Below are 110,670 nucleotides of genomic sequence, written 5' to 3'. Positions count from 1 at the left end.
ATTTTTGGCACGCTGTTGAGTTCTCAAGGAACGGACGCTTCCTTTGTACTCACCCTCTCGGGCTTTCCTCCGGGCGCTTCCCTTCGGTCTTGCGTTTCCGACTCTATCAGACCGTTTCCGTATCCGATTTCCTCGGTGCTTTCCAGGTTTTCGCTTTCGCGTTTCCCTTTCCGGCGAGCCAAACTCTATCAGTCCTTTTCCGTCTCGCTGACCACCATCCCGCAGACATGCGGGACAGGACCCCGAGATAGGATCTGACAAGTTGGGTGCTGCCAGGCAACGACGCCATGGTCACGCCGCTCAGCCTCAAGCAGGAGTACGACTCTACATGGGGTGCGGGAGCGGGCGCAAATCGTTAGCCCTGTCCTCTACGGCGCCAACCGGGATCACTCGCGCGGAACCGGCACTTCATATGACATATCCTGCTCAACAGTGCGCTGTCCGGGACAGACAGTGACCGCCCGTATAGATCTCCACCCCCTCGGAGGCTTCCCATGACCACCGTGACGTCCCCTCTTGCAGGACGCGCCATCGGACTCGCAGCGGTACCGGACCCCGTCTTCTCCGGAGCGATGGTCGGCCCCGGTACGGCGATCGACCCCGTGCGTGAACCCTCGGAAGTTGTCGCCCCCGTGGACGGCGTGATCGTCTCCCTCCACCCGCACGCGTTCGTCGTCGTCGACGGTGAGGGCCACGGCGTGCTCACGCACCTGGGCATCGACACCGTGCAGCTCAATGGCGAGGGCTTCGAGCTGCTCGTCAACAAGGGGGACACCGTGACGCGCGGCCAGAGTGTCGTGCGCTGGAACCCCGCCGCCGTCGAGGAGGCCGGTAAGTCCCCGGTGTGCCCGGTCGTGGCCCTCGAAGCCACCGCGGACTCCCTCTCGGACGTCCGTGAGGACGGCGACGTGAAGGCCGGCGACGCGCTCTTCGGCTGGCAGTGACATCGACGCTGTCCTGGACGGCGCGTTCGACAACCATCACGGCGGCGATACCGCCGCACTATGCGGAGACGGGTGAGATGGAAACAACGCTGCGAGGCGTCGGCGTGAGCCACGGTGTGGCCATCGGCGAGGTTCGGCACATGGGAACGGCGGTCCTCGAACCGCCTGCCAAGCAGATTCCCCCGGAGGACGCGGCACGCGAGCAGGCGCGCGCCCGCAAGGCCGTGGAGGACGTGGCGGCCGACCTCATCGCGCGCGGCAATCTGGCGGGCGGCGAGGCACAGGCCGTGCTCGAGGCCCAGGCCATGATGGCCCAGGACCCCGAGCTGACGGCTGATGTGAACCGGCGGATCGCCGTGGGCAGCACGGCCGAGCGTGCGGTCTACGACGCGCTCGCCGCGTACCGGGCGCTGCTCGCCGGCGCCGGTGAGTACCTCGCCGGACGCGTGGCCGACCTGGACGACGTGCGGAACCGTATCGTCGCCAGGCTGCTCGGTGTGCCCATGCCGGGCGTCCCGGACAGCGACGAGCCGTACGTCCTCATCGCGCGCGACCTCGCGCCCGCCGACACCGCACTGCTGGACCCGACCCTGGTCCTCGGTTTCGTCACCGAGGAGGGCGGGCCGACCAGCCACAGCGCGATCCTGGCCCGCGCGCTCGGCGTACCGGCCGTCGTGGCGCTCCCCGGCGCGGGTGAGCTGGCCGAGGGCACCGTGATCGCCGTCGACGGCAGCACGGGCGAGATCTTCGTGGAGCCGAGCGCGGAGAAGAAGGCGCAGCTCGAGGCCGCGGCGGCCCAGCGCAAGGCGTCGCTCTCCGCTTCGACGGGTCCGGGTGCCACCTCCGACGGGCACAAGGTGCCGTTGCTGGCCAACGTCGGCGGTCCGGCGGACGTGCCGGCGGCCGTGGAGGCCGGTGCCGAGGGCGTCGGTCTGTTCCGAACCGAGTTCCTGTTCCTCGACGACAGCAAGCAGGCGCCGTCCGAGGAGAAGCAGGTCGAGGCCTACCGCAAGGTGCTCGAGGCCTTCCCCGAGGGTCGTGTCGTGGTGCGGGTGCTGGACGCGGGCGCGGACAAGCCGCTGGACTTTCTCACGCCTGCCGACGAGCCCAACCCGGCGCTCGGCGTGCGGGGTCTGCGTTCGCTCCTCGACCACCCCGATGTTCTGCGTACGCAGCTCACCGCGCTCGCGAAGGCCGCGGAGGGACTGCCGGTCTATCTCGAGGTGATGGCTCCGATGGTCGCGGACCGTACGGACGCCAAGGCGTTCGCGGACGCGTGCCGTGAGGCCGGGCTGCGGGCGAAGTTCGGCGCGATGGTGGAGATCCCGTCGGCCGCGCTGCGGGCGCGGTCGATTCTGCAGGAGGTCGAGTTCCTCTCCCTCGGAACCAACGACCTCGCGCAGTACACGTTCGCCGCGGACCGGCAGGTGGGCGCGGTGTCCCGGCTGCAGGACCCGTGGCAGCCGGCGCTGCTCGACCTGGTCGCGCTGTCCGCCGAGGCGGCGAAGGCCGAGGGCAAGAGCTGCGGTGTCTGCGGCGAGGCAGCTTCTGACCCGCTGCTGGCCTGTGTCCTGACCGGTCTGGGCGTCACCTCCCTGTCGATGGGTGCCGCGTCGATTCCCTATGTCCGGGCGACGCTGGCGAAGTACACGCTGGCCCAGTGCGAGCGGGCGGCCTCGGCCGCACGGGCCGCGGACACGGCGGACGAGGCGCGTACCGCGGCGCAGGCGGTGCTGTCCGGCGAGTAGCCGGACGGCGCCGTCAGCGGACGGTGGCGATTTTCGGTACGGAGGGGCGCTCCATCTGCGGATGGGGCGCCCTTTTCGCGTTCAGTGCGTGTGGCCCGTCCCCTTTCCGTCGTCCGCGAGGTCGGGCGGTACGCAATAGTCGACGCCGGATTCCGGGGAGACCAGATCGCCGGAATCGAGGTCGGTGCAGTAGGCGTCGAACACCTCCCCCGCGGTGAGAGGTTCAAGATGCTCGCCGCGCAGGCGCCATCCGTAGACACGGTCGGTGGAGTCGGGTGCGGTGGTGCGCATGACGAGTCCGCAGGCGCTCCGGGTGGCGATACCGAGGGCCAGGACCGTGGTGAATTCGAGGGCTTCGGACTCGTCGAGGCGAGCGGAGTCTTCGGTGCGTCCCTCTGTCCGGAGTACGGCGACGAGCGTGTCGGGAGCCGAGGAGACGCTGCACACAAGGTGGAGGTCTCCCGGGCTCGCGGTATCGACGATCCGGGCGAGAAGGTGGGCGGCGCGGATGAAGGCGGCGCGGCCGATGTCCTCTCCGCAGGTCGCGCAGGTGCCGATGCGGGCCAGGAGCGTCGTGGCGTACTCCCAGGTGGCGCGGCGGACGGCTTCGTCGACGAGGTCCGGGACCAGTTCGTCGAGGGGTTGTCCGTCGTAGGGGAGGCTGGGGCCGGTCGCCGCGAGTTGGGCGGTGAAGCGGGTTCGGCTGGCCGGGGTGTCGGGTTCCAGGCCGCTTTCGGCGCAGAATTCGGCGTATTCCTCGGGGTCGAAGAGTGCCACTGTCGTGTGGCTGCCCTGGGCGGCGAGGGTCTTGAGCAGGGCTTCGACCTGTTGGAGATAGATCGTATGGTCCTCGAAGGCGAAGGTGCGGTATTGCCGCATCGCCCGGAAGTCCTGTTCGTCGGTCAGCAGGCCGATGGTGCCGGCGATTTCGCGGCGCAGGACGCGTCGCATGGTGTGGTGCTGGGTGTGCGCCATGTTTCCCCCTGTGCACAGTCGATCAATGCTCACTCACAGTAACCGGCGGCACTGACAACGCGGGGCGGGTGAGTCTGCCGCGCACGAGGCGGTGCTGGAACATGCAGGTCGTGGCTATGGTCGCGCCGAAGAGAGTCCACCCGAGGGAGCCGGCGGCGATGGCCGCTGTGACGGCGAGTGGTCCGACGCTGCGCTGCACTGCCTGCGCAAGTCCGTGGACGCCGAGATAGCCGCCCTGGGCGGTGTCCGGGGCGAGGGCCACGGAGAGTTCCCACGAAACGGTGGCATGGAGCATCTCCGTCACCGTGAAGGCGACGGCCGCCGCGGTCAGGAACAGGGTCACGGCCATGGTTCCGCCTGTCGCCGAGAGCGCCAGGAGGACACCTCCGAGCGCGGAGATCGCGGAGAGCGGGACGAGTAGGGCGCGGGCCGCGGCCGTTGTGGCGCCGAGGCGGGCCAGGGGGACCTGGAGGGTCACGACCATCACGTTGTTCAGGACCATCAGGAGGGGTGCAAGGCCGTGGGGAGCCTGGCCGGAGTGGGCGACGCACAGAGGCAGCCCGACCTTGAACACCGCGTCGTCGAGGAAGAGGACGGTCTCGGTGGCGACGTAGGCGAGGTAGGTGCGGTCGCGCCAGGGACTGGTGGGGCGCGTCGCGGGGGCGGGGTCCTTCGACGTGGCGATCGTGCGGGCAGCCGAGGGCGGTTCGCCGCAGCGGGCGGTCGCGAGGGCGACGGCCACGAAGGAGAGGGCGTCGCCCGTGAGCAGCCACTGGTACGCGGCGGTGGTGCCGATGGTGAGGGCTCCCGCCGCGACGAGACCTCCGAGAGCCCAACCGGCGTTGGCGACGGTGCGGTTGACGGCTTGGTAGCGGACGCGGTCGGGCCCCGAGACACGGGTGGCGTACAGCTTGGTGAGGACGTTCGCGGCCCGGTCGCCGAAGCTGCCCGCGGCGGAGAACGCCAGCAGGAGGGCGTAGTTGTCCGTGGTCAGCAGGGCCACGGAGGCGAGGGCGCGCAGGAGTTGGAGCCCGATCAGCACACGGGTCAGGGGCAGTCGGTCGGCCATGCGTCCGCCCAGGGGTGCGCCGGCGATGCCGACGGCTCCGGCCACGGCGACGAGGGTGCCGATCTGCGCGACCGAGAGACCGGCGACGTAGGTGAAGTACAGGACGGAGACGGCTGCCCACAGCCCGCTGCCGGTGCGGTCCACCAGAGCGATCCAGAGCATTCGTCGGCCGTCGGGGCCTCCTGGAATGCGTGGCGGCCATGCGGCTGCGCGACGCGTCGGGCTCACGGTTCCCCCTTGCCTCACAGTATGTATTGATACATACTTAGTAACGTGGCAACACAATATTCGATCAGTGGTACGACGGCCAAGGGAATTGCCGCGTCCGTGGAACGGGGCGTGGCCGAGGGCGCCCTGGAGCCGGGCACGGCGCTGCCTCCGGTGCGCGGTCTGGCTGAGCGGCTCGGCGTCAGTCCGGGGACGGTCGCGACGGCGTACAAGGAACTGCGGCAACGCGCGATCGTGGTGACCCGCGGACGCGGTGGGACCGTGATCGCCGCCGCGCCCTCGGTGGCGTCACGGCGCCCGCCCCGCGTGCCGGACGGACTGCGGGACCTGGCGGGCGGGCATCCCGACCCCGCGCTGCTGCCCCGGCTGGTACCGCCCTCGCAGCTCTCCCCCGGTGCGCGCTCCCACCGCGGTTCACCGCGTCTGGCACGGCTGGAGGAGGCCGTACGCGACTGGCTGGAACCCGACGGGGTGCCCGCGGAGCATGTGACGTTCGCGCATGGTGCGCTCGACCTGATCGGGCGGCTGCTCTCCGTGGAGCTCCGTCCGGGGGACGCGGTCGCGATGGAGGACCCCGGTTATCACCATCTGCTGGACCTGGTCACGGCGCTGGGACTGCGCACGGTTCCCGTCGCGGTGGACGACCAGGGCATCCGCCCGGACGCCCTGCGGACGGCTCTACGAGCAGGGGTACGCGCGGTGGTGTGCAGTCCGCGGGCGCAGAATCCCTGTGGCGGCAGCCTCTCCGCGGAACGGCGGGAGGCGCTCGTCGCCGTGCTCCAGGAGGCGCCCGATGTGCTGGTCGTGGAGAACGACCACGCGTCGTCCGTCGCCGGCGCGCCGCTGCGCACTCTGACGGCGGGCGGCCTGGACCGCTGGGTCCATGTGCGCACGGTCAGCAAGTTCCTGGGGACCGACCTGCGGTGGGCGGCCGCGGCGTGCGATCCGACGACGCTGGCCCGGCACGACGGGCGCCTGCTGCTGACCTCCGGCTGGGTCAGTCATCTGCTGCAGGAGACGGTGCTCCAACTGATGACGGACGACGCCACGCGCGCGTTGGTGGCGCGTGCCCAGGAGACGTACGCGCTGCGCCGGAGCGCGCTGCTGCGTGAGCTCGCGGACCGGGAGATCCAGGCACACGGCGTGAGCGGGCTGAACGTCTGGGTGCCCGTTCGGGACGAGTCGGCCGTGGTGAACGGGCTGCGTTCGTACGGATGGTGGGTCGCGGCGGGCGCGCGTTTCCGGACCTCGGCCGCGCCTGGGGTGCGCATCTCGGTCGCGGAGCTCGCGCCCGCCGACGCCCTGCGTCTGGCCTCCGACTTCACCGCCGTGCTCGGCGAGTCGGAGGCCACCTACGGAGGCTGACGCCGGGAGGCCGATCAGCCGCGCTCGCGGGCCAGCTTCTCGTAGAAGCGCAGGAGCTCGACGTTGTCCACGGATCCGACGTTGACCGCCTTCTCCATCGACGCGCCCTGGAGAAGGCGCTTGACGGGCACCTCGATGCGCTTGCCGGTCAGGGTGTGGGGAACTCCGGGTACTTCGATGACCTCGTCCGGAACGTGCCGCGGGGAGAGCTGTTCACGGATGGTCCCCTTGATGCGGTTCAGGAGGTCCTCGTCCAGGACGGCTCCGGGCGCGAGGTGGACGAACAGCGGCATCCAGTAGCCGCCGTCGGGCTGTTCGACACCGATGACGAGCGATTCCTTGATCTCGGGAAGGCGCTCGACGGCTTCGTAGATGTCGGCCGAGCCCATGCGCACGCCCTGCCGATTGAGCGTGGAGTCCGAGCGGCCGTGGATGACGACCGAGCCCCTGGAGGTGACGGTGATCCAGTCGCCGTGTCGCCACACTCCGGGATACGTGTCGAAGTAGCTGTCGTGGTAGCGGCTGCCGTCGGGGTCGTTCCAGAAGCGGATGGGCATCGACGGCATGGGGTTGGTGACGACCAGTTCGCCGACCTCATCGGTGAGGGGCTTGCCACCGGGGTCCCAGGACTGCAGGTCGGTGCCGAGACCCGCGGCCTGGAGTTCGCCGATGTACACCGGGAGCGTCGGTACGGCTCCGGCGAAGCAGGAGCACACATCGGTGCCGCCGCTGACGGAGGCGATCCACAGGTCCTCACGGACCTCGTCGTGCAGCCAGCGGAATCCGTCGGGCGGCAGCGGCGAGCCGGTCGTCGCGACGCACCGCACCCGGCCGAGGTCGAAGTCGCGCGAGGGGTGGACGCCCGCCTTGTGGCAGGCCATCACGTACGCGGCGGACGTGCCGAAGAGGGTGGCTCCGGTGCGTTCGGCGATACGCCACTGGGCGCCCGTGTCCGGATACCCGGGGCTGCCGTCGTACAGCACGATCGTGGTGCCGGTGAGCAGGCCGGAGACGAGGAAGTTCCACATCATCCAGCCGGTGGAGGTGTACCAGAAGAAGCGGTCCTCGGGGCCCAGGTCGCAGTGCAGACCGAGCTGCTTGAGGTGCTCGACGAGGATGCCGCCCTGGGACTGGACGATGGCCTTGGGAAGGCCGGTCGTACCGGAGGAGTAGAGCACCCACAGGGGGTGGTCGAAGGGAACCTGCTCGAAGACGGGCTCCGCGTCGGCGGAGGTCAGCGCCGACCACTCCAGGGCGCCCTCGGGTGCCTCGGTACCCAGCAGCGGGATGTGCACCACGGCGCGCAGGGTGGGCAGTTCACGGCGCAGTTCCGCGACCGTGTCGCGGCGGTCGTGCTCCTTGCCGCCGTAGCGGTAGCCGTCGACGGTGAACAGGACCACGGGTTCGACCTGCTGGAAGCGGTCGAGGACGCTGCGGGCGCCGAAGTCGGGGGCGCAGGACGTCCAGACCCCGCCCACGGCGGCCGTGGCGAGCAGGGCGATCACGGCCTGGGGGACGTTCGGGAGATAGCCGCTGACCCGGTCTCCGGGCCGTACGCCGAGGGCTCGCAGCTCGGCGGCGAGGGAGCCGACCTGACGGCGCAGGTCGGACCACGTCACGGGGACGGGCTCGTGGGTCTCGTCGACATACAGGAGGGCCGGTTCGTCCGCGCGGGTCTCCGCGGCGCGCAGGGCGTGCTCCGCGTAGTTGAGGGTCCCGCCGTGAAACCAGTCGGCTCCGGGCATGGCGCGGTCGCCGAGCACGCGCGCGTAAGGGGTGGAAAACCGTACGTCGAAAAACTCGGTGACGGCTTTCCAGAACGTGTCCAGCTCGTCGACCGACCAACGGTGCAGGGCCGCGTAGCCTCCGTCGGCCGGCGCTCCGTGCCGTTCGGCCGCCCAGGCCTGGAACTTCGTGACCTGCGCCTGGGCGATGCCCTCGGCGGTGGGCTGCCAGAGCGGAGAGGGGTTCGTGGTGGACATGTGGGGCGGCTCCCGGGCTGTGCGCGTCGTGGGCGTCGGTCGCGCACGAGCGGGGGTGTGCGCGTCACGCGGCTGACACGGACGATGCCATGTGATCGACTTCTTTACCAGGGCACGCCCCACATAGTCGGCTACATGAAGATGTGGCCTCACACCAGGTGAACGGCAGTTGAACGGCTCACTCAACGGGCTCCGGTAGTGGCAGGGTGAGCAGCATGGACGGTCGTGACCTGGTGCGTTCGGTGAAAGCGGTCGGCTCGGGGGGTACCACTCAGGGGTTGCTCACGGTGCGGGCCGCCTGGCGTAGGAGGCGTGCCGACGCCACCGGGCTGCCCCGGCGGGGCGCCGAGCGGGCGCGGGTACCGGGGCCGGTGCTCGGTGTGGAGCCGGGTCCCGGCGGCGGAGTCGTCCGCTTCACGCGCTCGGAACTGCGGATCACGGTCACGGTGGGCGGGGCGGTCTTCTGGGGCTGGGACGCGGTCGCGCCGGAGCCGTCGTACGCCCTGGCGGGCCGGTCCCCGGAACCCGATCCGCGGGCCGTCCTGGAGCCGGACAAGGACGGCGGCTGGCGCGTCGTCGCCGAGCGGGTCACGGTCACGGTCTCTCGGCACGGCGCGGTCAAGGTTCTTACGCCCGGCGGGGTGATCCTGCGCCGGGATCTGCCGCCCCGGTGGTGGGAACCCGTCGACGGCGGCACGGCCCGCTGGATGCAGCGCTCCGAAGTCGCGGCCGACGCCCGGTTCTTCGGTCTCGGCGGCCGGGCGGCGGGGCTCCGGCTGCGCGAGGGGACCTACCGGCTGTGGAACACCGATCCGGGACAGGCCTTCGGGCCGGGCGACGATCCGCTGTACCTCACGATGCCGGTGCAGATGGTCGTCGCCGACGCGGGAACGCATCTCGTGTTCCACGACACGACGTGGGACGGCACCGTGAACCTGCGGGAGGGCAAGGAGGGCGCCGGCTCCGGACACGACCGGGCCGGGGCGTGCGAGCTGCGCATGGACGGCGGGCCGCTGCGCTGCTGGGTGATGGTGGGAACCCCCGCGCGCGTGCTGCACTCCTGGGCGTCGCTGACCGGTGGCGCGGCGCTTCCGCCCGCGTGGGCGCTGGGGCACCAGCACGCGCGGTGGGGCTTCGGCAGTGAGCAGGAGGTGCGCAGGATCGTCGCGGGCTATCAGGAGCGGGGCCTGCCGCTGGACGCCGTCCATCTGGACATCGACCACTACGACGCCCACCAGGTGTTCACCGTCGATCGCGACCGGTTCCCGAAGCTCCCTCAGCTCGCCGAGGAGCTGCGGCGCGACGGGATCCGGCTGGTGTCCATCATCGACCCGGCGGTCAAGGCGGAGCCCGGCAACGAGGTGTACGACAGCGGTCTCGCCGAGGAGGCCTTCGTGCGGGACGCCTCGGGACAGCTCGTGCGAGGTGTCGTATGGCCCGGGGAGGCCGTGTTCCCGGACTTCACGGACGCACGGGCGCGCGCGTGGTGGGGCGGGCTGTACGAGGAACGGCTCGCGCAGGGGTTCGCCGGGTTCTGGCACGACATGAACGAGCCGACGTCGTTCACGGCCTTCGGGGAGCCGACGCTGCCGCGTTCGGCGAGGCACTCCCTGGAGGGCCGCGGCGGTGACCACCGCGAGGCGCACAACGTGTACGCGCTGGGCATGGCCCGGGCCGCCTACGAGGGGCTGCGTGAACTCGCTTCGCAGGAGCGGCCGTTCCTGTTCTCGCGTTCCGGGTGGGCGGGTCTGCAGCGCTACGCGGGGACGTGGTCCGGGGATGTGGCCACGGGCTGGCCGGGGCTGCGGGCGTCGTTGTCCCTGGTGCTGGGGCTCGGACTGTGCGGGGTGCCCTACTCGGGACCCGATGTGGGCGGCTTCGACGGCAGCCCGTCGCCCGAGCTCTATCTGCGGTGGTTCCAGCTCGGGGCGTACCTCCCGTTGTTCCGCACCCACGCGAGTCTGCGGGCCGGTCGCAGGGAGCCCTGGGAGTTCGGTGACGGGGTTCTGGAGCACGCGCGCGTGGCGCTCCTCGAACGGCGGCGGCTGCTGCCGTACTTCATGACGCTGGCGCACATGGCGCGCCGCACGGGCGCTCCGTACGTCCGGCCCTTGTGGTGGGGCAGTCCCGAGGACCGGGCGCTGCGCGACTGCGAGGACGCGTTCCTGCTCGGCGACAGCCTCCTCGTGGCGCCGGTGGTGGACCCTGGTGCGGTCCGGCGGACGGTGCAACTGCCGCGGGGACGTTGGTACGACACGGTCACCGAGGAGGTGTACGAGGGGCCGGCGCAGGTGGTGGTCGACGCACCCTTGTCGCGGATTCCGGTGCTCGCGCGGGCCGGTGCCGTCGTGCCCGTAAGCGGTGCCGACGGTGGTCTGGAGCTGGAGGCGTGGGCGCCCGCGCGGGGAAGCGGCGGAGTCGGGCTGGTCGTGCCGGACACGGGCGACGGTTGGGAGGAACCGGAGGCCGAGCGCCATGTGTCCCGCTGGGAGGACGACGAGGTGGTGGTGCGCAGGGCAAGTGGCACGGGGGGCCTGCACGAGCCGTCGTACCCCGTGCGGGTGCGGGGGCTGGGGAGACCCCGTCCCTGACCCTCAGATGTACCGCCCCTCGAACCAGGCACGGGCCGCCAGGGTGTGCAGCGGGAAGGCGAGTTCGGCCGACCGGTGCAGCAGATGCCAGCCTTCGGTCTCGTCGGTGGCGGCGGACCGCGGCAGTTCGGCTGCGGGGCGTTCCGGAAGGAGCCCGAAGAGCAGCAGATGGCCCGCGGGCGAGCTCATCGCGTCGGCGAGCCGCACATCCCGGCTCGCCGCGTCGATGCCCGTCTCCTCCTTGAGTTCGCGCACGACGGCCTGCCGCCAGTCCTCCCGGTGGTCGATGAATCCCCCGGGCAGGGCGATGCCTCCGCGCGCGGGGGCGATGGTCCGGGTGATGACGACCAGGGCCGCGCCCCGGTCGTCGTAGACGGGCTGCAGAGCCACCGCGACGGGCAGCGGATTGCGGTAGGCGACCGTGCCGCAGGCGGCGCAGGTGCGGGGCCAGCCGGAGATGCCCTCTCCGTAAGGCGCGCCACAGCTCGAGCAGTGCGAGTCGGGCGCGAAGTCGGCGGGTGGGTGCGGGTTTTCGGACACGCCGCGGACTGTAGTCCATCACCGAACGGACGTCTTCGGGTTGGACCGGATGACACGCCCCGGGCGGAACGGCTCGGTCGAGGCGGATGGGGCGGCTGAGGCGCTCCCGCGACCCTGCCGCCGCGGCCGGGACTCCGGCTGCCGGTGGCGCCCGTCGGTCCGCACGGGCGCCCTGCCCAATTTCCCCCGCCCGTGGCACACTTCTGACGTTCCGTCAGATCGAGTTTGATGGAGGGACCGTGTCGCGCACACGTACACCTGTCGTCGCCGGGTGGTTCACCGGGGAAGGGGACGACTTCCGTCTGCTCGGCACGCGGTGCTCGGCGTGCGCCTCGGTGTTCTTCCCCCGCGAGGACGCCTTCTGCCGCAATCCGGGGTGCGCGGGCGGCGAGCTGGTGGAGCTGCCGCTGTCTCCCCGGGGGCGCGTCTGGTCGTACACGGACAGCCGCTACCGGCCTCCGTCACCCTATGTGACCGATCCGGAACTCTCCTGGGAGCCCTACGCGTTGATCGCTGTGGAACTGGAATCCGAATGCCTCGTGGTGCTCGGCCAGGCGGTTCCCGGGATCACCGTCTCCGACCTGGCGGTGGGCATGGAGGTGGAGGTCGTCCCCGGTGTGCTGCACGAGGACGAGGAGACCACCTGGACGACGTGGCACTGGCGGCCGACAGGGGTGACGGCATGAATGGCCCGGAACGGACGGGGGCGGGGGCGTGACCGGTGATGTGGCGGTGCTGGGCGTGGGGATGCACCCGTGGGGCAAGCGGGGGCACCGTTTCGTCGAGTACGGGGTGGCTGCGGCGCGTGCCGCGCTGACCGACGCGGGGATCGGCTGGCGGGACGTCGACTCGGTCGTGGGTGCGTCCACCGTCCGCGGAGGCTACCCGGGGTATGTGGCGGGGGCGACGTTCGCGAGGGCGCTGGGGTGGCAGGGAGCACGCGTGACGAGCGTGTACGCGGCCTGCGCCTCCGGGGCGCAGGCACTCGGCACAGCCAGGGCGCAGATACTCTCCGGCCTCGCCGAGGTGGTCCTCGTGGTGGGCGCGGACGCGGCACCCAAGGGGTTCTTCCGCCCCGCCGGCGGGGACCGGCCGGACGATCCGGACTGGCTGCGCTTCCGTGTCCTCGGGGCGACGAACCCGACGTACTTCGGGCTGTACGCGCGGCGCCGGATGGCTCTGTACGGCGACACTCCGGAGGATTTCGCCCAGGTGAAGGTGAAGAACGCGGCCTTGGGCGCGCTCAATCCCCACGCCCGCTACCGCAAGCGGGTCACGGCCGAGGAGGTCTCCGCGTCGGCCGTGGTCGCCGATCCGCTGCGGCTGCTCGACATCTGCGCGACCTCGGACGGCGGCGCGGCCGTGGTGCTGGCGAGCATGGACTTCGCGCGCCGGCACGGGATCGCCGGGCCGGTGCGGATCCGCGCGGTGTCGACCGTGTCGCCGCGCTATCCGAACACCGTGCTGGATCTGCCGGACATCGCCACGGACTCGGCGGCCTCCGTGGAGCCCACGTCCGAGACCTTCCGGGCGTCCATCGCCCGAGCGGCTTACGAGGAGGCGGGCATCGGACCCGAGGATCTCTCGTTCGCGGAGGTCTACGACCTGTCGACCGCGCTGGAACTGCAGTGGTACGAGGATCTCGGGCTCTGCGGGGAGGGCGAGGCCGCCAAGCTCCTGCGGGAAGGCGCCACGGCGCTCGGCGGACGCATACCGGTGAACGTCAGCGGCGGACTCGCCTCCTTCGGAGAAGCCGTTCCGGCGCAGGCCATCGCCCAGGTGTGCGAACTGACCTGGCAGTTGCGCGAGGATGCCGGTGACCGGCAGGTCGCCGGGGCACGGGTGGGGATCACCGCGAACCAGGGGCTGTTCGGGCACGGCTCCTCAGTCGTGGCGGTTCGGTAGTCCCGTGGCGGGCCTCGCCGGTCCCTCCTCCACACCTGCTGTGACGGCCCCGGAATCCTGCGTGAACACCTCGTGAATCGCGCACCGGCGTGCGCCGACGGCGAGACCATACTGTTGTGCCCTCCTGGACGGATATGGTCCGTTTCGCCTTCCAGCCGGTCGTCAACCTGACGACCGGAGGGATCGCGGCGCTGGAGACGCTCGCCCGCCCGGAGTCCGGCGACATCCTGGCGCGAGCCCGCCGCGATCCCGAACTGGACGGCCGGCTGGCCGCGCTGGCCATCCGGGCCGCCGCACGCAGGGAGACCCTGCTCCCCCTGCACGTCAACGTGTTCGCCGCAACGCTGGCCGACCTCGGCCGGCTCTCCGCGCTGCGCGACGAGGTACGGCAAGCCGGACGGCTCCCCTGCGAGGTCACCGTCGACGTCGTCCCGCCGTACACACACGTGCCGCAGCACGCCCTGCTGGAGGCTGTGGCCGCGGTGCGCGGCGAGGGCTTCCGGATCTGCGCGGACGGCATCGGCGACGGCGACGTACCGCTGCGCCTGCTCACGGACCTCGCCCCTGAGCTGATGAAGCTCGACGTGTCCCTGCTCTCGCGGCCCGCGGCGGTCCGCGCGATGCGCACGCTGTGCGAACAACTCGGCGCGCTGCTGTCCGTCGAAGGCGTCGAGACGGAACTGCAGTGCGCCGCCGCGGTGTCGGCGGGCGCGCAGCTCGCGCAGGGCGACCTGTTCGCCCCGCCCGCCCGGCGGCCCTCGGCGGATGTATACGTTCCGGCGCTGTTTCCGGGTCCCCGCGGCGCGCCCCGGTCCGGGCCGTCCGTGGGGCAGTTCGTCCGCCCCGCCGCGCTGCTGTCGGCCACCGCGTCGGCCGGAGAGGTCAGATCCCTGCTCACCGGGTCGCCCGACGTGTCCGGTGTGCTACTCGTGGACCCGTTCGGGATACCGGTCCGCTCGGTGCACCGGTCACGCTTCCTGCTGTCGATGTCCGGCCGCTACGGGCACGCCCTGTACGCCGACCGGCCGGCCGTCAAGCTGGGTGACGCGCCGCGTACGGTCGGCCTCGACGCCACGGCCTGGGAAGTGCTCGACGTCGTCGCGGACGGGGACCGGGACCGTACGTCCGACGATGTCGCGGTCGTCGACCGGTACGGGCGGTGCGTGGGTGTCGTACGCCTCGCGGATCTCGTACGGGCGTTGTCGGAGAACCGGGTCGAGGAGGCGGCGGGGCTCAACCCGCTGACGCGGCTGCCCGGTTCGGACATGATCACCGGGGAGGTGGACCGGCGGATCGCGGACGGCCGGATGTTCGCGCTGAGCTGGCTGGACATCGACCACTTCAAGCAGGTCAACGACGGAGCGGGCTTCGCGGCCGGCGACGAGCTGATCAAAGCGGTGGGACGGATGCTGCAGCACTCGGCGTCCGACGCGACGCTGGTCGGGCACATCGGCGGCGACGACTTCCTGGTCCTCGCCGACCCCGACACGCTCGACCCGCTGGCCGCGTCGGTGCTCGACACGCCCTGGGCCGCGGGCGGCCGAGCCGTCACCCTGTCGCTGGCCACGGTGCTGTGCGCGCCCGGCAGCGTGATCGACCACCGGCAGGCGGCCACCTCACTGGCACCGCTCAAGCAGGCCGCCAAGGCCCTGGACGGGGCGAGTTGGGTACTGGGGCGCGCGGGGCTGCCCGGACATGAGGTCCGGCGCGGGGCGGGAACCGGGCCGATGGAGCCGTACGGGCAGACGCTCACCGGATGATCGCGTCGACCGCCCGGCCCCGACCTCACGCCCCCGACCTCATGCCCCCGATGGCATGACCTTCTGATCGACTGGCTGAAAACGGTCCCTGCGTACGGTGCCGACGGGCCTCCGTGGCGCGTCCAGGAGGCGCCCTGCAACCGGTGCGGTCCGCGACCTTGACGCCTCCTGGGCACCGGTGAACACTTCCGGGACGCCGGACGGGGCGCGGGAACTCCCCGCCTCCGGCGGAAGCAGCCATGGGAACGCCCTCTGCACGCCGGCCCGGAGCTGATCGTTCCGGGCGAGAGCCTAGGAGCCGCCATGAGCAACGGAGACATCTTCGTAGGCGAGTTGATCGGTACAGCGATTCTGATTCTCTTCGGCGCGGGTGTGTGCGCCGCTGTCACCCTGAACAGATCGAAGGCCCAAGGAGCGGGCTGGATCGTCATCACCTTCGGCTGGGGCTTCGGCGTCCTGGCCGGTGCCTACACCTCGGCGCCGCTGTCGGGAGGGCAGATCAACCCGGCGGTCACCATCGGGTTCGCGATCGAGGGTTCCACGAAGTGGTCGGACGTGCCCTTCTACCTCCTCGGCCAGTTCGCCGGCGCCGTCGTCGGCGCGGTCCTGTGCTGGCTCCTCTACCTCGGGCAGTTCAACCTCAACGCCGCGGACGACAAGGCCATCGAGACCCTGGGGATCTTCTCGACGCGTCCCGAGATCGACAACCCGGTACAGAACCTGATCACCGAGACCATCGCCACCGCCGCCCTGATGCTGCCCATCCTCGGCATGGTCGGCGGCGCCAAGCATGTCGCCGGCATCGGCGACGCGGGGCTGCCGGTCCTGCTCATCTCCTTCCTCGTCGTCGGTATCGGTCTCTCGCTGGGCGGCCCCACGGGGTACGCCATCAACCCGGCCCGCGACCTCGGGCCGCGCCTCGCGCACGCGCTGCTGCCGATCCCCAACAAGGGCACATCGGAGTGGAGATACTCCTGGATCCCGGTGGTCGGCCCCATCGCGGGTGCCGCCATCGGCGCCGGGATCTACAACGTGGCCTTCTGACCCATCCCCGCCACCTCGAAGTGCGGACTCCTGACGAGACATCAGCCTCCTGACGAAGAACACGTAAGGGGACGACATGACGGACAACGCCGAGAAATACGTCGCCGCGATCGACCAGGGCACCACCTCCAGCCGCTGCATCATCTTCGACCGGGGCGGCGCGATCGTCGCCGTCGACCAGCGCGAACACCGCCAGATCTTCCCCAAACCGGGCTGGGTGGAGCACGACGCCACCGAGATCTGGTCCAAGGTTCAGGCCGTGGTCGCGGGAGCGCTCGCCAAGGCCGGACTGCGCGCCGACCAGCTCAGCGCGCTGGGCATCACCAATCAGCGCGAGACGACGGTTCTGTGGGACCGCGCCACCGGCAAACCCGTCCACAACGCGATCGTGTGGCAGGACACCCGCACGTCGGCGCTCTGCAGGGAACTGGGCGGCCCGGACGGCCAGGACCGCTTCCGCGAACAGACCGGACTCCCCCTGGCCAGCTACTTCTCCGGGCCGAAGGCGGCCTGGCTGCTCGACAACGTCCCGGGCCTGCGCTCCCGTGCGGAACGCGGTGAGATCGCCTTCGGCACCATCGACTCGTGGCTCATCTGGAACCTGACCGGCGGCACCGACGGCGGACGGCACGTCACCGACGTGACCAACGCCGGGCGCACGATGCTGATGAACCTGGACACCCTCCAGTGGGACCCGTCCATCCTGTCCGCGATGGACATCCCCGAGGCGGTGCTCCCCGAGATCAGGTCCTCCGCCGAGGTGTACGGCACCGCCGTGGGCCAGCTCGGCGGTGTGCCGGTCGCGTCGGCGCTCGGCGACCAGCAGGCGGCGGTCTTCGGCCAGGCCTGCTACGACGTCGGCACGGCCAAGAACACCTACGGCACCGGCAGCTTCCTGCTGCTGAACACCGGCAACAGGCCCGTTCCGTCGAAGAACGGGCTGCTGACCACCATGGGATACAAGATCGGAGACGAGGCTCCGGTCTACTGCCTCGAAGGATCGATCGCGATCACGGGCGCCCTGGTCCAGTGGTTCCGGGACCAACTGGGCATCATCCGTTCCGCCGACGAGATCGAGACGCTGGCGGCGAGCGTCGAGGACAACGGCGGCGCGTACATCGTGCCCGCCTTCTCGGGCCTGTTCGCCCCCTACTGGCGCTCGGACGCGCGCGGTGTCATCACCGGTCTCACGCGGTACGTCACGAAGGCGCACCTCGCGCGCGCGGTCCTGGAGGCCACGAGCTGGCAGACGCGTGAGGTCGTGGACGCCATGTACCAGGACTCCGGGGTGCGGATCACCACCTTGAAGGTGGACGGCGGCATGACCAAGAACAATCTGCTGATGCAGCACCAGGCGGATGTCCTCGGCGTGCCGGTGATCCGTCCGAGGGTCTCCGAGACGACCTGTCTGGGCGCCGCGTACGCGGCGGGGCTCGCGACCGGAGTCTGGAACGGCCTCGACGAGCTGAAGTCGCACTGGCAGAAGGACGTCGAATGGACACCGTCCATGGCGGCGTCGGTGCGTGACAGCGAGTACGACAACTGGCGCAAGGCGGTGGAGAAGAGCTTCGGCTGGCACGACGACACCGTCGGGTGACTCCCGCGCGCGTGCGATTCGGGTGAACCACGCGCGCGTGGGCATGACCGCGGCCCGTACCCCGGTCGGCGGGGGTACGGGCCGCACCCGCGCGTCGTGACGGCGGTGGCGCCGGGCGGGCGTCAGGTCGAGACGGCCTCACGGGCGGCCGCCGCGTGCGCCATCGCGTGCTGGACGACGCGGATGAGGACTTCCTTGACCGACTCACGGTCGCGCGCGTCACAGAGGACGACGGGCACGTCCGGGTCGAGGTCGAGGGCCTGGCGGACGGCCTCCGCGGGGTAACGGGCGCTTTCCTTGAAGCAGTTGACTCCGACCACGAAGGGTATGGAGCGCCGTTCGAAGTAGTCGACCGCGGCGAAGCAGTCCTCGAGGCGTCGGGTGTCGGCCAGCACGACGGCACCCAGGGCACCTGTGGCGAGCTCGTCCCAGAGGAACCAGAAACGATCCTGCCCGGGGGTCCCGAACAGATAGAGCACCAGGTCCTCGCGCAGCGTGATCCTGCCGAAGTCCATGGCGACGGTCGTGGTGTGCTTGCCCTCCACACCGCTGATGTCGTCGATGGGCCGGCCCGCCTCGGTGAGGACCTCCTCGGTGCGCAGCGGCCTGATCTCGCTGACCGCGCCTACGAGGGTCGTCTTGCCCACGCCGAAACCGCCCGCTACCAGGATCTTGAGCGTGACGGGCTCGACCGGAGGCTTGCCGCGCTCAGAACGCCCGAAGATCATCGACTTCTTCTCCTGCTGGGTGAGGGTCGTGCGGCGGTGGGCCGTAGCCCCCGCCGCCGGGGGTTTCGATGACGAGTACGTCGCCGGGTCCGACGTCCGCCGCATCGCTTCCGCCGAGTTCCGTGACGGTGCCGTCGGCGCGCTCCACCCGGTTGACGCCGAGAGCACCGGGCTCGCCGCCCGCCATGCCGTACGGCGGCACCCTGCGGTGCTGCGACAGTGTCGAGACGGCCATCGGCTCCAGAAAGCGGATACGTCGTACGGCGCCGTCGCCGCCCCGCCAGTGTCCGGGGCCGCCGCTGCCGTGTCGAATCGCGAACTCCTCCAGCCTGACGGGCAGTCGCCACTCCAGGACCTCGGGGTCGGTGAGCCGCGAGTTGGTCATATGGGTCTGCACGACGGGAGCGCCGGGGAAGCCGTCGCCGGCGCCCGAACCTGAGGCCACGGTCTCGTAGTACTGGTGGCGCTCGTTGCCGAACGTCACGTTGTTCATGGTGCCGGAGCCTTCCGCCTGGACGCCCAGGGCCGCGTACAGGGCGCCGGTGATCGCCTGGGACGTCTCCACGTTGCCGGCGACAACGGCGGCCGGGGGCTCCGGTGCGAGCATCGACCCCGTCGGCACCACGATGCGCAGGGGGCGCAGACAGCCGTCGTTCAGCGGGATGTCGTCGTCCACCAGGGTGCGGAAGACGTACAGGACAGCGGCGTTGACGACGGCGAAGGGCGCGTTGAAGTTGGTGCCGAGCTGCGCTGACGTGCCCGTGAAGTCGACGGTGGCCGAGCGCGCATCGCGGTCCACGGAGACGCGGACCCGGATGACCGCCCCCGAGTCCGTCTCGTAGGCGCACTCGCCGCCCTGGAGCGTGTCGATGACGCGGCGCACGGCCTCCTCCGCGTTGTCCTGGACGTGCCTCATGTACGCCTGGACGACGTCGAGCCCGAAGTCCTCGATCATCCGGCCGACTTCGTCGACGCCTTTGCGGTTGGCGGCGATCTGGGCGCGCAGGTCGGCGAGGTTCGTCCTCGGGTTGCGCGAGGGGTGCGGCGGCGCGGTGAGCAGTGCCTGTGTCTCCGCCTCCCGGAACCGTCCGTTCTCGGCGAGCAGCCAGTTGTCGAAGAGGATGCCCTCCTCGTCGATGGTGCGGCTGTTCGCGGGCATGGAGCCCGGGGCGATGCCGCCGATCTCGGCGTGGTGGCCGCGCGAGGCGACGTAGAACAGGATCCGCTCACCCTCCGTTTCGAAGACCGGAGTGATCACGGTGACGTCGGGGAGGTGGGTGCCGCCGTGGTACGGGTCGTTGACGGCGTAGGTGTCACCGGGCCGCATGCCGTCGCCGCGCCGCCGGAGGACCTCCTGCACGCTCGTGCCCATCGAGCCCAGGTGGACCGGGATGTGAGGGGCGTTGGCCACCAGGTTTCCGTCGGGGTCGAACAGGGCGCAGGAGAAGTCCAGACGCTCCTTGATGTTGACGGACTGGGCGGTCGATTCCAGGCGGGCGCCCATCTGTTCGGCGATGGACATGAAGAGGTTGTTGAAGACCTCGAGCAGAACGGGGTCCGCCTGAGTGCCGAGATCGGAACTCTCCGTGACCGCCGCCCGTTCCATGACCAGATGCCCGTCGTCGGTCGTCGCGGCCCGCCAGCCGTCGTCGACGACGGTTGTCGCGCCTGCCTCGGCGATGATCGCGGGCCCGTCGACGCTCTCGCCGGGCGGGAGTTGCCGGCGCTGGTGCAGGGGCACCTCGCGCCAGGCGCCGCCCGTGTGCAGCCGGACGGTCGGCGCGGCGGCGGGGCGCGAGGCGGGTGCGGCCCTGTCGGGGGCGAGGGCGGAGAGATCGGGGGGTTCGGTGAGACCGGTGGCTTCCACGGAGAGGGCTTCGACGACGACCGGACGGTCGAGGGTGAAGGAGTAGGTGGCGCGATGACGTTCTTCGAAGGCGTGGGTCATGGTGTCGGGGTCGGTGAGTTCGACGGTCAGTGCCGTGTCGGTGCCGTCATAGCGGAGCTGGGCCCGGCGGGTGATCCGGATGCGGTCCTCGGGGACGTCCTCGGCGAGGAGTTCGGCGCGGGTGGCGCTCTCCAGATCGTCGGCGGTCTTGAGGATGCCGGGCATCGCGGCCGGTTCGAGGCGTGCCTCGACCGACTGTTCGCGCATGGCCGTCGTGTCGGCGAGTCCGATGCCGAGGGCGGACAGGACGCCTGCCATGGGCGGGACCAGGACGGTACGGATGCCGAGCGAGTCGGCGACCACGCACGCGTGCTGGCCTCCGGCGCCGCCGAACGTGGTGAGCGCGTAGCGCGTGACGTCGTGGCCCTTCTGTACGGAGATCCGCTTGACGGCGTTGGCGATGTTGGCCACGGCGATCCGCAGGTAGCCCTCGGCCACCTGCTCGGGGGTGCGGGCGTCGCCGGTCCTCTCGTGGATCTCGTGCGCGAGGGCGGTGAAGCGTTCCTGGACGAGAGCGGCGTCGAGAGGCTGGTCGCCCCCGGGGCCGAACACCTTCGGGAAGTGGGCGGGCTGGACGCGGCCGAGGGCGACGTTGGCGTCGGTGACCGTCAGGGGGCCGCCGTTGCGGTAGCAGGCGGGTCCGGGGGAGGCCCCGGCCGAGTCGGGGCCCACACGGTAGCGGGAACCGTCGAAGTGGAGCACCGATCCGCCGCCCGCGGCGACCGTGTGGATGTCCAGCATGGGGGCGCGCAGCCGGACTCCGGCGATCTGTGTGGTGAAGGTCCGTTCGTAGTCTCCGGCGAAGTGGGAGACGTCCGTGGACGTTCCGCCCATGTCGAATCCGATGACGCGGTCGTAGCCGGCGAGCTGCGACATCCGGGCCATGCCGACGATGCCGCCGGCGGGGCCCGACAGGATGGCGTCCTTGCCGCGGAACTGTCCGGCCTCGGCGAGGCCGCCGTTGGACTGCATGAACATCAGCCGCACGTCCCGGAGTTCGGCGGCGACCTGCTGGACGTAGCGGCGCAGCACGGGCGACAGGTAGGCGTCGACGACGGCCGTGTCACCGCGCGGCACCAGCTTCATCAGCGGGCTGACCTCGCTGGAGAGGGAGACCTGCGGGAAGCCGACACGTGTCGCCAGCGCGCCCACGGCCTGTTCGTGGGCGGGGTGGAGATGGCTGTGCATGCAGACGACGGCGACCGCGCGGATCCCGTCGTCGTAGGCCTCCTGGAGGGATGCGGCGAGGGCGTCCAGGTCGGGGGCGCGCAGGACGGTGCCGTCCGCCGCGATCCGTTCGTCGACCTCGATCACCCGCTCGTGGAGCAGTTCGGGGAGCTCGATCGCTCGGGCGAAGATGGCCGGTCGGTTCTGGTAGGCGATGCGCAGGGCGTCACGGAAGCCCCGGGTGGTGACGAGGAGTGTGCGCTCGCCCTTGCGTTCCAGGAGGGCGTTGGTCGCGACGGTCGTGCCCATGCGCACGGCGTCGACCGGGGCGTCCGTGTCCCCTTCGCCGGCGAGGAGTTCACGGACGCCCGCGACCGCCGCGTCGGCATAGCGGGCGGGATTGTCGGACAGCAGTTTGTGCGTGAGCAGCCCTCCGTCGGGGCGCCGCGCGACGATGTCCGTGAAGGTCCCGCCCCGGTCGACCCAGAACTGCCAGCCTGTCACGTCTGTTCCCCGTTTCCGCCCAGCTCAGAGCGCCCGGAGGCCGCTGATCACGTCGCGCAGAATACTCTCGTCCGGCAGTTCGGCAGGGGGAACGGGACGTGTCACGTGGACCATTTCGTCATCCACCAGATCCCCGATCAGGACCCGCACCACTCCGATGGGCAGATCGAGCTCCGCCGCGAGTTCGGCGACGGACTGGGGGACTTGACGGCAGAGTTCGACGATGTCCACGTGTTCGGGGGACAGCGAGTGGTCCGCCTCGGGGTCCTCGGCGTGCAGTTCCGTGACCACGAGCGCGATCAGATCGAGGCGGTGCTGGGCCGCGCTGGTGGTGCGGCCCCGGGTCATGGCGTACGGGCGGACCACCGGGCCCGCCTCGTCGTCGAACCAGTGGCGTCTTCCCTGACCGTCTCCGCTCATGTCATCCCACTACCCGCCCGAAGGCAGATCGGTGCGCGGACTGGAGGCCAGATGTACGCCGACCCGCTTGACGAGGAGTGTCATCTCGTAGGCGACCTGGCCCACGTCGGAGTCAGCGTCCGAGAGGACGGCGAGGCAGCTCCCGTCACCGGCGGCCGTGACGAACAGGAAGGCCTCGTCGAGTTCGACGACGGTCTGGCGGACACTGCCCGCCTCGAAGTGCCGGCCGACGCCCTTGGCGAGGCTGTGGAAGCCGGAGGCGACGGCCGCCAGGTGTTCGCTGTCCTCCCGGGTGAGGTCCTTCGAGGCGCCGGTCGGAAGGCCGTCGCCGGAGAGCACGATCGCCTTGTTGATACTGGCGACGCGGTCCACCAGTTCGTCGAGCAGCCAGTTCAGTTCGCCGGACACATTGCCGGTCGCGGCGGGCCCTGCGGCCTTCGGTGCGGTCATCGACCGTCCCCCTTTGTCTTTCCTCGTACTGAGCCGTCCTGGGCCTGGTCGCCCTCGGCGTTCTCTTCGCGGCCGCGCTGCCAGCCACGCTGGAGCGAGGCCATGCGACTGCGTACTTCGTCGGCGTCCCGTTCGGCGGGGTCCGGCCCCGTGCCGTCGCGGCCGGTGCCGCGCTCGGCGAGCCGCGCCGGTCCGTCCTTCAACTGGGGGGCCAGATTCGCCTGCCGGACACGCCGCGGCAGCGCGGCCGTACCGGCTTCCGCCTGCCCTGTCGTGGTGTCGCGGCGGGGAGTCGTTTCGTCGCCCGGGTTCGCCGGGGACTCCGTGGTGCGGGTGCGCCGGGGCAGAGCCGGGGCGTCGTGGTGGCCCGACGCGTCCGCACGGTCGGTGTTCTCACGGAGACCGGGTGCTCGGGAAGGTTCGGGTGCCTCGTGGAGAGCGGGTCTTCCCTGTGTGCCGAGGGCTCCTGATGCACCGGGGACACCGGGGCGTTCACCGCCGCGCCGGGCCGGGACGGCGGGCCGCTCGCCGTGCCGCCTGGGCAGTGGCTTGGCGCCTTCGAGTTCGGGCACGCGGTGTTCCCGGTGGTCGTCGTTCCCTCGCGCTCCGGGATCCCGCACCGATTCGAGGTCCGGGGTCGTGCCCTCGTCCATCTGGCCGCGCCACGATCGGGTCCCCGTGACGGGACGGCCGTGGGAGCTGACGAGCTTGGGCGTCCGGCGGCGTGGCAGCGGGACCGGAGCTCCGTCCGGACGGTCGTCGTCCTCCGGCCGGGCGGCTTCGTCGCCGTCTCCGGCCTGCTGGTGGCTCCCTGTGGGCACCCCGGCGATGGAGCGCCGCGGACGGAAGAGTCCTCCGCGTTCGCTGTCGTCGTCGCCGAGCGCGCCGGGGAATCCGGTGAGCGTGTCCAGGTCGACGGGCGCGTCCAGCTCGACGGGGCCGTCGAGGACCGAGGCGGGCAGACCGGGCAGACGTGCCGAGGACTCGGTGAGTGTCGCGCCGGGGCGTTCCTCGGTCGTGCGCCCCTTGGCGGGCAGGGAGCGGTCGAGGCGGAAGCCGATGCCGTTGGTGTCCGGGACGTCGTCGGTGAGCAGCGCGTCCGGCATGAAGACGACCGCGGTGGTGCCGCCGTACGGGGAGGGCTGGAGCGAGACGCGGACGTTCTGGCGCTGGGCGAGCCGGCTGACGACGAAGAGGCCGAGCCGGTCGGTGTCGGAGAGTTCGAACTCGGGGGTCTCGGCGAGCCGCAGGTTGGCGTCGAGCAGTGCCTCGGCGGTCATACCGAGGCCGCGGTCGTGGATCTCCAGGGTGAAGCCGTTGGCGACGCGTTCACCGACGACGTGGACGGCCGTATGCGGCGGCGAGAACACCGTGGCGTTCTCCAGGAGCTCGGCCACGAGATGGGTGACGTCGGCGACGGCGGGGCCCGTGACGGCGACGCGCGGCAGCCGGCGTACCTCGACGCGTTCGTAGTCCTCGACCTCGGCGACGGCGGCGCGCACGATGTCCATGAGCTGGACCGGCTTGCGCCACTGCCGGGACGGCGCCGCGCCGGACAGGATGACGAGGCCCTCGGCGTGGCGGCGCATGCGGGTGGTCAGGTGGTCGAGGCGGAACAGGTCGGCCAGTTCGTCGGTGTCCTCGGTCCTGCGTTCCATGGTGTCGAGGAGGGTGAGCTGCTTGTGGAGCAGCACCTGGCTGCGGCGGGCGAGATTGACGAAGACCTCGGAGACGCCCTCGCGCAGTTCGGACTGCTTGACGGCCGCCTCGACGGCGGCGCGCTGAAGGGTGTTGAGGGCTTGGCCGACCTCGCCTATCTCGTTCCTGTCGTACTCCAGGCGCGGCACTTCGGTCTCGATGTCGACCTGTTCACCCGCGGAGAGCCGGCGCATGACGCTGGGCAGCCGTACGCCGGACGCCTCGTGGGCCTCCATGCGCAGGCGGCGCAGGTCGCGGATGAGGCTCCGGCCGATGCGTACGGACATGACGAGCGAGGTCAGCAGGGCGATGAGGCCGACCACGCCCGCGCCGACCGCCTGGAGGATGACGCTCATGGCCACGGGCTTGACCCGGTCCCGGTAGTGGTCGCCCGCCAGGTCCTCGAGTTCGCCGAGTTCGGCGAGCACATGCCCGGCGGCGCCGTCCCAGCTCTTCGCCGTGACACCGTCGGGCGAGCCGTCCGTCGAGGCGGCGACCGCCCGTTCGGCCGCGCGCAGGGGCCCGGTGCCGGCATTGCCCCAGTAGCGCTCGAAGCGGGCGCGGTCCGAGGAGGGAAGGAGCGGCAGACTGACGTCGTACAGCAGGGTGCGCTGGGCGACGAGGTCGGAGACCTGGCGGAGTTCGTCGCGGGTGAGGTGTCCGGCGACCAGTGCGGAGCCGAGAAGGGCGTCCTCACGGGAGAGCAGTTCGCGGGCGCGGGACACATGGACGAGGGCGCGGCTCTCCTTGTCCAGTTCCACGTCGTCGACCACGTGCAGGTTGGCCAGCAGGACGTAGCAGGGATCGATGAGCCGGTCGTAGAGGCCGAGGGCCTGGACGCGGTCGAAGGTGCCGTCCTCGACGCCGCTGCGCAGCGAGGAGATCCCGTCGACGGCGTCGAGGAGCGAGGTGAGGCGCTCCGCGGTGCCTCCGCCGAGTTCCTTGCGCAGGCCCTTGTCGCCGGCGTTCCTGCGGACCTTCGCCAGGATGCGGTCCGTGGCGCCGCGGCTGCGCTTGAGCGCGGCGAGTCCGTCGGAGGCGCGAGGATCGGCCAGGTAGACAAGAGTCTGCCGGCGTTCCCGCTGGAGAACCCTGACGGTGTCCTCGGTCGGGTAGCCGATCTTCTGCACGACCTCGGAGACGCTGAAGAGCCGGCTCGCCTCACGACCCGTCAGCACAGTGGCGAAGGCCCAGATCCCGGTCAACGACACCAGGGGCACGAGGAGCAGCGCCACAATCTTCCGGCGGATGGACTTCCCGCGAAAGCGCATGGCCTCCCCCAGCTCGACCCCCTCGGTCAGGGGTACACATGTGCGTCAACAAACGGCGTGAGCCTACTACTGACACAGAGACAACTCGAAGACCGTCCGGAGGGTGGATCCGGCCCGACGGGGAACCCGACATGGGGAGTTGTCCGTTCATTGGGGGAGATTGCGCCCCGGGATCCGGCACTTGGGGCCGGATCCCATCGAAGTGGAGAACTTCGTCAGTTGGCCGAAATTCTTCGCTCGGCGGGAATCTTCGGGGCAGGTCGTTCGTCTGTCTGTACGGGAATTGAGGGCGGAATCGGCCACAGGTGCCGCATGCCGCGCTCAGTCGGCGTAAAAGGGCGCAAGCCGGGCAGCCACTTTGGGGGCGGGGGTCGTGAGACACCCGTGCGAGAGGACTGCTGGGCGGTGGGGAGTGACAAGTTGATGGGCACGGCGGAACGGAGCGGGTCACCCGCTGCTGAGGTTGCGACAGGAAAGGCGGTACAACTGGCCACCCGGGTACCGGATGGCGGCGTTCCGGCAGCGGGGCACGGCCGGCCGGACGCGCGGTCGGCGAAGGACGGGCCCGACGCGGCGGAGTCCCGGGAGACCGGCCCTCGCGGGGGCGGCCGATCCGAGGAGAAGGACGACGGCACGTACGGATACGAGGAGCACGAAGAGCGGGCGTACTACCGGCCGTTGTGGATCGAGGAACCCGCGCGCAGGCGTCGGCTGCCCGATCCGGTGCGTACGTCCGCGGTGCGTGCGGTGCTCGTCATCGCGGTCACGCTGATGCAGGCCGTGGTGGCGTTCCTGTGCACGCTGACCGAGTCCTGGCTGGCTTTCCCGATGGTCATCAGCAGTGTGGCCAGTACGGTCGTCGCCACGTGGGCCGCCCTGGACGTGTGGGTGACGCGGCAGGTGTGGAACCAGCGGAACGGCGTGGTGTCGGTGCCGAGCAGTACGGCGCGGGCGCTCCGGCGCGAGCGCCGCAAGGCCAGGCGTCAGGCACGGATCGCGGCGCGCACCCAGGAGCGGATACGCAGGCGGGGCGGGGCCGGGCAGTTGTCGCACTCGTAGCGAAGCGGCAGCCGCTGCGCGCCTCGGTCCGACCGCGGAGCGGCTGCTCTTCGGGCTTCGGCCGGCCGACGGACCGGTCGCCCTGGCACCCCGGCCCGACGGCCGGGCCGCCGGGCGGCCGTCCACGGGGGCTCCCTCGCCGTCACGACGTCGGTGAGCGGGGAGCGGCCCTCGGACGGTTCACTCCGGCGGCCGCCCTGAAGGAGGGAAGCCGCGTGGAGGAGCGCACCGGCAGAGGTGTGGGGAACCGCGTCGCCGGTCGCTGACGGCACGCGATTCCCCCGCCCTTCGGCTCTGTCGCTACGGGGTCACCGGTGCCGGGCGCTTGAACATCCGTGTCGCCGTGATCTCGGTGTGCACCGTCTCCCCGGCTGCCGCCTCGCGCGGCAGGCCCGGCCGCAAGTGCTCCTCGACGCTGATGTACTTCAGCCCGGCGCGAAGGTCGGCGTCGTTGCGCAACCGGATGACGAGGGGGAACTCGGCGAGCGCGGTCGTGTCGAACAGGCCGGTGGTGTAGAGGAGTTGGACACCGAGCGCGTCCGAGACGGCCCGCTGGAGCTCCAGCAGATACGTCGCGTTGGCGCGCCCGATGGGGTTGTCGAGGAACAGGGTGCCGGCGTGCCGGTGCTTGTCACGGCCGCGGTCGTTGCTGCGCAGCGCGGCCATCGTGCAGTACAGCGCGATGGCGGCGGTGAGGAGCTGGCCGCCGGAGAACACGTCGCCCATCTGCCCGACGGGTACGCGTTCGGCGCGCAGTACGGCGTCCGGCTTGAGGATCTCGACGGCGACACCCTTGGGCTGGAGCGCGGCACTGACACCGCGCAGCAGCAGCGACATGCCGTCGCGCCGCATGTCGGAATTCTTCTTGACCGCCGCGCGGGTGGCTTCGTCCACCACCTCGCCGAGCCGCTCGGCGAGGGTGGCCTGGTCGGGTTCCTCGAAGCGGATGCGGAGGAATTCCTGTCCCGACCACTCCCCCAGTCCCTCCGGCAGCCTGGACAGCCGCTGGGCGGACCGAAGGGTGGCGAGGGAGGACTCGACGAGTCCGCGCAGCCGGTCCACGATCGAGTCCCGGTTGCGCTCCAACTGCGCCAGTTCGTCGGTCAGCACGCGCAGCCGGGGCGCGAACGCGTCCGCCCACTTCTGCGCGTGCTCGGGCAGGGAGGAGGCGGGCAGCTCGCGGATCTGCTGCCGGGCGGGAGTGCGCACCTGCTCGTAGCGCGTGGAGTTCGCGTGGCGCACGAGGATGTCGCTCGCCTCGCGGACGGCAGACTCGGCGGTGGTCAGGTCGGCGGAGCAGCCGCGCAGCGAACGGCGGCTCTCGGCGGCGGAGTTCCGCGCCTCTTCGAGGGTGCCCGGATAGGGCTCGGGCTCGTCCTGCTCCTCGTCGACGTGCTCGCGGAGGAGGTCCTTGAGGAGCGCGGCCGTCTCGTCGAAGCCGCCGGCGGCGGCCTCGACGGACCGGTGGGCGTCGAGGAACTCCGCGTGCGCCTCGCGGGCGCGGTTCAACGCCTCGGTGCGGGAGGCGAGTTCGGTCGTGGCGGTGCGCAGCAGGGGTTGGGCCTGCTCGGCGTCGACCGGAACCAGCTCCTCCGCCAGCTCGGTGTGCGCCTCGCCCTCCTCGGGCGCGTGCCGCTCCGCCTCGCCGCGCAGCCGCCCGAGCTGTTCGCTCGCGGTCGACATTCGGGTCTCCAAAAGCTGCACCAGTTCCTCGGCCCGTGCCGCGGCGGCCTGCCGCGAGGGGCCGTCCGAACCGTCCGGCGACTCCAGGAGCTGGCCTGCGCGGGTGCGGACCTTGTTGCTGAGCCGGTCCAGCTCCGCGAGGGCCGCGCTCTCGTCGCTCTCGGCCCGTGCCTGCTCGGCGCGCAGGTCGGCGCCGACGCCGACCTTCTCGTAGAGCTGCGACGCGGCCCGGTAGGCCTCGCGCAGCGCGGGCAGCGAGTCCTTGGCGGCCGCCGACCCGTCCTGCGTGACGTCGTCGGGGGCGCCGGCGATCTCGGCGCGTTCGGCGCGCAGCGCGCGGGCCGTGCGGCGGGCGTCGTCGGCGGCACGCTGAGCGCCGCGTCGGTCCTCGTCGGCGGCGCGGGCGCGCTCCAGGCACACCTGTGCGCGGGCTTCCGCCTCCGCTGCCTCGTCGGCGAGTTCGCGGAGGGTGACCTGCCATCCGGCGCGTTCGCGCAGCCGGAAGGCTAGTCCGGCGAGCGCGTCGGCGGCACGCCGGGCCTTCTGGGCGGCCTCTTGCCGCTCGTCGCGCAGGTGGGCCGCTTCGGCCGCCGTCTCGTCCGCCTCCGCGCGGACGGCGCGGGCCTCGGCGAGCTCGGCCTCGGTCTCCTCCGCGAACGCGCGCGCGTCGCGGGCGGCCGTGGCCAGCTCGGTGAGCCGTCCGGCGGGGCAGCCGGTGCGCCAGGAGGCGAGGCGCGCGGCCAGCTCCCGGTCCTTGCCGAGGCGGGCCGCGAGGGTGCGGATCTCTTCGTCCCGCAGACCGGTCCGGGTACGCAGTGCCTTGCGCTCCTCGTCGGCGGCGTACTCGTCGTGCATGGCCGGGTTCGGGGGTACGAGGAAGACCCCGCCGTCGTCCGTGCCGGCGGCCGGGGTGGGGGCGAGCAGGGCGGCGGCCGTGCCGACCGCCACCGTCGAGCGGGGCAGCAGCGCCGCCTCGCCGAGGACCTCACGGGCCCGCGCGTGGGTGTCCGGGTCGGTGATGATCACGCCGTCGACGAGTTCGGGCCGGGCGGCCAGGACGCGTGCGTGGTCGACGGGGTCGACGGCCTGGGCGAGGTAGCGCCATCCGGGCAGCGCGGGGATGCCGTGTTCCCCGAGGTACTCGACGGCGGCCAGCACGTCCGGGCCGGGCGGCAGCAGCCCGCCGTCGCCGAGCGCCCCGAGGATCCGGGCGTCGTCGGCGGCGGCGGTGCGCAGGTCGAAGAGCTGCCGCTCGGCGGAGGCGACGGTCTCGTCGAGAAGTCCGCGGAGGTCGTCGGCGTACCGGTCGAGCTCTTCGGGAGCCGGCGGTGCTCCGACCGACGTGTCGGCCGGGACGTCGGCGTCCTCGTCGCGGCGCGGCTGGGGAACGCTTCGGCGGGTGTCGGAGCCCGGCAGGCCGAGCAGCTCCGCGAGCCGTTCCTCCCGCGCCAGGGCCTCGGCCGTACGCCGCTCCGCTTCGTGCGACCGCTCGGCGGCCGTGGCCGCGTCCGCCGCGCGGGCGGCCGTCAGCTCGGCCCGGGACTCGGCGGACCCTGCTTCCCGCGCCTGGTCGGCGGCGCGCCGTGAGGCCTCGCGCGCGGTGTCCCAGGCGGCGACGGCCGTCTTCTCCGCGTCGCTGGCGGCGAGAGCGGCACGGGCCGGGTCGGCGTCGGGGGCGCTGTCGTCGAGCCAGCCGGCCCGGACCGCCTCGGCGGTCTCCTGCTCGACCTCGGCCAGCCGCTGGCGCAGATGCCCGATCTCGCTGCGCGCGCGCTGCGCGGCGGTGGCGGCGGCCGTCGAGTCGGCGTGTGCCGTCTCCCCGGCCGCCTGGAGACCCGCGGACCGTTCCTCCTCCTCGTTGGCGAGCGACTCGGCGCGCTCGGCGGCCCGGTGCAGCGCCCGGACGAGGTCGACGGCGGCGGTGGCGCGGGCCGCGAGCGCGGGCGCGGCGTCCCGTTCGGCCTCGCGGATGGCGTCGGCGACGCGGGTGGAGCGGTCGGCGGCGGCACGGTGGCGCAGTACGGCTTCGGCGGCCTGCCAGGCGGCGTGCAGGGTGCGCGCGTCGGCGAGCTCACGCTTCTGCGCGGCGGCCGACTTCTCCGCGCCGGCGAGGGCCAGCGAGGCGTGACGGTAGGCGAGTTCGGCGGCGATCAGCGCGCTGCGCTCACGGGCGCCCTCGGCATGGGTGACGGCGTACGCGGCGGCGGTCACGCGCTGGGCGAGCTCACCGGCGCGCACACGTTCCCGCACGGCCCGCGCGGACAGCCGGCGGGCCAGCGTCCTCGTCCGCCGCTCGGCGCCGGTGTGGATGTCACGCGCGCGTGCCCGTGCCCCGGCGGCCTCGACGATCCGGCCGAGCAGATCCACGGAACCGGCGGTGAAGTCGCGCTCGGCGATGAGTTCGGCGCGTCGTCCCAGCTTGTTGCCGAAGCCGCCGACGAGGTCGGCGAGCCCGTCGGTGTCGCGGGTGTCGGTGACCGCGCGGAGCAGCAGATCGGTGAAGTCGGAGTCCTTCTTGACCGCGAAGAGACCGGCGGCCTCGCCCTCGTCGGCGTTCATCTCCCGCTGGTAGCGGAAGAGTTCGGGGTCCAGGCCCAGGTCGCCGAGGTGTTCGTTCCAGCGGTCGTGGATCTCCTCCCAGTGCACCTCCAGGTGCGGGTAGGCCTTGCCGGCCTCGGTGATCGCGTCGCGGAAGCCCTTCATGGTGCGCCGCCGCCCCTGCGCCCCGGAGACGCCCTCGGCGGACGGCCGTACCGACGTGGCCTCGGCGACGGGCAGGTTGTCCAGGCTGAGCCCGGGTCCCGGCCGGAACGAGTACCAGGCCTCGGCGAACTTCCGGGGGTCGTTGGAGACCTGCCGCCCGCGCCACTCGCTCGCCTTGCCGACCACCACGCATTCGCCGGTCACCGTGTGCTGCCATTCCAGCGCGACGTGGCCGCAGTCGTCGGCGAGCAGGAACTTGCGCAGCACGCCGGAGCTGGCGCCGCCCAGGGTGTTGCGGTGTCCGGGGAGCATGACCGAGAAGATCAGCTTGAGCAGCACCGACTTGCCGCCGCCGTTCTCCAGGAAGAGCACACCGGCGGGCGCGGGCCGGCGCGGCGGGCCGACCGGTTCGTCCTCGAAGAACGCCGCCTGGGTGGGCGCCGGGTCGGGTACGGGCTCGCCGACTCCGCGCAGGTCCAGCACGGTGTCGGCGTAACGCGCACCGGCGGGCCCGATGGAGTAGAGGCGGACCCGGGACAGCTCGTACATGGCGGCGGACTCTCGTAGTCGAAAGGGGGTGAGGTCGTGAGGGGGGAGCCGGGGAGGGCGGGCGGACGTCAGGAGTGGAACGGAAGTCCGGCTCCGGCCACGAGCTCCAGGTCGTCGGTGTCCTCGGCGGGCAGCAGACTCGCCGTGCCGTCCGTCACCGGGACGATGCCCAGCTCCAGCAGTTCGGCCATGGCCGCGATGCCCGCCATGTCGCGGACCTGGAGCTGATAGCGGGCCGTCGTCCGGAACGTCCCGCCGGCGTCGTCGCCGGTGCGCTGGAGGAACCCGGAGTCGGTGAGGAAGGCGACGGCCTTGGCGATGATGCCCGTCGTCGAGCCGGCCAGCCTTCGCGCGTCCTTGGTGGCCCCGGTGGAGCTGCGCCGTGCCCAGATCCGCCAGGCCGCCTCCAGCCCGGGGGCGTCGGTCGCCGGGTCGGTGTTCTCGCCGGTCTCCTCGGCCCGCTCCTCCAGGCGCCGGCAGGCCTGTCGTACGAACGCGTCGACGCCGTTGACCGAGACCCGCCCGATGTATCCGTCGTCGGCGAGGTCCTCGGGGCGCGGGAAGGCCAGGGCGGCCACGGCGAGGTGGGCGAGTCCGTGCAGGAACCGGTCCCCGGAGTCGGTCGAGGCGCGGCGCGCGTAGTCGCCCATGCGGACGGCGAAGACGGAGTCCTCGGCGGCGGTCACGGCCATCCCCGCGCGCGGGGACACCTCGAGGACGACGAGGCCGAGACCGGCGGCCACCGCGTCGGCGAGCCGCGCGAAGGGCGGGTCCTCGCGGTAGCGGCGCAGCAGCTCGGTGTACTCCTGGTCGCGCGCGGGCTGTAGTTTGGGCTGCAGCCCGAAGGCGACGAGCCGCGCCGCGTCGGCGGCGTCGGCAGGGGTGACGGGGGCGTTCGCCGGTGCGGCGGTGGCCTCCGGTTCACTCCACTCGACGTGCTCGGTCACGGCTGGGACTCCTTGTTCGAAAGTACGAGGGTACGGGCCTGGGGACGGACGGGCGTCCCGTGCGGGGCTCGCGGACCGGCGGCGCCCGGCTCCGCGGGACCGGTGTGCGCCCTCACCGCGGCGGTGCGGCCGGCGGCGGGGTTCCAGGACATCGCGCGGTGCGCACCGGCGGAGATCCGGGGCCTCCCGCGGGGCGCGGACTCGCGCGGCGGAAGGTTCATGCCCGGTCCGCCTTCATCCCGGCCGCGTCGAGCAGCGCCATGCCGACGATCAGATCGGCACCGCCGAATTCCGGGTCGTCCAGCTCGGTCCCGTCGTCCACGGCGAACAGCAGGCGCTCCTCGCCCTGCCGGTAGGCGGTGCCGACCGGCGGACTCGCGGCGTGCACGGCCAGGAGGGCCACCAGGTAGGGCAGCTCGGGATCATGGCGGCGGGCCTCCGCGAGCAGCCCGGACAGCCTGCGCGGCGCGTCCGGCGGCAGGTTCAGCAGTTCCTTGGCGGAGGCGAGCTGCTCGTCGCTGAAGCGGCTGTCGTCCGGTGTCGCGATCAGGTCGGGCTCGGGCATCTCCGCGCCGAGGTGCTCGCGCTCCAGCGGCGGCGTCAGCAGGATGTCGACGAGGTCCGCGACCCGTACGGCGACGGGGGTGCGCAGGCCCGTCCCGCGCTGGAAGAAGGCGTCGGTGACGCGCAGCGCCCGCTCCACGGGCAGGGGCAGCACCGGCGCGACGAGGTGGCCGTAGAGGTCGATTCCCGAGGTCGTCATGGGGGTTCCGAAGGCCTGCCGGTCCTGCTCGGCGCGGAACAACGGGCCGGCTTCGAGGAGGCGGGACTGGAGCTGGGTGTGCCGGCGGATGCAGTCCTTGACTATGTCGACGAGCTCGGCCGCGCGCCGCTTCTGCTCGGGGTCCTCGGACTCGTCGCGGGCCCTGCGGATGTTGGTGAGGATCGCGTTCTCGTGGCGGTACCGGTCGGCCACGTGGTCCAGGGCCTCGGCGATCATGTCGGGCACGGCCTGGAGCCAGTCGACGGCCCGGACGTTGCGCCGGGTGGCGTCGAGCGCCTTGCGCAGCGTTTCCGCGTACTGCACGGTGCGGTAGCGGGCCTGCTCGGCGGCGAGCTGCGCGTCGGCCAGCCGGCCGCGGCTGATCAGCACCTCCAGCTTGACCTCGGCGGCGATCTGCGCGCTGGTGACATCGGTGTCGAGGGCGCCGACGAGGACGTTGACCGCCTCGTCGGTCGTACGGAGGTAGACGCCTCCCCCGTAGCCCGGCACTTCCTCGATCAGTTTGAAGTCGTAGTCGCGGCGGACATAGCTGCCGTCGGGTGCGAAGGTGCCGTACACGGCCCGGAAGCCGCGGTCGACGCTGCCGACGTTGATCAGGTTCTCCAGGACCCAGCGGGCCACGCGCTCGTGCTCGGCGACCGGTCGGCCGGGGGCCTGGGCGGCGATGCGCGGGATGAGCCTCGCCACTATCTGGTCGTGGTCGGCGCCCGTGTCGAAGTCCATGTTCAGTGTGACGAGATCGATGGCCGCGAGGGCGACCTCGGCCATGCCGTACACCGTGTACTCACCCGCGAGGTTCGCCTTGCGCACGTCCAGATCGTGCAGCGGCGCGGTGCACGCGAGCGCGCGCAGCCGCCGCGCCAGGCCCTCGTCGGCGGCCGGGCCCGGCGCCGGGCGCGGCCCCGCGCTGAACTGGGGCGGAACGCTGTCCGTCGATGCAGGCGAAGTCACGGTGCACAGACTAGGTCCTCGGTCCGACAACGGTCGAAACGGCGCAGAAGCGACCCCTCCCCGCCGGACCACGAACCGGCCGGCCCGGTCGCCGTGGGCACAGCCGGACACACGGACAGCCACGCGCGCGCACCTCACCGTGGCCGCAGCCGGACGCACGGACAGCCATCGCGTGCGTCTCGACATGGGCACAGCCGGACCACGGACAGCCACCCGCGCGCGTCTGGCCACGGGCACAGCCGCACACTCAGACACCCATCGCGTGCGTCTCGCCACGGGCACGCGGGTCACCCGGACAGCCACAACGTGGCCGAGACGCTGCCCCGGCCCCACGTGGCCGAAGCCACAGCCGCGCCCACCCGGCACGTGCGCCGCCCGAGGTCGTCAGCGCGTGCCCTCTCCCCCGTCGGCGACCCGGCGTGCGTACACCTCGACGAGGCCGGTGAGCGAGTCGTCGAGATAGGCCGCGAGGAGGCGCTCCGCGCCGTCGCGGTCGCCCGCCCGCAGGGTCCGCAGGATCTCGTGGTTGCGCGCGAGGTAGGGCTCGTGGAGCCGCTGGGGGTCGTCCACGACGTGGAACGCGAGACGCAGCTCCGCGAAGACGCTGCGCATCACCTCGTCCGTACGGGCGCTGCCGGCGAGCGCGACCAGTTCGCGGTGGAAGTGGATGTTGGCGGTCGACACCGCTTTCCAGTCACCTTCGCGCGCCCCCCGCTGCCCGTCGGAGACGGCCCTGGCGATCCCCTCCACGGCGTAGGGCGGACGGCCGAGCCCGCGGACCACGGCGCACTCGACGAGGGACCGGGTGCGGTAGATGTCCTCGACGTCCTCGACGGTGAGCACGCGTACGAAGACCCCCCGGTTGAGTTCGTGCACCAGCAGCCGCTCGTGCGTGAGCAGCCGGAACGCCTCGCGCAGCGTGTTGCGCGAGACCCCGAGGGCGCCGCCGATGCTGTCCTCCGACAGTCGCGTCCCGGGTGGGAAGAAGCCCTCGGCGATCCGGCTCCTGAGGATGTCCGAGACCCGCTCGGCGGTGCTGGTACGGCCCAACAGGGCGCGATCGTCGGCCAGTTCCGTCAGCTCTGCCATGCCCGGAATTCAACCGCAGACCGAAGAACGAAACAACACGGGTATTGAGGGATCGTTCAACGATCCTCTACCTTGTCGGGCAGGCGCTCTCCGTGTCACCGCGAACCGCCGAGCGCCCGAAGGCTTCCGCACGGCCCGGCTCAGTCCTCATGCACTCTCCGTCCCTCACTGCGAGGTGCCCATGAGCACGACCCCTCCACCCCAGGCCCTGACCCCCGGCACGCCGTCCGTCACGGGTGAACCCGGTTCCCAGGAAGGCGCGTTCGGCTGGCTGCGCGCCCTCGGCCCGCGGGGCCGGCGCGCGTTCGGCGGCGCGTTCGGCGGCTACGGCCTCGACTCGTACGACTACTTCACCCTGCCGCTGAGCATGGTCGCGCTCGCGGCCTACTTCGGCCTCGACAGCGGTCAGACCGGGCTGTTCACCACGGTCACCCTGGTCGTGTCCGCGGTCGGCGGTGCGGTCGCGGGCGTGGTCGCCGACCGGATCGGACGCGTCAAGGCCCTGATGATCACGGTGATCACCTACGCGGTGTTCACCGTGGCCTGCGGCTTCGCACCCAACTACGAGACGCTGCTGGTGTTCCGCGCACTCCAGGGCCTCGGCTTCGGCGGCGAGTGGGCGGTCGGCGCCGTCCTGGTCGCCGAGTACGCGAGCCCCCGGCACCGGGGGCGCACACTCGGCGCGGTCCAGAGCGCCTGGGCCGTCGGCTGGGGCCTGGCGGTGCTCGTCTACACGCTGGTCTTCCAGTACCTCGACGACGACCTCGCCTGGCGAGTGATGTTCTGGACCGGCGCGCTGCCCGCGCTGCTCGTGGTCTGGGTCAGGCGCCAGGTGCGGGACGCCCCCGAGGCCGCCGCGGTCCGCGAGAGGAGCACGGACAAGGGATCGTTCACCACGATCTTCAGGCCCGGCACGGCCGAGGCCCCGGGGCTGCTGCGCACCACCTTCTTCGCGGTCCTGCTCTCCACCGGTGTCCAGGGCGGCTACTACACGCTGGCCACCTGGGTGCCCACCTATCTGAAGACGGAGCGCGGACTGTCCGTCGTCGGCACCGGCGGCTATCTGACACTCCTGATCACCGGTGCCTTCCTCGGCTACCTCACCGGCGGGCTCCTCACCGACAGGCTGGGCCGCAAGCGCAACATCCTGCTCTTCGCGGTCCTCTCCGCGGCCTGCATCCTCGCCTACGCGAACATCCCGAGCGGCGCCAACACCCTTCTCCTGGTGCTCGGTTTCCCCCTCGGCTTCTGCATGTCGGCGATCTTCAGCGGCTTCGGCTCGTTCCTCAGCGAGCTGTACCCGGTGGCGGTGCGCGGCACGGGACAGGGCTTCGCGTACAACACCGGGCGTGCCGTCGGCGCGGTCTTCCCCACCACCGTCGGCTTCCTGGCCGACAGTTGGGGCGTGGGCGGAGCGCTCGTCTTCGGCGCGATCGGCTACGCGCTCGCCGCGCTCGCCCTGACCGGACTCCCCGAGACGCGCGGCAAGGAGCTCCTGTGAACGACACCGTCCAGGTCCGGCCGCCCGCCCTCCCCGGCGACGGTTCACCGAGCCCGCTGAAGACCCCCGGCCACGCGCGCACGTGGACCCCCGAAAGGGCCCGTCGTCGGTTCCGTTCGGGGCTGTCGGTCCGCACGGCCGGGATCGCCGCCGGCCATGCCCAGGCCAACCTCGTGTCGGTGCCGGCCGACTGGGCGTACGAGATGCTGCTGTTCTGCCAGCGCAACCCGAAGCCGTGCCCGGTCCTCGACGTCACCGACGCCGGTTCCTGGACCACCGTGCTCGCCGCGGGCGCCGATCTGCGCACCGATCTGCCGGGCTACCGGGTGTGGGAGCGCGGCGCGTTGGTGGCCGAGCCCGGGGACGTCGTCCCGTACTGGCGGTCCGATCTGGTGTCGTTCCTGATCGGTTGCAGCTTCACGTTCGAGTGGGCGCTGAGCTCCGCGGGCGTCCCGCTGCGCCACATCGAGCAGGGCCGCAACGTCTCGATGTACGTGACGGCACGTCAGTGCCGTCCGGCGGGACGGCTGCGCGGCCCCATGGTCGTGTCGATGCGTCCCGTGCCGCCCGAGCACGTGAGCACGGCGATCCGGGAGAGCAGCCTGCTCCCGGCGGTGCACGGCAGTCCGGTGCACTGCGGGGATCCGTCGGGGCTCGGCATCGAGGATCTCTCGCGCCCGGACTTCGGCGATCCGGTGATCGCGGCCCCGGACGACATCCCGGTGTTCTGGGCCTGCGGAGTGACGCCCCAGGCGGCCGTGATGGCGTCCCGTCCGCCGTTCGCGATCACCCACGCGCCCGGCCGGATGTTCATCACGGACACGCGTGACGAGCAGTACCGAGTGGCCTGAACGGGCCGGAGGAGGAGGAACGGCAGCCCATGACCCCCATCGATCTCAACGCCGATCTCGGCGAGGGCTTCGGCCGCTGGCGGCTGACCGACGACGAACGGCTGCTGTCCGTCGTGACCAGCGCCAACGTGGCCTGTGGTTTCCACGCCGGGGACGCGCCCACCATGCGGCGGGTGTGCGAGCTGGCGGCCGAGCGGGGCGTACGGATCGGTGCCCAGGTCTCCTACCGTGACCTGGCGGGGTTCGGGCGGCGGCCGATGGACGTGCCGCCCGACGAACTGGCGGCCGAAGTGGCCTACCAGATCGGCGCCCTGGAGGTCTTCGCGCGCGCGGCGGGCTCACGGGTGGCGTACGTGAAGCCGCACGGCGCGCTCTACAACCGGGTCGTGCACGACGAGGAGCAGGCGGCGGCGGTCGTCGACGGCGTCCTGCTCGCGGGCGCGGGTCGGCCGGTACTGGGTCTGCCGTCCTCGCGCTTCCTGAAGATCGCCGAGGGGGCCGGGCTGCCCGTCGTCCCCGAGGCGTTCGCGGACCGCGCGTACACCGAGGAGGGCACTCTGGTGCCCCGCACCCAGGAGGGCGCGGTGATCACGGAGCCCGAGACCGTGGTCGAACGCTCTCTCGGCCTGGCGCTCTCCGGGATGGTCACCTCCCGTTCCGGGGAGCGCGTTCCGGTCCGGGCGCGCTCCCTGTGCCTGCACGGGGACACACCGGGGGCGGTCGATCTGGCCCGCCGGGTACGGGCACGGCTGGAGTCCTCGGGCGTGCGCGTGGAGGCGTTCGCGTGAGCGGCACGACCGCCGACGGCGGTACGGCTCCGGTGCCGGCCGGCGGTAACGGCGAAGGGGGTAACAGCGAAGGAAGCGGTGTGAAGGCCCTGCCCGTCGGCGAGCGGGCGCTCCTGGTGGAGGTCTCCTCGGGGGAGGCCGCCCAGGCGCTGCACGCCGAGCTGGTGCGGCGCCGGGCGGAGGGCTCGCTGTCCGTGCGGGAGATCGTCCCGGCGGCCCGCACGGTGCTCCTGGACGGTCTGGACGACCCCGGCCGGCTGGCGGAACTGCTGCCCGGCTGGGAGATCCCCCCGCTGACCGCGCGCGCGGACGCCGCCGTCGAGATCCCCGTACGGTACGACGGTCCCGACCTGCCGGACGTGGCGGCCCACTGGGGGGTGGGAGTGCGCGAGGTGCCGGAGATCCACGCCGCGGCCGAGTTCCGGGTCGCCTTCTGCGGGTTCGCGCCCGGCTTCGGCTATCTCACGGGACTGCCGGCACGGTACGACGTGCCGCGCCGGGCCACCCCGCGCACGGCGGTGCCCGCGGGCTCCGTGGCGCTGGCGGGCCCGTACACCGGTGTGTACCCGCGCAGTTCGCCGGGTGGCTGGCAGTTGATCGGCACGACGGACGCGATGCTGTGGGACCACGCGCGCGTACCGGCCGCGCTGCTGGCACCCGGCGCGCGGGTGCGCTTCGTACCGGAGAGGTGTTCATGAGCGACCGGGCCCTCGCGGTGGTGCGGGCCGGTGCCCTGACCACCGTCCAGGACCAGGGGCGGCCCGGGCACGCCCATCTCGGCGTACCGCGCTCGGGAGCGCTCGACGCGCCCGCGGCGGCGCTGGCCAACCGGCTCGTCGCCAACCCCGCCGGGGCGGCCGTTCTGGAGACGACCGTCGACGGCTGCGCCCTGCGCCCTCGTTCCACGGTCACGGTGGCCGTGACGGGAGCGCCCTGTCCGGTGCGGGTGGCCGGCCGCCCGGTCGCCTGGGGGGCTCCTGTCCGGGTGCCCGCGGGGGCCCTCGTGGACATCGGTTCCGCGCGCGCGGGCCTGCGGAGTTACGTGGCCGTGTCCGGTGGCGTGGCCGTCGATCCGGTGCTCGGCAGCCGCTCGACCGACCTCCTCTCGGGGCTCGGCCCGCCGCCGCTGACGGACGGCACGGTGCTTCCCCTGGGAAGTCCCGGCACCCTTCACGCGCGCGTGGACGTCGTCCCGCACCGCGCCCCGCCCGCCGAGCTGGTTCTGCGCGTGACCCTCGGCCCGCGCGACGACTGGTTCACCGAGGCGGCCCTGCGGACGCTCACGACCCGCGCCTACCGGGTCTCGTCGGCGAGCAACCGCATCGGCCTGCGCACGGAAGGGCCCTCACTGGAGAGGGCCGTATCCGGCGAACTCCCCAGTGAGGGGCTGGTGCTGGGTGCCGTCCAGGTGCCGCCCGACGGCCGCCCGGTCGTCTTCCTCGCCGACCATCCGACCACCGGGGGGTACCCGGTGGTCGCGGTCGTCCGTCCCGCCGACCTTCCGGCGGCCGCTCAGGCGGTCCCGGGAACCCCGGTGCGTTTCCTGGCCGTACGCCGCCGCTGAGGCCACCGCGCGTGCCGCCCTCAGGCCACGTCCGGCTGTTCCGCGACCGACAGGGCCGCCAGGGCGGACGCGACGGCGTGCGAGGCGCTCAGGTCGAGCCGGGCGCTGGTGCCCCGGGCCCGGTGGCGCACCTCGGACGCGGCGAGAGTGAGCAACTGGGGCAGCAGATCCGTGCAGCGCCTGGCCACCCAGCCGGTTCCCGCCGTGGCCAGCCACAGAAGGCTCGCGGTGCGGGTCGGCGCGGGGAACTCGGCCTCGGCCGACGGGGTGATCCCGTCGGCGACGCCCTCCTCGGCGAGCAGCGCGTGGAAGCGCAGGGCCAGTTGACGGTGTCCCAGCTCCCCCGGGTGCAGCCGGTCGGCGCTCCACACGGCGCGGTCGTGGAGCCAGTCCTCCTCCGCCGCGTGCAGATGCATCGCCCCGTGCCGCTTCGAGAGCGCGTGCACCACCGCGTTGACCGCGTGCTGACGCCGGGCCAGCGGGCGGGCCAGCGCTCCCGGCAGTCCCAGCATCGAGCCGGGGTCCGGGAGGCAGGCCGTCAGCACGACGGTGTCCCGCGCGCGGAACGCCGCGTACACGGTGTCGAGCCGTTCGGCCACCGAGTGGATGTCGAACGTGTACCGCAGGGTGTCGTTGACGCCGATCACGACAGAGACGATGTCGGGCTCCAGGGCGAGCGCCGCCGGGGTCTGCCGTTCGAGGACGTCCCGTGTCTGCGCCCCGCTGACCGCGAGGTTGGTGAACCGCACGGGCGCGTCCCCGGGGGCGAGCCCCGGGGCGAGCAGCTCGGCCCATCCGCGCCACCGGTCCCCGACGGGGTCGCCCACCCCTTCCGTGAGGGAGTCCCCGAGGGCGACGAACCGCACCGGTCTCATGCCACGCCCTCCTGGAGACGCGGCCGGTTCACGGCCACCGCGTCGTGCGCGGCGAGGAAGCCCGTCACGGCGGCGTCCCAGCCGAAGCACTCGGCACGCGCGCGTGCGGCCTGCCTGCGCTCGTTCTCGGCGCGGCCGAGCAGCAGCCCCACCGCGTCCGCGAAGGAGTTCCCGCTGTCGGCGGCGGTGGCTCCGGCGGAGCCGACGATCTCCGGCAGGGCGGAGTGCGCGCTGGCGACGACGGGGGTGCCGCAGGCCATGGCTTCCAGGGCGGCGAGTCCGAAGGTCTCCGCCGGCCCCGGTGCCAGGCACACGTCCGCCGAGGCCTGGAGGGAACCGAGCAGGGCGCGGTCCGCGACGTGCCCGAGGAAGGTGACGGGCAGCCTCCGCTCCCGGGCACGCTGCTCGAGCCGGGCCCTGAGCGGCCCGTCCCCGGCGACGACGAGCACGGCCCGCTCACCGCGCCGCAGCAGCGCCTCCAGCGCGTCGAGCGCCGTGCCGGGGCGCTTCTCGACGGACAGGCGGGAGCACATGACGAGCAGGACCTGGTCCGTGCGCGCGTGGCGGGCGCGCAGTGCCGGGTCGCGCAGGGCGGGGTGCCGGTCCACCAGGTCGACGCCCAGAGGGGCTCGTACGACATTGCGGGCGCCGATCCGCACGAACTCGCGCTCGGCGAACTCGGTGGTGCACACCACGCGCGCGTAGGAGTGCGCCGTACGGACGTTGAGGGCGTCGGCGGTCCGCCGGGCCATAGCCTCGGACAGTCCCCAGGTGCGCAGTACACCGTCGGCGGTCTCGTGGGAGACCATCACGGCGGGCACCCGGGCCCGGCGCGCCCAGACTCCGGTCCAGCGCAGGGTGGTGCGGTCCGAGACCTCCAGGCGGTCCGGGGCGAGCGACTCCAGGAGCCGGGCGAGGCGCCGCTTGTCGGTGAGGACGCGGTAGCCGCCGGTGCCGGGCAGCAGCGGGCCGGGCAGCGTGATCACCCGTCCCTGCTCGGTGTCGTGATCGCTCGCGCGTTCGCCGGGTATGACGAGCACCGGTTCGTGGCCGGCCTCCCGGTACCCGGCGCCCAGCTCCCGCAGGGCGGTACGCAGCCCGCCGGAGGAGGGGGCGACGAAGTTGGCGAGCCGTACGATGCGCAGGCTCATGCCGCCACCAGCTTCCGCGCGGAGAGCACGTCCTCGTAGTGGCCGATGAGCTGGTCGCCGACCGTGGCCCAGGTGCGGCCCTCGACCATGGCGTGGCCGGCGGCGCCGTAGGCCGCCCGCAGCGCTGGGTCGGCCGCGAGGGTGCGCACCGCGTCCCGTACGGCGTCGGCGTCGCGCGGCGGGACCAGCAGCCCGGTGCGTCCGTGGTCGACCAGGTCGAGCGGTCCGCCCGCGGCGGGCGCGACGACGGGCACTCCGCTGGCCATGGCCTCCTGCACGGTCTGGCAGAAGGTCTCGAAGGGGCCGGTGTGCGCGAAGACGTCCAGCGAGGCGAAGATCCGGGCGAGGTCGTCGCCGGTGCGCCGGCCGAGGAAGACCGCGCCGGGGAGCGCCCCGCGCAGGGTGGTCTCGCTGGGTCCGTCGCCCACCACGACGACGCGGACGCCGTCGAGTCCGCAGACGCCGGAGAGCAGTTCGATCTGCTTCTCGGGGGCGAGCCGGCCGACGTAGCCGACGATCACCTCGCCGTTCGGCGCGAGTTCGCGGCGGAGCGCCTCGTCACGGTGACCGGGGCGGAAGCGGACCGTGTCGACACCGCGCGCCCACAGCCGCACCCGGGGCACACCGTGCGCCTCCAGGTCGCGCAGGGCCGCGCTGGAGGGAGCGAGGGTCCGGTCGGCCGCGGCGTGCACCGAGCGGATGCGCCGCCACGCGGTGGCCTCACCCGCGCTGATGTACGTACGGGCGTATCCGGCGAGGTCGGTCTGGTAGACGGCCACGGCGGGGATGCCGAGCCGGGAGGCGGCCGCCATGCCGCGGACGCCGAGGATGAAGGGGCTGGCCAGGTGGACGATGTCGGCGCGGTGTTCGGTGATGGCCGCGGCGACGCGTCGGCTCGGGAGGGCGACGCGCACCTGCGGGTAGCCCGGGAGCGGGATGGAGGGAACGCGGACGACCGGGCACGGCGCGAGGGCGCCGGGCCCGTTCCCGGTGGGGGTGCCTCCCTGGTCGGGGGAGGCCGAGAACTTGGGGGAGGTGGCGGGAGCGACGACAAGGGGAGCGTGACCGCGATCGACGAGGTGCCGGGCGGTCTGGAGCGCGCAGTGGGCCACGCCGTTCACATCGGGGGGAAAGGATTCGGTCACGATGACGACACGCATAGGGGTGTTCTCGCCCCGCTGGACGTGGCCGCGTCAACGTGGATCTATGCGAACGATGAACGTCCCGTGAGCGTTCCGCTCCGCACCCGGGCAGGTCAGCCCCCGTCCACACGCTCCTGACTCCCGGGTCACCGAACGTTCATACGGCCGGCATGTCAGGCCCGATCCTGCTCCGTACGGCTGTCTGGACTTCGGCCTCCTCGGCCGGATCCGCCGCCAGCCGGCGGAGCTGGTCGACCACGCGCGCGTCACCGGTCTCGGCGTGCCGTGCGGCGATCTCCCGGGTGGTCTCCTCGCAGTCCCAGAGGCACTCGACGGCGAAGCCGGCGGGGAAGGAGGGGTCCGTGGCGGCCAGGGCGCGGGCGGCGCGCTGACGCAGGTGCGACGACGCCGTCTCCCGGTAGATGTGCCGCAGCACGGGGGCGGCGCAGGCGATGCCGAGCCGTCCGGTCCCGTCGACGAGGGTCCACAGGGTCGGCGCGTCGGGGCCCTCGCCCCGTACCGCCTCCCGCAGGGCCGCCAGGACGAGATCGCGGTCCTGTGCGCCGCCCCGGCAGGCGAGCACACGGCCCGCCGCGGCGCCGAGGACGTCGGGCCGGTGCGCCCAGCCGCGGGCCCGGTCGACGGCGGCGACGCTCCGCATGCGTTCGAAGGCGTCGACGGCTGCCTCGGCGACAGCCGTGGAACCGTCCGCGGCGGCCGCCTCGATCAGGTCGAGGGCGTCCGGATCGTTGCCGTCGGCGAGATAGCGCAGGGCTGTGCAGCGGGCGCCCTCCACGCCGTGGCGCGCGGCCGCGACGATCTCCGGACGGTCCTCGGGTCCGGCGACGGCGGTCAGGCAGCGGGCCGCGGGGACATGCAGCGCGGCCCCGCGTTCGACGCCCTGCTGGGCCCACGCGAAGACGGCGCCGACGCTCCACCCGGGGCGGGGCCCCGAGGGCCGCATCTGCCGTTGCCAGCGGTCGAAGGACCCGGCCTCCTGGGCGGCGCGCACGCGGGTGGCGACGGACGTACGGGAGTCGTCCGCCCACAGCCGCCAGGGCCGTGGCTCGAAGGCGTCGCGTACGACGGCGGCGAGGGCGGCCTCGCCCTCCGGATCGGCCGGGAACCGGGCGAGCACGGGGGCGGCGAGGGCGCGCAGGCCCGCGTCGTCGTCGCGCAGCGCCAGTTCGTCCAGGGCCCAGTTCCAGTTGGAGCCGACCGCGGCGTACCGGCGCAGCAGGGCGAGCGCGTCGCGCCTGCCGTACGAGGCGAGGTGGCCGAGGACCGCGAGGGCGAGCCCCGTGCGTGACTCGCAGTCGTCCAGGACGTCCTCGGCGTCGAACAGGTGCCGCTCGATCTCGTCGAGCTCACCGTTCAGGTCGAGGTAGAGACGGGCGTAGTACAGGGAGCGGTTCTCCACCTGCCAGTCGTGGCGGGGGTCCCTGAGGACGCAGTGGTTCAGTGCCGCGAGCGCCTCGGCCCGCGGTGCGGTGAGTGCGTGCAGCGTGCCGTCGCCGCGGCCCCTCTGGAGCAGGCCGAGCAGGGTTCCGCTGGGCGCTATGACCGGATCGAACATGGGAAACAGCCTCACATCAAGCGTCGACGCAACCGGGATCCTGCATTACCTGGCCGCGTGACAACACGTCGGGGCGCCCGCCGTCTCTTGCTTGCTGTAGACCATCTTCCTCTGCCTCTCGTCGGTGGCCCATGCGGGCCGAGTCACGGCCCGCGCGGTGCGGCAACTCCTGCCCAGCCATCGCGTCCGTGAATCACGTCGCCATGATGACCCGGCCGTTCTTCCTGCCGCGACCGTATTTCCGGCGGCCCCGTTCCGCCTCCCTTTTTTCCTGCGTTTCGCCTGGTCAGCGCGTTCGATTCATGGCGTGCCGAACAATTCGAGCAGGTCCGTCTTGGCGAACATGCGCGCCGTGTCGACGGCCGAGGGGGTGCCCGCGGCCGGATCGGCGCCGGCGGTCAGGAGGACCCGGATGACGGCTTCCTCGCCCTTGAAGACGGCGCCGGCGAGAGGGGTCTGGCCCCGGTCGTTCACCCGGTCGGCCTCGGCGCCGCGCTCCAGGAGCGCGCGGACCGCGTCGGCGTGGCCGTGGTAGGCGGCGAGCATCACGAGCGAGTCTCCGCGGTCGTTGGTGAGGTCGGCCGGGACACCCGCGTCGACATACGCCACGAGCGTCTCCGTCTCGCCGCGTCGCGCAAGATCGAAGATCTTGGTCGCGAGCTCCACGACCTCGGGGTCGGGGGCTTCGCTCATCGGCCGGACCGCCTCTCCATGCAACCGTTCGGGTGAATCGACAGGGTACTGGCTCCGGCGGCACATGACAGGCATCCTCCACGGCAAAGATCACAAAGTGCGCATCGAGCGCAACGGAGCAGCTCAGGCGGCGCAAGCCGGCTCTGTCACGCGGGTGAAATCAGCCAGTTTTCACCCTGTTGCACCTTTTATAGTATGGATACATGCTGTGATCCTGGGACAACTCATGGTGACCGTCCCCACGATCCAGGAGAGCTCAAATGATTCTGTCCATGTCAGGCGTCGTCCTTCTCGGCATCATCGTCTTCCTGTTCTTCAAGAAGGACGGGCTGAAGGCGTCGCACCTCTTCGTCGCCGCACTCTTCGGCTTCTACCTCGCCAGCACGGCCATCGCGCCGAGCATCAAGGCCGGCGGGGAGAGCCTGGCGGGCCTCCTCGGCGGGATCAAGTTCTGACGACGTCCCCCCACCTCGTACGCACCTCCAGGAGACAGCAGTGGCTCGGCGCCCTCTCCCCCGCATCCTCAGCAACGGCACCGCACAGTTCGCCAAGCGCCGGGAGCTGGCCCGGACGGCAGCCGACAGCGCCACCGACGTCCTCCATCCACTGATCACGGTCACCCGTGGACTGCGCCGGCTGGCAGCCGCCGGACGGCGCAAGTGGGCCGCCACCCCCAAGGACCGGCGCGGACCGCTGCTGTTCCTGGTGGCCTCGGTGGTCCTGATCGTGGCTCTGGTGCCGTACGGACCGCTGCTCGCCGTCATCACCCTGATGGCGGCGGCAGCCTGGACCGGTCGCGAGCGCACCCCACCGCCCGCGACCGGCCCGGACGAGGCGCAGATCGAACGCCTCCAGTGCCTCTACGACGCGCTCGTCCCGTACTTCTCCGCGGCCGACGACCCCGCTCCCCTGTACGCCCACGGCGGCGACTGGGAGAAGGCCTTCACCTCGTACGACTTCGACGACGACGGACGGATCTCCCGTCTGCTCGTCCACTACCCCGCGTACTTCACGGACGGCGAACCGGACTCCCGCGCCCGCATCGAGCAGCTCCTGCACGCCAAGTCGGGCCGCGGCCGTGAGTACCACTTCGACTGGGACGAGGAGGGCAACGAACTCACCGTCACGGTCCTCGCGCCCCTGCCCACCGACATCGCCGCCCAGCGCTTCGTCACCGCGCCCGGCGAGACGGTCCTCGGATTCACCGATCCGGCCGACGTCCAGCGCACGCTCCCCCTCACCCACGGCGCGGAGCAGCGCGACGTTCCGCCGGTCGTCTGGCGTACGGGCGCCCGCTCCACCGAGCCGCACCTGCTGATCACGGGCGAACCGGGCGCCGGCACGACCACCCTCCTGCGCTCCATCGCCCTGCAGGCCCTCCAGCACGGCGATGTCGTCGTCGTCGACGGCGGAGGCACCGGCGAGTACGCGTGTCTGACGGGGCGCGAGGGTGTCCTGGCCGTCGAGTGCTCGACGGGCGGGGCGCTCGCGAGCCTCGAATGGGCGGCGCACGAGACCGAGCGGCGGCTGATCGCCGCGAACCGCGCCCGCCAGGCGGGGCATCCCACCCCCGACGACATCAGGAACCCGCTGTGGATCCTGCTGGACCGGCCCAGCGCGCTCGGCCATCTGGCCGCGGCCGACGGACGCGAGGACCCCCGGACACTGCTCCAGACCCCGCTGCGGCACGGCCGCGCCGCGGGCGTCACGGTCGTGATCGCCGAGCACTTCGAGAACCTCGACTTCATCGGTGACGCGGTGCGGCAGCACATCCGCGCGCGCGTGGTGCTCGGCACCGCCTCGGCCGCCGAGCTGGAAGCGGTCCTGGGGGCGCCCCCGCACACCACGCCGACCCGGGACGTCCCGCCCGGCCGCGGCTACGCCCGCCTGGGCACCGGACCCGTCCTGCGCCTCCAGGTCCCCGCCACGCCGGACCCCTACGACGACGCCACGAGCGAGGCGCAGCGGCAGGCGGTGCTCGACCTGCTGCCGGAACGGACGACGCCCGCGGACGCGGCGGAACAACTGCCCTCCGGGGTCGCGGAAGTCGCGGCAGCGGAGGGATAGGCGAGGGCAGGACGCACCGCCCCCGAGGTCCGCACGGACGCCGGACGGGCCGAAACCCGAGCGGGTTCCGGCCCGTCCGGCGTCGCGAGACGTACATCCGGGGCCGTCCGCCGTACACGACGAACCTCCGGGCCCGTCCGGCGCTGCGCCGCGACAGCCCGGGGCCGTCCGGGCGAACGAGACGAAGCCGTGGCCCCGTCCGGCGAACGCGACGACCAGGCGGAACCCGTCAGGCGTAGCCCGGCCTCGCTCCGCGTCCCGTCCGGCGCCACGCCACGAACGCCCGGAACCCATTCGGCGTAGCCCGACCCCGCTCCGGGAGCCGTCCGGCGTTACGCCACGAACGTGCGAGGTCCGTCCTCTCCTCCGGTCGCGCCGGTTTCCACCAGGCGGGCGGCCGCGGCCAGTCGCGCCGCCGCCTCGTCCGCGACCGCGCCGCCCACGGTGAACGGGAGCCGGACGTATCCCTCGAAGGCGCCGTCGACCCCGAACCGGGGCCCCGAGGGCACCCGTACGCCCACGCGCTCGCCGACCTCGGCGAGCCGCGAACCGGACAGCCCGCCCGTACGCACCCAGAGCGTGAGACCGCCGCGCGGCACGGAGAACTCCCAGCCGGGCAGCTCCCTGCGGACGGCCGCGACGATGGCGTCGCGGTTCTCGCGGCCCTGCGCGCGCCGGATGCCGACGGCCTCCTCCCAGCCTCCCGTGCTGAGCAGCCAGTTGACGGCGAGCTGCTCCAGCACGGGCGTGCCGAGGTCGGCGTAGGCGCGCGCGGCGACCAGGCTGCGGATGACGTCGGGCGCGGCCCGGACCCAGCCGATCCGCATACCCGCCCAGAAGGCCTTGCTCGCCGAACCGACGGTGATCACGGTCGAGCCGGCCGGGTCGAACCCGCACACGGGGCGCGGCATCTCCAGCCCCTCGTCCAGATCCAGCTCGCTCATCGTCTCGTCGACGACGAGCACGGTGCCGGCCGAGCGCGCCGCGTCCACGAGCCCGCGTCGCTGGTCCTCGTCCGCGAGCGCGCCGGTGGGGTTGTGGAAGTCGGCGACGACGTACGCGAGCCGGGGCGCCGCGTCGCGCAGGACCTGCCGCCAGCGGTCCATGTCCCAGCCGGCCAGTCCCTCGGCCATCGCGACCGGCACCAGCCGGGCACCGGCCTCCCGCATCAACTGGAGGATGTTGGCGTAGGAGGGGGACTCGACGGCGATCCGTTCGCCGCGCCCGGCGAAGAGATGACAGATCGCGTCGATCGCGCCCATCGCCCCGGTGGTCACCATGATCTGCTCGGGCATGGTCGGGATGCCGCGGGCCGTATAGCGTTCGGCGAGCATGGCGCGCAGCGCGGGAAGGCCCGCGGGGTAGTCGCCGTGCGTGTGCGCGTACGGGGGCAGTTCCTCCAGGGCGCCCTGGACAGCTCGGGTCAGCCACGGCTCCGGCGCGGGCAGCGCCGCGCAGCCGAGGTCGATCATCGAGCCGAGGGCCTCGGGAGGCAGCGGTTCCAGTCCGCGTGCGGGCAGTGGGTTCCCGGCGGGCACCGCGGTCCAGCTCCCGGCTCCGCGGCGCGACTCCAGGAAGCCCTCCGCGCGCAGTGCCTCGTAGGCCGCGGCGACGGTCGTCCGGCTGACGGACAGGGCGAGCGCCAGTTCGCGTTCGGCGGGCAGCCGCGCGGCGACCGGCACCCGTCCTTCGAGCACGAGCAGCCGCACACCGTCGGCGAGGGCGCGATACGCGGGCGGACGCCGGGTCCCCGGGCCGGCGGGCCGCTCCTGCTGGGAGTTGAGGAGCCGGGCGAGCTGCGCGGCCCCCACCGCCGAAGTCCACTGCGCCATGATTCCAGTCCACCTTCCCCGAATTGGCCATGGTTGAAGCCACTTCTCAAGCCACAGAGTGTCATGCGCCAGGCCACTACCACCACCGGGGGCATCCCTTGTCCACACATTCCGAGTCCGCACCCGCCGAGGCTCCCGGCTCCGGGCGGCTCCCTCGCCGTCTCGTCCAGCTCTACGCCGGGCTCGCCCTGTACGGCGCGAGCTCGGCGCTCCTCGTGGAGGCGGGTCTCGGCCTGGAGCCATGGGGCGTACTGCACCAAGGCCTCGCCGAGCTCACCGGTCTGACGATCGGCGTCGTGTCGATCATCGTGGGGGCCGCGGTGCTGCTCCTGTGGATCCCGCTGCGCCAGCGGCCCGGCCTCGGCACCGTCTCCAACGTGTTCGTGGTCGGCCTTGCCATGGACGGCACCCTGGCGCTGATCCCGGACGCCCACTCACTGGCTCTGCGGATTCCCCTGCTGGTGGCGGGCGTCGGGCTGAACGGCGTGGCCACGGGCCTGTACATCTCGGCCAGCTTCGGCCCGGGTCCCCGCGACGGTCTGATGACGGGACTGCACCGGCGTACGGGCCGCTCGGTCCGCCTGGTGCGCACGGTCCTCGAAGTGGCCGTCGTCGCGACCGGCTTCGTGCTGGGCGGCACGGTCGGGGTCGGCACGGTGCTGTACGCCGTCGCCATCGGACCCCTGGCCCAGCTCTTCCTGAAGGTGTTCGCCGCCCGTCCGGCACCGCTCCGCAGCGCCGTTGTCGCCCCAGGTCAACCCGAGCGCGCCATACTGCCGGGGTGAGCACGCGCACTCTTCATCCCTACCTCGACCATCCCGGCCCGATCCCCTTCGCACACCGCGGCGGATCTGCGGACGGCCTGGAGAACACCCTGACGCAGTTCCGGCGGGCGGTGAACGCCGGGTACCGCTACATCGAGACCGACGTGCACGCCACGGCGGACGGCAGGCTGGTCGCCTTCCACGACACGACCCTCGACCGGGTGACGGACGGCGCGGGCCGGATCGCGGACCTCCCCTGGGCCGACGTGAGCCAGGCACGCGTGGCGGGCAAGGAGCCGGTTCCCCTCTTCGAGGAGCTGCTCGAAGAGTTCCCCGAGACGCGCTGGAACGTCGAGGTCAAGACCGAACCCGCGCTCGCCCCGCTGCTCGACCTGATCGGCCGCACCGACGCCTGGGACCGCGTCTGCGTCGGCTCGTTCTCCGAGGCCCGGGTGACCCGTGCCCAGCATCTCGCCGGGCCGCGCCTGGCCACCTCGTTCGGCACCCGGGGGGTGCTCAATCTGCGGCTGCGCTCGTGGGGCGTGCCCGCGGCGGTGCGGCGCTCCGCGGTCGCGGCCCAGGTCCCCGAGACACAGTCGGGTGTACCGGTGGTCGACCGTCGCTTCGTACGGGCCGCCCACGCGCGCGGGCTCCAGGTGCACGTGTGGACCGTAAACGAATCGGAACGCATGCACCGGCTCCTGGACCTGGGAGTCGATGGCATCATGACCGATCACATCGACACGCTGCGCAAGGTCCTGGAAGACCGGGGCACCTGGTTCTGAGCCTCCTCGCGCGGTCCGTTCACGGGGAAGCGAGGCACGGGTGAGCACGGACACCGTGCGGGCGGGGGCGGCCGACGAGGCCGCGGAGCGCCGGCGAGAACAGCGCGGCTGGTACTTCTACGACTGGGCCTGCTCCGTCTACTCGACGAGCGTGCTCACGGTGTTCCTCGGCCCCTATCTGACGGCGGTGGCCAAGCACGCGGCGGACGCGGACGGATTCGTCCACCCGCTCGGGGTACCGGTCCGCGCCGGTTCCTTCTTCGCGTACGCGGTCTCGGCCTCGGTCATCCTGTCGATCGTCGTGATGCCGATGGCGGGTGCCGCCGCCGACCGGACGGGCCGCAAGAAGCCGCTGCTCGCGGCGGCGGCCTATCTGGGCGCCGCCGCCACCACGGGCATGTTCTTCCTGGACGGCGACCGCTATCTGCTGGGCGGGCTGCTGCTGATCGTCGCGAACGCCTCGCTGGCCGTGTCGATGGTCCTGTACAACTCCTACCTTCCGCAGATCGCCCCGCCCGAGGAGCGCGACGCCGTCTCCTCCCGCGGCTGGGCCTTCGGGTACGCGGCGGGTTCCGTGGTCCTGGTGGCGAACCTGGTCCTCTTCACGGCTCATGACAGTTTCGGCGTCTCCGAGTCGACGGCCGTACGCATCTGTCTGGCCTCGGCGGGTGTCTGGTGGGGCGCCTTCACCCTCGTCCCGCTGAAGCGGCTGCGCGATCGCCGTGCCGCCCCGACCGGCCGGGCGTCGGCGCACGGATGGCGCCAGCTCGCCGCCACGGTGCGCGACATGCGCCGCCAGCCCCTCACGCTCTCCTTCCTGCTCGCCTATCTCATCTACAACGACGGCATCCAGACCGTCATCTCGCAGGCCTCCGTCTACGGCTCCGAGGAACTGGGCCTCAGCCAGTCGACCCTGATCACGGCCGTACTCCTGGTCCAGGTGCTCGCGGTCGGGGGCGCACTGGGCATGGGCCGGCTGGCCCGTACGTACGGAGCCAAACGCACCATCCTCGGCTCACTCGTCGCCTGGACGCTCACCCTCGCCGCCGGTTACTTCCTGCCCGCGGGGGCACCCGTGTGGTTCTTCGTCCTCGCCGCCGGCATCGGACTGGTCCTGGGCGGCAGCCAGGCGCTGTCACGCTCCCTGTTCTCGCACCTCGTGCCGAGCGGGAAGGAGGCCGAGTACTTCTCCGCGTACGAGATGAGCGACCGCGGGATGAGCTGGCTCGGCCCGCTGCTCTTCGGACTGACCTACCAGCTCACGGGAAGTTATCGGGACGCGATCATCTCGCTCGTGGTCTTCTTCGCCATCGGCTTCGTCCTGCTGGCGCGGGTCCCTGTGCGTCAGGCGATCCGGGACGCGGGTAATCCCGTGCCCGAGATGGTTTAGCGTCCGGGGCCAAAGAGCGGTAGTGTACGCGTTTGGCCTGCCTGGCGTACCGTTACTGCGCGTCAATGATACTGAAGCGTTGGGTGACATCTGATGCCAGATGTGACAAACCGGGCGACGGTGGGTACAACAAGGGGCGGCTACGACGGCGACGCATGACCCACAACGGGAATCTTTACCGCCGACCGGACGTTGACCGGATGACGACGACAGCGACACCTGTCCTGTGGGCGACAAGCCCGGGAGGCACGATTCATGAGTGAGCGAGCTCTTCGCGGCACACGCCTCGTAGTGACCAGCTATGAGACGGACCGCGGCATCGACCTGGCCCCGCGCCAGGCCGTGGAGTACGCATGCGAGAAGGGACATCGCTTTGAGATGCCCTTCTCGGTGGAGGCCGAAATTCCGGCTGAGTGGGAGTGCAAGGTCTGCGGGGCCCAGGCACTCCTGGTCGACGGCGACGGCCCTGAGGAAAAGAAGGCCAAGCCCGCGCGTACCCACTGGGACATGCTGATGGAGCGGCGCACTCGCGAGGAGCTCGAAGAGGTCCTCGCGGAGCGCCTGGCCGTCCTGCGCAGCGGCGCGATGAACATCGCGGTGCATCCGCGGGACAGCCGAAAGTCCGCCTGACCCCTCAGAGGGTCGAGCGGCATACACCGCACGCCGAGACCGTGGGCACCGTACGTCAGGTACGGGGCCCGCGGTCTCGTGCGTTTCGGCGCATTCGCTTCCGGGGTGGCCGGGGTCGGGCTTCCCTTCAAGCTTTGCTGTATCAAACCGGGCTGGTTTCAACCCGGCTGGTGTTGATCGTGGAAGACCGGTTGGGTCGCTGACCCGCAGGCAGCGTGAGCCAGGAATCCCCCTGCTTCAGCTGGGGGAGGATTCAATTCCGTACGTCATGGGCCCACAGGGCCCGAAGTCGCGCTCCCGGGGCCGGCGCTGCGGGCCGTGTGCCGGCTAGCGGTTCAGGGGCGGATAGGTGCCGCCGGGCTCGCGCGGGGCGTCGTCCCTGATGACCTCGCCCTGGACCACCTTGCCGTCCGGGCGGTGCATACGGGCCTGCTGGAAGGCGTCGCCGACGGTGCCGGGCGCGGCGAGCCGCATCTTCCGCTCGAAGGCGCTCTGCGCGAGGCGGCTGACGCCCTTCTGGACCGGCGGGACCAGCAGGAGCAGTCCGACGGTGTCGGAGATCAGGCCCGGGATCATCAGGAGCAGGCCGCCGAGCATCGTCAGGCCGTTGCCCCGGCCACTGTCGCCGCCCACGGGCATGACACCGCCCTGCGCCTGTTGCAGCGTCTGGCTCAGATTCCGGAAAGCACGGCGGCCGGCCCGCTTGATGACCACGGCGCCGAGGACGAACCCGGCGACCAGCAGCAGGAACACCACGAAACCGCTCGTGGCGCGCGCGACGAGCGTCAGCAGCCAGATCTCCAGCACCAGCCATACCGCGACGCCGAGCGGCAGGAAGGTGCGCAGCCGCGAGCGCTGCGGGCGGGTGGGGGTCGAAACGCCTGTCGTCATGCTCCCAGTGTGCCTGGGCGCGCCTCAAATCGGGATAAGCGGACGCTCAACCCGGCGCCCACGGGCCTCGGCGCGACTCACCCGCCCGCCCCTGCCGTCTGGACGGGCCAGTGAGAGCGCCTCGCGTGGCGTCAGGGCGGGCCGGTGAGAGCGCCTCGCGTGGTCTCAGGGCGGGGTCAGGACCGCTTGCGGCCGGTGATCCGGCCGACCCGCTCGCCCACACCCCAGGTGGTGACGCGCCACAGCGCCTCCACGAGGATGTCGCGGCTCATCTTGGAGTCGCCCAGCTCGCGCTCGACGAACGTGATCGGGACCTCGACGACGTGGTAGCCGGCCCTCACCGCCCGGCGGGCCAGGTCGACCTGGAAGCAGTAGCCCTGGGAGGCGACCTCGCCGAGGCCGAGACCTTCGAGGGTCTCGCGGCGGAAGGCGCGGTAGCCGCCCGTCACATCCCGGATCGGCACGTCGAGCAGGACGCGGGAGTACAGGCTGCCGCCGCGCGAGATGAACTCGCGGGACTTGGGCCAGTTCACCACGCGGCCGCCCGGCACCCAGCGCGAGCCGAGGACGAGGTCGGCGCCCTTGAGCGCGGTCAGCAGGCGGGGAAGTTCCTCCGGCTGGTGCGAGCCGTCGGCGTCCATCTCGATGAGTACGCCGTAGCCGTGCTCCAGACCCCAGCGGAACCCCGCTAGGTAGGCGGCACCGAGCCCTTCCTTGCCCTTGCGGTGGAGGACCTGGACGTTCTCGTCGTCGGCCGCCAGCTCGTCGGCCAGCTTGCCCGTGCCGTCGGGGCTGTTGTCGTCCGCCACCAGGACGTGCGCCTCGGGCACGGCGGAGCGCACCCGGCCGACGATCTTCTTGATGTTCTCCGCCTCGTTATAGGTCGGAATGATCACCAAGGCCGTGCCGAGCGGGCCGAACCGCCTCCCCTGGGCTTCCGCCGCGAGGGTCCCGTCGCCGTCGTTCACTGCTGCCCCTTCGTATCCGTACGCAGGGGTCCACCATAGTGCGCCCAGCCTGCGCCGCTGCGTCGCGGCGGCCCTGCGGGGGTGTCGATTCGCCAAGAGGCGGGTAAGAGCGGACGCGCCGGAGCGGCCTCGCGTCCTTCGGATCGGGGCCCGGCGCCCTTCGGGCCGACCTGGGACCCGCTGGCTGCGGGTCGACCGAAAGCCGTTGTCTACTGAACGTCCGGGCCCCACCCGGGTCACACCTGCCGACTTGTCGGAACGTTCCCTCGCCTCGCGGCGCCGGTGCTGGGCCTGGCTTCCCAGTGGCGGTACGCCGGTGCGGCGCACCACCCCTGACCCAGCGGCGCTGCGAGGCCGTGCGGAGTTCCCCCGTCGGCCGTCCGGTGGTGGACCCGGCAGAACCTACCCGCCCCCTGCGGCAGGCTGTCAACACTGGCTTGATCTGCGCCTTTTCCGACAAAGCCCTGGTCAGCGCCGAGGATGCGCAGGTCGAACGTCGGGGTGCCGGGCCCTGGCAGAGCACCGGGCACCCCGGGACATCACTCGTTAGGCCGTACGAATACCGTCCGTCCGCCGACCACGGTGCGCAGGCAGACGGGCAGGTCGCCGCCGGGGGTCAGATCGGGGAGGCCGGGAGTACCGGAGCGGGGGTCGGTGGACCAGCGCGCGACCCGGTCGTCGGGGGCCTGGACCACGAGATGACCCGTGCGCCACACGGCGTAGTCCGCGGGCGCGCCCGGCACCAGGACGCCCGCGTCGTCCCGTCCCACGGCCCGCCAGCCGCCCCGCGTGTGGGCCGTGAAGGCGGCCCGCACGGAGACCCGGTGCTCGTGCGTGCGGTGGAAGGCCGCCGCGCGCACGGTGCCCCACGGGTCGAGCGGGGTCACGGGGCTGTCGGACCCGAAGGCCAGCGGCACACCGGCGCGCAGCAGGGCCGCGAACGGGTTGAGCGCCCTGGCCCGGTCGACTCCGAGCCGCTGCGCGTACATGCCGTCCTCACCGCCCCACAGCGCGTCGAAGGCGGGCTGTACGGAGGCGGTGAGGCCGAGTTCGGCGAAGCCCGCGACGGTTTCCGGGGTGAGCATCTCGGCGTGCTCGACGCGGTGCCGGGCGGCGCGCACACGGGCCAGGCCGACCTTCTCCGCGGCGGCGCGGACGCCGTCGACCACGGAGGCCACCGCGGCGTCCCCGATGGCGTGGAAGCCCGCCTGGAGGCCCGCCTCGGTGCAGGCGACCACATGGGCCGCGACGGCGTCGGCGTCGAGGTGGACGAGGCCCGTGTGGTCCGCGTCGAGGTAGGGCTCGTGCAGGCAGGCGGTGTGCGAGCCGAGGGAGCCGTCGACGAAGAGGTCGCCGGCCGCGCCGACGGCGCCGAGGGCCCGCGCCTTCTCGACGTCGCGGTCGGCCCAGTAGCCGACGACCCGCGGTCCGGGCTCCTCGGCGGCGAGCCGCAGCAGTCCGGTGAAGTCGTCCTCGGAGGAGATCTCGGGGCCGCCGCACTCGTGCACGGAGCCGATGCCGAGCGAGGCCGCGTGGGCGAGCGCGGCTCGCTGGGCCCCGGTGCGCTGCGTGTCGCCGATCGCGCCGAGTGCGGCGGCGCGCACGGCGTGGTGGGCGTCGCGGGTCAGGGGGCCGTCGGGCGCGTACCCGGCGAGCGCCGTGACGCCCGGGACCAGGTCCAGGAGCGCGCTCGTGGCCACCGCGGAGTGCACGTCGATGCGGGAGAGGTAGAGCGGGCGTCCGCCGGTCGCGGCGTCGAGTTCGGTGCGCGCCGGCGGGCGGCCGCCGGGCCAGCGGGCCGCGTCCCAGCCGTGGCCGAGCAGCACCCGGTCGGCCGGACGGGCGGCGGCGAAATCGCGGACGAGGGCGAGCGCCGCGTCCAGGGACGGCGCGTCGGACAGATCGAGGCCGGTGAGGGCGAGTCCGGTCGCGGTGGTGTGCACGTGTGCGTCGGTGAACGCCGGGGTGACCAGGGCGCCTTCGAGGTCGACGACCTCGTCGACCCCGTCGGCGAAGGCGTCGGCGGCGCCTTCCGAGCCGACCCAGGCGACTTGTCCCCGTTCCACGACCATGGCGGTCGCGAAGGGGTCGGCGGGGCTGTGGACTTCTCCACCGCGCAGCAGCACGGTGTCCGACGGGGCGGTGCTCTCACTCATGGGAACAGTCTCGCGCCTGCCGGCGGCCGGCCGTCGCCCGGGTGGGTCCGACACGGCGGGCCGGTCCGGTCGGCCCGCCGGTCCGGGCGGGTCCGTGTGATCGCGCGGCCCTGCCCCGGCGGTTCCCTCAGATGCGGGGCGGGCGGGATTCGTACGGTGTCGACAGGACGACCGTGGTGCGCGTCGACACGCCCGCGAGCGCCCTCAGCCGCCCGAGGAGCTCCTCTAGTTCGTGCGGGGTCGAGACACGCACCTTGAGGATGTAGTTCTCGTCGCCCGCGACGCTGTGGCAGGCCTCGATCTCCGGGACGCCCGCGAGGCGTTCGGCGATGTCGTCGGGGGCGCTGGGGTCGAACGGCTTCACCGAGATGAAGGCGGTCAGGGGCAGCCCGACGGCCTCCGGGTCCACGACCGCGGCATAGCCCCGGATGACGCCGCGTTGTTCGAGACGGCGTACCCGCTGATGCACGGCGGACGTGGACAGGCCCGTGGCCTTGCCCAGGTCGGTGTAACTCATCCGCCCGTCTGCGACGAGCAGCTGCACGATCTGTCGGTCCAGCTCCTCCATGGCGCAAGAACCTACAGGGCCGCCGATCCCCCGGGATACTCAGCGGCGCAGGTCATACCCGCTTTGTGATGTGGCGAGGCGCCGTTCGCGCGCCATCCGGCCGCCCGGTTCCGCCGAGCGCCGGGCACCTGCGGACGGCATGTGACGAAGGACACATGAATGCAACCGGGTCCGTCAGGTTCGCGTGATTACCGCGAAGACGGGACGGGAAGTGCTTGCTGTGGTCGAGGTCGCAGTGCCTTGTCGGCCCACCCGAGGGGGAGAATCCCATGCAGAGTCTTAAGCGCCCAGGTCGTACCGCACCTCAGCGGCAGCAGGCCGTGCTCGAACCCGAGCCGGAGGGCGTCGAATCCGACACCCTGGACGGTGACGAGTTCGACGCGTACGACACCTTCGAGATGTACCGGGTGATCTGCCCGGCCTGTGCGCAGCCCATCGCGCTGCTGGCGGACGAGGAGGTCCTGCCGGAGCACGCCCTGTGCGCCTCCCCGTGGAACCCGTTCGGGCTCACCGTCTGCTCGGGCACGGGCCTCGCGGCCGCCGAGGCGCGGTCCGCCGACGACAGCGCGGAACCCCAGCAGCAGGACACCGCCCTCCTGTTGACACTCCCTCAGGGACTGGACTGGCGCACGCAGCCGTTCTCCCACGTAGGCGGACCAAGCTCGGTCCCCCTGCGGGTCTCCGAGATGCGGCGCGCGGCCTGACCGCTCGGCACGTTCAGCGGGTGCCGCCCGCTTCGTCCCAGTAGCTGCCCTGCACCATGGCCCGCAGGCTGCCGTGGTGCAGGATCAGTGTGTCCGGGTCCGGGGGGACGCTCACCTCGCCGAAGTACGCCTGGCGGTAGGCGATGCGCAGCATGACGATGGCGTGCCGCAGGGCGGCGTACAGCGTGTAGAAGTCCATGTCCCGGGGCGTGTGGCCGGTGAGGCGGGCGTAGCGTGCCTCGACGCGGTCGCGGCGCAGGAGGCCGGGCAGACCGGGCTGCCCGAACCCCGTGGTCAGGTCCTGGAAGAAGCGGTGCAGATAGACGGTCCAGCCCAGGTCGACCTCGCGCGGGGCCGGTGCCGCCATCTCCCAGTCGAGTACGGCGACGGGGTCGAAGCCGTCGTAGACGACGTTCCCGATGCGGGCGTCGCCCCAGTTGAGCACCGCCTCGCCCTCGTCGCGCGGCCACAGCTCCTCCAGCCGGCCGAAGGCGCTCTCGATGAGCGGGGACCGCGCCAGTCCCCCGATGACCCACGCGTAGTAGGCGTGTTGGGCCGCGACATGGCGGCGCAGCGGGCTGCCGTCGCCGGGCAGCGCGAGGAAGTCCGCCTCCTTCGGCGGGACTTGGTCGTGGAGCCGGGCGAGGAGCGCGATCGAGGCGGCCTCCAGGTGCTCGCGTTCGGGATCGGTCGCCGCGTGCAGCCAATTGCCCTCGTACGTATAGGGCATGACGTCGGGCGGTACGCGCCCGGTGACGCGTTCCATCACGAAGAACGGTGCCCCGAGCGGTCCGGGGTCCTCCTCCAGCCAGCGCACCCGGGGCACCGGCAGATCGCTGCGCTCGCGGACCAGACGCATCGTGCGGTACTGGCGGACCATGTCGTAGACCGGGAAGACGGTGTACGCCCCCGGGTCCGCCGCTAGTCTCAACGCGCAGGCACGCAACGGTGGTTCGGGATGCCCGATGTCGAAGAGCAGGGTCTCGCTGGACAGGCCGTTGGACTCGGGGACGCTCACGTTCACCGCGCGGGCGCCCGGCAGACGGGTGTCCAGCCAGGCGGTCAGCCTGCGCGCGAGCTCCTCGGGGTCACGGGTGGTCGTCCGCGGTCGGGGTGCCGTGGCCATGTCGCCACTCCTCTCAGGGCGCGACCGAGTCGAACCCGGTGAAGCCGCTCGGATCGTGGCGGCCGAACGAGCCGTGCTCGAAGATCCCGTACCCGACCTGCCCGTCGAGGGTGAAGCGGGCCGCGTGGTCGGTCACGCCGTAGCGGGCGAGGGGGTGCGCGGCCGGGTCGGAGAGGTCGTAGACGCGGTGGTCGGTCCAGCCTCGGCCGCGCCAGGTGCCGTGCTGCCAGTCGTCGGCGGGCGGGTATCCCGCGCCGACCGCGAGTGGGGACGAGGCCAGCACCTCCACCCCCAGCTCCAGCGGCTTGCGGTCCACGGGGCGGGTCAGGTGGACGACGGCCGAGGTGGGGTGCCGGGTACCGGAGCGGTAGGTGATGTCGGCCTGGGGCCAGCCGAGCTGGAGGTCGCGCTCACCGTCGCGCACGAGGGTCGCGTCGCCCAGGGTGCGGTATCCGTCGGCGTCCTCCTGGACGACGACCATCAGGAAGCGGTCCTCGAAGCGCACCGGGCACCAGATCCAGTGGAATCCCTCCGTCGGGTTCTCGGCGGCGAGCCGGCCGCCCTCCTCCCCCGGAATGGGGCGCACCCCCCAACTGCGGTCGCGGGTGCCGGTCCACTCCCCCGCGGCGACGGGTATCTCGTCGCCCCCGACGCGGATGACGCCCTCGACACCGCCCGCCTGTACGAAGCGGCGGCCCTCCAGGGTGAGCCGGCCGCCGCGCCGCTGGACGTGGTGCGGCTCCCAGAGGGCCGGGAAGTCGGCGGTCCAGGTGATGTCGTACGCCAGCGAACTGTCGTCCGAGCGCAGCCGCAGCCGGCGCAGCGGCTCCTCCACGGTGATCCGCAGGGGCCCCACGGCCAGGTTCATCCGGTCCTCGCCGAGCGCGTCGGACGCCCGGACGGCGTGCAGCGCGTCGCCGAGGCGCAGCGTGGCGTACGCGTCGATCACCCCGACGTTCGGATAGACGCCGAGGCCGAGGATCAGCAGGGCCCGGCCCCGGTGGTCGAGGATGTGGAAGATGCAGCGGTCGTAGGCGTTGCGGTCGCCGCTCGCCACCTGCTTCATGGACAGCGGGACCTGGTGCACGGGGTACTCGTCGAGGGGGACGGGACGGTCGTCGTTCACGTCGAGCCTCCTGGAACCTGTCCGGTCGATCACGGCGGAGACGCGGGACGGGGCACGCACTCCCCCACGGCCTGCGAGCAGGGGCGCCCCCCGGCGGCGGCCGATGTCGCCCGTACGGGCGAGGCTCCCGGCGGCGGTCGACTTGACGGTACGTCAGATATCCGCCGAGGACCAGACGGCGGAACCGAGGACCGGACGGCACACGCACCGGCACCGGGCTCGTGAGGGTCCCGTCCTGAACACACACCCGATTCCAAGGGCCGGTGACCTGTCCGCCCGCCCGCACGTTGCCCCGGCATGAGCCCCACACCTTCCGCGACCGGGCACCGGCGCCGGATCCTCGTCCCGGCTCCGACGCAATCGGTTCACTGGGTACCGCCGCCACCGCCACCCCCGCCGGTTCAGGATCCGCCCATCTACCGCGCCCTGATGCGCACCTGGGCGGATCGCGGCCGCACGCTGCCGGGCCGCCACGACCCCGAGTGGGTACGCCTGGCGGCGCCGTCGGCGATGTTCGGATACGGGCAGTTCGGCGCGCTCACCGAATCGCGGGCGGAGGAGCGCTTCGCCCCGGGCCGGGACCCGCAGGGCGACGGCCGGTTCGGCACGTCGCGGGATCCGCGGAACGAGTTCGGCATGGGCGCCGGGGACCCGCGCGGGTGACCTCGGCGCGACGCCGAGGTCACCGGTCGGATCCGGCCGGCTGCCGAGAGGGCCGACGCATTGGTCCGAACCATTGACAGAGTGGTCTAGTCCTCATACCGTTCGGTCAGTTGTCCCGCCGGGCGTCGGGCGGGGCCGCGTACGAGGGATCGAGTTCTTCGACGGCACGCATCGCACCCCCCAGCATCTTCACCAGCAGTTCGCGCATGGTCTCGCGCGACAGCACCGGGTGGCCGATCCAGTCGAGGGTGGCTCCCTCCACGCTGTGCAGCCAGCCGAGCAGGGCGATGCGCGGAAGCGGTCCGACCCTCCCCCTGCCGTACGCCCCCTCGGCGATCGTCGCGACGATCGCCTCGCGCACGCCGTCGCGTATCGCCTGCACCTCGGCGTCGAAGCCCACGCCGCCCGAGATGATCGTGCGATAGGCGGCCTGGTTGTGCTCGGCGTAGCGGAGATAGCCGTCGATCGTGCGCTGGACCCGCTCCACCGGGGGAAGTTCCAGACCGTCGGCGGCCCGGGAGACCAGCTCCGCGACCGATTCCTCGACGATGGCGAGGTAATAGCCGCGCTTGGACTTGAAGTAGTAGTAGATCAACCCCTTGGCGACGTGCGCCTGCCGCGCGATGTCGTCCATCGACAGGGCGTCGTACGACGTGTCGGCGAACAACTTCCGCCCGATGGCGATGAGTTCGGCGCGGCGCGCCAGTGAGCGGTCGGTGCCCCGCGCTCGGGGGCGGTCGACCTCGCGTTGTTGACTATTATTCAATTCCGGCCCTGGTCTCCAACTGCCGACGGAACATGGGCAGTATGGCAGAACCGTGCCGACCGTCATCCGGGGGCGATCGGCGCCCGGCCCGTCGTGTCCGGGAGCGGGCCGCGGGCTCCCCGGCGGCAGCGCCCTCTCAGATCAGACCGAGCCGCGTCACGAGCATCGCCACGACCACCACGAAGATCCAGCCCACGACGTGTTCGAGGATCTTCGGGCCGTCGTCCTTCGGGCCTCCGGTACGGGCGCCGAGACGAGGGGCGGTGGCGGAACTCGCGGTCATGGCATCTCGCTGACGTAGTGGTGCGGTGACGTCCCCCGCCTCCCGTCGGCTCCCCACCGACCCGACCACCTTGCCACCGGAGTCGCGGTCACCGGTAGAGACCCAGGTCACGTCCACGGCCCGACGGCTCGGGATCCCGCTGGATTCCGCCCGCCCGGCACCGCGTGTGGGTCTCGTCACACGACCCCGGCCGGGCCGGAGCCCGCCCTGTGGGGCGGCACTCCGGCCGGTCCGGCGGCCCCCGGCCGACGGGGGCCGCCGTCACATCACCGGATGCCCACCGCCGCGAGCGCCTTGCGCTGGCGCGCCGAGGGATGCGCCGGGAAGTAGAGGTAGCAGACCCCGCCGGTACCGGAGACGACCTTCCCGGAGGCGTTGTAGCGCTTGGTCCGCAGCCAGATGGTCTCCCACTCGGAGCGCTTGTAGACCCTGCGCACCGCGGCGTCGCCGGGCGAGGCCGGGTCGTTGGCGATCACGTCGCCGTCCGCGGTGAACCCTATGACGGTCATGAGGTGGCCCGAGGTGCCGTAGCCCGCGCCCGTCAGCTCGGTCTTGAGGAACGACTGGGACGTTATGGCCGGGATGCCGGCCGCGATCAGCGTCTCCAGGTCGGTGAGCGAGCCGAGCCGGGTCACCACGCCCTGGAGGTCCTTGTACGTGGCCGCGTAGGCGGCGTTGAAGGGCCAGTTGCCGCATCCGGCGTACTGGTAGTCGTAGGTCGAGCGGGCCGCGAGGCACACCTGCGGGTCGGCGTAGGCCGGGTCGACCCAGGCGAGCTGCTCGGCGGTGGGCCTGCGCCCCCAGTACTCGATGATCATCTGCGAGGAGGTGGGGCTGCACCAGGCCTCGCCGCCGTTGTCGTACTCGGGGTACTGACCGGCGTGGATCTCCTGCGAGTAGGGCGGAACGTTCAGCTCCTGGGCGAGACCCGGGGCCGAGGCGGGGACGGTGAAGCGGTCCGGGATGTCGGAGCCCATCGCGCCCAGCCGCCGCACGGTGGGCGTGATCTTGGAGCCAGGGGTGCGGTAGAGGGTCAGGCGCAGCCGGTACGAGACGAGGCGCAGGCCGGAGGCCGCGTCGTCGATGGAGAAGGTGTCCGTCCAGATCGTGCTGCGTCCGTCGGTCTGGTCGTCCACGGAGGTGCGCCTGATGTCCTGGTCACCCGAGGCCCAGCGGCCCATCACGTACCAGGGCGTGTCCGTGCCGTCGGAGTAGGTGCCGGTCAGCTCGACCTGGATCCAGGTGCCGGCCGGGGTGTGCGCGTTCCAGGAGGCGATGGCCTCCGTGGCGGGGACGGCGAGCCGGTGGACGGGCGAGGTCCAGGTCGCGTACTCCCAGGTGGCGGTCCTGCCGGTGTGCGGGTCGGTGTAGTCCGTCGTGCCGGCCGGGGCGCCGATCGCCAGCCCGGGGCGGGCGCCCGGCACGGCCCGAGCGCCCCGCGCGCTGCCCGAGCGCCAGTCGCTGTACGAGGTCCAGGCACGGTTGTCGACGAGTCCGCCGGGCGCTCTGGTCCGGCGGGCCGGAGCGGCGGCGGCCGGCGGCCCCGCGGCCCCCACCGCCGCCGCTGCCACCGCGGCGGCCAGGACGATTCTGCGGGACGGCTGTTCGGCTCTGCTCATGGGTGGAGAACCCCCAGGTGTCCGGAACGGGCGGGCCCAATGCTCTGTCGTATGACAAAGAATGCTCTGTTGTGGGCCAACTATGGACGCCGGAGGGCGACTTCTGCCAGCACTTCGGCCCGTGCCGCGCCCACCAATATTGGTCGGGACCACTGGCATGACCTGGGACACCCTCGGCCCCGGCGGGCGCCGGGGCCGAGGGGACCGATGGTCAGACGAGGTCCATGGCGGCGACCTCGTCGGGGCGGCCGTAGCTGACGGGGCCCTGGAAGCGGCGGCGTGCCGTGGCGAACCACCACACCGTCGCGACGATCAGCACCGCGGCGAGCGCGATCGAGGCGTAGTTGAAGTTGTCCCCGGTGATCGGCGAGACCTGGGGCAGCATGAAGAGCACGCTGCTGGCGAGGATCCAGGTCACGGCCACCCAGCCGACGGGCTTGCTCCAGCGGCCCAGGTTCCAGGGGCCGGGCTGGAACTCGTCGCCGAGCCGCAGCCGCAGGAAGACCGGCACGGCGTAGGCGAGAAAGAGCCCGACGACGTTGACACTGACGATGGCCGTGAAGGCGGTGTGCGACCACCAGCCGGGCAGGACGAGGGCCAGCGAGCAGGCCACCGCCAGCCAGACGGCCTTGACGGGGGTACGGGTGCGCGGCGAGACGGAGTGCCACCAGCGGGAGCCCGGCATGGCGCCGTCCCGGGAGAAGGCGAAGATCTGCCGGGTGTTGCTGGTGAGGTTGGCCAGCCCGCAGAAGAGCATGGACCCGATGACGATCAGCAGGATGAACTTAGCCATGCCCATGCCAAGCCCGTCGATGAGAATCTGCACGGGCGGCGCCGAGGACGAGGCGACCCGGTCATAATCGTGAATGCTGTACACAAGGGCAAGCATCAGGATGAGCCCGGTGATCGCCGAATAGCCGATCGAACGAGTGATCCCCTTCGGCGCGTTGACCGTGGCCCGCACCGTTTCCTCGGACATGTGGAAGCTGCCGTCGAAGCCCGTGAAGGTCCAGCTCGTGACCAACAGCCCGAGCATCCCTCCGTAAATCCCGTTCGTGAAACCGGTGTTGTTCGCGAAATGCGTGACGAACGAGGCCGACTGGTGGTCGTCGGGCATCACGATGAGTGTGCTCACGATCACGACGAGCCCGACCAGCAGCCACCACACGGAGATCCGGTTGACCACGGCGACGAGCTGGACGGTGTAGGTATTGGCCAAACCCTGGAGCACGATGATCAGCGCGGTGATCAGGACCGTCTGCTCTGCGGTCGGTTCGTACGAGTGCCACTGCAGGGCCACGAACGCCTGGATGAACGTGGCGGCCGCGTATCCGGTGGCGGCCGTACCTCCCACCTGACCCACGAAATTCAGCCACCCCGTGTACCAGGACCAGGCGCCCTTGTGCCGTTTGGCGAGCTTGCCTGCGGAGAAATAGAGCGCCCCGCTGGTCGGATAGGCGGAGGCGACCTCGGCCATCGCGGCACCGATGAAGAGCACCATCACGGAGACGCCGATCCAGCCGAACACGAGAACGCGCGGGCCGCCGGCATTCATTCCGAACCCGAAGGACGAGAAAATACCAGAAATAATGTTGATGATGGTGAAGGATATCGCGAAGTTGTCGAACGCCTGGAATCGACGGGTGAGTTTTCTCGGATATCCCATCGCATGAAGCGTCGCGTCGTCGTCGAAGACGGCGGAACTCTTTCCCGCGCCCGTCGTCCGGCTCGGGACCGATATGCGCTCTGACACGGCTGTCCTTTCTCTCGGGGGTGGTGCGGGACGTCAGGGAGGGCCGGCGTTCAGCCGGCCCCCGGCACGGGCAGGCCGCAGGCGCGGCGGGCACGGGAGAGCTGCTCCTCGGGTTCGCCGAACACGCTCCACGGCATACGGCAGGCGTAGGGGCCCATGGCCATGAGCACGGCACGCGCCTCGAACTCGCGCTGCGCCATGAACAGCGCGTGCGCCAGATACGCCAGGTCGAGGACCGGCGTGAAGCGGTATCCGGTCACCTCCGGCAGCCAGTTCTGGTAGATCGCGAGCGCGGTGGAACGCCACTGGGGCTGCTCCCAGGTGCGGTCGACCAGCAGGTGCGTGGGGTTGTAGCTCTCCACCAGGGCCACCAGCGGCAGCAGCCGCAGCGGCGAGGAGGCGGGGGCGCGCTGGCTCAGGAAGGCGGCGACGTCCCAGGCGGCGTTCACGGAACCGCCGTAGCGCGTGAAGAAGAAGGCCAGGAACCGGTGGTGGCCCTCACGGTTCCAGGGGTCGAGGCGCAGGACGTGCGAGAACAGACGCCAGGGGCCGGGAGGCTGGGTCAGCAGCCCCTGCGGGGCCGGGTCGCGCAGATCGTGCAGCCGGGCCATGGACAGCCGGGCGACCCAGGGCGTGGGATCCGCCCGGTCCATCAGCGCGGCCCGGTCGCAGGCGGTCAGCGCTATGCGTTCGAGCGCCTCGGCCCGATCGTCCTTGGCGTCGGCCGCGCGTAACGCGCGCAGGACGGCCACGCGGGCCCACATCAGGGCGGCCTCGGGGGTCTGTTCCTCCGTCAGCCAGCGTTCGGCGAGATCGGAGTCGGCGGCCTCGGAGGCGACGACCAGGGACCGATGGGCCCGTAATCCGTAGTCGGAGCGGGTCTCCTTCAGAGCTTCGTGGGCACTGAGATAGCGGCCGGCTCTCACATCCGTGCAGACACTCGCGAGTCTGCGGTCGTCGGCTGCCGGATGCCACACATACTGCCCCTCGAATAACCCCGCGGCCATCTTCCCCTGTCCATCCACGTACGACGCCTGTGTTCCGCAACAGGAACCCTACTCAGCATCTCCGAGCACCGGAACGCCCTATCCGAAATAGCCGCTTCCACGAGGCCGATACTTTTCGGAGCGGGCCGCGAAGTTCTTGAGGATTGTTCAATCAATAGTTCAATGCGACACCATCCTGAACCCATGGATCCGCTGTGGACGGCGTCTCGATAGAATGTTCCCCAGGGTTGCGCCAACCCCTCACCCCGACCCCGCACCTCACCCCGGGAAACCCCATTCACGACCTCGCCTCGCGGCTGCGCCGGCTGCCGCCCTCCTGCGGGCCCGTCCGTCTGATCGGCGTGGACGGCCACGCGGGCTCCGGCAAGACCACGTTCGCCGGGAGACTGGCGACGGCCCTCGGCGGCGCACCCGTGCTCCACCTCGACGACATCGCCACCCACGAGGAACCGTTCGACTGGACCGGCCGCCTGCTGAGCCGGGTGATCGAGCCGTTCGGGCGGGGCGAGACGGCGCACTACGCCGCCTACGACTGGAGCGCCCGGGAGTTCGGACCGGTCCGCGAGCTGCCGGCCGCGCCCGTGGTGCTCCTCGAGGGCGTCGGCGCGGGGCGCCGGGCGCTGCGGCCCTGGCTCGCGCGGCTCCTGTGGATGGAGTTGCCCCACGAGGAGGCCTGGGCTCGGGGACGGCGACGGGACGGACAGGCACAGAGCGACTTCTGGGACGGATGGGTCCGCGCCGAGCGCCGGCACTTCGCCGAGGACCCCACACGGCCGTTCGCGGACCATGTGGTGCGGCAGTGTCCCGAGGGATACGAGGTACTGACCGGGCCTGCTGGGACGCCTGGACCGGACCAGGTCATCACTCACCGTGATGGACCATCCGCAGCGTGCTGAAGTTGTGAAGACCCACTCCGGAGAAGTTGCCTCAGTGCCCCAACTCTGCTTGACCAGGGGGCCGTACAGGTCTTACGTTCTGAAGCAGCGGCCCTTCGGGAGCCGCCCGCAGTCGCGAAGCCCCCGGTTGTTCCCCCGTGATCGGGGGCTTCGTTCTGCCCACATCCCCTCTTTCCGGACTCCCCACGGCGTGATTCGCTCACCCTGGGTCACCGTTCGCCATGCGCCCCGTCTGCTCCCACCTCGTGGAACGGGCTGTGCGGCACCCTTCGGCAGGCCCGTCCACCGCAGGTACCATGCCTTTCGGTGCGACCTTCGGACGGCTGCTCTGCCGCACCGCTTCAACTCCCGTCCGTGGCACAGTCGTTCGACCAGAGCTGCCGACGGGCACCGGCCCGGCGGCGAGGGGATGTCCTGATCCGCGAGGCACTCCCCGACCATCGGGGGCACGGTTTGTGGGGGACGTGATGGACTTCGGCACGCAGGGCCCCGAGGCCCCGGCCGACCTGGCCTGGCTGCGAGGTGTGGACGCCTACACCATGGGCGCCTACCCGCAGGCGGAGGAGGAGTTCCGCGCCGCGGTCCGGATGGACCCCGGTATGGCGGACGGCTGGCTCGGACTGCACGCGCTACGGGTGGACACGACGACCGCGCTGCTGCGGATGTTCCGGCACCGGGACCGCTTCGGCGAGCAGCGCTCCCGCCACCGGCGCACCCTCAACTCCTGGTACTGGCTGGGCTGGTGGGTCCAGCCGGTACTGGAGAGCCCGCGCGACCTGCTGCTCGCGCACGCCTCGCACTGGCTCGACGGGCGTCATGTCCCCGAGCTGGACCGGGCGTTGGCCGGACTCCCGCCGGTCGACGCGGACCACCAGGTGCGGTTCCTGCACGCGTGCCGCGCCTATCTGGTCAAGGACTGGGAGCAGTTGGTCCGGCACACCGATCCGCTGATCAACGATCCCATGCTCGGCATCGAGGCCGGACTGTTCGGCGGCATGGCGAGGGTCCGGCTGGAGATGTACGGACAGGCCGAGCCGCTGCTGTCGTCCGCGCTGATGCGCTGTCGCAGCGAACAGCCGCAGCGCAAGGAGCTGCGGTACTGGCTGGCCCGCGCCCACGAGGGCACCGGACGGTCCGCCGCGGCCCTGCCCCTGTACCGGGCGGTGCACCGGGTCGACCCCTCCTTCATGGACACCTCGGCCCGGCTCGCCGCCATCGCCGAGGGGGACGGGTACGACGACGCCGCCGCCGACCTCGCGGCGATCACGCTCGCCGGGATCGGCCAGGACGTGCTGGAGGGCCCGGACGGCATGGACGCGCTGTTCGGCACCGAGGGGCGCGACCTGAGGCTCCCGGACGCCGATCCGTCGCCGCCCGGCGGGCTGCCGCCCCAGCCGGACGGCTTCCGGGAGAAGGCCGTGATCCCGGTGCAGCCGATGCCGCCGGGACCGACCGACCCCGCCCTGCTCGACGAGGCGCTCGCCGAGCTGGAGCGCATGGTGGGCCTGGAGCCGGTGAAACGGCAGGTCAAGGCGTTGTCGGCGCAGTTGAACATGGCCAGGCTGCGCACCGGGCAGGGGCTGCCGGTACAGCCGCCGAAACGGCACTTCGTCTTCTCCGGTCCCTCGGGCACCGGCAAGACCACGGTGGCGCGCATTCTCGGCCGCGTCTTCTACGCGCTCGGGCTGCTCGGCGGGGACCACCTGGTCGAGGCCCAGCGGGCCGACCTGGTCGGCGAGTACCTCGGCCAGACCGCAGTGAAGGCCAACGAGCTGATCGACTCGGCGATCGGCGGCGTCCTGTTCGTGGACGAGGCGTACTCCCTGTCCAACTCCGGCTACGGCAAGGGCGACGCGTACGGCGACGAGGCCCTTCAGGTGCTGCTGAAGCGGGCCGAGGACAACCGGGACCACCTGGTCGTCATCCTCGCCGGCTACCCCGAGGGCATGGACCGGCTGCTCGCCGCCAACCCCGGCCTGTCCTCGCGCTTCACCAGCCGCGTGGACTTCCCCTCCTACCGCCCGCTCGAACTGACCTCCATCGGCGAGGTGCTGGCCGCCGAGAACGGCGACATCTGGGACGAGGAGGCGCTGGACGAACTGCGTTCGATCGCCGGGCACGTCGTCGACCAGGGCTGGATCGACGAGCTCGGCAACGGCCGCTTCCTGCGCACCCTGTACGAGAAGAGCTGCGCGTACCGCGATCTGCGGCTGTCGGGATACCCCGGCACACCCTCGCGCGACGACCTGTCGACCCTGCGGCTGCCCGACCTCATGCAGGCCTACGGGGAGGTCCTCTCGGGCCGGGGCCCGCAGGATCCGTCGGCGATGTGAGAAGGCCCCGGTCCCGCCGGAGCCGTACGACCGTCACGGGTCGCACGGCCCCCGGCAACCGGGGCCCACGCTCGCGGTCAGCTCGCCAGCGCCTCCTCGGCCCGGCCGACGCGCGGCTCCGCGACACGGACCGGCGTGACATCGCGGTGCGCCGGGTCCCGCACCTCGCCGACCAGCAGCTCCAGGACGTCTTCGAGGGCCACGAGGCCGAGGACCTTCCCGGAGGCGTCGGCGACCTGGGCCAGATGGGTCGCGGCACGGCGCATCACGGTGAGGGCGTCGTCCAGCGGGAGTTCGGAGCGCAGGGTGGTCATCGGCCGCCACATCTGCTGCGGGACCGCGCGTTCGGACTCCTCCAGGTCGAGGACGTCCTTCACATGGAGGTAGCAGCCCATGAAGGCGCCGTTCTCCGCGACCACCGGGAAGCGGGAGTACCCGGTGCGCGCGGTGAGCGCGACGACCTGGCCCGGGGTGACCGAGGGATCCACGGTGACCAGCGAGGCGCCGTCGAGCAGGACGTCGGTGACCGGGCGCGAGCCGAGTTCCAGGGCGTCCTCGAGGCGCTCCTGTTCCTCGGGGTCGAGAAGCCCCGCCTGCCCGGAGTCCTCCACGAGCCGGTTGAGCTGCTCGCTGGTGAAGACCGCCTCGACCTCGTCCTTGGGCTCGACCCGGAACAGCTTGAGGATGATGTGCGCGCAGGCACCGAGGCCCACCGTGACCGGGCGGCACACCCGGGCGAAGGCGACCAGTCCGGGGCTGAGCCACAGGGCCGTCTTCTCGGGCGCGGCCATCGCCAGGTTCTTCGGGACCATCTCGCCGATGACGAGGTGGAAGAAGACGACGAGGGCCAGGGCGATCACATACCCGAGGGGGTGGATCACCCCGTCCGGCAGGCGGACCGCCGCGAAGAGCGGCTCCAGCAGATGGGCGACCGTGGGCTCGGCGACCGCGCCGAGGGTCAGCGAGCACATGGTGATGCCGAACTGGGCCGCCGCCATCATCTGCGGCAGCCGCTCCAGGCCGTACAGGACCTGCCGGGAGCGGGCGGTGCCCAGCGGTTCGATCTGGCTGCGCCGTACGGACACGAGCGCGAACTCGGCGCCGACGAAGAAGCCGTTGGCGAGCACCAGAAGGCCCGCGAAGAGCAGTTGGAGCATGCTCATCGGACGGCCTCCGGGGCGAGCGCGGTGCGCACGAGGCGGACGCGTTCGGCACGGTAGTGCCCGACCTGCCGCACCACCAGGCGCCAGCCCGGCAGCTCGGCCCTGTCACCGGGGGCCGGGATCCTGCCGAGCAGGTCGGCGACGAGGCCGGCGACGGTCTCGTACGGCCCCTCGGGCACGTCGAGGCCTATGCGCCGCAGGATGTCGACCCGGCAGCTTCCGTCGGCGTCCCAGGCGGGCCTGCCGTCCTCGGGAGGAGCGGCCGCCAGCTCGGGCTGTTCGCCCAGCACGTCGTCGTGCTCGTCGTGGACCTCGCCGACGAGTTCCTCGACGATGTCCTCCAGGGTGACCACGCCGGCCGTGCCGCCGTACTCGTCGACGACGACGGCGATGGGCTGTTCGCTGCGCAGCCGCTCCAGGAGGGGCTGCACGGGCAGGGTCTCCGGGACGAGCAGCGGGGCCTGGGCGATCCGTCCGACAGGGGTGCGCAGCCGGTCGTGCGAGGGGATCGCGAGGGCGTCCTTGAGATGCACCATGCCGACGACCTCGTCGATCCGCTCCCGGTAGACGGGGAAGCGGGACAGGCCGGTGGCACGGGTGAGGTTGACCACGTCCTCTGCGGTGGCCGACGACTGGAGGGCGCTGACCTTCACCCGCGGCGTCATGACGTGCTGCGCGGTGAGGTCGGCCAGGGACATCGTGCGGACGAAGAGGTCCGCGGTGTCCTGTTCCAGGGCGCCGGCGCGGGCCGAGTGGCGGGCGAGGGAGACGAGCTCACCGGGGGTGCGGGCGGAGGCCAGCTCCTCGGCGGGCTCCACTCCCAGGGCACGGACGAGCCGGTTGGCGACCGTGTTGAGCGCGGCGATGACCGGCCGGAAGATCCGGGAGAAGGCGTGCTGCGGGCCGGCGACGAAGCGGGCCACCTGGAGCGGCTTGGAGACCGCCCAGTTCTTGGGCACGAGTTCACCGATCACCATCTGCACGGCCGAGGCCAGCAGCATGCCGGTGACCACGGCGAAGCCGGACACCGCGCTCTCGGGCAGTCCGACCGCCCCGAACGGGCCGCCCAGGAGCTGGGCGAGGGCCGGTTCGGCGAGCATGCCGACGACGAGCGAGGTGATGGTGATGCCGAGCTGGGTGCCGGAGAGCTGGAAGGACAGCTCCTTGAGCGACTCGACGACCGTACCGGCGCGTTTGTCGCCGTCGGCCGCGGCCTTCTCGGCGTCGGGGCGCTCGACGGTGACGAGTCCGAACTCCGCGGCCACGAAGAAGCCGTTGGCGAGAATCAGCAGGAACGCCGCGCCAAGGAGCAACAGGGGGATGGTCATGCCGCCGCCTCGCTATGTCGGAAGGGGGCGGCGCAGGTACTACAGGACGATCCGTCCATCGCTGGAGGGAGTCACTCCTCGGGTAGCAGGGGGCCTCTGAGGGCGGGAGCACATCGGAGGTGGAGGCGCGATGAAAAACGCCTCCGCCGACAGATTAATCAAGACATGGGCTCTCAGGGCAGGGTGGAGGGCCGAGAGTCAGCCCTGATGTTCGCCGCGGTGCCCGTCGGGCTCCTGGATTCCGCGGGCCGAGGCCAGCGCGCGCAGCGCGCGGGCGTCCTCGATGGCGCGCTGCCTGGCGATGCCCGGCTGGATGCCGAGCGCCGGGAGGCTGGTGCCGTCGCTGAGGTCGAGGAACACCCAGGGGTCGCCGGGACGCAGGTTGACCTGGACGATCTCCGCCCAGTCCAGGTGCCGGCGGCTCGTGATGTTGACGACCGTGACACCGCTCTCGTCGGCGACGACCTTGGGCCGCGAGAGCAGCAGGAGCACTCCGAAGAGCAGCGCCGCGGTGAAGATGAAACTGAGCCGCTCCCCCGGGCCGAGTTGCTCCAGAAGCATGGCGACCGTGGTGATGACCACAAGGATCGAGGCGCCCGCGGTGAGCAGCACCGCCCGGGTACGGGAGGGGCGGAAGGTTATGGGAAGGGCGGGAAGGTCCGACATGTCCGTTCGTTCCGTCAGAGCCGGCAGGCGTGGATGGCCGTGGTCAGGATGGCCCGCGCGCCGAGCTCGTACAGGTCGTCCATGATCCGCTGGGCCTCCTTGGAGGGGACCATGGCGCGGACGGCGACCCAGCCCTCGTTGTGCAGCGGCGAGATGGTCGGCGACTCCAGGCCGGGAGTGAGCGCGACGGCCTTCTCCAGGTGCTCGGCGCGGCAGTCGTAGTCCATCATCACGTACGTCCGCGCGACCAGCACGCCCTGGAGGCGGCGCAGGAACTGCTGCACCTTGGGCTCCGCGTCCTCGGTGGGACCGGCTCCGACGCGGCGGACGACCACGGCCTCGGACTTCATGATCGGCTCGCCGAAGATCTCCAGGCCGGCATTGCGCAGCGAGGTGCCCGTCTCGACGACGTCCGCGATGACCTCGGCGACACCGAGTTCGATGGCGGTCTCGACGGCGCCGTCGAGGTGCACGACGGAGGCGTCGATGCCGTGGTCGGCGAGGTGCGCCGCGACGATGCCCTCGTAGGAGGTGGCGATCGTCCTGCCCTTCAGGTCCGCCATGCCGTTCGCGGTGCCCGGCTTGGCGGCGAAGCGGAAGGTGGAGCGGGCGAAGCCGAGCGGGAGGATCTCCTCGGCGTCGGCTCCGGAGTCGACCAGCAGGTCCCGGCCGGTGATGCCGATGTCGAGCCGGCCGGAGGAGACGTAGATCGCGATGTCGCGGGGGCGGAGGTAGAAGAACTCGACCTCGTTGTTCGGGTCGACGATCCGCAGTTCCTTGGACTCCCGGCGCTGCTGGTAGCCGGCCTCATGCAGCATGTCCGCCGCAGGTCCTGAGAGGGAACCCTTGTTGGGGACGGCGATGCGCAGCATGAGGTCGGCTTCCTTTGCTCGATGGTGTTCGGGGTGGGTGGGACGGACGGACGTGCTGTGCGGGGGCGCTGCTGAGAGGGCGCCCCTACAGATGCGCGTACACGTCGTCGAGGGAGATCCCGCGCGCGACCATCATCACCTGGACGTGGTAGAGGAGCTGCGAGATCTCCTCGGCGGCGGCGTCCTTGCCCTCGTACTCGGCGGCCATCCAGACCTCTGCGGCCTCTTCGACGACCTTCTTGCCGATGGCATGAACGCCCTTGCCGACGAGCTCGGCGGTGCGCGAAGTGGCGGGATCGCCCGTGGTGGCCTTGTGCTGGAGCTCGGTGAAGAGCTCCTCGAACGTCTTCTTGGACATGGTGGTCCTCACCCTACGCGCTCGGGCCCCTGCCTCAGTGCCATGGTTCAGATACTGAGCGGAGGGTGGCCGCGGTCGCCACGGCGGCCGTCACCGCCTCGTGGCCCTTGTCCTCGTTGGAGCCCTCGATGCCCGCGCGGTCCAGGGCCTGCTCCTCGGTGTCACAGGTCAGCACACCGAAGCCGATGGGGACGCCGGTGTCGATGGAGACCTGGACGAGGCCCTGGGTGACCCCCTGGCACACGTACTCGAAGTGGGGGGTTCCGCCGCGGATGACGACGCCGAGCGCGACGATCGCGTCGTAGCCGCGGCCCGCCAGGACCTTGGCGGCGACCGGCAGTTCGAAGCTGCCGGGGACCCGCAACAGGGTCGGCTCGTCGATTCCCAGCTCGTGCAGGGCGCGCAGCGCGCCGTCGACGAGACCGTCCATCACCTTGTCGTGCCACTGTGCCGCGATGACCGCGACCCGCAGGTCGCCGCAGTTGCGTACGGACAGTTCAGGTGCACCCTTGCCGCTCACGTCTCTCCTTCATTCGCGCTGTGCCGTGTTGCCGATAGTGCCGTTGTTGCCGATGGTGCTGTGCCGCCGGCGCCGCGCACCGGTGGCGCCGCCGTGCCGGTGGTTCCGTGTTGTGCCGTGGTGCCGGTCGTACGGGTCACTGGCTCCCGCAGGCCGACACCGTGACCGAGTCGAGCCAGGGCAGGTCGTGCCCCATCCGGTCCCGCTTGGTCAGCAGATAGCCGAGATTGTGCTCGCCCACCTGGACGGGCATGGGCTCCCGGCCGGTGACACGCAGCCCGTACCGGACGAGCGCGTCGGTCTTGTCGGGGTTGTTGGTCATCAGGCGCAGGCTGCGGACACCGAGGTCCTCCAGGATCCGCGCGCTCGCGCCGTAGTCCCGGGCGTCGGCGGGCAGGCCGAGTTCCAGGTTGGCGTCGAGGGTGTCCCGGCCGCGCTCCTGGAGCTCGTACGCGCGGAGCTTGGAGAGCAGGCCGATACCGCGCCCCTCGTGGCCCCGGAGGTAGACGACGATGCCCCGGCCCTCGGTCTGGATGCGCTCCATGGACGTCTGGAGCTGGGGGCCGCAGTCGCAGCGGTGCGAATGGAAGACGTCTCCGGTCAGGCACTCGGAGTGGACGCGCACGAGGACGTCCTCGCCGTCGCCGATCTCTCCGTGCACGAGGGCGACGTGCTCGACACCGTCGGCGGTGGAGCGGTAGCCGTACGCGGTGAACTCGCCGAAGGCGGTGGGGAGTCGGACCTCGGCCTCGCGCCGGACGGTGGGAGCGGCGGGGGCCGCGCCGGTCTCGTCCGCGAGGGTGCGTTCCGCGGTGCGGCGGTAGGCGATCAGGTCCTCGATGGAGATGATCGTCAGGCCGTGCTTGCGGGCGAAGGGGATCAGCTCGGGCAGCCGGAGCATCCGGCCGTCCTCACCGGCGATCTCGACGATCGCGCCGGCCGGACGCAGTCCCGCCAGCCGGGCCAGGTCGACGGCGGCCTCGGTGTGGCCGTTGCGGGCCAGCACGCCTCCGGGCCGGGCGCGCAGCGGGAAGATGTGGCCGGGGCGAACGAAGTCGTCGGCCTCCGAGACACCGTCCGCGAGGAGCCGCAGGGTGGCGGCGCGGTCGGCCGCCGAGATGCCGGTGGTGACCCCGTGGGCGGCGGACGCGTCCACCGACACCGTGAACGCGGTCTTCATCGACTCGGTGTTGTCGTCGACCATCTGCGGCAGGCGCAGCCGGTCGAGTTCGTCGCCCTCCATGGGCGCGCAGATCAGTCCGCGGCACTCGCTCATCATGAAGGCGACGATCTCGGGGGTCGCCATCTCGGCGGCGACGACGAGGTCTCCCTCGTTCTCCCGGTCCTCGTCGTCGACGACCACGATGGGACGGCCGGCCGCGATGTCGGCGATGGCCTGCTCGACGGGGTCGAGCGCGAAGTCCGAGGCATCCTGATCGTGCCCGGTGCTGTACCAAACCGGCGCCGTTGTCATGCCGGGGCTCCTTCCATGACGGGCTGCCCGGCCTCACGGGAGCGCAGCCACCAGTCGCGCATGCCCCACAGGACGAGCGCGCCGTACAGGACGTAGACGAAACCGGAGAAGGCGTAGCCGTTGGCGAAGTTGAGCGGGACGCCCACCAGGTCGACCAGCAGCCAGGCGAACCAGAACTCGACCATGCCGCGGGCCTGCGCGTACATGGCCACGATCGTGCCGACGAAGATGTACGCGTCGGGCCACGGGTCCCAGGACAGCGTCGGGTACGCGTGGAACAGACCGCTGACGGCGAGGGTGCCGACGACCGCGGCGCCCGCCATGTACGCGCGTTCGCGCCAGGTGGCGAACCGTACGGAGACGCGCCCGTCCTTGCCCTCACCGCGGTTCCACTGCCACCAGCCCCACAGGGCGACGGCGATGACCACGACCTGCTTGCCGGCGCTGCCGGTGAGGTGGCCGAAGAAGGCGACGAAGAGGACGAGCCCGGACAGGAGCTGGACGGGCCAGCTCCACACGGAGCGCCGCCAGCCGAGCGCGAGGGCGATCAGGCCGATCACGTTGCCGATCATGTCCGACCACATGATGTGCTGGTCGAACAGGACGAACGCCTCGGAGTTCAGCCAGTTCACTGCCCGGCCCCCTGGACGCCGGGCAGGCCGGCGGACTGCTCACCGCGTGCGCCCAGCAGCCGCTCGACGTACTTGGCGATGACGTCGACCTCGAGGTTGACCGGGTCGCCGGGCTGCTTGTGGCCCAGCGTGGTCAGGTCGAGGGTGGTGGGGATGAGACTGACGGTGAAGAAGTCGGGGCCGGCGTCGACCACGGTCAGGCTGATGCCGTCGACGGTGATGGAGCCCTTCTCGACCACATAGCGCGAAAGGTCGGCGGGCAGCGAGATCTTGACGATCTCCCAGTTCTCGGACGGCTTGCGCTCGATGACCGCGCCGGTGCCGTCGACGTGTCCCTGCACGATGTGGCCGCCGAGGCGCTCGCCCACGGCCATCGGCCGCTCCAGGTTGACGCGGGAGCCGACGGCGAGGGCCCCGAGGCTGGAGCGGTTCAGGGTCTCGGCCATGACGTCGGCGGTGAACTCGTCGCCCTCGTGCTCGACCACGGTGAGACAGACTCCGTTGACGGCGATGGAGTCGCCGTGCTGCGCGCCCTGCGTGACGACGGGGCCACGCAGCCGGAAACGCGAGGCGTCGTCGAGAATCTCGACGGCGGTGACCTCACCCAGCTCTTCGACGATTCCGGTGAACACTTCCCGGGTCCTCCTGCCTCATAGGGCACGGACTCCGGGGCTGTCGATGACGACACAATGAGCGGACCGCGGCACACCGGGAGCGAAGCCGAAAGGACACCCGTCCCGTAGGACGAGCAGCAACAAACGGCAGCGCGCACGAAATGCCCGCCCGCCGCGCACTGCCTCCCATCCGGACTTTAACCGTCGGTCCAGGAATTCCACCTGGTCAACCGGCCGCTGGAAGCGACCGGGTCGCGGACTATAACCGCCGGTTCGGAATTACACCGACCCCGGAGTGCGCTGCTTCTGGTACATGGCCAGTGTGCCACGCCCGAACGAAGGTCATACGGCCGTACCTCTGTGGGGTGGCTCACAGCGGCTCGGCATGGACTTCCACGGAACGGTCTCCCGGCCAACCCGCTCGGTCCCGGGCGGTCTTGGGGCAGGTCACAGGTTCTCGCAACTGGTCCATACCTATTGACGCTCTGGTCTAGTCCTCTTAATGTCCTCGATCAAGACTGCGTGATCATTCATTGCCGGTCCCCCCACGATCGACCCGGCGGCGGTGACGAAGGCCCTTGCCCCGCCGCCGGGTCTCCAGCCGGCCCCGCCCTTGGCACACCGGGACGACGGCCGAGCGACCGGCCCTACCGGAACGACGGCGGAGTGAGTGACCGGCCCTACCGGGACGACTGCGGTGCGAACAGTTCGTCCTGGGCGCCGTCGCGCGCGGTCAGCAGGGCGCCGCGCAGCACCGCGCGACCGCCCAGCGTGCTCGCGCGCACCTCGGTCGGGAGCGGTGACATACGGGCGAGCCGTCGCTCGACCCTTGCCGCGAGATCCTCGCCGCCCGCCTGGCCCACCTCGCCGCCGAGGACGACGCAGCCGGGGTCCAGTACGGCGCTGACGGAGGCCGCCCCGATGGCGAGGCGGTCGGCGAGGGCGCCGAGGAAGCCGTCGGCCGCCGCGGAGCCGGTGGCCGCCAGGGCCTGCCGGACCAGCGCCGCCGCCCGCGGTTCGTGGCCCTCGGCCCGCGCCGGGACGCCGTGCTCCGCCGCCAGCTCCGCGATCGCCGCGGACCCGACCAGCGAGTGGAAGCCGCCCCCGCAGTCGGTCGCCGAGGGCAGCGTCGCGGTGCCCGGCACCGGCAGGAAGCCGATCTCCCCGGTTCCCCCGGAGGCACCGCGGCGCAGGGCGCCGTCGAGGACGACGGCCGCGCCGGTGCCGTGGCCGAGCCACAGCAGGACGAAGGTGTCGCGGTCGCGGGCGACGCCGTCCCGCTGCTCGGCGATGGCCGCGAGGTTGGTCTCGTTCTCGACGAGGACGCGGGCCTCGGGGAGCCGCTCCTGGAGGGCCGCGACCAGGCGCCGGTGCCACTCGGGCAGGCCGGTGGAGTTGCGGAGTTCACCGCTGGCGGGATCGATCAGACCGGGCGCCCCGATGCCGACGGTGTGCAGCCTGCCCCACCCCGGGGCGAGTTCGAGCGGGGGCGCCGCTCCGAGGGACCCCGCCTCCTTCGCCGCCCGCTCGACCAGCGCGACCGCCTGCTCCACCGCCGGTCCGGTCCCGGTGCCCTCCCCGATGGGCGCGGACGCCTCGGCCAGGACGCGGCCGACCAGATCGGAGACGACGACGGAGACTCCCTCCGTACGGACGTCCAGCGCGGCCAGGTGGGCGCGGTCCGCGACGATCCCGTAGACCCGGGCGTTCGGGCCGCGCCGCTGCTCCCCCGACTCCCCGACGACGGTGACGAGACCGGAGGCCGTGAGGCGTTCCACGAGATCGGCGACGGTCGGCCGGGACAGTCCGGTGAGCTGCTTCAACCGCCCTGCCGTCAAAGGGCCTTCCTGCTGCAGCAGCCGCAGGGCGAGCCGGTCGTTGATGGCCCGTGCGGTGCTCGGGGATGCGGGCATGGCGGGAATCCTCCCAGATCGCCGGGGCCGCCGGACGACCGGGCGGCGAGCGGTCGTCTATTTATCAGGCAGGGTTCCTGATAGTTTACGGCCGCACGCCGTGGAACCATCACCGGGGAGGGGCCCGAGCATGAGTGAAGTCGTCCACGATCAACGCGAGGTCAGGCGCGCCCGGTACGCCGTGGCGGCCGTGTTCGCCGTGCACGGAGCCGTCACCGGGTCCTTCGCGACCCGCGTGCCGTGGATCCAGGACCACGCGTCGGTCAGCACGGGGCAGCTCGGCTTCGCCCTCGCCTTCACCGCGCTCGGCGCGTCCTGCTCGATGCCGCTGGCCGGCCGCATCACCCACCACTTCGGCAGCCGCACGGCGTTGCGCGGACTCATCGCCCTGTGGACGCTGGCCCTGATCCTGCCGTCCCTGGCGCCGAACCTGCCGACCCTGTGCCTCGCGATGTTCGTGTACGGCGCCACGGCGGGGATGGCGGACGTCGCCATGAACGCGCTGGGTGTCGAGGTCGAGAACCGGCTCGACAAGTCGATCATGTCCGGGCTGCACGGCATGTGGAGCGGCGGCGCGCTGATCGGCGCGGCGGCCGGCACGCTCGCCGCGCATCTGGGCGCCGACGCGCGCCTGCACCACGCCCTGGCCGCGGCGACCCTCACGTTCCTCGGCCTGGGCGCCTGCCGCTGGGTGCTCGACCTGCAGCCCACCGAGGACGAGGAGCCGCCGCCGCGGTTCGCACTGCCGCCCCGGTCGGCGCTGCTCATCGGCGCGGTCGGCTTCTGCGCGGTCTTCGCGGAGGGCGCGAGCCTGGACTGGTCGGCGGTCTATCTGCGCGACCGGCTGGACAGCTCGGCCGCTCTCGCCGCGGCCTCGACCACCGGATTCATGCTGACCATGGCGGTGGCCCGGCTGGCCGGCGACACGGTGGTGAACCGCTTCGGCGCCGTGCGTACCGTGCGGGCGGGCGGTGTCCTCGGCGTGCTCGGCGGGCTGCTGATCGTCGTCTCCAGGCATCCGGCGGTGGCGATGAGCGGCTTCGCGCTGCTCGGACTCGGCATCGCGGTCGTCGTCCCGCTCTGCTTCGCCGCGGCCGGGCGCAGCGGCCCCAACCCCAGTCAGGCGATCGCGGGCGTCGCGACCATCACGTACACCTCGGGGCTCATCGCGCCGAGCCTGATCGGGTCCGTGGCGCAGGCGACGAACCTGATGGTGTCGTTCGTCCTGGTCACGGTCCTGGCGTTCGGGCTCACCGCGCTCGCGGGTGTGCTGCGCGCCGGGGATCGCGTCAGCCCGAAGGTCAGCCCTCCGAGCGCAGCAGTTCCCGGCCCACGGCCCTGAACCCGTCGCTCCACGGCGTCGGGCGCAGCGTCCCGGCGTCGAGCCGGACGAGCACCCGGGTTCCGTGCGCGTAGGTGACCGCGCCGTCGGGGGAGCAGAACCGGAAGCCGTACGTCAGTCCGGTGTTCCCGAGCCTCTCCAGCCAGAGGTGGACGGCGTACGGACCGGGGCGGCTGACCGGGGCCTCGTAGCTGATCCGCAGTTCCTTGACCGCGTTGCACGAGTCCCCTGCCGCCTCCCAGTCGCCGTCGAAGCCGAAGCCGCGCTCGTTCCAGAGCGCGGCCCAGGCGCGTTCGACCATGACCGGGTAGCGGGCGTTGTGCAGCAGCCCGAGCGCGTCGAGGTCGTCGAAGTGGACGGTGACGGGCAGAAGCCGTCCGTACGGGAGGGCGGGGGCGACGGGTGCTTCGGCGGTCACGGGCGGGGCTCCTGGAGCGTGCTGCGGCGCGCGCACGGGGCGGGCCTGGCTGAAAAGACTCCCCCATCCTAAGCAAACGCTCAGGAACCCCGTCCGGACGGGATCAGCCCGCGATCGAGTCGAGCTGCTCGGCGGCCGGCCGCAGCTCCCACAGATCACCGCCGGGCGGCGCTTCGAGCCGGGGCACGGCGGCCCGCGCGGCCTTGTCCCCCGCGTCGGCCGCGGCCCGCACCACGTCGCTCGCCGCGAAGCGGTGGAACTCCAGCTCGGGACGGCTCCACGGCTCGGCTCCGGTCGCGGCGGGCAGCAGGTAGTCGACGGCCTTGAACAGGCTCTGGCCGTCCGGCCCCCGGTACGCCCACAGGTCCACGCCGACCTTCCGGCCGATGGCCGCGAGCCGGGTGTACGCGACCAGGTCGAAGGTCGAGTAGTGCCAGCTCCGGGTGCGGGCGAGCTCCTGGGGCTGGCTGCCGTCGGGGGCGATCTGCGGGTCGACGCGCAGGGCGCCCGCGGCGAGCACGGTCCTCCGGGCGAGGTCCTTGTCGCCGGTGGCGTACGCGAGGGCGGCGAGCTGCATGTCGTAGAAGGTGCCGTGATTGTTGCGCGCCGCACCCTCCTCCTTGCCGAAGGCGCTGTCCGTCAGCCAGTCGCGGTAGCCGGTGTTCCAGGCGAGCATCGCGGCCCGGTCGCGCCGGGACCAGCCGGGGGCGCCGGTGTCCAGGAGGGCGATCGCGTCGAGGACGCTGGTGTAGGACTGCGAGAAGTCGATGACGCCGATGGCCCGGCCGTCGTACTTGCAGGGGATGAACTGGCCGTGGTCCAGGTTCGGGTTCATCCGGGTCGCCGGGTCCAGGAACCAGGTGCGCAGGACCTGGCCGGCCTTCACGGCGTACCGCCTCTCGCCGGTGTAGTACCAGGCGAGCGCGAGGTCGTAGACGGAGTCGAAGACCTTCTCGACGTCCTGGCGGTCGGTGCCGGTGTCCACCTCGGGATTGCGCTGCCCGTCCCGCTGGACGTAGGGGCACCCCCAGGGGTTTCCGGCGGTGGCCGGCTGCGAGGGCCACCAGTAGGGGGCCTGACTGAGGTAGTCGTGAACGTCACCGCCGGGGGCGGGTTTCGGCTTGTCGACGACCGTCCAGGGGCCCTGGTCCAGCCAGTTGTCGGCGCGGGCCGTCAACTCCCGCAGAGCGTGGGCGAGTCGGCGCTCACCCTTGTCCACCCGGGCGCGGGTGCGCCGCAGTCGGTCACCGTCCAGGACCACGGTCTCCGGCGGTGCGGACGCGGCCCGGCCGGACACCGCGGGGCCGGCCGCGGACGCGGCGCGAGCGGACACCGAGGGAGCGGGCGGGGACGGCGTACCGGCGGACGCCGAGGGGGTGGCGAGGGACGCCAGCATGACCGCGGCCGCCGCGATCGTCAGGCTCAGTCCGGATCGTGCACTCACAGAACACTCCGATCATACATATGAACGACGTTCATGAGATGGACCGGTTGAGCGTAGGGCGGCAGGTGGGACGTGACAATGGTCCGGACACATTCACGTACAGAGAAAGCGAACCCGAACCATGGACCTGGGCGTGCGCTGGAAACTGCACGGCGACGGGCGGACTCCCGCCCCCGGCGCGGTCGTCCGCCCCGACGAACGCCTCTCCTGGCCCCGGACCCTCGGGCTCGGCGCCCAGCACGTGGTGGCCATGTTCGGGGCGTCTTTCGTCGCGCCCGTCCTGATGGGACTCGACCCCAACCTCGCAATCATGATGTCCGGCGTCGCGACGGTCATCTTCCTGCTCGCCACCCGTGGCCGGGTGCCCAGCTACCTGGGCTGTTCGCTCTCCTTCGTGGGCGTCGCCGCCGTGATCCGCGCGCAGGGCGGCACCAGCGCCACGGTGACCGGAGCGTGCTTCGTGGTCGGCGTCGCGCTGTTCCTGGTCGGTCTGGCCGTCCAGCGGTTCGGGGCGAGGATCATCCATGCGGCGATGCCGCCGATCGTGACCGGCGCGGTCGTCATGCTGATCGGGTTCAATCTGGCGCCGGTGACCGCCTCGACGTACTGGCCGCAGGACCAGTGGACGGCGCTGCTCACCATGCTGGCGACCGGTGCGGCCGTGGTGTGCCTGCGCGGCTTCTGGTCCCGCATCGCGATCTTCATGGGCCTCGTCTTCGGCTACGCGATCTCCTGGGCCTTCGACCGGATCTTCGGCCGGATCCACGCGGCGGACGCGAGCGGCAAGGTCACCGACCACTGGCGCCTGGACCTCTCCGGGGTCGAGCGGGCCGACTGGATCGGACTGCCGTCGTTCCACGGACCGACGTTCCAGTGGTCCGCGATCCTCGTCGCGCTGCCGGTGGTCATCGCGCTGGTCGCGGAGAACGCGGGGCACGTCAAGGCCGTCGGCGAGATGACCGGCGACCCGCTGGACGACGAACTGGGCACCGCGATCTCCGCGGACGGCGCCGCCTCCATGCTCTCCACCGCGGTCGGCGGCCCGCCCAACACCACGTACTCCGAGAACATCGGCGTGATGGCCGCGACCCGGGTCTACTCCACGGCCGCCTACTGGGCCGCCGCCGGCTTCGCCCTGCTCTTCGGGCTGTGCCCCAAGTTCGGCGCGGTGGTCGCGGCGATCCCGGGCGGTGTCCTCGGCGGCATCACCGTCATCCTCTACGGCATGATCGGCCTGCTCGGTGCGCAGATCTGGCTCAACGCCCGGGTGGACCTGCGCAATCCGCTGAACCTGGTGCCCGCAGCCGCGGGCATCATCATCGGCATCGGCGGCGTCACCCTGAAGTTGACGGACAACTTCTCGCTGAACGGCATCGCGCTGGGCACCATCGTCGTGATCACCGGCTATCACGCGCTGCGGGCGATGGCCCCGGCCCACCTCCGGCAGGAACCGCTGCTCGACTCGGGGACATCGGCGTACGACGGGCCCGGGGATCAGCGCGTCAGTTCATAGGCGTAGTCGGCCGAGAACGTCCCCGGTTCGCCCCGGCAGCCGTCCGACTCCCCCGGCGGCTTCACCCACAGGTAGGCGTCGATCCCGGACTCCCCGGTGCGCAGGGTCGGCGCGGGCCCGATCCTGCGGCCCGGCGGATCGCACCACTCCCCGCCGGGGGCCGCGCCGTTGCCGTTGCGGCTGGTGTCGACGACGGCGCCGAGGCCCGAGGGGCCGCCGAGTGCCGCGAGGACCCGCCGGTCGTAGGCGGTCTCGTCGGCCGTCCGGTTGAAGTTGGAGACGTTGCTGAAGACGCCGTCGGAGGAGGTGGCCGAGGCCGCGCCCGCCCGACGCAGCAGCGCGGCCTGCGCGGCGGCCGGGTTCCAGTCGGAGTTGCCCGCGTCGTAGTAGACCCGGGCCCTGGGGTTGGCCGCTTTCAGGACCCGCCCCGCGCGGGCCAGGGAGGCGAAGCGGCCGGCCCGCTCCCCCTCGGTGAGGCAGTCGGACTCGGCGATCGAGTCGGGCTCCAGGACGACGACGACCTCGCGGGAGCCGAGCCCCGCCGCGAAGCCGTCGATCCAGCCGTCGTACGCGGCGAGGTCGGGCGCCCCGCCCTCCGAGGCGCCGCCGCAGTCGCGCCGCGGGACGGCGTACGGCACGAGGACCGGCACACGGCCGGCCTTGGCGGCGGCCGAGGTCACGGCCCCGACCCGCGCGGTGACGGTGGACGGCGTGAAGTCCGCGAACCACACCGCGGCCGGACGGTCGGCGATCCGGGACGCGATGACCGCGCGCCGGGCGTCACCCGGATGGGCGTCGACCCAGGCGCGCACCTGGGAGTCGGGGTGACGGTAGAGGAGGGCGGGCGGCGCGGTCCGCGGCCTCCGCGCGCTCGGCGAGGGCTCGGCGGCCGGCTCCGGGGAGCCCTGGTGCGAGGGGGAAGGGGTGACCGAACCGCCCGTCGGTGTCGACGCACCGGACGGCGAGGGGGCGGACGAGCGGGCCACCGGCGGTCCCGCGTCCTTGGAGGAATGCCCGAGCGCGGACACCGTCCCCGTCACGGTGCCGGCCGCCACCACGACCGAGGCGACGGCGACCATGACACCGCGCCCCACGGACCTGCCGCGCTCGGCCCCGCGCTCGACGAGCCACTGGACACGTGAGCCTGACACGTACGGTTCTCCCACTCCGGCCCCGGCCGCGTTCCCCCGTTCTGGGGAAGTCGTCGGCCCGGCGGCACGCGGGCCACCCTAGGACTGGGACGCTGCCCTCATGGCGCAGTCGGCACAGTTCACCACTTCTGTTGACATGGTCGTCGCCCGTATGCGCGCCCTGGACGCGACGCTTCCCGAGCGCGACGGCCTCGCGGTCTTCAACCGCGTCTACCTCACGGTCACCGAGGAGTTCGACCGTCGTCTGGACGCCGGGGTGTTCCCCGACCGACGGGCCGCGGCGGCGCTGGACGTGCGGTTCGCGGAGCGCTATCTGGCGGTGGCCGAGGAGGGCCGGGCGCCCGCCTGCTGGCGACCGCTGCTGCGCTTCCGCCGTCATCCGGGGGTACGGCCCCTGCAGTTCGCGCTCGCGGGCATCAACGCGCACATCGGGCACGATCTCGCGCTCGCCGTGGTGGACGCCTGTCGTACGCTCGGCTGCGAACCGGCCGACCTGGAGGACGAGTTCGACAGCGTGGGCGATCTCCTCGTCTCGCTGGAGGAACGCATCCGCGAAGAGCTGATGCCGGGACCCGACCTGCTCCAGATCGCCGATCCGCTCACCCATCTGCTCGGCTCCTGGAGTCTGGAGCGGGCCCGCGAGGCCACCTGGGCGGCGGCGCGGACCCTGTGGGCGCTGCGCGGACTGCCCGACCTGGCCGAGGAGTTCGGCGACCGCCTCGACGCGGCGGTGGGCCTGGCCGGCCGGATGCTGCTCACTCCCCTGCCCGGCTGATCCGGCCACGCGCCGTCGTCCCCGCCGGAACAACCGGACGCTCACTGTACGTTGACATTCCGGCACACCCGGATGCGAAGGAGTACACCTGTATGACGACGCGACTCGGCCTCACCCTCCCGCAGATGAAGCACTACGACCTCGGACGGGACGTGCCCGGCGTGGCACGCGCCGCGGAGGCGATCGGGTTCGACAGCCTGTGGGTCTTCGAGCGGGCCCTGTTCCCGGACCCGCCGACCCAGGGGCTGTACGGCGTGGAAGGACTGGCCTGGCCGGACTCCTACCGCGGTGTCGCCGACCCCCTGGTGACCCTGGCCCTCGCGGCCGCGGTCACCGAGCGCGTCGAGCTCGGCACCAGTGTCCTGGTCGCGCCGCTGCACACCCCCTTCCAGCTCGCCAAGGCCCTCGCCACACTCGACGCGGCCAGCGGCGGGCGGGTCGTGGCGGGCCTCGGCACGGGCTGGTCCCTCGACGAGTACGCGGCCGCCTCCGCGCGGCCCTTCGAGGAGCGCGGCGACGCCCTGGACGAGGTGATCGGGGTGTGCCGGGCGGTGTGGGGCCCCGACCCCGTGGTCTACGACGGCACCCTCACCAGGATCGCCCCGGCCGTGGTCGGCCCCAAGCCGGCCCGGCCGATCCCGATCCTGCTCGCCGCCAACACGGGCAGGGCGCGGCGCCGGCTCGTCGACCACGCGGACGGGTGGATGCCGATCGGCATGGGCGTCGAGCAACTGGCCTCGCAGTGGCGCCGGTTGCGGGACCTGGCCGAGGAGCGCGGGCGCACCCGGCCGCTGCGGACCGTGCTGCGCACCAACCCCCGCTACACGCCCAAACCGTACGCGGGCGACGACCGGCGGCCCTTCCAGGGTGACGTCGGTCAGATCGTGGCGGACCTGGTCGCCCACGCCGAGGTCGGCCTCGACGAGATCTTCCTCGATCTGCAGAGCGAGGTCCGGGACGCCGAGGAGCTGAAGGACGTGGCGGCCGAGGTGTACGAAGCGGCGCGGGCGGCCGGGGTGTGAACCGGCCGCCCGCGCCGCGGGGTCAGGAAAGGACTCAGTCCTCGGGCAGCTCCACCGGCGCGATCTCGTCGTAGACGTCGCCGGGCCCGGGGTTGGTCGGGTCGGTCGTCCCGCCGAGCTGGTGCATGACGCCCCAGACCGCGTTCAGCGCGGTCTGGACGGCGCCCTCGGCCCAGCCGGCCGTCCAGGAGATGTCGTCGCCCGCGAGGAAGATGCCCCGCTTGTCCTCGGGCAGCGTGTCCTGCATGAAGTGCGTGAACAGGCGGCGCTGGTAGCGGTAGTGACCCGGCAGGTTGGCCTTGAACGCGCCCATGAAGTAGGGCTCGTTCTCCCAGGACACGGTCACCGGGTTGCCGATGATGTGCTTGCGGATGTCGACCTTCGGATAGATCTCGCCGAGCGACTTCAGCATGACCTCCATCCGCTCGCTCGCGGACAGCGGCAGCCACTTCAGGCTGTCGTCGCACCACGTGTACGAGAGGCAGATGACGGCGGGCTTGTCCGGGCCGTCGTCGAGGAGGTAGGTACCGCGCGTCATCCGGTCGGTGAGCGTCATCGACATGACGTCACGGCCGGTCTCCTCGTCCTTGTCCAGCCAGAACGGCCGGTCCACGGGCACGAAGAGCTTGCTCGACTCCATGTAGTGCGTGCGCTCGATCGCCGTCCAGTGGTCGATCGGGAAGAGCGAGTCGTCGCAGGCGACCTTGGAGAGCAGCATCCAGGACTGGGCGGTGAAGATCGCCGCCTTGTAGGTGCGGATGTCGCCGCCTGCGTCCGTCACGGTGATGCCGTTGCCCGCGGTGCGGTTCAGCCGGGTGACGGCCGGGCGCGGCGCGCCGTCGTGCAGGGTCGACAGCGAGGTGCCGTACGCCCAGTGGACGATCTTCTCCGGCTCGCGCTCCCACAGGCGCAGCGGAAGCTGCTGGGAGCCGCCGACGATGCCGCGGTGGTGGTCGTCGGCCTCGGTGTAGACGACCCGCAGGATCTCCAGGATGGAGTTCGGGAAGTCGGTGTCCCAGCCGCCGGTGCCGAAGCCGACCTGGCCGAAGATCTCACGGTGGCGGAAGGACTTGAAGGACTCCGAGTCGCACAGGAAGCCGTAGAAGGTCTGGTTGTCGAGCTTCTCGACGAGCTTCGACCAGATCTCCCGGATGCGCGGGACGTCGCGCTCCCGCATGGCCTGGTTCATGTCGGAGAAGTCGGCGCCGTCCTCCAGACAGGCGTTCCACGCGTTCATGACGTCGCGGTAGACCTGCGGGAGGTCGTCGACGGAGGTCGCGTAGTGCGACTCGCCCTTGAGGTCGACGACCGTCGAGGGCGTCGACTCGGCGAGCGGGTTGGGGAACGGAGTCGTCTGCAGGCCGGCCAGGTCGATGTAGTGCTGGAGGGCGGTGGAGGACGGCGGGAAGCGCATCGCGCCCATCTCGGCGGTCAGCGAGGGGTCGCAGCCCTCGAAGCCGACCGTGCGCAGCCGGCCGCCGATCTCGTCGGCCTCGTACACGACGGGCTTGAGGCCCATCTTCATCAGCTCGTACGCGGCCACGATGCCGGACAGCCCGCCGCCGATCACCGCGATCTCGGTGCCGTGCTCGGTCGCGGGTATCTGCCCGAGGCCCGCGGGGTGCGCGAGGAAGTCGTCGTAGGCGTAGGGGAAGTCCGGGCCGAACATGGTGATCGGCGGCTGCTGCACGTCGGCGTGCTGGACGGCGTTGGGCACGGTGGACGTCATGGGGTACGGACTCCTTGCGCGAAAGCTGGTGAGGGGAGGGCTTGTCGGACCGGCCGGGGGCGGGCCGGGCGGAAGATCAGACGAGGGACCCGTAGAGGCCGGGGCGGCGGTCCTTCAGATACGGGTTCGTCTCGCGGGAGTCGGCCAGGAGAACCGGGTCGGCGTCGGCCACGACCAGTTCCTCGCCCCGGCCCGCGCGGACCCGGGCGATGCCGTCGGGGCCGGCCAGGGTGGACAGGCCGACGAACTCGAACTCCCCTTCCGGACCCGTGCGGTTGACGTAGGCGACGTACATCTGGTTCTCGAAGGCGCGCACCGGGACGACGGACTCGGCGACGAACTGGAACGGGTGCATCTGCGCGGTCGGCACGAGCAGCAGGTCGGTGCCGGCGAGGGCGTGCGCGCGGACGTTCTCCGGGAACTCGACGTCGTAGCAGATCATGAGGCCGACCAGCAGGCCGTCCAGTTCCGCCTGGACGACGGACTGCTCGCCGGGCGTGAAGTGCTCGTGCTCGAAGCAGCCGAAGAGGTGGGTCTTGCGGTAGTTCGCGAGCCGGGCGCCGTCCGCGGAGATGAGCTGCACGGAGTTGAAGACGGCCGCTCCGCCGTCCGTCCCGGGGGCCTCGCGCTCGGGGTAGCCGTAGGCGACGGCGACGGCGTGGCGGGCGGCGATCTCGGCGACCGCGTCGGCGGAGTCGCCGTCGGCGGGCTCGGCGAGACGTGCGATGTCGTCGCCGATGGCGTAGCCGGTCAGGAACATCTCCGACGTCACGATCAGCCCGGCGCCCGCGGCGGCGGCACGGCCCGCGGCCTCGTCGAGGACCTTGAGGTTCTCGACGACCGAGCCGGGGCGGCCGGAGCTCTGGAGCAGGGCTGTGCGCATGCGGGTTCTCCACCGGTACGAGGGGGTTCGGGGGGCCAGTTAGACGGTACGGTCGGCCGGCTCGGGGGGACAAGAAGGACCTGTTGCGCGCCACTGAACGATTCGTTGCGTGCCCCCGGCCCCCGGCGGCGATTCGTTGCGCGCCCCGCCGCGCCCCCTGCGGTCAAGTCCCGAACGTCCCGAACCCCGGGAGACGCAGGTCACAGGTCGCGCAGGCGCTCCACGATCTCCCGCAGCAGTTCCGGGTCCGCCGCGGGCGCGCCGTCCGGCGGACGGTAGGGCTCCTCGATGCTCAGCAGACCGGCCTCGGCCAGGTCGCCGAGCAGGACGCGTACGACGGTCAGCGGCAGGTCGGCGTCCGCGGCGAGCTCGACGACCGGCCGGGGGCCGCGGCGTGCCAGGTCGAGGAGCGCGGCCGCCGCGTGGTCGACGCCGGGCTGCCCGGCGCCCGTCTCCAGGACCGTGACCCGCGACATCAGATCGATGACGTGCCGGTCCGAGGGCCGGGTCCGGCCCCCGGTGACGGTGTAGGGCCGCACCATCGGCCCGGTCTCGTCCTCGTACCAGTGCTCGTCGGTCACGGCTCGTACCAGTGCTCGTCGGTCACGGCCGGATCAGCGGCCCGCGGGGTCGGCCGCCGAACGTACGGCCGCGGCCATGTGGCGGCCGACGCGGCGGACGAGCAGTTCCATCTCGTGGGCGAGCTGTCCGACGTCCGTCTGCACCTCGCTGAGCACGGCGAGCCGGCTCCCCTCACCCGCCGGGGTGATGAAGAGGTAGGCGTCGTCGAGCATCACCATGGTCTGGCGGACCCCGCCCGCGGCGAAGCGGTCGCCCACCGAGCGGGCGAGGCTGTGGAAGCCCGAGCAGACCGCGGCGAGGTGTTCGATGTCCCGTCGGCGCATACCGTCGGAGCAGCTCAGCGGAAGGCCGTCGGCGGTGAGCAGCACGGCCTGGCGGACGTGGTCGGTCCTGGCCACGAGATCGTCGAGCAGCCACCCGAGATCGGTACCGGGCCGGTCGTCGGCGTCCACGGCCCCAGGGACGCCGCCCGCCGGATCCGCGTGCCGGGCCGCCGCGGTCCGGGCGGGCTGCTCTGGGAGCTGGTCAGGGCGCATCGTCGGCGTCCGTCCCTTCCTCGGTGTCTGTTCGCTGCGCGGGGCCGGACGGCCCGGCGCCGGGCTCGCCGGTCCCCGGCCGGGTGGGCAGGCCCTGGCGGCCTCGGTCGAGGCCGCGCTGGAAGGCTCCGAAGACCGCGCGCATCTCCTCCGGCGTGATCTCGCGTTCCGGTGTCCCGTCGGCCACCGGTGCCGCGGTGCGCAGCTCCGGGGCGAGGGACCGCTGACGGACCCGGGTGGGCAGCCCGGGCTGTTCCGGAGCCGGGTCCTCCGGCGGTGCGGAGCCCGCCTCCCGCTCCTCGGACGCCTTGCGCTGCGCCGGGAGCACCGCGGTGGCGGTGCGCGTGGGAAGCGCCGCCGGAGCCGTGTCCGGCGACGGATGAGCGGTGTCCACGGACGCGAGCACGGTCTCCGGGAGCAGCACCACGGCCGTCGTACCGCCGTACGGGGAACGGCACAGCGTGACCTTGATGCCGTGTCGTGCGGCGAGGCGGCCCACCACGTACAGCCCGAGCCGGTCGTGCCGGGTCGGGTCGAAGTCCTCCGGCGTGGTGAGGGTGCGGTGGGCCTCGTCGATCTGGTCGGGCGCGAGGCCGAGGCCCCGGTCGTCGATCTCCAGGACGAACCCGCTCTCGGCCCGTCCGGTGCGCAGGGTGACCTGGGTGCGGGGCGGTGAGAACACCGTGGCGTTCTCGACGAGTTCGGCGATCAGGTGCACGACGTCGGCGACGGCGTCCGCCGCGACGCCCACCTCGGGCATCGGGGGGACCACGACACGGGTGTACTGCTCGATCTCGCTGACCGCGGAGGACACCACCTCGGCGACGGGCACCGGCCGTCGCCAACGGCGGCCCGGGGCCGAGCCGGAGAGGATGATGAGGCTTTCCGCGTGGCGCCGCATGCGGGTGGTGAGGTGATCGATCCGGAACAGGTCGTCCAGGACGTCGGGGTCGTCGGTCCGGCGTTCCAGCGTGTCGACGAGCTTGAGCTGGCGGTGCACGAGTGCCTGGTTGCGGCGGGCGATGTTCAGGAGGACCGCGAACAGCCCGCGGCGCAGGGTGGCCTGCTTGACGGCGGCCTCGACGGCGGCGAGCCGGGCGGTGTTGAAGGACCGGCCGACCTGGCCGATCTCGTCGGCCACCGCCTCGACGTCCGCCAGCGGCGGCGCCTCGGCCGCCGCGTCGACCTCCTCACCGGCGCCCAGCCGCTCCATGACCTGCGGCAGTTGCCGGTTGGTCAGCAGGTCGGCGGCGTCGCGCAGCGACTCCAGGCGGCGTGAGATGCGCCGGGCTCCGCGCACCGCGAGCCAGAGGGACAGGGCGACGGCGGCCAGTCCCAGCACGCCGACGATCGCGGCCTTGGTGAGCTCCCGGTAGGCGAACGCCTTTCCGCGAGCGGCGGAGTTGAGCGCGGACTGGGTGCACAGCCGCATGTACCGCTTGACGGCACGGTCGGTGGTGGTGCGCCAGGAGCCGGCCGCGACGGCCTCGCCGGCCCGCCCGGCGCCCGCCCGCAGCAGGGCGTCCTCGTCCCGGGTCAGCTCCTGGTGGAGGTCGTCGCGCTGGAAGGTCTCGAAGAGGTCTCGCGAGTCGGCCGGCAGGTCGGGCACATAGGTCTGCTCGAAGACCCGGCGGTCCTCGATGGTCGCGGTGAGCGTGTCGTACTGGCGGTCGGTGAGCGTGCCGGCGGCCCGTGCCCCGGCGACGAGCGCGTCCTCGCGCGACACGAACTCCCGTACCCGCACCAGTTCGACGACGACCTGCGCCTCGCGGGCGAGCTGTCCCGCCTGGAGCGCGGTGAGCGCGGACTCGACGTCGAAGGTCGGTTCGACCAGGGCGCTGTATTCGGCCACGGCCCGGTCCCAGGTGACGCGGTGCGCCAGCACCCGGCCGCGCAGCCCCTCCAGGCGGTCGACGGAACCGAGCATGGTGTCGAGCGCCCGCCGCTGATCGCCGGAGAGCAGGCTCCGGTCCCCGTCGCGGACCGCCGCGCGCAGGGCGGTCACGGCGCGGTCGGTGCGGCGTTCCTGGGCCAGCAGGTCGACGCCCGGCCGCGTCCCGTGCCGCGAGCCCAGGTACGCGGCGGCGAGACGCCGTTCGATCTGGATCTGGCCGACCGCCGTGTCGACCGGGGTGCCGAAGCCGTCGTAGACGTCCTGGAGGCGGACGAGCGCGCGCAGTTCGCCGGTGACCGACACCATGGCGAAACTCCACAGTGTCATCAGGGCGATCACCGGAGCGATCGACAGAGCCACGATCCGCGAACGGACCGTGGGCGTACGGCCGATGGGCCAGCGCATGGTCTCCCCAGGGCGACAGGACGGTCGGGTGGCCGGGTGACGTGTGGTGACCCATGTGTTACTCGCGGGTAGCGGGCGCGGCTCAAACTAGTCGATGTTGAGCCCGGACCGCAATGGTCCGGACTGACTGAGCGTTCAATGCGCGCTGCACGCCGTCACCGGATCCCTCCCGTCAGGCGCCCCTGGGCACGGCGAACACGGTGACGACCGCCGCGTGGTCGGAGGGCCAGTCGTTGCCCGCCACGTCCGGCCAGGCCCGCGGGTTTCCGGCGACCAGCGTGCGGGAGTCGAGGACGGTCAGGCCCCGGTGCAGGACGAAGTCGATCCGGTCCTGCGGTTCCGGGCGCCCGCTGCCGTCCTCGTGCTCGGTGTGGACGGGCGACCAGGTGTGTCCCGGGTCCCGGGCCGGGTCGGGGTGGGCCTCCCGGTAGGAGTCGCGCAGGCCCGCCTCCTCGGTGGCCCGTGTCACCGGCCAGGCGACGTCCGGCCAGTCCAGGTGCGAGGGCACGTTGAAGTCGCCGGTCAGGACGACCGGCACGGACGCGTCACCGGTGTCGGCGATCCGCCGCAGGATCTCCCGCATCCGGGCGAGCCGGCCGCTCTCGTGCGCGATCAGTCCGGCCGCCGGAAGACCGTCGAAGCGGGCCTCGTAGGGGCCGTAGGGGGCGCAGTCGAGGTGGACGCTCCAGACGTCCACCCGCTGCCCGCCGTCCAGTTCGATCCGGACTCCGGCTCCCCCGTAGAAGCCGACGTCCGGGTCGCCGAGCGCGGCGGTGACCGGGTGGCGGCTGATGATGCCGAGGTTGTCGCCGGCCCGGTGGTGGTACCAGCCCAGGGCTTCGGCGAGTTCCCGCGCCGCGTCCCCGTACGTCTCCTGGAGGCCGACCACGTCCGCCCCGGTCTCCGTGATGACCTTGAGCTGCTTCTCGCGGTACCCGTCGACCTCGGTGCCGCCGAGCCAGAGGTTCCAGCTCATCACCCGCAGCTCGCCCGGGGCGACCATGGCCCGCAGCCGGGCCGGGGAGACCTCCTCCAGGCTGCCGAGCACGGTGCGGCCCGCGGCGGGCGCGATCGGCGCGAGGGAGGGCACCGCGAGGACGGCACAGCCCGCCGACTCGGCCGAGGTGACGCCGGTCTGGGTGTCCTCGACGGCGACACAGGCGGCGGGGTCGACCCCGAGGGCGCGGCAGGCGGCGAGGTAGGGATCGGGGGCGGGCTTGGTGCGCCCGGTGTCGTCGGCGGTGACGGAGACGGCGAAGCGTCCGGCGCCGAGCGCCTCCAGGACGGTGTCGGCGACCGCCCGCGGGGAGGCGGTCACCAGAGCCGTGGGCACGCGCTCACGGGCGAGCGCGTCGAGCAGTTCCCGCGCCCCGGGGCGCGGCACGATGCCCGTACGGACCCGGTCCGCGAACTGCCGGTGCAGTTCGGCCACGGTCTCCTCCCCCGGTGCGCCGGTGACCCCGGCCAGCCACGCGGCGGTGTGCTCGACGGGCCGTCCGAGGACGTGCGGCTGATCGGCCCCCGTCAGGGCGTACCCGAGCCCGCCGGCCACCTCCTCCACCGCCTCCCACCAGAGCCGCTCGGTGTCCACGAGCGTGCCGTCCATGTCGAACAGAACGGCCTGGAGGGAAGGCCGGGCGGTGGTGCGGTGAGTCACGGTGGTCTCTTTCTGCAGGTTCAGCCCCTCCGGCGTTCGAGGAGCGGGGTCCGGGGCGGAGCCCCGGGTACGGGACGGGTAGGGGCGGAGGGGGCGATGGCCGCTAGTGGGGCCTGGGGCCGCCAACGGACACCCGCGGTGGGGAGTCGGCGGCGGACGTCGCTCAACTCGGACGCGCGGCGACCAGGACCGGGCGGTCCGGGAGGGTGACCGTCACGGCGGCGCCCGACGTGAGCGTCGTGGCCTCGTGCGTGGGCAGGTCGGCCTTGACCTCGGTGCCGTCGGCGAGCAGTACGGTCACCCGGGTCGCCGCGCCGAGGAACGCGGTGGCGACGACCCGGGCGTCGCCCGAGGCGTCGGCGCTCACCCGGACCGCCTCCGGCCGCACCAGCACATCCACGGTCCCCGGGGCGGGCGCGTCCCCGTCCACCGGCAGCCTCCGGCCGAGGACGTCGACCCCGTCGCCGCCGAGAGTGCCGGGAATCCGGCTCATCGTGCCCACGAACTCGGCGACGAAGGCGGTGGCGGGACGCCCGTACAACTCGGCGGGCGAAGCGCACTGCTCCAGCCGTCCGGCCCGCATCACCGCCACCCGGTCCGCCATGGACAACGCCTCTTCCTGGTCGTGGGTCACGAACAGGGTGGTGATGCCGAGTTCGAGCTGGAGCCGGCGGATCTCCTCGCGCAGCGACAGCCGCACCTTGGCGTCCAGCGCCGACAGCGGCTCGTCGAGCAGCAGGACGCGGGGCCGCAGGGCGAGCGCGCGGGCCAGCGCGACCCGCTGCTGCTGGCCGCCGGAGAGCTGGTGCGGGAACCGCTCGCCCTTGTCCCCAAGGCCCACGAGATCGAGCAACTCGGCCGAGCGGGAACGCCGTTCGGCCGTACGCACCTTGCGCATCCGCAGCCCGAAGGCCACGTTGTCCAGAGCGCTCAGATGCGGGAAGAGGCTGTACGACTGGAAGACCATCCCGGCGTCACGGCGGTGCGCCGGCACCCGGGTGATGTCCTCGCCGTCGACCAGCACCTCGCCGGAGTCGGGGTGTTCGAAGCCGGCGAGCATGCGCAGCGCGGTGGTCTTGCCGCAGCCGGAGGGACCGAGCAGGGCGAGCAGTTCACCGGGCCGGACGGTGAGGTCGAGTCCGTCGAGAGCGACGGTCGGACCGAACTCCCGCCTGAGTCCGCGGAATTCGACGGTGGCGGCCTTGTCGAGCGTGGCGACGGTCATGTTCATCCCCGGGAGGCGGAAGCGGTACGGGAGCGGCCGCCGAGGACGGCGAGCGCGAGAAGGAGTGCCCAGGTGAGAAACAGGCTGAGCACGGAGACGGCGACGGACATCTGGGCCTGCGAGCCGCCGACGCTGTAGATCCACACGGCGAAGGGCTGGTAGCCGAGCAGGCTGGCGACCGTGAACTCACCGAGCACCAGGGCCAGGGTGAGGAAGGAGGCGTTGAGCAGCGCGCCGCGCAGATTGGGCAGCACCGCCCGCACGAGCGCCTGCGGCATGCTCGCCCCGCAACTCCGGGCGGCCTCGACGAGGGTGCGCACGTCGACGGCGCGCAGTCCCGCGTCCAGGGCCCGGTAGACGAACGGCAGCGCCATCACGACGTACGCGAGGACGAGGACGAGGGGGAAGCCCGGGTCCTGGATCGCCACGAAGGTCTGGAACAGCGGGGTGCGCGAGAGGTGTTCGGGCCCCCACTTGAGGACGGTGGAGATGCCGGCGACGAACGCGATCGGCGGCACGACGAGCGGCAGTGAGCACACCACCTCGACGACGGGCCGCAGCCGGGGCGAGCCGAGCCGCAGCGCGACCGTGGCGGGCACCATCAGGAGCAGCACCACGGCGATGGTCGCGGCGGCGAGTTCCAGCGAGAGCAGCAGGCTGGAGACGAAGCCGTCGGCGGACACGATCTGGGTGTAGGCGTCGAGGCTGACGCCCTGTCCCGGCACGTCGACCGTGAAGATCACGGACGCGGCCAGGGGCACCAGGAAGTACAGCGCGGCGAGGGCGAGGACCACCCAGCGCCAGAGGTTCAGGCGAGCCATCGCGCGCTCCGTCGTTGCAGGGGCAGGTACACGGCCATGACCAGGCCCGCGATGAGGACCATGTCGAGGCTGAGGGCGAGCGCCACGTTCTCCTGGCCGACCAGCACGTTGCCGGAGATGGCGTCGGCGATCTGCAGGGTGACCAGTGGCACCGCGCTGCCCACCATGGCGGCGGCCGTGGCGTACGCGGCGAAGGCGCTGCCGAAGAGGAGCACGAGCCCGCCGAGGAGCGAGGGCGCGAGGACGGGCAGGGCCACATGCCGCCAGTACTGCGCCGAGGTCGCGCCGTTGTTCCGCGCCGCCTCGCGCCACTGGGAGCGCAGGCCGTCGAGGGCGGGCGTGATGGTGAGGACCATGAGCGGGATCAGGAAGTACAGGTAGACGACCACCAGGCCCCAGAAGCTGTAGAGGTTCCAGCCATGTTCCCCGAGGTGCAAACGGCTCGTGAGCACACCGGAGTTGCCGAGGGTGGCGACGAAGGCGAAGGCCAGCGGGACACCGCCGAAGTTGGCGAGGACGCCGGAGGCGGTGAGCACGGCCTCGCGCAGCGCGCGGAAGCGGGAGGTCACCACGGCCTGCGCGAGCAACAGTCCGAGGACGGTCGCGAGTCCGGCGGAGACGGCGGACAGCTTGACGCTGCCCACGAGCGCGGTCAGGTAGGCGCCCTGGAACGAGCCGGTCAGGTTGGCCGTGGTGTACGAAGTGGCGCCGGTGACCTGGTCCTTGACGGTGAAGGCGCCGTTCAGCATGGCGAGCGCGGGGACACCGAAGGAGATCGCCACGAAGGCGAGCAGCGGGAGGACGGCGAGCGGGCCGGTGGCGCGGCGGCGCCGCCGCTGCCCGTGGGCAGCGGCGGGCGCCACGTCGGCCGGGGCCTCGGTGAGAGCGGTGGTCATCCGGAGACGGCCTTGCCCCAGCCCTGGGCGAGCACGGTCTTGGCCTTGCTCTGCTGGGCCTCGGTCGGGAAGCTCGGGGTGCCCGAGACCGCGGGAAGCCTGTCGGCGGCGGTCTTGTCGAGGGTGCCGGCCTTCTCCATGGCGGTCATCAGGGCCGGGCGGGCGTATCCCTTGAGCCACAGGTTCTGGCCCTCGGCGCTGTAGAGGTACTCCTGCCACAGGCGGGCGGCAGCCGGGTGCGGGGCGTCCTTGTTGATGGCCTGGGAGTAGTACTGGGAGAACTGGCCGTCGCCGGGGACCGACACCTTCCAGTCGAGGCCCTTGGCCTTGAACTCGTCGGCGTATCCGGCGTTCAGGTAGTCCCAGTCGATGCTGATGGGCGTCTCGCCCTTCTCGACGGTGGCCGGGGTCGACTCGACGGGCGTGTAGTTGCCGTTCTTCTTGAGCTCGGCGAAGAAGTCGAGGCCGGGCTGGATGTCGTCGAAGGAGCCGCCGTTCGCGAGCGCGGCCGCGTACACGCCGCCGAACGCCGAACCGGACTTGGTGGGGTTGCCGTTGAGCGCGACCTGGCCCTTGTACCGCGGCTCGAGCAGGTCCTTGAAGGTCGTGGGGCACTCCTTGACCTTCTTGGCGTCGCAGCCGATGGAGATGTAGCCGCCGTAGTCGTTGAACCAGCGGCCCGCGGTGTCCTTCTGGCCCTCGGGGAGGTCGCCGAAGGCGGCCACCTTGTAGGGGGCGAGCAGACCCTGCTGGGCCGCGCTCAGCGCGAAGGAGCTGCCGAGGTCGAGGACGTCGGGGGCGCGGTCCTGGCCCTTGCGCGAGGTGACGGCGTTGATCTCGTCCTGGCTGGAGCCGTCGGGGCTCTCGACCTGGATCTTGATGCCGTACTTCTTGGTGAAGCCGTCGATGAGAGCGCCGTAGTTGGCCCAGTCGCGGGGAAGGGCGATCGCGTGCAGCGTGCCTTCCTTCTTCGCGGCCTTGGCGAGGGCGTCGAGACCGCCGAAGTCCGCGGCGGAGGTCGCGGTGGCCGCGCTCTTGCCGTCGGCGGTGGTCGCCTTGTCGTCGGGAGCGGCGCCGCAGGCGCTCAGGGTGAGCGCGGCGGCGACGGCGAGGCCGCCGGTGAGGAGGGCGGTCCTCGGCAGGAACACGGTCACGGTCTCTCCAGGGTGACGCACGAGGGTGGGATGAGCGGAGAACTTGTCTGAACAAGTTGGCCTCAGTAGGCCCGCCGATGGTGTCTTGTTCGTGAACGTCGGTGAAACCACAACCCCCTATTCCCTGCACAATTCCAGCCGGCACGGAGCACCGTCCGATGTCGATTAGGCTGATCAGGCTGTGCACAGCGGTTGAACCAGAGGGGAAGAATGACGGCGCGACACGAGGAGATCGCCGAGGAGCTGCGGCGGGCGATCGACCGCGAGGAGTACACCGTGGGCAGCCTGCTGCCGGCGGAGACGGACCTCGCGGCCCACTACGGCGTCTCGCGCGGCACGGTCCGCCAGGCCGTCGCGGCCCTGACCGCCGAGGGGCTCATCGGGTCCCGCCAGGGGGCCCGGCGCGTGGTCCTCGCCGGCCGTCGCAGCCAGAGCTTCGCCGAACTGCGCAGCTTCGCCCAGTGGGCGCGGGCCATGGGGCGCGAGGCGACCGGCCACGTGATGGCGCAGGAGTACCGCCCGGCGACGGCGGAGGACGCCGTACGCCTCCAACTCCAGGAAGGGACAACGGTGTTGCACGTGCTGCGGGTCCGTGGCCTGGACGGCGAACCGGTGCTGCTGGAGCGCACGGTGTACGCGGACTGGATCTCCCCCGCCGTCGCGGCGATCGAACCCGACTGCCCCTCCGTCACCCAGCGGCTCCTGGAGGACACCGGTCTGGTCTTCGCGTACGGCGAGCACGTCATCGACGCCGTAGCGGCGAGCGCCCAGGACGCCGACCTCCTCGGCGTCCGCCGCACCAGCCCCCTGCTGCGTGTCCGCCGGGTCACCACCACGCGCGAGGGCCGCCCGGTGGAATGGTCCGACGACCGCTACCGCTCGGACGCGGTGAGCTTCAGCGTCCACAACTCGATCGGCAACAACGCCTTGGCGAGGAAGACGGCGGACTGACTACGTGGGCGACCCCGAGGAGAACCTCCGCAGGAGCGGCGACAGCACCAGAACGGACTTCGTCCGTTCCACGAACGGCTCCCCCGCGATCCGTTCGAGCACCCGCTCGAAGTGCCGCATGTCGGAGGCGAACACCTGGACCACCGCGTCCGCCTCCCCGGTGACGGTGGAGGCGGCCACGACCTCCTGATACCGCTCCAGACCCCGCTGGATGGTCTCGGGAGAGGTGTTCCGGCGGCAGTAGATCTCGACGAACCCCTCCGTCTCCCAGCCGAGCGCCGCCGGGTCCACCCGTACGGTGAACCCGGTGATGGCCCCGGTGGCCCGCAGCCGGTCGACCCGCCGCTTCACGGCGGGCGCGGACAGGCCGACCAGTTGTCCGATGTCCGCGTAGGAGCGGCGGGCGTCCTCGGCGAGGGCGTGCACGATGCGTTCGTCGAGATCGTTCAGCACTGCGGGTGGTTCACTTTTCTGCGAGGGGTTCCTGCGAGGGTTCCTGCGACGGGTTCTACGGCTGCTCGGCGACGGCTTCCGCGGTCGCCATCCGGGACTTGCGGTAGCCGTAACTGAAGTAGAACACGAGCCCGACGGCCATCCAGACGCCGAAGACCACCCAGGTGACGGCCGAGAGGCTGGCCATCATCCACACGCACAGCAGGAAGCCGATCGCGGGCAGCACCGGCACGAGCGGAACCCGGAAAGTACGGCGCATGGCCGGGCGCGTCCGGCGCAGCACCACGACGGCGACGTTGACCAGTGCGAACGCGAACAGCGTGCCGATGCTGGTGGCGTCGGCGAGCTGGCCGAGCGGGATCGCGGCGGCGAGGACACCGCAGAACAGCGAGACGATGACCGTGTTGGCGCGGGGCGTGCCGGTCTTCGGGTGGACCCGGGCGAACACCTTGGGCACCAGCCCGTCCCGGGCCATCGCGAACAGGATGCGGGTCTGGCCGTAGAGCACGGTCAGCACGACACTGGCGATGGCGATGACGGCGCAGGCCGCCAGCAGCGTGCCCCAGAAGGTCTGCCCGGTGACGTCCTTCATGATCTCGGCGAGCGCGGCCTCCGAGTCGCCGAACTGCCGCCAGGGCTTCGCTCCGACGGCGACGGCCGCGACGAGGACGTACAGCGCGGTCACGATGACCAGCGAGAGCATGATCGCGCGCGGCAGGTCGCGCTGCGGGTCCTTGGCCTCCTCGCCGGCGGTGGAGGCGGCGTCGAAGCCGATGTAGGAGAAGAACAGGGTGGCACCGGCGGCGCTGACGCCCGCCATGCCGAGCGGCATGAAGTGCTCGTAGTTGCCTGAGCGCAGGCCCTGGACGCCGATCGCGCAGAACAGCACCAGCGCGGCGATCTTCACGGCCACCATGATGGTGTTGGCGCGCGCCGACTCGCGGGCTCCGCCGAGCAGGAACGCCATCGCGAGCAGGACGACGATCAGCGCGGGCAGGTTGAAGAGGCCGCCGTCACCGGGCGGCGCGGAGAGCGCGTCCGGAATGGTGACGCCGATGGTGCCGTCGAGCAGCTCGTTCAGGTACTCGCCCCAGCCGACCGCGACGGCCGCGACCGAGACGCCGTACTCCAGGACCAGACACCAGCCGCAGATCCAGGCGATCAGCTCGCCCATCGTCGCGTAGGTGTACGAGTACGAGGATCCGGCGACCGGGATGGTGCCGGCGAGCTCCGCGTAGGAGAGGGCGGAGAAGAGCGCGGTGAGGCCGGCGATCACGAAGGACACCGTGACCGCGGGTCCGGCCTTGGGGACGGCCTCGCCGAGGACCACGAAGATGCCGGTGCCGAGCGTGGCACCGATGCTGATCATGGTGAGCTGCCACAGGCCGAGGGAGCGCCGCAGCGAGCCGCCCTCGCCGTGTCCGCCCTCCTGCACCAGGCGTTCCACCGGCTTCCGGCGCATGAGACGCGCGCCGAAACCCGCGGCGGACGGGGCGGACGTGGGTGGGGACTGCGGGGGTGCGCCTTGATCGAGCACGCGTTGGCTCCTTCGTCGCTGCCGGTCGAAGAGGACGGGAACCGGCGGCACCCCTGACAGCCGGGACCCGCCGAGCGGGGTCCCCGCCACGCCTGTGTACAGCGCTCGACCCTATGAGTTCGGGCTTCACGGGCGTAATGCAGCAACCTTGCGCATCTCCGCAAGATCGTTGCGTTCATCCCATCCCGGCGCGTGTTCGTTGCGCGGGCCTTTCGGATGGTTGCGCGAGGCGACTTCCGGCCTGCCGGGGGAGCCCTCCCACGCGTACGGCCCCCGCTCCCGGCAGGGGAACAGGGGCCGTACGGGAAGGGCGGAGGATCAGCTCCAGCTCGCGTGCAGCGGCTTGCCCTCGGCGTAGCCGGCGGCGCTCTGGATGCCCACGATCGCGTTCTGCGCGAACTCCTCAAGGGAGTTGGCGCCCGCGTAGGTGCAGGAGGAACGGACGCCCGCGATGATCGAGTCGATCAGGTCCTCGACGCCCGGTCGGGACGGGTCGAGGAACATCCGCGAGGTGGAGATGCCCTCCTCGAACAGCGCCTTGCGGGCCCGGTCGTACGCGGACTCCTCGCTGGTGCGGTTCTTGACGGCCCGCGCGGACGCCATGCCGAACGACTCCTTGTACAGGCGTCCACTGGCGTCCTGGTGAAGGTCGCCCGGGGACTCGTACGTGCCGGCGAACCACGAGCCGACCATGACGTTGGACGCGCCGGCGGCCAGCGCCATCGCGACGTCGCGGGGGTGACGGACACCGCCGTCGGCCCACACGTGCTTGCCGTACTTCTTCGCCTCGGCGGCGCACTCCAGGACGGCGGAGAACTGCGGCCGGCCGACGCCGGTCATCATGCGGGTGGTGCACATGGCGCCGGGGCCCACGCCGACCTTGATGATGTCGGCGCCCGCGTCGATCAGGTCCTTGACGCCCTCGGCGGCGACGATGTTGCCCGCGACGATCGGCACCTTCGGGTCCAGCGCGCGCACGGTCCTGACGGCACTGATCATCGACTCCTGGTGGCCGTGCGCCGTGTCGATGACGAGCGTGTCGACGCCCGCGTCCAGAAGCTGCTTGGCCTTGCCCTCCACGTCGCCGTTGATGCCGACGGCGGCGGCGATGCGCAGCCTGCCGTTCGCGTCGGTGGCCGGCGAGTACAGCGTGGCGCGCAGGGCACCCTTGCGGGTCAGGATGCCGGCCAGCTTGCCGTCCGCGTCCACGGCGGGGGCGTAGCGGCGGTTGGCGGCGTCGAGCCGGTTGAACGCCTCACGCGGCTCGATGTCCGCGTCGAGGAGCAGCAGGTCCTTGGACATGACCTCGGAGAGCTGGCTGAAGCGGTCCACGCCGGTGAGGTCGGCGTCGGTCACGACACCGACGGGGCGGCCGTCCTCGTCGACGACGACGCCCGCGTTGTGCGCGCGCTTGGGCAGCAGCGCCAGCGCGTCGGCGACGGTCTGGTGGGGTGCGAGGACGATCGGGGTGTCGAGCACCAGGTGGCGTCCCTTGACCCAGGAGACGACCTCGGTGATGACGTCGATCGGAATGTCCTGCGGAATGACGACAAGGCCACCGCGGCGGGCGACGGTCTCGGCCATCCGGCGGCCGGCGATCGCCGTCATGTTGGCGACGACGAGCGGGATGGTGGTGCCGGTCCCGTCCGGAGAGGCGAGGTCCACTGCCTGACGCGAGCCGACGGCCGAGCGGCTGGGCACCATGAAGACGTCGTCGTACGTCAGGTCGTACGGGGGCTGGATGTCGTTGAGGAAACGCACGTGCTGCACATCCCAGTCGATCAGAGGTGGCCCCCGGACAGGTCAGCCAGGGGGAAGAGCACGTACTTCATTGTCCCATGCCGGCCGGTACGAGGTCCCCAGGCGGATCATCCAGGCTGGTCAGAGGGCAGTTGGTCGGATCCTCCAAGGGAGAGGACGACCGAGAGCGCCGCGTCGGCGGCCTGGTAGTAACCGGAAGCCGTCGCCAGCACCGCCTGTGCGGTCTCCCACTCCTCGGGCCGTGCCCGCGCGTAGGGGCGCCAGCCGGTCACCACGATGAGTCTGCCCGGACTGGCCGGTCCCCAGTCGGGGTCGCCCAGGAGGTCGCCGAGGGCGTCCCAGTTCCGCCCGAACCACTCCGGAAGGTCGAGGGCGCGGACACAGCGCGCCATGAAGGCGCCCTTGTCGAGCACCCCGGTGAGGTCGAGTTCGGTGACCTGCCACCCGGCCGAACGGCACACCACCGCGAGCGGACCGTGGGTCATCTCAGTACCGCCTTCAACGAGTTGTCGTGGTCGCCGGGCCCGGGAACGCGCGAGGGGACGGGCGTGGCGGCATGATGTCGATGCTGCCACGGCCGTCCCCTCGCGGCGCGCGCTGGGTGCCGTCGTCAGGACCCGTCCGGGTCCGCCCGGTTCAGTGCCGGACGCGGGGCCGGGCCCGCCGTCATCAGCGCGTCCGCGGCCGCGGTGTCCGTGACCAGGCTGGTGACCAGCCCGGACCGCAGCACCGCGTCGATGGCGGCCGCCTTGCGGTGTCCGCCCGCTATGGCGACGACCTCGGGGATGCGGCGCAGCCGGTCGGCCTCGACCGTGATGCAGCGTTCGCCCAGGTCACGCCCGACCCGGCGGCCCTCGGCGTCGAAGAGGTGCGCGGACATCTCGGCGGCGACCCCGAGCGAGGCGTAGTGCGCGCGCTCCTCGTCGCTGAGCATGTCGTGCACCGTGGAGATGCCGGGCTCCCAGGAGCCGATGGAGACGCAGGCGACCGTCACCTTGTCGAAGTACTCGAAGGCGCGGGCGATCCCCGTCTGGTTGCGCAGCGCCGCCGCGGTGGCCGCGTCGGGCAGGAGCATCGGCGCGTAGATGGGGTGGGCGTCTCCGCCGGACACCTGCGCGGCACGGCGGACGGCCTCGACGGAGCCGCGTTCGGCGGTCCCGGCGTCGTACACACCCGTCAGCTGCACCACGGTGCACGGCGCGAGCCTGTCCAGCGCCGCCGCCATGTGGATGGTGGAGCGGCCCCAGGCGAGGCCGAGCACATCGCCCTCGTTGACGAGCTCGCCGAGCAGGTCGGCGGCCACCTCACCGAGGTTCTCCGGGTCGGGCGACTCCTCGGCCTCGGCCGGGGACTCGACGACGACGGCGTGCCGCAGGCCGTAGCGGGCACGCAGCGCGTCCGAGCGCTCCGCGTCGAGCTCGGCGGGGACGCGGATCTCGATCCTCACGAGATCCCGTTCGAGAGCGGTCTCCAGGACCCGGGCCACCTTGAAGCGGCTGACGCCGAACTCCTCGGCGATCTGGATCTTGGACTTGCCCTCGAGGTAGAAGCGGCGGGCCATGGCCGCCGCCTGGACCAGCTCAGCGGGTCCCATCCGCATGGCTGACCGGCCCGCCGACATACCCGACACGGCGTTCTCCTCACTTGTGTTCACACTCTGGATTCGCCGTTCATCCTTGCAGATCCGGCGCACTTGATCCGCCCTGATGGGCGGCGTTCACGTTTCCTTGGCTCAGTGGTCGCACGCCCAGGACGCACGGGCCGTCGTCTCCTCCGCCTGGGTGCGCAGTGCACGCACCGCCTGGGCGGGGTCCGCCGCCCCGTACACCGCCGAACCGGCGACGAACACGTCGGCGCCCGCCTCCGCGCACCGCTCGATGGTCGAGGCCGAGACACCGCCGTCGACCTGGAGCCACAGTTCCAGGCCGTGCTTGCTGATCAACTCGCGCGTGCGGCGGATCTTGGGGAGCATGATGTCAAGAAAAGCCTGGCCCCCGAATCCGGGCTCGACGGTCATGATCAGCAGCATGTCGAGCTCGGGCAGCAGATCCTCGTACGGCTCGATGGGGGTCGCGGGCTTGAGCGCCATGGAGGCGCGGGCCCCCTTGGCCCGGATCTCCCGGGCGAGCCGGACGGGCGCGGCGGCCGCCTCCACATGGAAGGTGACGGAGCCGACACCGGCTTCCACGTACTGGGGCGCCCACCGATCGGCGTCCTCGATCATCAGATGGCAGTCCAGCGGAGTGTCCGTCGCACGGGCCAAAGACTCTACGACCGGTACCCCGAGGGTGAGGTTCGGTACGAAATGGTTGTCCATGACGTCGACATGGAGCCAGTCCGCGCCTTCGACCGCCCTTGCCTCCTCGGCAAGACGGGCGAAGTCGGCGGACAGGATGCTGGGGTTGATCTGCGCGGCCATGCCCCAAGACTGCCATGCCCCGGGCCCGTTGCCCGCCTCGGTCCGGACCTGGATCGGCCGGCGGCTGCCGTACGGCGGTCCGCCGTGCCATCCTGGACGGCCCAGCGACGCTGCGTCCGGTCTCGGGGGTGGGCATGAAGCGGCTCGACGTCTGGAAGCACGCGGCCATTAAAGGCGTGTGCGGACGGCGCTCCAAGTGGCTGGTCCTGGGCCTGTGGCTCCTGATCCTCCTCTTCGTGGCACCCCTCGGAACGAAGCTCAGCGACGCCCAGGACAACGACGCCCAGTCCTGGCTGCCGGGCTCGGCCGAATCCACCCAGGTCCTCGACATCTCGAAGGAGTTCAGGCCGGAGCAGATCCCCGCGGTCGTCGTCTACGCGCGCCCGGACGGGCTGACGGCGCAGGACCGGCGGCAGATCGCCGAGGACGTCCGGCAGCTCAAGACGCTTGACGAGCACGGCATCCGCGGCACGGAGACCCGCGGGCCGGTCTTCGACCGGCAGCCGGACCCCCGCGCGGCGCAGGTGTACGTCCCGATCACGATGGACGCGGCGGGCTGGCAGCGGATCTCCCCCGCCGTCGACTCCATCCGTGACCAGGTCGGCAAGGGCGGCGACGGGCTCTCCGTGCACGTCACCGGGCCCGGCGGTACGGCCGCCGACTCCGCCAAGGCCTTCGAGGGCATCGACTCGACGCTGCTCTATGCCGCGATGACCGTCGTCATCGTGATGCTGCTGATCACCTTCCGCAGCCCGACCCTCCTGTTCGTGCCGCTGCTCGGCGTCGTCGTCGCCCTCTTCACGGCCCAGGCGTTGATCTATCTGCTGGCGAAACACGCCGGTCTGACCGTCAACGGCCAGAGCGCGGGCATTCTCACCGTGCTGGTGTTCGGCGCGGGGACCGACTATGCCCTGCTGCTGGTCGCCCGTTATCGCGAGGAACTGCGCCGCCACGAGGACCGGCACGAGGCGATGGCCCTCGCCATGAACCGGGCCGGTCCCGCCATCCTCGCCTCGGGCGCGACCGTCGTCCTGAGCATGCTGGTGCTGCTGGTCGCCGAGATGAACTCGACGCGGGGTCTCGGGCCGGTCGCGGCGATCGGCGTGGCCGTGGCGCTGCTCGCCATGCTCACGCTCTTCCCCGCCCTGCTGCTCGTCTTCGGCCGCTGGATCTTCTGGCCGGCCGTCCCGCACCTCGGCTCGGCCGATCCGACCAGGAGCGGCGTCTGGGCGCACATGGGCGGGCGGATCGCCCGCCGCCCCCGGACGTTCTGGGTGGCCACGGCGCTGGCCCTCGGGCTGCTGTCCCTCGGCCTCATCCAGCTCCGCGCCGCGGGCATCCCCAACGCCGACCAGTTCACCGGCAAACCGGACTCGATCGTCGGCCAGGAGGTGTCGGCGCGTTACTTCCCCGCGGGCGACGGGGATCCGCTGGTCATCGTGTCCAACACGGCCCAGGGCAGACAGGTCGGCGAGGCCGTGGCGGCGGACCCGGGCGTGGTGACATCGAGCATCGGGGTGCCACCGGGCACCGCGCCCGTGCACGACGGCAGGGTGCTGTTCGAGGCGACCACCCGCGCCCCGGCCGACAGCACGGCGGCGAAGGACACCGTGGAGCGGGTACGCGACGCGGTGCACGCCGTACCGGGTGCCGACGCGAAGGTGGGCGGCGGCTCGGCGGCCCTGCTGGACATGGAGAACGCCCAGACGCACGACAACTACCTGGTCATCCCGCTCGTCCTGCTGGTCGTCCTGCTGGTCCTGAGCGTCCTGCTGCGCGCGCTGGTCGCCCCGCTCCTGCTGATCGGGACCGTGGTGCTGTCGCTGGCGACCGCACTCGGTGTGAGCGCGCTGGCCTTCCGGCACGTCTTCGACTACGCGGGCGAGGACGTGGCCTTCCCGCTGTTCGTCTTCGTGTTCCTGGTGGCGCTCGGCATCGACTACAACATCTTCCTGACCACCCGGATCCGCGAGGAGGCGATCCGTCACGGCACCCGGCAGGGCGTGGTGACGGGCCTGGCCACCACCGGGGCCGTGATCACCTCGGCCGGTCTGGTCCTGGCGGGCACGTTCGCGGCACTGGGCACCCTGCCGATCGTCGGGTTCGCGGAGATCGGTTTCGCGGTCGCGCTCGGCGTGCTCCTGGACACCTTCGTGGTGCGCTCGGTGCTGGTCACCGCACTCTTCCTCGACGTCGGCCCGAAGGTGTGGTGGCCCGCCCGGCTCGCGCACGAGGACGGGGGCTCCCGGGCCGGCAAGGCACCGGGGCCGACCGGGTCCGGGACGTTCGCGGCGTCCCCCGAGCCCGCCGCCGGAGCCCAGGACGTGGGGGACGCCGGGGACGCGGGCGACGCCACGAGACCGGCCCGGCCGCCCGACTGACGGGCCGGGACCGGGGCGGACCCGGACCGGGGCCCGGGCCAGGGCGGGACGGTTGCCGGACCGATCCGGACGACACCCGCCGGGTGTCGGGTCGGCCGGTCCGGCGGAGGCGGCGGGTCAGGCCGTTCGGCGGATCAGAGCCAGGTACATCGCGTCCGTCCCGTGCAGGTGCGGCCAGAGCTGGACGTCGGGGCCGTCCCCGAGCGCCGGTACGCCGGGCAGCAGCGGGCGGGCGTCGAGCAGTTCGGCGGAGCCGTCCTCGAAGTGCTTGAGGACGTCGTCGACGACCGCGCGGGTCTCGGCGAGGTGCGGCGAGCAGGTCGCGTAGCCGACGACACCGCCGACCCGCACCGACGCGAGCGCCGTGCGCAGCAGTCCCCGCTGGAGCGGTCCGAAGCCGTCGAGGTCCTCGGGGCGGCGCCGCCAGCGAGCCTCGGGACGGCGGCGCAGCGCGCCCAGGCCGGTGCAGGGCACGTCCATGAGCACCCGGTCGAACGTGCCGGGCCGCCACGGCGGGCGGGTGCCGTCGGCGGCGATGACCTGGTAGGGGCCCGGGTTCCCGGCGAGTGCCTTGGCCACGAGGCCCGCGCGGTGCGGCTGCTTCTCGGAGGCGAGCAGCGTCGCTCCCCGCTCGGCGGCCAGCCCGGCCAGCATCGCGGCCTTGCCGCCGGGTCCGGCGCAGCCGTCCAGCCAGACCCGGTCGGGCCCGTCGAGCGGCGCGTTCGCCAGGGCGATCGCCACGAGCTGGCTGCCCTCGTCCTGCACGCCCGCGCGGCCCTCCCGTACGGCGTCGATGGCGCCCGGCTCGCCGCCCTCGGTGAGCCGCACGGCGTACGGGGACCAGCGCCCGGGAAGCCCCGAGTCCTCGTCGAGGGCGTCGAGGAGTTCGTCGGCGGTGGAGCGTCCGGGCCGGGCGACGAGCGTCACCTCGGGCCGTTCGTTGTCGGCCTCCAGCAGGTCCTCGATACCGGCCCGGCCGCCGCCCAGCGCGTCCCACAGCGCCGAGACGACCCAGCGCGGGTGCGAGTGCACGACGGCGAGATGGTCCTCGGGGTCCTCGTCGTAGGGCGGCGCGACCTGTTCCAGCCAGGTGTCGAGGTCCTGCCCCGCGACCTTGCGCAGCACGGCGTTCACGAACTTGGCGCGCCCGTCGCCGAGCACCACCCGGGCCAGCTCGACCGAGGCGGAGACGGCCGCGTGCGTCGGGATGCGGGTGCCGAGGAGCTGATGGACGCCGAGGCTGATCACGTCGAGGACCGGCGGGTCGACCTCCCGCAGCGGCCGGTCGACACACGCCGAGATGACGGCGTCGTACGTCCCCTGGCGGCGCAGCGTGCCGTACACCAGCTCGGTGGCGAGCGCGGCGTCCCGTGCGTCGAAGTCGCCCTTCTGCCTCGCCTTGCGCAGCAGCGGCGGAAGGACGAGGTTCGCGTACGCGTCCCGCTCGTCCACGGCCCGCAGCGCCTCGAAGGCGAGCATGCGGACCGGGTCCTTCTGGGGGCGGCGGTAGGGCTTGCCGGTCTTCTGCGGCCGACGGGGCTGCTCAGTCACGAAAAAGGTGCTCCGGATCCAGGAAAAAGGTGCGCCTATCAGCGTACGCCGCGGGACTTGCGGCGCACACGCCCAGCCACGCGACGGAGAACCCGCGCCGGCGCCCCGCGACGAAGAACCCGCGTCTGGGCCCCACGCCGACCCCGCGACGGATGCCCCGCGACGGCCCGGAGGCTGCCGCACGCCCGACGGCCCGCGGCAGCCTCGGACGCGCTCGCCGCGAGCGGCCCCTGCCGGCCCCCACGGCGCCGCCGGAAGGCCGAGCAGCCCGGCGGCGCCCACCAGCAGGCCGACCGGACCCGCGGCGCTCGCAGAAAGGCCGCGGGCAGCCTCGTGGCAGTCGCCGAAGGATCGCGGCAGACCCCGCACACAGCCGTGAACTCCTCGCGGTCTACGAGGACCGCGACCGCATCGCCCGTGACCTGCACGATCTCGTCGTACAGCGCCTCTTCGCGACCGGCAT

General features: G+C 72.0%; 91 protein-coding genes, 1 pseudogene and 1 riboswitch. Of the genes and pseudogenes, 32 read left to right on the top strand and 60 right to left on the bottom strand.

Annotation, left to right across the window (positions count from 1 at the left end):
- The first annotated feature begins 494 nt into the window (after positions 1-494).
- Both ACWEBX_RS05120 and ptsP read left to right on the top strand, forming a co-directional pair.
- The gene (locus ACWEBX_RS05120) at positions 495-944 is read left to right on the top strand and encodes a PTS sugar transporter subunit IIA (RefSeq protein ID WP_451883528.1); all 450 of its coding nucleotides are present in this window, start codon (positions 495-497) and stop codon (positions 942-944) included.
- Between the two features lie 77 nt (positions 945-1,021).
- Entirely contained in the window at positions 1,022-2,692 is a 1,671-nt protein-coding gene (ptsP, locus tag ACWEBX_RS05115) for a phosphoenolpyruvate--protein phosphotransferase (RefSeq protein WP_451883527.1), read from the top strand.
- A gap of 81 nt (positions 2,693-2,773) precedes the next feature.
- Here ptsP and ACWEBX_RS05110 read toward each other — a convergent pair whose 3' ends face one another.
- The gene (locus ACWEBX_RS05110) at positions 2,774-3,667 is read right to left on the bottom strand and encodes a hypothetical protein (RefSeq protein ID WP_451883526.1); all 894 of its coding nucleotides are present in this window, start codon (positions 3,665-3,667) and stop codon (positions 2,774-2,776) included.
- Positions 3,668-3,689: 22 nt separating this feature from the next.
- Entirely contained in the window at positions 3,690-4,898 is a 1,209-nt protein-coding gene (locus ACWEBX_RS05105; RefSeq protein ID WP_451883525.1) for an MFS transporter, read from the bottom strand.
- A 111-nt stretch (positions 4,899-5,009) separates the two neighbouring features.
- Here ACWEBX_RS05105 and ACWEBX_RS05100 point away from each other — a divergent pair, with 111 nt between their 5' ends.
- Positions 5,010-6,329 carry an aminotransferase class I/II-fold pyridoxal phosphate-dependent enzyme gene (locus tag ACWEBX_RS05100; protein WP_451883524.1) on the top strand — a complete coding sequence of 440 codons (1,320 nt, stop codon included), beginning with the start codon at positions 5,010-5,012 and terminating at the stop codon, positions 6,327-6,329.
- Between the two features lie 14 nt (positions 6,330-6,343).
- On the opposite strand, the gene ACWEBX_RS05095 is transcribed toward ACWEBX_RS05100, so the two are convergent.
- Positions 6,344-8,311, bottom strand: coding sequence for an acetoacetate--CoA ligase (locus tag ACWEBX_RS05095; RefSeq protein ID WP_451883523.1), 1,968 nt, complete (start codon positions 8,309-8,311; stop codon positions 6,344-6,346).
- 215 nt (positions 8,312-8,526) lie between these two features.
- Here ACWEBX_RS05095 and ACWEBX_RS05090 point away from each other — a divergent pair, with 215 nt between their 5' ends.
- Entirely contained in the window at positions 8,527-10,902 is a 2,376-nt protein-coding gene (locus ACWEBX_RS05090; protein ID WP_451883522.1) for a glycoside hydrolase family 31 protein, read from the top strand.
- Positions 10,903-10,905: 3 nt separating this feature from the next.
- On the opposite strand, the gene ACWEBX_RS05085 is transcribed toward ACWEBX_RS05090, so the two are convergent.
- A complete protein-coding gene (locus ACWEBX_RS05085) occupies positions 10,906-11,442 on the bottom strand; it encodes an NUDIX domain-containing protein (RefSeq protein WP_451883521.1) in 537 nt (178 codons plus the stop codon).
- Between the two features lie 239 nt (positions 11,443-11,681).
- Between ACWEBX_RS05085 and ACWEBX_RS05080 the strand changes: the two genes are divergently transcribed.
- The 5 genes from ACWEBX_RS05080 (at position 11,682) to glpK (ending at position 17,748) form a co-directional block, all read left to right on the top strand.
- Complete coding sequence (locus ACWEBX_RS05080; protein WP_451883520.1) at positions 11,682-12,128, top strand: Zn-ribbon domain-containing OB-fold protein; 447 nt, start codon at positions 11,682-11,684, stop codon at positions 12,126-12,128.
- 28 nt (positions 12,129-12,156) lie between these two features.
- Positions 12,157-13,347: a lipid-transfer protein gene (locus tag ACWEBX_RS05075; protein ID WP_451883519.1), complete on the top strand. Its 1,191-nt coding sequence runs from the start codon at positions 12,157-12,159 to the stop codon at positions 13,345-13,347.
- Positions 13,348-13,463: 116 nt separating this feature from the next.
- Entirely contained in the window at positions 13,464-15,107 is a 1,644-nt protein-coding gene (locus tag ACWEBX_RS05070; RefSeq protein ID WP_451883518.1) for an EAL domain-containing protein, read from the top strand.
- A 303-nt stretch (positions 15,108-15,410) separates the two neighbouring features.
- Positions 15,411-16,151, top strand: coding sequence for an MIP/aquaporin family protein (locus tag ACWEBX_RS05065; protein ID WP_451883517.1), 741 nt, complete (start codon positions 15,411-15,413; stop codon positions 16,149-16,151).
- 76 nt (positions 16,152-16,227) lie between these two features.
- Positions 16,228-17,748, top strand: coding sequence for a glycerol kinase GlpK (gene glpK, locus ACWEBX_RS05060; RefSeq protein WP_451883516.1), 1,521 nt, complete (start codon positions 16,228-16,230; stop codon positions 17,746-17,748).
- Between the two features lie 122 nt (positions 17,749-17,870).
- On the opposite strand, the gene ACWEBX_RS05055 is transcribed toward glpK, so the two are convergent.
- From ACWEBX_RS05055 to ACWEBX_RS05035, 5 genes are read right to left on the bottom strand one after another with little or no spacing between them, the layout of a single operon-like run.
- Positions 17,871-18,476, bottom strand: coding sequence for a GTP-binding protein (locus tag ACWEBX_RS05055; protein ID WP_451883515.1), 606 nt, complete (start codon positions 18,474-18,476; stop codon positions 17,871-17,873).
- Entirely contained in the window at positions 18,457-22,095 is a 3,639-nt protein-coding gene (locus tag ACWEBX_RS05050; RefSeq protein WP_451883514.1) for a hydantoinase B/oxoprolinase family protein, read from the bottom strand. The genes ACWEBX_RS05055 and ACWEBX_RS05050 overlap by 20 nt, the downstream gene beginning before the upstream one ends.
- A gap of 24 nt (positions 22,096-22,119) precedes the next feature.
- Positions 22,120-22,515 carry a DUF742 domain-containing protein gene (locus ACWEBX_RS05045; RefSeq protein WP_451883513.1) on the bottom strand — a complete coding sequence of 132 codons (396 nt, stop codon included), beginning with the start codon at positions 22,513-22,515 and terminating at the stop codon, positions 22,120-22,122.
- 9 nt (positions 22,516-22,524) lie between these two features.
- Positions 22,525-22,965 carry a roadblock/LC7 domain-containing protein gene (locus ACWEBX_RS05040; RefSeq protein WP_355767002.1) on the bottom strand — a complete coding sequence of 147 codons (441 nt, stop codon included), beginning with the start codon at positions 22,963-22,965 and terminating at the stop codon, positions 22,525-22,527.
- Complete coding sequence (locus ACWEBX_RS05035; RefSeq protein WP_451883512.1) at positions 22,962-25,934, bottom strand: nitrate- and nitrite sensing domain-containing protein; 2,973 nt, start codon at positions 25,932-25,934, stop codon at positions 22,962-22,964. Before ACWEBX_RS05035 ends, ACWEBX_RS05040 begins: the two co-directional genes overlap by 4 nt.
- Positions 25,935-26,357: 423 nt before the next feature.
- Here ACWEBX_RS05035 and ACWEBX_RS05030 point away from each other — a divergent pair, with 423 nt between their 5' ends.
- Positions 26,358-26,993, top strand: a complete 636-nt coding sequence (locus ACWEBX_RS05030; protein ID WP_451883511.1) for a hypothetical protein — start codon at positions 26,358-26,360, stop codon at positions 26,991-26,993.
- Between the two features lie 300 nt (positions 26,994-27,293).
- Here the strand turns inward: ACWEBX_RS05030 and ACWEBX_RS05025 are convergent, their stop codons facing one another.
- The 4 genes from ACWEBX_RS05025 to ACWEBX_RS05010 form a co-directional block, all read right to left on the bottom strand.
- Complete coding sequence (locus ACWEBX_RS05025; RefSeq protein WP_451883510.1) at positions 27,294-31,928, bottom strand: hypothetical protein; 4,635 nt, start codon at positions 31,926-31,928, stop codon at positions 27,294-27,296.
- 68 nt (positions 31,929-31,996) lie between these two features.
- Positions 31,997-32,875, bottom strand: coding sequence for a hypothetical protein (locus ACWEBX_RS05020; RefSeq protein WP_451883509.1), 879 nt, complete (start codon positions 32,873-32,875; stop codon positions 31,997-31,999).
- Positions 32,876-33,092: 217 nt separating this feature from the next.
- Positions 33,093-34,610 carry a hypothetical protein gene (locus ACWEBX_RS05015; protein WP_451883508.1) on the bottom strand — a complete coding sequence of 506 codons (1,518 nt, stop codon included), beginning with the start codon at positions 34,608-34,610 and terminating at the stop codon, positions 33,093-33,095.
- A 384-nt stretch (positions 34,611-34,994) separates the two neighbouring features.
- On the bottom strand, positions 34,995-35,699 hold the full coding sequence (locus tag ACWEBX_RS05010) for a GntR family transcriptional regulator (RefSeq protein ID WP_451883507.1): 705 nt from the start codon (positions 35,697-35,699) through the stop codon (positions 34,995-34,997).
- A 181-nt stretch (positions 35,700-35,880) separates the two neighbouring features.
- On the opposite strand from ACWEBX_RS05010, the gene ACWEBX_RS05005 reads away from it, so the two are divergent.
- The 5 genes from ACWEBX_RS05005 to ACWEBX_RS04985 all read left to right on the top strand — a co-directional run bounded on the left by ACWEBX_RS05005 (position 35,881) and on the right by ACWEBX_RS04985 (position 40,403).
- On the top strand, positions 35,881-37,200 hold the full coding sequence (locus ACWEBX_RS05005; RefSeq protein WP_451883506.1) for an MFS transporter: 1,320 nt from the start codon (positions 35,881-35,883) through the stop codon (positions 37,198-37,200).
- A gap of 56 nt (positions 37,201-37,256) precedes the next feature.
- Positions 37,257-38,051 (top strand): putative hydro-lyase, encoded by a 795-nt coding sequence (locus ACWEBX_RS05000; RefSeq protein WP_451883532.1) that lies wholly within the window; start codon positions 37,257-37,259, stop codon positions 38,049-38,051.
- 29 nt (positions 38,052-38,080) lie between these two features.
- Positions 38,081-38,839, top strand: coding sequence for a LamB/YcsF family protein (locus tag ACWEBX_RS04995; protein WP_451883505.1), 759 nt, complete (start codon positions 38,081-38,083; stop codon positions 38,837-38,839).
- 80 nt (positions 38,840-38,919) lie between these two features.
- Positions 38,920-39,537 (top strand): 5-oxoprolinase subunit B family protein, encoded by a 618-nt coding sequence (locus ACWEBX_RS04990; protein WP_451883531.1) that lies wholly within the window; start codon positions 38,920-38,922, stop codon positions 39,535-39,537.
- Positions 39,534-40,403: a 5-oxoprolinase subunit C family protein gene (locus ACWEBX_RS04985; RefSeq protein ID WP_451883504.1), complete on the top strand. Its 870-nt coding sequence runs from the start codon at positions 39,534-39,536 to the stop codon at positions 40,401-40,403. The genes ACWEBX_RS04990 and ACWEBX_RS04985 overlap by 4 nt, the downstream gene beginning before the upstream one ends.
- Before the next feature lie 20 nt (positions 40,404-40,423).
- Here the strand turns inward: ACWEBX_RS04985 and ACWEBX_RS04980 are convergent, their stop codons facing one another.
- The 5 genes from ACWEBX_RS04980 to ACWEBX_RS04960 form a co-directional block, all read right to left on the bottom strand.
- A complete protein-coding gene (locus ACWEBX_RS04980; RefSeq protein ID WP_355769133.1) occupies positions 40,424-41,278 on the bottom strand; it encodes an SGNH/GDSL hydrolase family protein in 855 nt (284 codons plus the stop codon).
- Entirely contained in the window at positions 41,275-42,429 is a 1,155-nt protein-coding gene (locus ACWEBX_RS04975) for a glycosyltransferase (RefSeq protein WP_451883503.1), read from the bottom strand. Before ACWEBX_RS04975 ends, ACWEBX_RS04980 begins: the two co-directional genes overlap by 4 nt.
- Positions 42,426-43,589, bottom strand: a complete 1,164-nt coding sequence (locus ACWEBX_RS04970) for a glycosyltransferase family 4 protein (protein ID WP_451883502.1) — start codon at positions 43,587-43,589, stop codon at positions 42,426-42,428. The genes ACWEBX_RS04975 and ACWEBX_RS04970 overlap by 4 nt, the downstream gene beginning before the upstream one ends.
- 139 nt (positions 43,590-43,728) lie before the next feature.
- Entirely contained in the window at positions 43,729-45,147 is a 1,419-nt protein-coding gene (locus ACWEBX_RS04965) for a HEAT repeat domain-containing protein (RefSeq protein WP_451883501.1), read from the bottom strand.
- Between the two features lie 300 nt (positions 45,148-45,447).
- A complete protein-coding gene (locus tag ACWEBX_RS04960) occupies positions 45,448-45,840 on the bottom strand; it encodes an ankyrin repeat domain-containing protein (protein ID WP_361688267.1) in 393 nt (130 codons plus the stop codon).
- A gap of 260 nt (positions 45,841-46,100) precedes the next feature.
- Here ACWEBX_RS04960 and ACWEBX_RS04955 point away from each other — a divergent pair, with 260 nt between their 5' ends.
- A complete protein-coding gene (locus ACWEBX_RS04955; protein ID WP_451883500.1) occupies positions 46,101-46,295 on the top strand; it encodes a hypothetical protein in 195 nt (64 codons plus the stop codon).
- A gap of 40 nt (positions 46,296-46,335) precedes the next feature.
- Entirely contained in the window at positions 46,336-47,907 is a 1,572-nt protein-coding gene (locus ACWEBX_RS04950; RefSeq protein WP_451883499.1) for a hypothetical protein, read from the top strand.
- Positions 47,908-48,239: 332 nt separating this feature from the next.
- Here ACWEBX_RS04950 and ACWEBX_RS04945 read toward each other — a convergent pair whose 3' ends face one another.
- Positions 48,240-49,739: an SCO1417 family MocR-like transcription factor gene (locus tag ACWEBX_RS04945; protein ID WP_451883498.1), complete on the bottom strand. Its 1,500-nt coding sequence runs from the start codon at positions 49,737-49,739 to the stop codon at positions 48,240-48,242.
- Between the two features lie 98 nt (positions 49,740-49,837).
- Here ACWEBX_RS04945 and yczE point away from each other — a divergent pair, with 98 nt between their 5' ends.
- From yczE to ACWEBX_RS04925, 4 genes are all read left to right on the top strand, one after another.
- Positions 49,838-50,524 carry a membrane protein YczE gene (yczE, locus tag ACWEBX_RS04940; protein ID WP_451883497.1) on the top strand — a complete coding sequence of 229 codons (687 nt, stop codon included), beginning with the start codon at positions 49,838-49,840 and terminating at the stop codon, positions 50,522-50,524.
- Complete coding sequence (locus ACWEBX_RS04935) at positions 50,521-51,288, top strand: glycerophosphodiester phosphodiesterase (protein WP_451883496.1); 768 nt, start codon at positions 50,521-50,523, stop codon at positions 51,286-51,288. Before yczE ends, ACWEBX_RS04935 begins: the two co-directional genes overlap by 4 nt.
- Positions 51,289-51,328: 40 nt before the next feature.
- Positions 51,329-52,678, top strand: coding sequence for an MFS transporter (locus ACWEBX_RS04930; RefSeq protein ID WP_451883495.1), 1,350 nt, complete (start codon positions 51,329-51,331; stop codon positions 52,676-52,678).
- 255 nt (positions 52,679-52,933) lie between these two features.
- Entirely contained in the window at positions 52,934-53,308 is a 375-nt protein-coding gene (locus ACWEBX_RS04925; protein WP_261709266.1) for an RNA polymerase-binding protein RbpA, read from the top strand.
- Between the two features lie 327 nt (positions 53,309-53,635).
- Here the strand turns inward: ACWEBX_RS04925 and fxsA are convergent, their stop codons facing one another.
- The 4 genes from fxsA to ACWEBX_RS04905 all read right to left on the bottom strand — a co-directional run bounded on the left by fxsA (position 53,636) and on the right by ACWEBX_RS04905 (position 57,891).
- A complete protein-coding gene (fxsA, locus tag ACWEBX_RS04920) occupies positions 53,636-54,199 on the bottom strand; it encodes an FxsA family membrane protein (protein WP_451883494.1) in 564 nt (187 codons plus the stop codon).
- 176 nt (positions 54,200-54,375) lie between these two features.
- Positions 54,376-55,167, bottom strand: coding sequence for a polyprenol monophosphomannose synthase (locus tag ACWEBX_RS04915; protein ID WP_451883493.1), 792 nt, complete (start codon positions 55,165-55,167; stop codon positions 54,376-54,378).
- Positions 55,168-55,706: 539 nt separating this feature from the next.
- Complete coding sequence (locus tag ACWEBX_RS04910; protein ID WP_451883492.1) at positions 55,707-57,323, bottom strand: amidohydrolase; 1,617 nt, start codon at positions 57,321-57,323, stop codon at positions 55,707-55,709.
- Positions 57,324-57,450: 127 nt separating this feature from the next.
- Positions 57,451-57,891 carry an Lrp/AsnC family transcriptional regulator gene (locus ACWEBX_RS04905; protein WP_037621061.1) on the bottom strand — a complete coding sequence of 147 codons (441 nt, stop codon included), beginning with the start codon at positions 57,889-57,891 and terminating at the stop codon, positions 57,451-57,453.
- A 269-nt stretch (positions 57,892-58,160) separates the two neighbouring features.
- Between ACWEBX_RS04905 and ACWEBX_RS04900 the strand changes: the two genes are divergently transcribed.
- Positions 58,161-58,595, top strand: coding sequence for a hypothetical protein (locus ACWEBX_RS04900; protein ID WP_451883491.1), 435 nt, complete (start codon positions 58,161-58,163; stop codon positions 58,593-58,595).
- A 13-nt stretch (positions 58,596-58,608) separates the two neighbouring features.
- Here ACWEBX_RS04900 and ACWEBX_RS04895 read toward each other — a convergent pair whose 3' ends face one another.
- Together ACWEBX_RS04895 and ACWEBX_RS04890 are read right to left on the bottom strand one after the other, a co-directional pair.
- Positions 58,609-59,721 (bottom strand): phosphotransferase family protein, encoded by a 1,113-nt coding sequence (locus ACWEBX_RS04895; RefSeq protein ID WP_451883490.1) that lies wholly within the window; start codon positions 59,719-59,721, stop codon positions 58,609-58,611.
- A 13-nt stretch (positions 59,722-59,734) separates the two neighbouring features.
- Complete coding sequence (locus ACWEBX_RS04890; RefSeq protein WP_451883489.1) at positions 59,735-60,847, bottom strand: hypothetical protein; 1,113 nt, start codon at positions 60,845-60,847, stop codon at positions 59,735-59,737.
- Between the two features lie 429 nt (positions 60,848-61,276).
- On the opposite strand from ACWEBX_RS04890, the gene ACWEBX_RS04885 reads away from it, so the two are divergent.
- On the top strand, positions 61,277-61,510 hold the full coding sequence (locus ACWEBX_RS04885) for a hypothetical protein (RefSeq protein WP_451883488.1): 234 nt from the start codon (positions 61,277-61,279) through the stop codon (positions 61,508-61,510).
- Positions 61,511-61,616: 106 nt separating this feature from the next.
- On the opposite strand, the gene ACWEBX_RS04880 is transcribed toward ACWEBX_RS04885, so the two are convergent.
- The 5 genes from ACWEBX_RS04880 to ACWEBX_RS04860 form a co-directional block, all read right to left on the bottom strand.
- Entirely contained in the window at positions 61,617-62,276 is a 660-nt protein-coding gene (locus ACWEBX_RS04880) for a TetR/AcrR family transcriptional regulator (protein ID WP_451883487.1), read from the bottom strand.
- Between the two features lie 136 nt (positions 62,277-62,412).
- Positions 62,413-62,559 (bottom strand): SCO1431 family membrane protein, encoded by a 147-nt coding sequence (locus tag ACWEBX_RS04875; protein WP_451883486.1) that lies wholly within the window; start codon positions 62,557-62,559, stop codon positions 62,413-62,415.
- 266 nt (positions 62,560-62,825) lie between these two features.
- Entirely contained in the window at positions 62,826-64,178 is a 1,353-nt protein-coding gene (locus ACWEBX_RS04870; protein ID WP_451883485.1) for a peptidase C39 family protein, read from the bottom strand.
- Between the two features lie 211 nt (positions 64,179-64,389).
- Positions 64,390-65,931 (bottom strand): amino acid permease, encoded by a 1,542-nt coding sequence (locus ACWEBX_RS04865; RefSeq protein WP_451883484.1) that lies wholly within the window; start codon positions 65,929-65,931, stop codon positions 64,390-64,392.
- Between the two features lie 50 nt (positions 65,932-65,981).
- Positions 65,982-66,938, bottom strand: a complete 957-nt coding sequence (locus tag ACWEBX_RS04860; RefSeq protein WP_451883483.1) for a hypothetical protein — start codon at positions 66,936-66,938, stop codon at positions 65,982-65,984.
- Between the two features lie 227 nt (positions 66,939-67,165).
- On the opposite strand from ACWEBX_RS04860, the gene ACWEBX_RS04855 reads away from it, so the two are divergent.
- Positions 67,166-67,834: a uridine kinase family protein gene (locus ACWEBX_RS04855; RefSeq protein ID WP_451883482.1), complete on the top strand. Its 669-nt coding sequence runs from the start codon at positions 67,166-67,168 to the stop codon at positions 67,832-67,834.
- Between the two features lie 467 nt (positions 67,835-68,301).
- On the top strand, positions 68,302-70,167 hold the full coding sequence (locus ACWEBX_RS04850; RefSeq protein WP_451883481.1) for an AAA family ATPase: 1,866 nt from the start codon (positions 68,302-68,304) through the stop codon (positions 70,165-70,167).
- 77 nt (positions 70,168-70,244) lie between these two features.
- Here ACWEBX_RS04850 and ACWEBX_RS04845 read toward each other — a convergent pair whose 3' ends face one another.
- From ACWEBX_RS04845 to ACWEBX_RS04800, 10 genes are all read right to left on the bottom strand, one after another.
- Positions 70,245-71,330, bottom strand: a complete 1,086-nt coding sequence (locus tag ACWEBX_RS04845; RefSeq protein WP_451883480.1) for a hemolysin family protein — start codon at positions 71,328-71,330, stop codon at positions 70,245-70,247.
- Positions 71,327-72,658 (bottom strand): hemolysin family protein, encoded by a 1,332-nt coding sequence (locus ACWEBX_RS04840; RefSeq protein ID WP_451883479.1) that lies wholly within the window; start codon positions 72,656-72,658, stop codon positions 71,327-71,329. The genes ACWEBX_RS04845 and ACWEBX_RS04840 overlap by 4 nt, the downstream gene beginning before the upstream one ends.
- 198 nt (positions 72,659-72,856) lie before the next feature.
- Complete coding sequence (locus tag ACWEBX_RS04835) at positions 72,857-73,324, bottom strand: PH domain-containing protein (protein WP_451883478.1); 468 nt, start codon at positions 73,322-73,324, stop codon at positions 72,857-72,859.
- Positions 73,325-73,338: 14 nt separating this feature from the next.
- On the bottom strand, positions 73,339-74,196 hold the full coding sequence (gene hisG, locus ACWEBX_RS04830; protein ID WP_451883477.1) for an ATP phosphoribosyltransferase: 858 nt from the start codon (positions 74,194-74,196) through the stop codon (positions 73,339-73,341).
- Between the two features lie 85 nt (positions 74,197-74,281).
- Entirely contained in the window at positions 74,282-74,554 is a 273-nt protein-coding gene (locus ACWEBX_RS04825; protein ID WP_355773816.1) for a phosphoribosyl-ATP diphosphatase, read from the bottom strand.
- A gap of 34 nt (positions 74,555-74,588) precedes the next feature.
- Positions 74,589-75,074: a 6,7-dimethyl-8-ribityllumazine synthase gene (gene ribH, locus ACWEBX_RS04820; protein WP_451883476.1), complete on the bottom strand. Its 486-nt coding sequence runs from the start codon at positions 75,072-75,074 to the stop codon at positions 74,589-74,591.
- A 136-nt stretch (positions 75,075-75,210) separates the two neighbouring features.
- The gene (locus ACWEBX_RS04815) at positions 75,211-76,548 is read right to left on the bottom strand and encodes a bifunctional 3,4-dihydroxy-2-butanone-4-phosphate synthase/GTP cyclohydrolase II (protein WP_451883475.1); all 1,338 of its coding nucleotides are present in this window, start codon (positions 76,546-76,548) and stop codon (positions 75,211-75,213) included.
- Positions 76,545-77,180: a nicotinamide mononucleotide transporter family protein gene (locus ACWEBX_RS04810; protein WP_451883474.1), complete on the bottom strand. Its 636-nt coding sequence runs from the start codon at positions 77,178-77,180 to the stop codon at positions 76,545-76,547. Before ACWEBX_RS04810 ends, ACWEBX_RS04815 begins: the two co-directional genes overlap by 4 nt.
- Positions 77,177-77,812, bottom strand: a complete 636-nt coding sequence (locus tag ACWEBX_RS04805; RefSeq protein WP_451883473.1) for a riboflavin synthase — start codon at positions 77,810-77,812, stop codon at positions 77,177-77,179. The genes ACWEBX_RS04810 and ACWEBX_RS04805 overlap by 4 nt, the downstream gene beginning before the upstream one ends.
- Positions 77,813-77,966: 154 nt before the next feature.
- A riboswitch (FMN riboswitch) is annotated at positions 77,967-78,097 on the bottom strand.
- Positions 78,098-78,474: 377 nt separating this feature from the next.
- Positions 78,475-79,707, bottom strand: a complete 1,233-nt coding sequence (locus tag ACWEBX_RS04800) for an ROK family transcriptional regulator (RefSeq protein ID WP_451883472.1) — start codon at positions 79,705-79,707, stop codon at positions 78,475-78,477.
- 130 nt (positions 79,708-79,837) lie between these two features.
- On the opposite strand from ACWEBX_RS04800, the gene ACWEBX_RS04795 reads away from it, so the two are divergent.
- A complete protein-coding gene (locus tag ACWEBX_RS04795; RefSeq protein ID WP_451883471.1) occupies positions 79,838-81,049 on the top strand; it encodes an MFS transporter in 1,212 nt (403 codons plus the stop codon).
- Here ACWEBX_RS04795 and ACWEBX_RS04790 read toward each other — a convergent pair.
- Positions 81,009-81,467, bottom strand: a complete 459-nt coding sequence (locus tag ACWEBX_RS04790) for an acyl-CoA thioesterase (RefSeq protein WP_451883470.1) — start codon at positions 81,465-81,467, stop codon at positions 81,009-81,011. The two genes, ACWEBX_RS04795 and ACWEBX_RS04790, sit on opposite strands and share 41 nt — an antisense overlap.
- Before the next feature lie 103 nt (positions 81,468-81,570).
- Positions 81,571-82,911, bottom strand: a complete 1,341-nt coding sequence (locus tag ACWEBX_RS04785) for an alginate lyase family protein (RefSeq protein ID WP_451883469.1) — start codon at positions 82,909-82,911, stop codon at positions 81,571-81,573.
- A gap of 121 nt (positions 82,912-83,032) precedes the next feature.
- On the opposite strand from ACWEBX_RS04785, the gene ACWEBX_RS04780 reads away from it, so the two are divergent.
- Positions 83,033-84,424: a uracil-xanthine permease family protein gene (locus ACWEBX_RS04780; RefSeq protein ID WP_451883468.1), complete on the top strand. Its 1,392-nt coding sequence runs from the start codon at positions 83,033-83,035 to the stop codon at positions 84,422-84,424.
- On the opposite strand, the gene ACWEBX_RS04775 is transcribed toward ACWEBX_RS04780, so the two are convergent.
- A complete protein-coding gene (locus tag ACWEBX_RS04775) occupies positions 84,406-85,503 on the bottom strand; it encodes a glycoside hydrolase family 6 protein (protein WP_451883530.1) in 1,098 nt (365 codons plus the stop codon). The genes ACWEBX_RS04780 and ACWEBX_RS04775 overlap by 19 nt on opposite strands.
- Before the next feature lie 172 nt (positions 85,504-85,675).
- Here ACWEBX_RS04775 and ACWEBX_RS04770 point away from each other — a divergent pair, with 172 nt between their 5' ends.
- Entirely contained in the window at positions 85,676-86,350 is a 675-nt protein-coding gene (locus tag ACWEBX_RS04770; protein WP_451883467.1) for a DUF5995 family protein, read from the top strand.
- 92 nt (positions 86,351-86,442) lie between these two features.
- Positions 86,443-87,372 (top strand): LLM class F420-dependent oxidoreductase, encoded by a 930-nt coding sequence (locus ACWEBX_RS04765; protein WP_451883466.1) that lies wholly within the window; start codon positions 86,443-86,445, stop codon positions 87,370-87,372.
- 34 nt (positions 87,373-87,406) lie between these two features.
- On the opposite strand, the gene ACWEBX_RS04760 is transcribed toward ACWEBX_RS04765, so the two are convergent.
- The 10 genes from ACWEBX_RS04760 to ACWEBX_RS04715 form a co-directional block, all read right to left on the bottom strand.
- The gene (locus tag ACWEBX_RS04760) at positions 87,407-89,101 is read right to left on the bottom strand and encodes a flavin monoamine oxidase family protein (RefSeq protein ID WP_451883465.1); all 1,695 of its coding nucleotides are present in this window, start codon (positions 89,099-89,101) and stop codon (positions 87,407-87,409) included.
- A 76-nt stretch (positions 89,102-89,177) separates the two neighbouring features.
- Positions 89,178-89,984 (bottom strand): carbon-nitrogen hydrolase family protein, encoded by an 807-nt coding sequence (locus tag ACWEBX_RS04755; protein WP_451883464.1) that lies wholly within the window; start codon positions 89,982-89,984, stop codon positions 89,178-89,180.
- Between the two features lie 200 nt (positions 89,985-90,184).
- On the bottom strand, positions 90,185-90,565 hold the full coding sequence (locus tag ACWEBX_RS04750; RefSeq protein ID WP_451883463.1) for a DUF742 domain-containing protein: 381 nt from the start codon (positions 90,563-90,565) through the stop codon (positions 90,185-90,187).
- Between the two features lie 33 nt (positions 90,566-90,598).
- Positions 90,599-91,102: a roadblock/LC7 domain-containing protein gene (locus ACWEBX_RS04745; RefSeq protein ID WP_451883462.1), complete on the bottom strand. Its 504-nt coding sequence runs from the start codon at positions 91,100-91,102 to the stop codon at positions 90,599-90,601.
- The gene (locus ACWEBX_RS04740) at positions 91,092-93,401 is read right to left on the bottom strand and encodes a nitrate- and nitrite sensing domain-containing protein (protein WP_451883461.1); all 2,310 of its coding nucleotides are present in this window, start codon (positions 93,399-93,401) and stop codon (positions 91,092-91,094) included. The genes ACWEBX_RS04745 and ACWEBX_RS04740 overlap by 11 nt, the downstream gene beginning before the upstream one ends.
- A 172-nt stretch (positions 93,402-93,573) precedes the next feature.
- Complete coding sequence (locus tag ACWEBX_RS04735; RefSeq protein WP_451883460.1) at positions 93,574-95,058, bottom strand: HAD-IA family hydrolase; 1,485 nt, start codon at positions 95,056-95,058, stop codon at positions 93,574-93,576.
- A 163-nt stretch (positions 95,059-95,221) separates the two neighbouring features.
- A complete protein-coding gene (locus ACWEBX_RS04730; protein ID WP_451883459.1) occupies positions 95,222-96,283 on the bottom strand; it encodes an ABC transporter ATP-binding protein in 1,062 nt (353 codons plus the stop codon).
- A 2-nt stretch (positions 96,284-96,285) separates the two neighbouring features.
- Positions 96,286-97,104 (bottom strand): ABC transporter permease, encoded by an 819-nt coding sequence (locus tag ACWEBX_RS04725; protein WP_451883458.1) that lies wholly within the window; start codon positions 97,102-97,104, stop codon positions 96,286-96,288.
- Positions 97,092-98,000 carry an ABC transporter permease gene (locus ACWEBX_RS04720; protein ID WP_451883457.1) on the bottom strand — a complete coding sequence of 303 codons (909 nt, stop codon included), beginning with the start codon at positions 97,998-98,000 and terminating at the stop codon, positions 97,092-97,094. The genes ACWEBX_RS04725 and ACWEBX_RS04720 overlap by 13 nt, the downstream gene beginning before the upstream one ends.
- The gene (locus tag ACWEBX_RS04715; protein WP_451883456.1) at positions 97,997-99,154 is read right to left on the bottom strand and encodes an ABC transporter substrate-binding protein; all 1,158 of its coding nucleotides are present in this window, start codon (positions 99,152-99,154) and stop codon (positions 97,997-97,999) included. The genes ACWEBX_RS04720 and ACWEBX_RS04715 overlap by 4 nt, the downstream gene beginning before the upstream one ends.
- A gap of 210 nt (positions 99,155-99,364) precedes the next feature.
- Between ACWEBX_RS04715 and ACWEBX_RS04710 the strand changes: the two genes are divergently transcribed.
- Complete coding sequence (locus ACWEBX_RS04710) at positions 99,365-100,105, top strand: GntR family transcriptional regulator (RefSeq protein ID WP_451883455.1); 741 nt, start codon at positions 99,365-99,367, stop codon at positions 100,103-100,105.
- Here ACWEBX_RS04710 and ACWEBX_RS04705 read toward each other — a convergent pair whose 3' ends face one another.
- From ACWEBX_RS04705 to rpe, 6 genes are all read right to left on the bottom strand, one after another.
- Complete coding sequence (locus tag ACWEBX_RS04705; RefSeq protein ID WP_015661832.1) at positions 100,106-100,558, bottom strand: Lrp/AsnC family transcriptional regulator; 453 nt, start codon at positions 100,556-100,558, stop codon at positions 100,106-100,108.
- A gap of 55 nt (positions 100,559-100,613) precedes the next feature.
- Positions 100,614-102,095: an amino acid permease gene (locus ACWEBX_RS04700; RefSeq protein ID WP_451883454.1), complete on the bottom strand. Its 1,482-nt coding sequence runs from the start codon at positions 102,093-102,095 to the stop codon at positions 100,614-100,616.
- A 318-nt stretch (positions 102,096-102,413) separates the two neighbouring features.
- Positions 102,414-103,856, bottom strand: coding sequence for a GuaB1 family IMP dehydrogenase-related protein (locus tag ACWEBX_RS04695; protein WP_451883529.1), 1,443 nt, complete (start codon positions 103,854-103,856; stop codon positions 102,414-102,416).
- Positions 103,857-103,963: 107 nt separating this feature from the next.
- On the bottom strand, positions 103,964-104,341 hold the full coding sequence (locus tag ACWEBX_RS04690; protein ID WP_451883453.1) for a barstar family protein: 378 nt from the start codon (positions 104,339-104,341) through the stop codon (positions 103,964-103,966).
- Between the two features lie 125 nt (positions 104,342-104,466).
- The gene (locus tag ACWEBX_RS04685; RefSeq protein WP_451883452.1) at positions 104,467-105,510 is read right to left on the bottom strand and encodes a sugar-binding transcriptional regulator; all 1,044 of its coding nucleotides are present in this window, start codon (positions 105,508-105,510) and stop codon (positions 104,467-104,469) included.
- Between the two features lie 78 nt (positions 105,511-105,588).
- A complete protein-coding gene (gene rpe / locus ACWEBX_RS04680) occupies positions 105,589-106,275 on the bottom strand; it encodes a ribulose-phosphate 3-epimerase (RefSeq protein WP_451883451.1) in 687 nt (228 codons plus the stop codon).
- A gap of 134 nt (positions 106,276-106,409) precedes the next feature.
- On the opposite strand from rpe, the gene ACWEBX_RS04675 reads away from it, so the two are divergent.
- Complete coding sequence (locus ACWEBX_RS04675; RefSeq protein ID WP_451883450.1) at positions 106,410-108,656, top strand: MMPL family transporter; 2,247 nt, start codon at positions 106,410-106,412, stop codon at positions 108,654-108,656.
- 117 nt (positions 108,657-108,773) lie between these two features.
- Here ACWEBX_RS04675 and ACWEBX_RS04670 read toward each other — a convergent pair whose 3' ends face one another.
- Positions 108,774-110,207: an RsmB/NOP family class I SAM-dependent RNA methyltransferase gene (locus ACWEBX_RS04670; RefSeq protein WP_451883449.1), complete on the bottom strand. Its 1,434-nt coding sequence runs from the start codon at positions 110,205-110,207 to the stop codon at positions 108,774-108,776.
- A gap of 365 nt (positions 110,208-110,572) precedes the next feature.
- Between ACWEBX_RS04670 and ACWEBX_RS04665 the strand changes: the two are divergent.
- Positions 110,573-110,670 (top strand): annotated as a pseudogene (locus tag ACWEBX_RS04665) (histidine kinase); the annotation flags it as partial.

Source organism: Streptomyces sp. NPDC005070 (assembly GCF_053600395.1).
Note: the sequence above shows the minus strand (reverse complement) of the source record. Positions and strands in the feature narration are given on the sequence as shown.

What these genes read in the sequence shown, in the direction of transcription:
- ACWEBX_RS05120 (WP_451883528.1), top strand. Translation starts at nt 495, where the DNA reads ATGACCACCGTGACGTCCCCTCTTGCAGGACGCGCCATCGGACTCGCA.
- ptsP (WP_451883527.1), top strand. Translation starts at nt 1,022, where the DNA reads ATGGAAACAACGCTGCGAGGCGTCGGCGTGAGCCACGGTGTGGCCATC.
- ACWEBX_RS05110 (WP_451883526.1), bottom strand. Translation starts at nt 3,667, where the DNA reads ATGGCGCACACCCAGCACCACACCATGCGACGCGTCCTGCGCCGCGAA.
- ACWEBX_RS05105 (WP_451883525.1), bottom strand. Translation starts at nt 4,898, where the DNA reads ATGCTCTGGATCGCTCTGGTGGACCGCACCGGCAGCGGGCTGTGGGCA.
- ACWEBX_RS05095 (WP_451883523.1), bottom strand. Translation starts at nt 8,311, where the DNA reads ATGTCCACCACGAACCCCTCTCCGCTCTGGCAGCCCACCGCCGAGGGC.
- ACWEBX_RS05090 (WP_451883522.1), top strand. Translation starts at nt 8,527, where the DNA reads ATGGACGGTCGTGACCTGGTGCGTTCGGTGAAAGCGGTCGGCTCGGGG.
- ACWEBX_RS05065 (WP_451883517.1), top strand. Translation starts at nt 15,411, where the DNA reads ATGAGCAACGGAGACATCTTCGTAGGCGAGTTGATCGGTACAGCGATT.
- glpK (WP_451883516.1), top strand. Translation starts at nt 16,228, where the DNA reads ATGACGGACAACGCCGAGAAATACGTCGCCGCGATCGACCAGGGCACC.
- ACWEBX_RS05055 (WP_451883515.1), bottom strand. Translation starts at nt 18,476, where the DNA reads ATGATCTTCGGGCGTTCTGAGCGCGGCAAGCCTCCGGTCGAGCCCGTC.
- ACWEBX_RS05045 (WP_451883513.1), bottom strand. Translation starts at nt 22,515, where the DNA reads ATGAGCGGAGACGGTCAGGGAAGACGCCACTGGTTCGACGACGAGGCG.
- ACWEBX_RS05040 (WP_355767002.1), bottom strand. Translation starts at nt 22,965, where the DNA reads ATGACCGCACCGAAGGCCGCAGGGCCCGCCGCGACCGGCAATGTGTCC.
- ACWEBX_RS05035 (WP_451883512.1), bottom strand. Translation starts at nt 25,934, where the DNA reads ATGCGCTTTCGCGGGAAGTCCATCCGCCGGAAGATTGTGGCGCTGCTC.
- ACWEBX_RS05030 (WP_451883511.1), top strand. Translation starts at nt 26,358, where the DNA reads ATGGGCACGGCGGAACGGAGCGGGTCACCCGCTGCTGAGGTTGCGACA.
- ACWEBX_RS05025 (WP_451883510.1), bottom strand. Translation starts at nt 31,928, where the DNA reads ATGTACGAGCTGTCCCGGGTCCGCCTCTACTCCATCGGGCCCGCCGGT.
- ACWEBX_RS05010 (WP_451883507.1), bottom strand. Translation starts at nt 35,699, where the DNA reads ATGGCAGAGCTGACGGAACTGGCCGACGATCGCGCCCTGTTGGGCCGT.
- ACWEBX_RS05005 (WP_451883506.1), top strand. Translation starts at nt 35,881, where the DNA reads ATGAGCACGACCCCTCCACCCCAGGCCCTGACCCCCGGCACGCCGTCC.
- ACWEBX_RS04995 (WP_451883505.1), top strand. Translation starts at nt 38,081, where the DNA reads ATGACCCCCATCGATCTCAACGCCGATCTCGGCGAGGGCTTCGGCCGC.
- ACWEBX_RS04985 (WP_451883504.1), top strand. Translation starts at nt 39,534, where the DNA reads ATGAGCGACCGGGCCCTCGCGGTGGTGCGGGCCGGTGCCCTGACCACC.
- ACWEBX_RS04980 (WP_355769133.1), bottom strand. Translation starts at nt 41,278, where the DNA reads ATGAGACCGGTGCGGTTCGTCGCCCTCGGGGACTCCCTCACGGAAGGG.
- ACWEBX_RS04975 (WP_451883503.1), bottom strand. Translation starts at nt 42,429, where the DNA reads ATGAGCCTGCGCATCGTACGGCTCGCCAACTTCGTCGCCCCCTCCTCC.
- ACWEBX_RS04970 (WP_451883502.1), bottom strand. Translation starts at nt 43,589, where the DNA reads ATGCGTGTCGTCATCGTGACCGAATCCTTTCCCCCCGATGTGAACGGC.
- ACWEBX_RS04965 (WP_451883501.1), bottom strand. Translation starts at nt 45,147, where the DNA reads ATGTTCGATCCGGTCATAGCGCCCAGCGGAACCCTGCTCGGCCTGCTC.
- ACWEBX_RS04960 (WP_361688267.1), bottom strand. Translation starts at nt 45,840, where the DNA reads ATGAGCGAAGCCCCCGACCCCGAGGTCGTGGAGCTCGCGACCAAGATC.
- ACWEBX_RS04955 (WP_451883500.1), top strand. Translation starts at nt 46,101, where the DNA reads ATGATTCTGTCCATGTCAGGCGTCGTCCTTCTCGGCATCATCGTCTTC.
- ACWEBX_RS04945 (WP_451883498.1), bottom strand. Translation starts at nt 49,739, where the DNA reads ATGGCGCAGTGGACTTCGGCGGTGGGGGCCGCGCAGCTCGCCCGGCTC.
- ACWEBX_RS04925 (WP_261709266.1), top strand. Translation starts at nt 52,934, where the DNA reads ATGAGTGAGCGAGCTCTTCGCGGCACACGCCTCGTAGTGACCAGCTAT.
- fxsA (WP_451883494.1), bottom strand. Translation starts at nt 54,199, where the DNA reads ATGACGACAGGCGTTTCGACCCCCACCCGCCCGCAGCGCTCGCGGCTG.
- ACWEBX_RS04910 (WP_451883492.1), bottom strand. Translation starts at nt 57,323, where the DNA reads ATGAGTGAGAGCACCGCCCCGTCGGACACCGTGCTGCTGCGCGGTGGA.
- ACWEBX_RS04905 (WP_037621061.1), bottom strand. Translation starts at nt 57,891, where the DNA reads ATGGAGGAGCTGGACCGACAGATCGTGCAGCTGCTCGTCGCAGACGGG.
- ACWEBX_RS04900 (WP_451883491.1), top strand. Translation starts at nt 58,161, where the DNA reads ATGCAGAGTCTTAAGCGCCCAGGTCGTACCGCACCTCAGCGGCAGCAG.
- ACWEBX_RS04895 (WP_451883490.1), bottom strand. Translation starts at nt 59,721, where the DNA reads ATGGCCACGGCACCCCGACCGCGGACGACCACCCGTGACCCCGAGGAG.
- ACWEBX_RS04885 (WP_451883488.1), top strand. Translation starts at nt 61,277, where the DNA reads ATGCGCACCTGGGCGGATCGCGGCCGCACGCTGCCGGGCCGCCACGAC.
- ACWEBX_RS04875 (WP_451883486.1), bottom strand. Translation starts at nt 62,559, where the DNA reads ATGACCGCGAGTTCCGCCACCGCCCCTCGTCTCGGCGCCCGTACCGGA.
- ACWEBX_RS04870 (WP_451883485.1), bottom strand. Translation starts at nt 64,178, where the DNA reads ATGAGCAGAGCCGAACAGCCGTCCCGCAGAATCGTCCTGGCCGCCGCG.
- ACWEBX_RS04860 (WP_451883483.1), bottom strand. Translation starts at nt 66,938, where the DNA reads ATGGCCGCGGGGTTATTCGAGGGGCAGTATGTGTGGCATCCGGCAGCC.
- ACWEBX_RS04850 (WP_451883481.1), top strand. Translation starts at nt 68,302, where the DNA reads ATGGACTTCGGCACGCAGGGCCCCGAGGCCCCGGCCGACCTGGCCTGG.
- ACWEBX_RS04845 (WP_451883480.1), bottom strand. Translation starts at nt 71,330, where the DNA reads ATGAGCATGCTCCAACTGCTCTTCGCGGGCCTTCTGGTGCTCGCCAAC.
- ACWEBX_RS04840 (WP_451883479.1), bottom strand. Translation starts at nt 72,658, where the DNA reads ATGACCATCCCCCTGTTGCTCCTTGGCGCGGCGTTCCTGCTGATTCTC.
- ACWEBX_RS04835 (WP_451883478.1), bottom strand. Translation starts at nt 73,324, where the DNA reads ATGTCGGACCTTCCCGCCCTTCCCATAACCTTCCGCCCCTCCCGTACC.
- hisG (WP_451883477.1), bottom strand. Translation starts at nt 74,196, where the DNA reads ATGCTGCGCATCGCCGTCCCCAACAAGGGTTCCCTCTCAGGACCTGCG.
- ACWEBX_RS04825 (WP_355773816.1), bottom strand. Translation starts at nt 74,554, where the DNA reads ATGTCCAAGAAGACGTTCGAGGAGCTCTTCACCGAGCTCCAGCACAAG.
- ACWEBX_RS04815 (WP_451883475.1), bottom strand. Translation starts at nt 76,548, where the DNA reads ATGACAACGGCGCCGGTTTGGTACAGCACCGGGCACGATCAGGATGCC.
- ACWEBX_RS04800 (WP_451883472.1), bottom strand. Translation starts at nt 79,707, where the DNA reads ATGCCCGCATCCCCGAGCACCGCACGGGCCATCAACGACCGGCTCGCC.
- ACWEBX_RS04795 (WP_451883471.1), top strand. Translation starts at nt 79,838, where the DNA reads ATGAGTGAAGTCGTCCACGATCAACGCGAGGTCAGGCGCGCCCGGTAC.
- ACWEBX_RS04780 (WP_451883468.1), top strand. Translation starts at nt 83,033, where the DNA reads ATGGACCTGGGCGTGCGCTGGAAACTGCACGGCGACGGGCGGACTCCC.
- ACWEBX_RS04775 (WP_451883530.1), bottom strand. Translation starts at nt 85,503, where the DNA reads ATGGTCGCCGTCGCCTCGGTCGTGGTGGCGGCCGGCACCGTGACGGGG.
- ACWEBX_RS04770 (WP_451883467.1), top strand. Translation starts at nt 85,676, where the DNA reads ATGGCGCAGTCGGCACAGTTCACCACTTCTGTTGACATGGTCGTCGCC.
- ACWEBX_RS04765 (WP_451883466.1), top strand. Translation starts at nt 86,443, where the DNA reads ATGACGACGCGACTCGGCCTCACCCTCCCGCAGATGAAGCACTACGAC.
- ACWEBX_RS04760 (WP_451883465.1), bottom strand. Translation starts at nt 89,101, where the DNA reads ATGACGTCCACCGTGCCCAACGCCGTCCAGCACGCCGACGTGCAGCAG.
- ACWEBX_RS04755 (WP_451883464.1), bottom strand. Translation starts at nt 89,984, where the DNA reads ATGCGCACAGCCCTGCTCCAGAGCTCCGGCCGCCCCGGCTCGGTCGTC.
- ACWEBX_RS04745 (WP_451883462.1), bottom strand. Translation starts at nt 91,102, where the DNA reads ATGCGCCCTGACCAGCTCCCAGAGCAGCCCGCCCGGACCGCGGCGGCC.
- ACWEBX_RS04740 (WP_451883461.1), bottom strand. Translation starts at nt 93,401, where the DNA reads ATGCGCTGGCCCATCGGCCGTACGCCCACGGTCCGTTCGCGGATCGTG.
- ACWEBX_RS04730 (WP_451883459.1), bottom strand. Translation starts at nt 96,283, where the DNA reads ATGACCGTCGCCACGCTCGACAAGGCCGCCACCGTCGAATTCCGCGGA.
- ACWEBX_RS04725 (WP_451883458.1), bottom strand. Translation starts at nt 97,104, where the DNA reads ATGGCTCGCCTGAACCTCTGGCGCTGGGTGGTCCTCGCCCTCGCCGCG.
- ACWEBX_RS04720 (WP_451883457.1), bottom strand. Translation starts at nt 98,000, where the DNA reads ATGACCACCGCTCTCACCGAGGCCCCGGCCGACGTGGCGCCCGCCGCT.
- ACWEBX_RS04710 (WP_451883455.1), top strand. Translation starts at nt 99,365, where the DNA reads ATGACGGCGCGACACGAGGAGATCGCCGAGGAGCTGCGGCGGGCGATC.
- ACWEBX_RS04690 (WP_451883453.1), bottom strand. Translation starts at nt 104,341, where the DNA reads ATGACCCACGGTCCGCTCGCGGTGGTGTGCCGTTCGGCCGGGTGGCAG.
- rpe (WP_451883451.1), bottom strand. Translation starts at nt 106,275, where the DNA reads ATGGCCGCGCAGATCAACCCCAGCATCCTGTCCGCCGACTTCGCCCGT.
- ACWEBX_RS04675 (WP_451883450.1), top strand. Translation starts at nt 106,410, where the DNA reads ATGAAGCGGCTCGACGTCTGGAAGCACGCGGCCATTAAAGGCGTGTGC.